Origin of the sequence: Photobacterium salinisoli, from assembly GCF_003614885.1 — a bacterium.
In the GTDB taxonomy this organism is placed as follows: Bacteria; Pseudomonadota; Gammaproteobacteria; order Enterobacterales; family Vibrionaceae; genus Photobacterium; species Photobacterium salinisoli.
On record NZ_QZMS01000011.1, the window covers coordinates 1,144,693 to 1,260,035 of the forward strand.

General features: G+C 47.5%; 106 protein-coding genes and 4 pseudogenes (1 of these 110 running past the window's edge). 48 read left to right on the plus strand and 62 right to left on the minus strand.

Annotated features, from left to right (window positions below; genetic code table 11):
* The 7 genes from D6M16_RS16470 to D6M16_RS16500 all read left to right on the plus strand — a co-directional run.
* Positions 1-142: the final stretch of an SDR family oxidoreductase gene (locus D6M16_RS16470; RefSeq protein WP_120512899.1), read on the plus strand. Its footprint begins 599 nt before the window's first position; 142 of the gene's 741 nt are visible here — the last part of the coding sequence; its start codon lies off the left edge, out of view; its stop codon occupies positions 140-142.
* Positions 143-166: 24 nt separating this feature from the next.
* Complete coding sequence (locus tag D6M16_RS16475) at positions 167-1,372, plus strand: acetyl-CoA C-acetyltransferase (RefSeq protein ID WP_120512900.1); 1,206 nt, start codon at positions 167-169, stop codon at positions 1,370-1,372.
* A 72-nt stretch (positions 1,373-1,444) separates the two neighbouring features.
* Positions 1,445-1,792 carry a phasin family protein gene (locus tag D6M16_RS16480; RefSeq protein WP_046220227.1) on the plus strand — a complete coding sequence of 116 codons (348 nt, stop codon included), beginning with the start codon at positions 1,445-1,447 and terminating at the stop codon, positions 1,790-1,792.
* A 71-nt stretch (positions 1,793-1,863) separates the two neighbouring features.
* Complete coding sequence (gene phaC / locus D6M16_RS16485; protein WP_120513230.1) at positions 1,864-3,648, plus strand: class I poly(R)-hydroxyalkanoic acid synthase; 1,785 nt, start codon at positions 1,864-1,866, stop codon at positions 3,646-3,648.
* A 293-nt stretch (positions 3,649-3,941) separates the two neighbouring features.
* Positions 3,942-5,294: a paraquat-inducible protein A gene (locus D6M16_RS16490; RefSeq protein WP_120512901.1), complete on the plus strand. Its 1,353-nt coding sequence runs from the start codon at positions 3,942-3,944 to the stop codon at positions 5,292-5,294.
* The gene (pqiB, locus tag D6M16_RS16495) at positions 5,291-6,937 is read left to right on the plus strand and encodes an intermembrane transport protein PqiB (RefSeq protein ID WP_120512902.1); all 1,647 of its coding nucleotides are present in this window, start codon (positions 5,291-5,293) and stop codon (positions 6,935-6,937) included. Before D6M16_RS16490 ends, pqiB begins: the two co-directional genes overlap by 4 nt.
* A complete protein-coding gene (locus D6M16_RS16500) occupies positions 6,937-7,563 on the plus strand; it encodes a PqiC family protein (RefSeq protein WP_120512903.1) in 627 nt (208 codons plus the stop codon). Before pqiB ends, D6M16_RS16500 begins: the two co-directional genes overlap by 1 nt.
* On the opposite strand, the gene D6M16_RS16505 is transcribed toward D6M16_RS16500, so the two are convergent.
* Entirely contained in the window at positions 7,560-7,775 is a 216-nt protein-coding gene (locus D6M16_RS16505; protein ID WP_120512904.1) for an acetyltransferase, read from the minus strand. The genes D6M16_RS16500 and D6M16_RS16505 overlap by 4 nt on opposite strands.
* A gap of 89 nt (positions 7,776-7,864) precedes the next feature.
* Here D6M16_RS16505 and D6M16_RS16510 point away from each other — a divergent pair, with 89 nt between their 5' ends.
* Positions 7,865-8,770, plus strand: coding sequence for an ROK family protein (locus tag D6M16_RS16510; protein ID WP_120512905.1), 906 nt, complete (start codon positions 7,865-7,867; stop codon positions 8,768-8,770).
* A 673-nt stretch (positions 8,771-9,443) separates the two neighbouring features.
* Here the strand turns inward: D6M16_RS16510 and D6M16_RS16520 are convergent.
* The 10 genes and pseudogenes from D6M16_RS16520 to ylqF all read right to left on the minus strand — a co-directional run bounded on the left by D6M16_RS16520 (position 9,444) and on the right by ylqF (position 19,691).
* Entirely contained in the window at positions 9,444-10,604 is a 1,161-nt protein-coding gene (locus tag D6M16_RS16520) for an MFS transporter (RefSeq protein WP_120512907.1), read from the minus strand.
* Positions 10,605-12,115: 1,511 nt separating this feature from the next.
* A complete protein-coding gene (locus tag D6M16_RS16530; protein ID WP_120512909.1) occupies positions 12,116-12,661 on the minus strand; it encodes a recombinase family protein in 546 nt (181 codons plus the stop codon).
* 312 nt (positions 12,662-12,973) lie between these two features.
* Positions 12,974-13,363, minus strand: coding sequence for a hypothetical protein (locus tag D6M16_RS16535; protein WP_120512910.1), 390 nt, complete (start codon positions 13,361-13,363; stop codon positions 12,974-12,976).
* On the minus strand, positions 13,363-13,944 hold the full coding sequence (locus D6M16_RS16540; RefSeq protein WP_120512911.1) for a hypothetical protein: 582 nt from the start codon (positions 13,942-13,944) through the stop codon (positions 13,363-13,365). The genes D6M16_RS16535 and D6M16_RS16540 overlap by 1 nt, the downstream gene beginning before the upstream one ends.
* On the minus strand, positions 13,941-14,312 hold the full coding sequence (locus D6M16_RS16545) for a hypothetical protein (protein ID WP_120512912.1): 372 nt from the start codon (positions 14,310-14,312) through the stop codon (positions 13,941-13,943). Before D6M16_RS16545 ends, D6M16_RS16540 begins: the two co-directional genes overlap by 4 nt.
* Positions 14,313-14,612: 300 nt before the next feature.
* Positions 14,613-14,873, minus strand: a complete 261-nt coding sequence (locus tag D6M16_RS16550; protein WP_120512913.1) for a hypothetical protein — start codon at positions 14,871-14,873, stop codon at positions 14,613-14,615.
* Positions 14,874-15,592: 719 nt separating this feature from the next.
* Complete coding sequence (locus D6M16_RS16555; RefSeq protein WP_120512914.1) at positions 15,593-17,032, minus strand: KAP family P-loop NTPase fold protein; 1,440 nt, start codon at positions 17,030-17,032, stop codon at positions 15,593-15,595.
* A 16-nt stretch (positions 17,033-17,048) separates the two neighbouring features.
* On the minus strand, positions 17,049-18,398 hold the full coding sequence (locus D6M16_RS16560; RefSeq protein ID WP_162941079.1) for a tyrosine-type recombinase/integrase: 1,350 nt from the start codon (positions 18,396-18,398) through the stop codon (positions 17,049-17,051).
* Positions 18,399-18,446: 48 nt separating this feature from the next.
* Positions 18,447-18,575, minus strand: a pseudogene (locus tag D6M16_RS22725) (DUF6538 domain-containing protein); the annotation flags it as partial.
* A 168-nt stretch (positions 18,576-18,743) separates the two neighbouring features.
* Positions 18,744-19,691 carry a ribosome biogenesis GTPase YlqF gene (gene ylqF / locus D6M16_RS16565; protein WP_120512916.1) on the minus strand — a complete coding sequence of 316 codons (948 nt, stop codon included), beginning with the start codon at positions 19,689-19,691 and terminating at the stop codon, positions 18,744-18,746.
* 359 nt (positions 19,692-20,050) lie between these two features.
* Here ylqF and D6M16_RS16570 point away from each other — a divergent pair, with 359 nt between their 5' ends.
* The 4 genes from D6M16_RS16570 to secF all read left to right on the plus strand — a co-directional run bounded on the left by D6M16_RS16570 (position 20,051) and on the right by secF (position 23,919).
* Complete coding sequence (locus D6M16_RS16570; protein WP_120512917.1) at positions 20,051-20,491, plus strand: ion channel; 441 nt, start codon at positions 20,051-20,053, stop codon at positions 20,489-20,491.
* Between the two features lie 123 nt (positions 20,492-20,614).
* Entirely contained in the window at positions 20,615-21,082 is a 468-nt protein-coding gene (locus D6M16_RS16575; protein WP_120512918.1) for a hypothetical protein, read from the plus strand.
* Positions 21,083-21,154: 72 nt separating this feature from the next.
* A complete protein-coding gene (gene secD, locus D6M16_RS16580; protein ID WP_120512919.1) occupies positions 21,155-23,002 on the plus strand; it encodes a protein translocase subunit SecD in 1,848 nt (615 codons plus the stop codon).
* Between the two features lie 2 nt (positions 23,003-23,004).
* The gene (secF, locus tag D6M16_RS16585) at positions 23,005-23,919 is read left to right on the plus strand and encodes a protein translocase subunit SecF (RefSeq protein WP_120512920.1); all 915 of its coding nucleotides are present in this window, start codon (positions 23,005-23,007) and stop codon (positions 23,917-23,919) included.
* Positions 23,920-24,040: 121 nt separating this feature from the next.
* On the opposite strand, the gene D6M16_RS16590 is transcribed toward secF, so the two are convergent.
* Genes D6M16_RS16590 through D6M16_RS16605 form a run of 4 tightly spaced genes read right to left on the minus strand, consistent with a single transcriptional unit; the run spans position 24,041 to position 28,689 of the window.
* Entirely contained in the window at positions 24,041-25,423 is a 1,383-nt protein-coding gene (locus tag D6M16_RS16590) for an ABC transporter ATP-binding protein (RefSeq protein ID WP_120512921.1), read from the minus strand.
* Between the two features lie 2 nt (positions 25,424-25,425).
* The gene (locus D6M16_RS16595) at positions 25,426-26,217 is read right to left on the minus strand and encodes an ABC transporter permease (protein WP_120512922.1); all 792 of its coding nucleotides are present in this window, start codon (positions 26,215-26,217) and stop codon (positions 25,426-25,428) included.
* Positions 26,214-27,167: an ABC transporter permease gene (locus D6M16_RS16600; protein WP_120512923.1), complete on the minus strand. Its 954-nt coding sequence runs from the start codon at positions 27,165-27,167 to the stop codon at positions 26,214-26,216. The genes D6M16_RS16595 and D6M16_RS16600 overlap by 4 nt, the downstream gene beginning before the upstream one ends.
* Positions 27,160-28,689: an ABC transporter substrate-binding protein gene (locus tag D6M16_RS16605; RefSeq protein ID WP_120512924.1), complete on the minus strand. Its 1,530-nt coding sequence runs from the start codon at positions 28,687-28,689 to the stop codon at positions 27,160-27,162. The genes D6M16_RS16600 and D6M16_RS16605 overlap by 8 nt, the downstream gene beginning before the upstream one ends.
* Positions 28,690-28,977: 288 nt before the next feature.
* Here D6M16_RS16605 and D6M16_RS16610 point away from each other — a divergent pair, with 288 nt between their 5' ends.
* The gene (locus tag D6M16_RS16610; protein WP_120512925.1) at positions 28,978-29,205 is read left to right on the plus strand and encodes a hypothetical protein; all 228 of its coding nucleotides are present in this window, start codon (positions 28,978-28,980) and stop codon (positions 29,203-29,205) included.
* A gap of 104 nt (positions 29,206-29,309) precedes the next feature.
* Here D6M16_RS16610 and D6M16_RS16615 read toward each other — a convergent pair whose 3' ends face one another.
* A complete protein-coding gene (locus D6M16_RS16615) occupies positions 29,310-29,852 on the minus strand; it encodes a hypothetical protein (RefSeq protein WP_120512926.1) in 543 nt (180 codons plus the stop codon).
* A 170-nt stretch (positions 29,853-30,022) separates the two neighbouring features.
* On the minus strand, positions 30,023-31,000 hold the full coding sequence (locus D6M16_RS16620) for a GlxA family transcriptional regulator (RefSeq protein ID WP_120512927.1): 978 nt from the start codon (positions 30,998-31,000) through the stop codon (positions 30,023-30,025).
* A gap of 210 nt (positions 31,001-31,210) precedes the next feature.
* On the opposite strand from D6M16_RS16620, the gene D6M16_RS16625 reads away from it, so the two are divergent.
* Complete coding sequence (locus tag D6M16_RS16625; protein ID WP_120512928.1) at positions 31,211-33,055, plus strand: beta-ketoacyl synthase; 1,845 nt, start codon at positions 31,211-31,213, stop codon at positions 33,053-33,055.
* Between the two features lie 99 nt (positions 33,056-33,154).
* On the opposite strand, the gene D6M16_RS16630 is transcribed toward D6M16_RS16625, so the two are convergent.
* The 5 genes from D6M16_RS16630 to prsT all read right to left on the minus strand — a co-directional run bounded on the left by D6M16_RS16630 (position 33,155) and on the right by prsT (position 39,782).
* Complete coding sequence (locus D6M16_RS16630; protein WP_120512929.1) at positions 33,155-34,807, minus strand: AMP-binding protein; 1,653 nt, start codon at positions 34,805-34,807, stop codon at positions 33,155-33,157.
* 307 nt (positions 34,808-35,114) lie between these two features.
* A complete protein-coding gene (locus D6M16_RS16635; protein ID WP_120512930.1) occupies positions 35,115-35,597 on the minus strand; it encodes a CreA family protein in 483 nt (160 codons plus the stop codon).
* Between the two features lie 134 nt (positions 35,598-35,731).
* A complete protein-coding gene (locus tag D6M16_RS16640; protein WP_120512931.1) occupies positions 35,732-36,160 on the minus strand; it encodes a VanZ family protein in 429 nt (142 codons plus the stop codon).
* Positions 36,157-36,945 (minus strand): S1 family peptidase, encoded by a 789-nt coding sequence (locus D6M16_RS16645; protein ID WP_205576919.1) that lies wholly within the window; start codon positions 36,943-36,945, stop codon positions 36,157-36,159. Before D6M16_RS16645 ends, D6M16_RS16640 begins: the two co-directional genes overlap by 4 nt.
* Positions 36,946-37,013: 68 nt before the next feature.
* Positions 37,014-39,782: an XrtA/PEP-CTERM system TPR-repeat protein PrsT gene (gene prsT, locus D6M16_RS16650; protein WP_162941081.1), complete on the minus strand. Its 2,769-nt coding sequence runs from the start codon at positions 39,780-39,782 to the stop codon at positions 37,014-37,016.
* Between the two features lie 198 nt (positions 39,783-39,980).
* On the opposite strand from prsT, the gene D6M16_RS16655 reads away from it, so the two are divergent.
* Complete coding sequence (locus tag D6M16_RS16655) at positions 39,981-41,189, plus strand: GNAT family N-acetyltransferase (protein ID WP_120512933.1); 1,209 nt, start codon at positions 39,981-39,983, stop codon at positions 41,187-41,189.
* Here the strand turns inward: D6M16_RS16655 and D6M16_RS16660 are convergent.
* A complete protein-coding gene (locus D6M16_RS16660; protein WP_120512934.1) occupies positions 41,119-42,657 on the minus strand; it encodes a chondroitinase-B domain-containing protein in 1,539 nt (512 codons plus the stop codon). The genes D6M16_RS16655 and D6M16_RS16660 overlap by 71 nt on opposite strands.
* 511 nt (positions 42,658-43,168) lie before the next feature.
* Between D6M16_RS16660 and D6M16_RS16665 the strand changes: the two genes are divergently transcribed.
* The 3 genes from D6M16_RS16665 (at position 43,169) to D6M16_RS16675 (ending at position 47,337) form a co-directional block, all read left to right on the plus strand.
* Positions 43,169-44,128 carry a polysaccharide deacetylase family protein gene (locus tag D6M16_RS16665; RefSeq protein ID WP_120512935.1) on the plus strand — a complete coding sequence of 320 codons (960 nt, stop codon included), beginning with the start codon at positions 43,169-43,171 and terminating at the stop codon, positions 44,126-44,128.
* Between the two features lie 12 nt (positions 44,129-44,140).
* On the plus strand, positions 44,141-45,607 hold the full coding sequence (locus tag D6M16_RS16670; protein WP_120512936.1) for an oligosaccharide flippase family protein: 1,467 nt from the start codon (positions 44,141-44,143) through the stop codon (positions 45,605-45,607).
* Between the two features lie 389 nt (positions 45,608-45,996).
* Positions 45,997-47,337, plus strand: coding sequence for a putative O-glycosylation ligase, exosortase A system-associated (locus D6M16_RS16675; protein WP_120512937.1), 1,341 nt, complete (start codon positions 45,997-45,999; stop codon positions 47,335-47,337).
* Between the two features lie 56 nt (positions 47,338-47,393).
* Here D6M16_RS16675 and D6M16_RS16680 read toward each other — a convergent pair whose 3' ends face one another.
* From D6M16_RS16680 to D6M16_RS16715, 9 genes and pseudogenes are all read right to left on the minus strand, one after another.
* Positions 47,394-48,557 carry a glycosyltransferase family 4 protein gene (locus D6M16_RS16680; RefSeq protein WP_120512938.1) on the minus strand — a complete coding sequence of 388 codons (1,164 nt, stop codon included), beginning with the start codon at positions 48,555-48,557 and terminating at the stop codon, positions 47,394-47,396.
* Positions 48,554-49,744: a glycosyltransferase family 4 protein gene (locus D6M16_RS16685; RefSeq protein WP_120512939.1), complete on the minus strand. Its 1,191-nt coding sequence runs from the start codon at positions 49,742-49,744 to the stop codon at positions 48,554-48,556. Before D6M16_RS16685 ends, D6M16_RS16680 begins: the two co-directional genes overlap by 4 nt.
* Positions 49,744-51,627 carry an XrtA/PEP-CTERM system amidotransferase gene (locus tag D6M16_RS16690; RefSeq protein ID WP_120512940.1) on the minus strand — a complete coding sequence of 628 codons (1,884 nt, stop codon included), beginning with the start codon at positions 51,625-51,627 and terminating at the stop codon, positions 49,744-49,746. Before D6M16_RS16690 ends, D6M16_RS16685 begins: the two co-directional genes overlap by 1 nt.
* A gap of 24 nt (positions 51,628-51,651) precedes the next feature.
* A pseudogene (locus D6M16_RS22730) lies at positions 51,652-52,026 on the minus strand (exosortase-associated EpsI family protein); the annotation flags it as partial.
* A 285-nt stretch (positions 52,027-52,311) separates the two neighbouring features.
* A pseudogene (gene xrtA, locus D6M16_RS22735) lies at positions 52,312-53,139 on the minus strand (exosortase A); the annotation flags it as partial.
* The gene (locus tag D6M16_RS16700; RefSeq protein ID WP_120512942.1) at positions 53,090-54,334 is read right to left on the minus strand and encodes a TIGR03087 family PEP-CTERM/XrtA system glycosyltransferase; all 1,245 of its coding nucleotides are present in this window, start codon (positions 54,332-54,334) and stop codon (positions 53,090-53,092) included. The gene D6M16_RS16700 and the pseudogene xrtA, both read right to left, overlap by 50 nt.
* Before the next feature lie 19 nt (positions 54,335-54,353).
* On the minus strand, positions 54,354-55,397 hold the full coding sequence (locus tag D6M16_RS16705) for a FemAB family XrtA/PEP-CTERM system-associated protein (protein ID WP_120512943.1): 1,044 nt from the start codon (positions 55,395-55,397) through the stop codon (positions 54,354-54,356).
* On the minus strand, positions 55,330-56,265 hold the full coding sequence (locus tag D6M16_RS16710) for an XrtA system polysaccharide deacetylase (protein WP_120512944.1): 936 nt from the start codon (positions 56,263-56,265) through the stop codon (positions 55,330-55,332). Before D6M16_RS16710 ends, D6M16_RS16705 begins: the two co-directional genes overlap by 68 nt.
* 1 nt (position 56,266) lies before the next feature.
* Complete coding sequence (locus tag D6M16_RS16715) at positions 56,267-57,667, minus strand: TIGR03013 family XrtA/PEP-CTERM system glycosyltransferase (RefSeq protein WP_120513232.1); 1,401 nt, start codon at positions 57,665-57,667, stop codon at positions 56,267-56,269.
* A gap of 261 nt (positions 57,668-57,928) precedes the next feature.
* On the opposite strand from D6M16_RS16715, the gene D6M16_RS16720 reads away from it, so the two are divergent.
* The 10 genes from D6M16_RS16720 to D6M16_RS16770 all read left to right on the plus strand — a co-directional run bounded on the left by D6M16_RS16720 (position 57,929) and on the right by D6M16_RS16770 (position 68,072).
* Entirely contained in the window at positions 57,929-58,522 is a 594-nt protein-coding gene (locus D6M16_RS16720) for an XrtA/PEP-CTERM system exopolysaccharide export protein (protein WP_205576921.1), read from the plus strand.
* A gap of 11 nt (positions 58,523-58,533) precedes the next feature.
* The gene (locus tag D6M16_RS16725) at positions 58,534-60,090 is read left to right on the plus strand and encodes an XrtA system polysaccharide chain length determinant (RefSeq protein WP_120512946.1); all 1,557 of its coding nucleotides are present in this window, start codon (positions 58,534-58,536) and stop codon (positions 60,088-60,090) included.
* Positions 60,087-61,088 carry an XrtA-associated tyrosine autokinase gene (locus tag D6M16_RS16730; protein ID WP_205576922.1) on the plus strand — a complete coding sequence of 334 codons (1,002 nt, stop codon included), beginning with the start codon at positions 60,087-60,089 and terminating at the stop codon, positions 61,086-61,088. The genes D6M16_RS16725 and D6M16_RS16730 overlap by 4 nt, the downstream gene beginning before the upstream one ends.
* 55 nt (positions 61,089-61,143) lie before the next feature.
* Complete coding sequence (locus D6M16_RS16735; RefSeq protein ID WP_162941083.1) at positions 61,144-62,517, plus strand: TIGR03016 family PEP-CTERM system-associated outer membrane protein; 1,374 nt, start codon at positions 61,144-61,146, stop codon at positions 62,515-62,517.
* A gap of 2 nt (positions 62,518-62,519) precedes the next feature.
* Positions 62,520-63,686: an XrtA/PEP-CTERM system-associated ATPase gene (locus D6M16_RS16740; RefSeq protein ID WP_120512948.1), complete on the plus strand. Its 1,167-nt coding sequence runs from the start codon at positions 62,520-62,522 to the stop codon at positions 63,684-63,686.
* A 652-nt stretch (positions 63,687-64,338) separates the two neighbouring features.
* A complete protein-coding gene (locus tag D6M16_RS16745) occupies positions 64,339-64,911 on the plus strand; it encodes a tetratricopeptide repeat protein (RefSeq protein WP_120512949.1) in 573 nt (190 codons plus the stop codon).
* A gap of 116 nt (positions 64,912-65,027) precedes the next feature.
* Positions 65,028-65,885, plus strand: a complete 858-nt coding sequence (locus D6M16_RS16750) for a hypothetical protein (RefSeq protein ID WP_162941084.1) — start codon at positions 65,028-65,030, stop codon at positions 65,883-65,885.
* 39 nt (positions 65,886-65,924) lie between these two features.
* Positions 65,925-66,506 (plus strand): hypothetical protein, encoded by a 582-nt coding sequence (locus tag D6M16_RS16755; RefSeq protein WP_120512951.1) that lies wholly within the window; start codon positions 65,925-65,927, stop codon positions 66,504-66,506.
* Between the two features lie 73 nt (positions 66,507-66,579).
* On the plus strand, positions 66,580-67,110 hold the full coding sequence (locus D6M16_RS16760) for a hypothetical protein (RefSeq protein ID WP_120512952.1): 531 nt from the start codon (positions 66,580-66,582) through the stop codon (positions 67,108-67,110).
* A 161-nt stretch (positions 67,111-67,271) separates the two neighbouring features.
* A complete protein-coding gene (locus D6M16_RS16770) occupies positions 67,272-68,072 on the plus strand; it encodes a restriction endonuclease (protein ID WP_120512954.1) in 801 nt (266 codons plus the stop codon).
* Positions 68,073-68,199: 127 nt separating this feature from the next.
* On the opposite strand, the pseudogene D6M16_RS16780 reads toward D6M16_RS16770, so the two are convergent.
* Positions 68,200-69,356, minus strand: a pseudogene (locus D6M16_RS16780) (IS4 family transposase).
* A 175-nt stretch (positions 69,357-69,531) separates the two neighbouring features.
* On the opposite strand from D6M16_RS16780, the gene D6M16_RS22305 reads away from it, so the two are divergent.
* The 7 genes from D6M16_RS22305 to D6M16_RS16810 all read left to right on the plus strand — a co-directional run bounded on the left by D6M16_RS22305 (position 69,532) and on the right by D6M16_RS16810 (position 73,217).
* Entirely contained in the window at positions 69,532-70,071 is a 540-nt protein-coding gene (locus tag D6M16_RS22305) for a hypothetical protein (RefSeq protein ID WP_162941085.1), read from the plus strand.
* A 142-nt stretch (positions 70,072-70,213) separates the two neighbouring features.
* The gene (locus D6M16_RS16785; protein ID WP_120512955.1) at positions 70,214-70,486 is read left to right on the plus strand and encodes a hypothetical protein; all 273 of its coding nucleotides are present in this window, start codon (positions 70,214-70,216) and stop codon (positions 70,484-70,486) included.
* Positions 70,487-70,613: 127 nt separating this feature from the next.
* Positions 70,614-70,787, plus strand: coding sequence for a hypothetical protein (locus tag D6M16_RS22310; RefSeq protein WP_162941086.1), 174 nt, complete (start codon positions 70,614-70,616; stop codon positions 70,785-70,787).
* An 89-nt stretch (positions 70,788-70,876) separates the two neighbouring features.
* Positions 70,877-71,200 (plus strand): hypothetical protein, encoded by a 324-nt coding sequence (locus D6M16_RS16790; protein WP_120512956.1) that lies wholly within the window; start codon positions 70,877-70,879, stop codon positions 71,198-71,200.
* A 44-nt stretch (positions 71,201-71,244) separates the two neighbouring features.
* Positions 71,245-71,715 (plus strand): Dps family protein, encoded by a 471-nt coding sequence (locus D6M16_RS16795; protein WP_120512957.1) that lies wholly within the window; start codon positions 71,245-71,247, stop codon positions 71,713-71,715.
* A 238-nt stretch (positions 71,716-71,953) separates the two neighbouring features.
* Positions 71,954-72,355 (plus strand): hypothetical protein, encoded by a 402-nt coding sequence (locus tag D6M16_RS16800; RefSeq protein WP_120512958.1) that lies wholly within the window; start codon positions 71,954-71,956, stop codon positions 72,353-72,355.
* A 346-nt stretch (positions 72,356-72,701) separates the two neighbouring features.
* Complete coding sequence (locus D6M16_RS16810; RefSeq protein WP_120512960.1) at positions 72,702-73,217, plus strand: lipocalin family protein; 516 nt, start codon at positions 72,702-72,704, stop codon at positions 73,215-73,217.
* Between the two features lie 247 nt (positions 73,218-73,464).
* Here D6M16_RS16810 and D6M16_RS16815 read toward each other — a convergent pair whose 3' ends face one another.
* The gene (locus D6M16_RS16815; RefSeq protein WP_120512961.1) at positions 73,465-73,650 is read right to left on the minus strand and encodes a hypothetical protein; all 186 of its coding nucleotides are present in this window, start codon (positions 73,648-73,650) and stop codon (positions 73,465-73,467) included.
* Positions 73,651-73,745: 95 nt separating this feature from the next.
* Here D6M16_RS16815 and D6M16_RS16820 point away from each other — a divergent pair, with 95 nt between their 5' ends.
* Together D6M16_RS16820 and D6M16_RS16825 are read left to right on the plus strand one after the other, a co-directional pair.
* Positions 73,746-74,534 (plus strand): DUF2071 domain-containing protein, encoded by a 789-nt coding sequence (locus D6M16_RS16820; RefSeq protein ID WP_120512962.1) that lies wholly within the window; start codon positions 73,746-73,748, stop codon positions 74,532-74,534.
* A gap of 322 nt (positions 74,535-74,856) precedes the next feature.
* The gene (locus tag D6M16_RS16825; RefSeq protein WP_120512963.1) at positions 74,857-75,954 is read left to right on the plus strand and encodes a Fic family protein; all 1,098 of its coding nucleotides are present in this window, start codon (positions 74,857-74,859) and stop codon (positions 75,952-75,954) included.
* A 499-nt stretch (positions 75,955-76,453) separates the two neighbouring features.
* Here the strand turns inward: D6M16_RS16825 and prsR are convergent, their stop codons facing one another.
* The 3 genes from prsR to D6M16_RS16840 form a co-directional block, all read right to left on the minus strand.
* A complete protein-coding gene (gene prsR / locus D6M16_RS16830) occupies positions 76,454-77,800 on the minus strand; it encodes a PEP-CTERM-box response regulator transcription factor (RefSeq protein WP_120512964.1) in 1,347 nt (448 codons plus the stop codon).
* 38 nt (positions 77,801-77,838) lie between these two features.
* Complete coding sequence (prsK, locus tag D6M16_RS16835) at positions 77,839-79,872, minus strand: XrtA/PEP-CTERM system histidine kinase PrsK (protein ID WP_120512965.1); 2,034 nt, start codon at positions 79,870-79,872, stop codon at positions 77,839-77,841.
* A 158-nt stretch (positions 79,873-80,030) separates the two neighbouring features.
* Positions 80,031-80,222, minus strand: coding sequence for a hypothetical protein (locus D6M16_RS16840; protein ID WP_120512966.1), 192 nt, complete (start codon positions 80,220-80,222; stop codon positions 80,031-80,033).
* Positions 80,223-80,500: 278 nt separating this feature from the next.
* Here D6M16_RS16840 and D6M16_RS16845 point away from each other — a divergent pair, with 278 nt between their 5' ends.
* On the plus strand, positions 80,501-82,291 hold the full coding sequence (locus tag D6M16_RS16845; protein WP_120512967.1) for a lysophospholipid acyltransferase family protein: 1,791 nt from the start codon (positions 80,501-80,503) through the stop codon (positions 82,289-82,291).
* 9 nt (positions 82,292-82,300) lie between these two features.
* Here D6M16_RS16845 and D6M16_RS16850 read toward each other — a convergent pair whose 3' ends face one another.
* The 11 genes from D6M16_RS16850 to D6M16_RS16900 all read right to left on the minus strand — a co-directional run bounded on the left by D6M16_RS16850 (position 82,301) and on the right by D6M16_RS16900 (position 92,758).
* Positions 82,301-82,750, minus strand: coding sequence for an META domain-containing protein (locus tag D6M16_RS16850; protein ID WP_120512968.1), 450 nt, complete (start codon positions 82,748-82,750; stop codon positions 82,301-82,303).
* Between the two features lie 56 nt (positions 82,751-82,806).
* Positions 82,807-83,097: a cysteine-rich CWC family protein gene (locus tag D6M16_RS16855; RefSeq protein ID WP_420812252.1), complete on the minus strand. Its 291-nt coding sequence runs from the start codon at positions 83,095-83,097 to the stop codon at positions 82,807-82,809.
* A gap of 116 nt (positions 83,098-83,213) precedes the next feature.
* A complete protein-coding gene (gene ovoA, locus D6M16_RS16860) occupies positions 83,214-85,328 on the minus strand; it encodes a 5-histidylcysteine sulfoxide synthase (RefSeq protein WP_120512970.1) in 2,115 nt (704 codons plus the stop codon).
* 168 nt (positions 85,329-85,496) lie between these two features.
* On the minus strand, positions 85,497-85,808 hold the full coding sequence (locus D6M16_RS16865; RefSeq protein ID WP_120513234.1) for a hypothetical protein: 312 nt from the start codon (positions 85,806-85,808) through the stop codon (positions 85,497-85,499).
* Between the two features lie 364 nt (positions 85,809-86,172).
* Positions 86,173-86,715 carry a GNAT family N-acetyltransferase gene (locus tag D6M16_RS16870; RefSeq protein WP_120512971.1) on the minus strand — a complete coding sequence of 181 codons (543 nt, stop codon included), beginning with the start codon at positions 86,713-86,715 and terminating at the stop codon, positions 86,173-86,175.
* A gap of 97 nt (positions 86,716-86,812) precedes the next feature.
* Complete coding sequence (locus D6M16_RS16875) at positions 86,813-87,637, minus strand: sterol desaturase family protein (RefSeq protein ID WP_120512972.1); 825 nt, start codon at positions 87,635-87,637, stop codon at positions 86,813-86,815.
* Positions 87,625-88,068: an SRPBCC family protein gene (locus tag D6M16_RS16880; protein ID WP_120512973.1), complete on the minus strand. Its 444-nt coding sequence runs from the start codon at positions 88,066-88,068 to the stop codon at positions 87,625-87,627. Before D6M16_RS16880 ends, D6M16_RS16875 begins: the two co-directional genes overlap by 13 nt.
* 903 nt (positions 88,069-88,971) lie before the next feature.
* Positions 88,972-89,535, minus strand: a complete 564-nt coding sequence (locus D6M16_RS16885; RefSeq protein WP_120512974.1) for a hypothetical protein — start codon at positions 89,533-89,535, stop codon at positions 88,972-88,974.
* 164 nt (positions 89,536-89,699) lie between these two features.
* On the minus strand, positions 89,700-90,572 hold the full coding sequence (locus D6M16_RS16890; protein ID WP_120512975.1) for an NAD(P)-dependent oxidoreductase: 873 nt from the start codon (positions 90,570-90,572) through the stop codon (positions 89,700-89,702).
* A 135-nt stretch (positions 90,573-90,707) separates the two neighbouring features.
* A complete protein-coding gene (locus D6M16_RS16895) occupies positions 90,708-91,007 on the minus strand; it encodes a DUF406 family protein (protein WP_120512976.1) in 300 nt (99 codons plus the stop codon).
* A gap of 209 nt (positions 91,008-91,216) precedes the next feature.
* Positions 91,217-92,758, minus strand: a complete 1,542-nt coding sequence (locus tag D6M16_RS16900) for a methyl-accepting chemotaxis protein (protein ID WP_120512977.1) — start codon at positions 92,756-92,758, stop codon at positions 91,217-91,219.
* Between the two features lie 401 nt (positions 92,759-93,159).
* Here D6M16_RS16900 and D6M16_RS16905 point away from each other — a divergent pair, with 401 nt between their 5' ends.
* The 3 genes from D6M16_RS16905 to D6M16_RS16915 all read left to right on the plus strand — a co-directional run bounded on the left by D6M16_RS16905 (position 93,160) and on the right by D6M16_RS16915 (position 95,109).
* Entirely contained in the window at positions 93,160-93,378 is a 219-nt protein-coding gene (locus D6M16_RS16905) for a hypothetical protein (protein ID WP_237584112.1), read from the plus strand.
* Between the two features lie 204 nt (positions 93,379-93,582).
* Entirely contained in the window at positions 93,583-94,188 is a 606-nt protein-coding gene (locus D6M16_RS16910; protein ID WP_120512979.1) for a TetR/AcrR family transcriptional regulator, read from the plus strand.
* A 51-nt stretch (positions 94,189-94,239) separates the two neighbouring features.
* Positions 94,240-95,109 carry an alpha/beta fold hydrolase gene (locus D6M16_RS16915; RefSeq protein ID WP_120512980.1) on the plus strand — a complete coding sequence of 290 codons (870 nt, stop codon included), beginning with the start codon at positions 94,240-94,242 and terminating at the stop codon, positions 95,107-95,109.
* Here the strand turns inward: D6M16_RS16915 and D6M16_RS16920 are convergent.
* On the minus strand, positions 95,106-95,861 hold the full coding sequence (locus D6M16_RS16920) for a 1-acylglycerol-3-phosphate O-acyltransferase (protein WP_120512981.1): 756 nt from the start codon (positions 95,859-95,861) through the stop codon (positions 95,106-95,108). The genes D6M16_RS16915 and D6M16_RS16920 overlap by 4 nt on opposite strands.
* 331 nt (positions 95,862-96,192) lie before the next feature.
* Between D6M16_RS16920 and D6M16_RS16925 the strand changes: the two genes are divergently transcribed.
* The gene (locus D6M16_RS16925) at positions 96,193-96,741 is read left to right on the plus strand and encodes an NlpC/P60 family protein (RefSeq protein ID WP_338048224.1); all 549 of its coding nucleotides are present in this window, start codon (positions 96,193-96,195) and stop codon (positions 96,739-96,741) included.
* A 128-nt stretch (positions 96,742-96,869) separates the two neighbouring features.
* Entirely contained in the window at positions 96,870-97,388 is a 519-nt protein-coding gene (locus D6M16_RS16930) for an aminoacyl-tRNA deacylase (RefSeq protein ID WP_120512982.1), read from the plus strand.
* 72 nt (positions 97,389-97,460) lie between these two features.
* On the opposite strand, the gene D6M16_RS16935 is transcribed toward D6M16_RS16930, so the two are convergent.
* From D6M16_RS16935 to D6M16_RS16945, 3 genes are all read right to left on the minus strand, one after another.
* The gene (locus D6M16_RS16935) at positions 97,461-99,449 is read right to left on the minus strand and encodes a flavohemoglobin expression-modulating QEGLA motif protein (RefSeq protein WP_120512983.1); all 1,989 of its coding nucleotides are present in this window, start codon (positions 99,447-99,449) and stop codon (positions 97,461-97,463) included.
* Entirely contained in the window at positions 99,433-100,461 is a 1,029-nt protein-coding gene (gshB, locus tag D6M16_RS16940; protein WP_120512984.1) for a glutathione synthase, read from the minus strand. The genes D6M16_RS16935 and gshB overlap by 17 nt, the downstream gene beginning before the upstream one ends.
* A 111-nt stretch (positions 100,462-100,572) precedes the next feature.
* Positions 100,573-100,941 carry a MaoP family protein gene (locus tag D6M16_RS16945; RefSeq protein ID WP_338048225.1) on the minus strand — a complete coding sequence of 123 codons (369 nt, stop codon included), beginning with the start codon at positions 100,939-100,941 and terminating at the stop codon, positions 100,573-100,575.
* Between the two features lie 161 nt (positions 100,942-101,102).
* On the opposite strand from D6M16_RS16945, the gene hdfR reads away from it, so the two are divergent.
* Positions 101,103-101,963 carry an HTH-type transcriptional regulator HdfR gene (gene hdfR, locus D6M16_RS16950; RefSeq protein WP_120512985.1) on the plus strand — a complete coding sequence of 287 codons (861 nt, stop codon included), beginning with the start codon at positions 101,103-101,105 and terminating at the stop codon, positions 101,961-101,963.
* Between the two features lie 275 nt (positions 101,964-102,238).
* Entirely contained in the window at positions 102,239-102,403 is a 165-nt protein-coding gene (locus D6M16_RS22315; RefSeq protein ID WP_162836569.1) for a hypothetical protein, read from the plus strand.
* A 139-nt stretch (positions 102,404-102,542) separates the two neighbouring features.
* Here the strand turns inward: D6M16_RS22315 and yjjG are convergent, their stop codons facing one another.
* The 3 genes from yjjG to D6M16_RS16965 all read right to left on the minus strand — a co-directional run bounded on the left by yjjG (position 102,543) and on the right by D6M16_RS16965 (position 104,650).
* A complete protein-coding gene (gene yjjG, locus D6M16_RS16955) occupies positions 102,543-103,217 on the minus strand; it encodes a pyrimidine 5'-nucleotidase (protein WP_120512986.1) in 675 nt (224 codons plus the stop codon).
* A 104-nt stretch (positions 103,218-103,321) separates the two neighbouring features.
* Positions 103,322-103,627 carry a hypothetical protein gene (locus D6M16_RS16960; RefSeq protein WP_120512987.1) on the minus strand — a complete coding sequence of 102 codons (306 nt, stop codon included), beginning with the start codon at positions 103,625-103,627 and terminating at the stop codon, positions 103,322-103,324.
* Between the two features lie 117 nt (positions 103,628-103,744).
* On the minus strand, positions 103,745-104,650 hold the full coding sequence (locus D6M16_RS16965) for a chemotaxis protein (protein WP_120512988.1): 906 nt from the start codon (positions 104,648-104,650) through the stop codon (positions 103,745-103,747).
* Between the two features lie 303 nt (positions 104,651-104,953).
* Here D6M16_RS16965 and D6M16_RS22320 point away from each other — a divergent pair, with 303 nt between their 5' ends.
* Both D6M16_RS22320 and trpS read left to right on the plus strand, forming a co-directional pair.
* Positions 104,954-105,130 carry a hypothetical protein gene (locus D6M16_RS22320; protein WP_162941087.1) on the plus strand — a complete coding sequence of 59 codons (177 nt, stop codon included), beginning with the start codon at positions 104,954-104,956 and terminating at the stop codon, positions 105,128-105,130.
* Between the two features lie 353 nt (positions 105,131-105,483).
* Positions 105,484-106,482 (plus strand): tryptophan--tRNA ligase, encoded by a 999-nt coding sequence (trpS, locus tag D6M16_RS16970; RefSeq protein WP_120512989.1) that lies wholly within the window; start codon positions 105,484-105,486, stop codon positions 106,480-106,482.
* Between the two features lie 71 nt (positions 106,483-106,553).
* Here the strand turns inward: trpS and D6M16_RS16975 are convergent, their stop codons facing one another.
* From D6M16_RS16975 to D6M16_RS16985, 3 genes are all read right to left on the minus strand, one after another.
* Positions 106,554-107,123 (minus strand): YceI family protein, encoded by a 570-nt coding sequence (locus tag D6M16_RS16975; protein ID WP_046221425.1) that lies wholly within the window; start codon positions 107,121-107,123, stop codon positions 106,554-106,556.
* Positions 107,120-107,662, minus strand: coding sequence for a cytochrome b (locus D6M16_RS16980; protein ID WP_120512990.1), 543 nt, complete (start codon positions 107,660-107,662; stop codon positions 107,120-107,122). Before D6M16_RS16980 ends, D6M16_RS16975 begins: the two co-directional genes overlap by 4 nt.
* A 177-nt stretch (positions 107,663-107,839) precedes the next feature.
* Positions 107,840-108,544 carry an HAD family hydrolase gene (locus D6M16_RS16985; RefSeq protein WP_240435645.1) on the minus strand — a complete coding sequence of 235 codons (705 nt, stop codon included), beginning with the start codon at positions 108,542-108,544 and terminating at the stop codon, positions 107,840-107,842.
* 287 nt (positions 108,545-108,831) lie between these two features.
* Here D6M16_RS16985 and D6M16_RS16990 point away from each other — a divergent pair, with 287 nt between their 5' ends.
* Positions 108,832-109,626 (plus strand): EAL domain-containing protein, encoded by a 795-nt coding sequence (locus D6M16_RS16990; RefSeq protein ID WP_120512992.1) that lies wholly within the window; start codon positions 108,832-108,834, stop codon positions 109,624-109,626.
* Positions 109,627-109,691: 65 nt separating this feature from the next.
* Here the strand turns inward: D6M16_RS16990 and D6M16_RS16995 are convergent, their stop codons facing one another.
* The 4 genes from D6M16_RS16995 to D6M16_RS17010 form a co-directional block, all read right to left on the minus strand.
* Positions 109,692-111,077 (minus strand): class II fumarate hydratase, encoded by a 1,386-nt coding sequence (locus tag D6M16_RS16995; protein WP_120512993.1) that lies wholly within the window; start codon positions 111,075-111,077, stop codon positions 109,692-109,694.
* Between the two features lie 12 nt (positions 111,078-111,089).
* Complete coding sequence (locus tag D6M16_RS17000; RefSeq protein ID WP_120512994.1) at positions 111,090-111,467, minus strand: hypothetical protein; 378 nt, start codon at positions 111,465-111,467, stop codon at positions 111,090-111,092.
* A 123-nt stretch (positions 111,468-111,590) separates the two neighbouring features.
* Positions 111,591-113,540 (minus strand): glycogen debranching protein, encoded by a 1,950-nt coding sequence (locus tag D6M16_RS17005; protein ID WP_120512995.1) that lies wholly within the window; start codon positions 113,538-113,540, stop codon positions 111,591-111,593.
* 80 nt (positions 113,541-113,620) lie between these two features.
* Positions 113,621-114,823, minus strand: a complete 1,203-nt coding sequence (locus tag D6M16_RS17010) for a maltoporin (protein WP_120513237.1) — start codon at positions 114,821-114,823, stop codon at positions 113,621-113,623.
* Positions 114,824-115,343 lie beyond the last annotated feature (520 nt).

A 115,343-nucleotide genomic window follows, 5' to 3' on the forward strand; every position in this document is an offset into this window, starting at 1 on the left:
TGCTATTAAAGCTGAAATTCCAATGAAGCGTCTGGCGCAACCCAATGAAGTATCAGCATCAGTGAATTTCCTGGCCAGTGATGCTGCAGCCTATATTACCGGTGAGACTCTCTCGGTAAATGGCGGCTTATACATGCACTAATTTAGAAGTAAGGACACTCGACACATGACCAAAGTTTATATTGTTGCAGCCAAACGTACTCCCATCGGCAGCTTTAATGGCGCACTGAAATCAGTCTCGCCAGCGCAACTTGCTGCTGTTGCTATAAAAGGTGCCATCGCTCAGGCAAATGTTGACCCCGCTAAAATCGATGAAGTGATTTTAGGTAACGTAGTGGGTGCAGGCCAGGGTATGGGACCAGGACGCCAGGCGGCAATTTTTGCAGGTATTCCAGATCAGGTACCGGCCTACAGCCTGAACATGGTATGCGGAAGTGGTATGAAGGCGGTAATGGACGCTGCAGCGCATATTAAAGCCGGTGACGCTGAACTGGTGGTGGCCGCTGGCGCAGAAAACATGTCGCAGATTCCGTTTACCGTACCGGCTTCTATCCGTGATGGACAGAAAATGGGGAATATGCAACTGACAGACCTACTGATTAACGACGGCCTGACCGATGTCTTTAATCAGTACCACATGGGTGTGACGGCTGAAAATGTGGTTGAAAAAGTGGGTCTGACCCGTGAACAACAGGACAATTTTGCGCTGGCAAGCCAGCAAAAAGCAGTCGTTGCCATTGAGCAGGGTAAATTTGCTGAAGAAATCGTTTCTGTTGAAGTGAAAGAGCGTCGCGAGACGAAAACGGTTGACACGGATGAGTATCCGAAGGCCGATGCAACATTGGAAGGTTTGCAGAAACTGCGTCCGGCATTCAAACCTGAAGGTTCAGTAACCGCAGGGAATGCATCAGGTATTAATGATGGTGCGAGCGCCATCATTGTGGCTTCTGCTGCTGCCGTAGAAAAATATGGTTTAACACCGCTGGCAGAAATCGAAAGTTATGCCCAAGCGGGTGTTGCCCCTGAGGTCATGGGTCTTGGCCCTGTACCAGCGGTAATGAAAGCCCTGGAGAAAGCCGATTTAAACATTGATTCAGTGGGTCTGTTTGAGTTTAACGAAGCCTTTGCCGGTCAGGCATTGGGCGTGTTGCATGAGTTGGCTGACAACTTGAATACCAAGGTCGAAGATTTGGCCGAACGTAGCAATGTTAATGGTGGTGCGATTGCCTTGGGTCATCCTCTGGGAGCATCGGGTAACCGTATTATTGTCAGTCTGCTGCACGAGATGCGCCGCCGTGGAACAGAGTATGGTCTTGCCACACTGTGCGTCGGTGGCGGTATGGGTACAGCTATCGTACTGAAAAGTGTCTAAATCGACTCGTTAACTAACTGGTGTCAGTGTTTACTGGCGCTGAAAATAGCACTTAAATTAAGGAAACATATTATGTATACGGAAATGTTTAAATCTTTCTCTGAGCAAACTGAAAAATCTCTGGCACCTTACGTGAAATTCAACAAGCTGTTCACTAAGAACGTGGAAGAGCTGACTGAGCTTCAACTGGCCGCAGTACGTGCTTACAGCGATTTGGGTCTGTCTCAGCTTAAAGCAATCAGTGAAATCAAGGATCTGCAATCACTGACTTCTTTTCAAAGCCAACAGCTGGAAAACCTGACTAACCTGTCTAAGCAACTGGTTGATGACAGCAACAAGTTTTCAGCACTGGCTCAAGGCTTCAAAACTGAAGTTGAAGAGCTGGTAGCAGAGAATGTAAAGCAAGTTACTCCAGCTTAAGTTCTTTTCCTGTCTTAATGCCGTCCCGTCTTGCGGGCGGCATTTTTAGTCCAAAAGCAGAGGTCATTGCGATGAACCCGAATTTTTTCACGGACTACTTTGCTAAACTCCAGGAAATGAACCAAGCGTGGTGGAAGGAGTTTGATTCCGGCAAGGCAGCCATTAATACTCCGCTCAATAAAGCGCTGAGTGAGTTGAATCTGGAAGACACAACGGCTTGGCTGGAAAATGCATCTGCGCAGCCCGCCGTGATTGCAAAAATTCAGATGGACTGGTTTGAAAGCCAAATGAAGATTTTGCAAAACGTTACTATGTCTGGTGATAATCAGGATGTTGTTACTCCGGCACATGATGATAAACGATTTATCGATCCTGCCTGGCAAAACGAAGCTTTTTATAACTGCATCAAACAGTCTTACTTGCTGTTCAGCAATAAGATGAAAGAGACCATCGATTCTATTGAAGGTTTAGACGATAAAGCGAAAGAGCGCTTGAGCTTCTTTTCGCGTCAGGCCATTAACGCACTATCGCCTACCAACTTTATTACCACCAACCCTGAACTGGCAAAACTGACGGTTGAAACCAACGGTCAGAACTTGATTAAAGGGATGGAATTACTGCATGAAGACATGCAGTCCAGCGCTGATGTGCTGAAAATTCGCATGACAAATGGCGATGCATTCCAGGTGGGCGATAATATTGCCAACACACCAGGACAAGTGATTTTTAAAAATGACTTGTTTGAACTTATTCAGTACAAACCGCTGACGGAAACCGTGAATGCGACCCCCGTACTGATTGTTCCGCCATTTATCAACAAATATTACATCATGGATCTGCGAGAAAAGAACTCTATGGCTCGCTGGCTGGTGGAGCAGGGACATACTGTCTTTATGATTTCATGGCGTAATCCTGATGCGACAATGCAGGATGTGGATTTCGATACTTATGTATTGGAAGGTGCGCTAAAAGCATTGGACGTTACCGAAAGTGTTAGTGGTGTCAATCAAATTCACACCGTAGGTTATTGTATTGGCGGTACATTGTTGGCTACTGCTCTGGCGTACAGCTCTGCGAAACGCATGCGTAACCGGGTGAAGTCAGCCACTTTCTTTACCACGATCCTCGATTTTTCTCAGCCGGGTGAAATTGGTGCTTATATTAATGACCCGATCATTTCGGCCATTGAGGCCCAGAATGAGCTGAAAGGCTATATGGACGGTCGCTCGCTGAGCGTAACCTTTAGTCTGCTGCGTGAAAACAGCCTGTACTGGAACTATTACGTCAATAATTACCTGAAAGGAAACAGCCCAATCGATTTTGATTTGCTGTTCTGGAATGGTGATAGCACCAACGTGGCGAAAGCGTGTCACAGTACATTGTTACGTCAGTTTTATCTGGAAAATAAGCTGATGGATCCGAAAGGGTACAAGGTAGGTGGTGTGTATATTGATTTGTCGAAGATCAAAGTACCGACTTACTTTATTTCTACTCAGGAAGATCACATCGCGCTGTGGCAGGGTACTTATCGCGGTGCAAAAATACTGAAGGGTGATTCAGTGTTTGTGCTGGGCGAGTCTGGTCATATTGCCGGTATCATTAACCATCCTGACAAAAATAAGTATGGTTTTTATACCAATGATCAAGCCGAGTCGGATCCTGAAGCCTGGTTGGCGGGTGCAACACGGCACGACGGCTCATGGTGGAATCACTGGAATACCTGGTTGAATGGCTTTAATTCTGAAGAGCAGGTATCTGCCCGCGATATTGGCAATGAAAGTTTCCCACCTATAGGTCCAGCGCCTGGTGATTATGTGAAGCAAACACTGCCGATTGAGTTTTCAAACCCAAATTAATCGTTCGATAACAATATCGACAGTACAAAAACCAGTGGCTTGCCACTGGTTTTTTTGTTTGAAGCATAAGCGCTTTACTGGTCTGAATCAGTGGTGTCTTCATGGGTTAAAGTGTCTGTCCCAACAAGATCATTTCAAAGCTAATTGTGTTAGCTAAAGTGTCTGTCCCGATAATACTCCTCCAGCATGATTCATCTCTCTGTATTTGAACGCTTTATCTCTTAAGAAATACCCTCATTTAAAGCGTCCCTATCTATACTGGTTTTATGGCCACCCAAAGAGGTAAGGACAAGATGCAGCACGAGCAGCAAACTGCAGGGATAACTGGATGTGAAGAATGCGGCTTGGTGGTTGCGCTGCCTGTGTTAGAACCGGGACAGCGTGCATGTTGCCCGCGATGTGGGCATTTACTGATGAAAACTATCAAACACCCTCAGCAGCGGACATTGGCTTACGGCATTGCTTGTCTGGTTATGCTGGTACTGAGTGTCAGTTTTCCTTTCATGTCCTTCAGTGTGCAAGGTATTGAGCAAGAAATTACCCTGATGCATTCTGCTCAGATGCTCGCTCAGTTCGAGAACAGTTTATTGGGCTTGTTACTGTTAATGACAGTTGTCATTTTACCTGCCTGTTATATCACCTCGGTGTTATATCTGTATTGGGTAAGTGCTGAACATGGAAAAATTGATAGTGATAGTGTCAGCCACAGAGTCAAAAGTTTGTGCCGGCTGACTCTTCGTATAGAACCCTGGCTGATGGTGGATGTTTTCCTGATAGGCATTCTGGTCAGTCTGATCAAAATTGCTGCGCTGGCAGATGTCGGGCTGGGGATGTCATTCTGGGCATTTTGCCTTTATACAGTGTTGATAGTGAAATGTGTCGCTATGGTCGACAGAACCTGGCTCTGGCTGCAGTTTGCGCCTATGGTGCCATTGCCGGAAGTAAAAGCGGGCGACAGCCACCATTCACGTAACCATATTTCCTGCCATACTTGCGCGCAGCTAAACCCTGTTACTGATCAACACCATCAAAGGTGTATTCGCTGCGGTGGGAAGCTACACCCTTATCAACCTGCTAAAAACCTGCAATATGCCTGGGCGTTATTGCTGGCTTCAGCTGTCTTTTTATTTCCGGCAAATCTGTATCCGATGATGTACACGGTAAGCTTAGGAAAATCGGAAGGTTCAACCATCATTGGTGGGGTTGTCCTGCTCTGGCACCACGGATCCTATCCTATCGCCATGGTAATTTTTCTCGCCAGTGTGGTGATCCCTCTGGTGAAGATCTTTGCACTTGGATGGCTTTTTTTTGCGGCAGCACGAAAGAATGACGATGAAGACAGAAAAGCTATTCGGCGTTTAAGGCTATACAGGTTGGCTGAGTTTATTGGCCGGTGGTCGATGATTGATATTTTTGTTGTAGCACTGCTTGTTGCTTTGGTGCAGTTACAGAATTTGATGGCGATTTATCCGGGGCCGGCAGCGTTGTCTTTTGCTTCGGTTGTCATACTGACCATGTTAGCAGCGATGGTGTTTGATCCGCGTGTTTTCTGGCATAACGCGTTATCAGGAGAAAAAACAGACCCGCCAACAAAGCCTGAACAAGGTGCGAACACGACCATTATTCAGAAGGAATCCCATTCATGAGCGAGCAAACGCCGCCAAAGGCTGAAGTCAGTCAGATTCGACAGTTATCACTGATATGGCTGGTCCCGATTGTTGCTGTATTGATTGGCTTTTGGATGCTGATACAGTTTTTGGCCAGTAAAGGTCCAGAAGTAATACTTAAGCTCAATACTGCAGAAGGCCTTGAAGTGGGTAAAACTGAAATCAAAGCGTTGAATGTCAAAGTAGGTGTTATTACCAATGTAAAGCTCAGTGATGATTACAATTCAATTTTAGCGACAGCCCAGATGGATAAAGACGCTGAAAGAATGTTGAAAACCGACACGCGGTTTTGGGTGGTGAAGCCGCGCATCGGCAAGGAAGGGATCTCCGGGTTAGAAACCTTATTATCCGGCGCGTATATTGAGTTGCAGCCCGGCGTGAAGAATGAAGAACAGCGAACATTCACTGTTCTGGATATCCCCCCGGTTGCACCACTGGATGCGAAAGGATTACGTTTGATCCTGACCCACAATGAGGCAGGAAAGCTCAGCGTTGGTGATCCTGTTCTTTACGAAGGGTTTACTGTCGGTCGGGTGGAGCAGGTCAGCTTTGATACTCAATCCAAAAAAGCCAATTATCAGCTTTTTATTTTTGAACCTTATGACGGCTTGATTCGGAAACGCACCCGGTTCTGGTTAACCTCTGGTGTCGAACTGAATATGTCTGCTGAGGGTTTTAATCTGAAAATCGGTTCGGTGGAATCGCTCATCACAGGGGGAGTGAGTTTTAACATTCCGCAAGGAGCTGAACCTGGCGAATTGATCACTAAACAACTCAGCCGGTTTCGGCTTTACAACAATCAAAATGAAGTACGGGAGCGTTTTTATGATCAGTACCTTGAATATGTGTTGCTGTTCGACGAATCGGTTCGTGGTTTAAGTGAAGGGGCGCCGATTGAATACCGTGGGATCCGCATTGGTACTGTGTCCAAAGTGCCCCTGCGTTTACCCAACCAAGCCCGCGGCTTTTCTAATCAGCAAATTCCGGTTCTTGCCAGATTGGAACTCACGAGAGTGCAGGAGTATGTAGGTACTGAAAACCTGCAGACGTTACAGGAAGAGCTCAGTCATCAGTTTCGGGAAGGCTTACGTGCTTCATTGAAAACAGCTAATTTCTTAACCGGGCAATTAATGGTGGATGTGGAGTTTTACCCGGAAGAGCCGGATCCCAGACTGCTGACCTATCAGGAGTATGATGTTTTCCCCACCAAAGCCGGTGGATTTGCAGAGATTCAGAAACAGGTCGCTTCGCTACTCGATAAGCTAAATAATCTGCCTGTGGAAAACACCCTCAATGGGCTGAATCAGACACTGGTCGCGACTGAGCGTACATTGAAAGCCGCTGAGCAGGCTGCAAAAAGTGTGAATGTGCTGCTTGCACAGCAGGATACCAAAGCCATACCAGCCGAGCTGCGAAACAGCTTGACTCAAATTCAGGCAACGTTAAACAGTTACGGTTCTGACGGGGCGACTTACCGTAATCTCGAACAGGTGCTGATACGGTTTGAGCAGGTGATGAAAGAGTTGCAACCGGTACTGAGACAAGTGAACGACAAACCTAACTCGCTGATTTTTTCGGACAGTAAAGGTAAAGACCCGATACCTGCAGCAGGAGTACAATAATGAATTTTCGTCGCTATTTACTATCTGCCGTCTGGCTGGCCGGGTTGGCATTGACAGGTTGCAGCAGTCAGCCTGAAGAATCTGATATTACGACTTATTTGTTGCCTCAGTCGCCTGAGCAATCGGTGCCTGCATTGGTCACACAACAGCCAATATTAGTGGTATCACCGGTTGAGATGGCGCTGCATTTAACGGGTACAGGGTTAGTTTATCAAACCAGTCACACAGCTGTGGTCCAGGCGCAGCAAAATCTGTGGGCCGAAGATATTACCCGTCAACTTACACGTCGTATTAACGGCGATCTGCGCCTGAAGCAGTCACGTTACTGGCCGACAGAGTTATCGGCAGCGATAAAAACGGTCAATGTGCCCAAACTGCAAGTCAGGGTAAATGCTTTTAATGGTCATTTCAGTGGTTCAGCGTATTTTACTGGTGAGTGGATCTTAACCGGACAAACCGGAGACCTGAAAACTGTGCAGCCATTCAGTTTTCAGGTCCCTTTAAAAGAGCCAGGGTACAGTGCGCAGGTGGACGCCTTGTCGGAAGCGGTGAACCGGCTTACCACTCAGATCGCTCAGCGTTTGTCAGCTGTGACTTTGTATTCCGGGGAGCGCAGCAGCCTTTAACGTTGTTGCAATCGGTAATACCCGTTCATCCAGCACTCAGGCAGTCCTTCACCAGACGGGAAAGCCAGGTGTTGTTTGTCCATCGAGACAGGATCAGCCAGATCTTCACCGGATTGAAACTGTACAGTGACATGGCGTTTAAAGGGGTTGGTGAGTGAGGCCATGTCTACCACATCAACCAGATCCCCGGTTTTCGCTTCTTTCAAAAACATAGTACCAACCTCCAGCAGTCATCAGGTCTTGGAAGGGGTACTCTAATTATGGTCGATTTTATCTCTGGCGTGGAAAAGGACGATTTTTAATGGATCAGTATTATTGGGGCATAGATTTAGGAGGCACAAAAGTGGAGTGTGTAGTGATGGCACGCTCAGATGATCGCTGCGTACTTCGTGAGCGCATTCCCAGCCAGGCTGACAAAGGTTATACGCATCTGCTACAACGAATAAAGTTGCTGGTGGATAGCTGTGCTGAGCAACTGGGTTGCTACCCGAATGCGATTGGCTTTGTTACGCCTGGTGCGTTGGATCCTGCAACTGGCGTAATGAAAAACTGTAATTCCACGGCGTTAAATGGCCAGCCATTGGATGCTGATTTGGCTGAGTTACTGAATGTGAAAGTCAGGCTGGCTAACGATGCAAACTGCCTTGTGCTTGCAGAAACGCAATTAGGTGTGGTTCAGCAAGTGAGCCCTGATGCTGACGTTGTTTTTGGCATTATCATGGGAACTGGGGTGGGCGCCGGAATTGTCGTTAACGGCAAAGTCATTACTGGCTTGCATGGCATAGCCGGTGAGTGGGGACACAATGTTATCGAACCGCAAGGTCGGGCTTGTTATTGCGGAAAATTCGGTTGCCTCGAAACCGTGATATCCGGGCCGGGTTTGGAGCAGGCTTATCATGTCAGGACCGGTGAGTACTTATCTTTGAACGACATCATGCACCTGGCTAAGCAGGGCGATGTGGATGCAAGGTATGTGGAGGAGCGATTAATTCACTACTTTGGACTGGCTGTTGCGCAGGTGATTAATATTTTGGATCCCGATGTGATTATCGTCGGCGGTGGTGTTGGCAATATAGACAAGCTATACGATGAGGGCAGGCAGGCAATAATGCCGCATTTATTTAATTCAGTGTTAAAAACGCCTGTTGTGAAACCGATTTTAGGGGACAGTGCAGGCGTTTTTGGTGCTGCGATGTTAGTGAAATAAGCAAATTGGTTTCTGTCTGACAGTAAGATAAAAGCATGTATTAAGATATCACCTACTCACCTTGTAAGAGATATCTCACAATGGCGTGGGAGATTACGTTTATTTCACTGCTGTTAATTCTCGCGTGAAATAAAATAATCTTTATCATTCAATCTGATAGGTTAAATTACTGAGTTGTTGCTTTAATTGACATGTAAAGTGTGATCTCCGTTCGTTGCGCAGAATTCTGAATCGAGTAATCTGTACCGCGTCGGAAGGAACTGACGGAACGGAACAGGAACAGGCCACGGAGTTTGGCAGTCTCAGGATGAGACAGGTGCATCAGGAAGGTGTATCGACAAGGACTGTGAAGGGAACAATCGGATGGATTCGATACGGTAGGTAGGATGCTTACTGGTCAGGATGACATAAGGACCACTTCAGGAAGAAGTAAGGGACACCTCCAGGAAGGAGAAGAGAGTTGTAACAGGACGTTGCAATGGGTCAGGGTAAGACCAAGTGGAACACCTCCGGGATGGAGATTTAGGGAAACGCTGAAGGATACAGCAATATCAAGGAATGATGCAGGGAGCACATTAGTAGCTGGATTGCTGCAAGTAAGACCTAAGGGCGCAACGAAAGTTGCGCCCGCTCTTTTTCTACCCAGAAATTTCTTTATTCGGAAGAACGCCTGTCACCCCGCCACAATCTGCGGTTTCTGCTTCATACTGACAATCAGCATATAAACCGCCGTGCTAGCTAAAGCAACAAAGAAGAAGTTGTTCAGTCCGTGCTCCTGCTCCAAAAAGGTACCGGCGACCAACGGGCCGGCAACAGAACCGAAACTGTAGCTGAAGAGCATGATCTGTGTTGCCGATACAATCACTGACGAATCAAGCTCATCACACGCCAGTGAGATTGCAATTGGGTACAACGCAAAAGAAGACATACCCAGCAGCGCCAAACCCACCACCATAATACTGTAACCGGGAATAAGGCTCATTAGTCCGGTTGCAAAAATACCTAACAGACAGGCCGCTGCCATCAGCAGGGTTTTACTCATCTTACAGGATAACGCGCTGACAACAGGCTGAATGGCCATACCACCCAGAACGGTCGAAGCCATTAAGCCGCCGATTTGCTCTGCTGTCAGATTTTGCATCTGCAATGAAATGGGTAAAAGACCGTATAAAGAGCTCATGACAAAACCAGAGACGAAACAACCCAGCACCGCGGGTTTGCTCAGAGCAAATACCTGGCGGGCAGACAGGCTGATGTGTTGTTCGCAAGCCGGCTGTGATTGCTTGCAGGCCAGTGCGGGTAAAGTTGCCAGAGCGATCAAAACCAGAATACTGACAAAAGGCAGCAATCCTTCCACACCAATGAAGCCAATGCCAAACTGTCCCAGCGTGCCGCCGCCGTACAGGGCTGTCATGTATAAACCCAGACGCTTGGCTCGTTCTTTTTTGTTATCACCAATCAGTAGCCAGGACTCAACGACCACAAAGATTCCTGCTACAGCAATACCGGCAATAAAGCGTGCAATCAGCCAGGTTAATTGCTCAGGGACTATCGGCATAATGACAATTGTGACTGCCAGCAGTGCCAGAAAGCTGACAAAGGCAATTCTGTGCCCGACACGAGCCACCACCTTTTCGACTAGCAATGCACCAATCAGTAACCCTAAATAGAACGTACTTGCCAGCCAGCTTGCCAGAGATGCTGGCAAAGAAAAAAAACTTAACGTCAGTGGGATCAGGCTCATTAGATAACCTGATGCAATAGCAAAAATCGCCAGGCCGGCAACCGGTACAAAAATACCGCCGGACTGACGCGTAGCAGTGATATGACTCACTACAGTAATCTCCAAATTAAAGGGTGCAGGCCTTGCAGGGGAGCCGTTTGGGTCAACAGCTTTGAGGTGACCTGCGCAAAGACGTTACAGGCAGCGCCTGTGTATATTGCGCAGAATATGGACTGAAAAACGGTGAAGGTAAAATGAGAAAAAGTAATATCCAAAGTCGGTTTTTCTAACACATATTATATAGAAAACTGGCTATTTAGAGCTGTTAGTGTTTAATCTGGTTAAAATGGTGTTAACTATAATATTAGTTGTTATTATTCATATGCTTATAATTATAAAAAGTGGGGATTGGTCAACTATTTAGACGTGTAAATATTTGTTGTCTATCAAATGCTTGTGGTTAACTTTTAACCAGTAATGGGCTGACAGCATAAAATAATTTCTTTTTTGTTTATTTGTCAGCATTAGCCTCGTGAAAAGAGGCCCGGTAGTTCTTTTTGGTGCAAAGATTCACTTATCCAGTGCAAATTTTTATGGTTGTTTTTGGATGACAGGCGGAAGGAATTGCATCGATTTATTTAAAATCAACGACTTATAAAGTTGGCACGATGTGTGCTTTATTATGAGCAGGCTGTGGTGGTGAACACTTGTAATCTTGCAGGTCACTGATTACAAGCGATCTCCAAGCCACTGCAGACTACTGAGTGTAGGTACATTTTGTCGATGATTGACTGTGGTGCTGTTCCGCGTAGCGGGGGAACAGTGCCTTTTTTTTATGCGCAGTTTTCAGTAAGCTATTGATTAATAGTGCGTCAAATTTTACCGCGTACCAGCTAGTGTATCAAGATGTGTCCCAGTTGGAGAGCCTTAATTTTCATAATTCAAGCAAAATCAATGACTTATGCACTCTGGTCTAAATCTAAAAAATAACTTTAAAATCAATGAATTACGATAATTCGATAGACTTGGCTCACATAGCCCTATCTTGCCTTATTTACACAATTTCAACTCCTTAAGAATTTCTTAAAAGCTTGTCAGCCTCACCCCCTTACCCCTGAGCAACTCTTCCACATATCTGTAAAAACAATGAATAAAGCCCCTGTACGGCATCCTAAGAGGATATCTCTGATTGCCCCTGTCACACTATGTGATTTTTTATTGATCTCTTAAAATTGATTACAGGGGATTCTGTGAGGTTTCTGTAATGAAGGTCACAGTGTGTTTAAGGGGCTAGTGTTAAATTTAAAGGTTAATGTTTGAGATTCAGTGAGGGCAAATGAGCGAAGAGCAGCAAGTAGCAGGTGGAAGTAAGATTCTGGCAATATTCGAAATATTCGCACTTTTAATCAAATTGCTCATAGCTGTTACGAGTGCTTTGGTTAGTATTTCTATACTGGGGGCAATTCTGGATTGGTGGGATTGGTCAGAGGCTTTCAACTTTATAGTCACTATGTATGCATCGATCTACAAGTTCTTTAGTCGAGGTGACCCTGCTTAGTAGGGAGCAAAAAAATACCCTGATTGGCTAACCAGTCAGGGCTTCTTATGATTCATGTTGTAGTTCATTCACCAAGTAGACGATACAAAGTTGCTCTACCAATTTTTAGTTGTTTTGCAGCTTGTGCTTTCGATACTCCAGCTTCCAAAAGGTTGATAACATCTTCTTTGGTTGCTCTTGCTCTAGGTCTCCCTAAATGCTTTCCAGCGGCCTTAGCTGCTTCAATTCCTTCTATCTGCCGCTCTCGGATTAGCTCTCTCTCCATTTGAGCTACAGAGGCCAAGATACTTAGAACGCCTTTCTGAGCTGCACTCATAGAGCCATCAAAACGCATTCCTTCTTTGTGGAATTGAACAGAGACACCTTTCTCATTCATCCTCTCCACCAGTTTTACAGCGTCTCCTGCGCCACTCCTACACACCCTATCCAAGCTGTGAATGTGTAGTGTATCGCCTTCGCGAAGGTATTCGAGACATGCATCAAGCTGAGGCCGATCAATAGTTTTTGCGGAAACCTTTTCACTAAAGACTTTATCTAGTGTCACATCTGCTAGCTGTCTATCTGTTGACTGTTCTGCTGTGCTGACCCTTACATAACCTACATTTGCCATAACTCAATCCGTCTCAAAACCCTTAAGATATTTTGAGTCTAACTGTCTTAAAACTAAAAATCAAAGGTTTTGATACAGTTGGTGAGACGGTCTCTAAAGGTATGCTTTTGGGACAGGTTAAGCCAACTGGGGAGTGTTTGAGGTTATGCGGCAAGGATATGCGGAAATCCTGAGATACCTACCAAAGACCGTAAGGGGTAGCTTAATACCCAACACCAACAACAGTAAAACCAAAAGGTTACTTGAAAAATTTGGGGGAAATTTTAGAAAAACAAAATGAAGCTCAGTAAATTTTGGGGGGAGTTGGGAAGATTACCCTCGGTAGCTGTTGTACATGGTCTCTAACGTTTCTTCAGGTAAATCCAAAAACTTCCTAGCATGTAATAACCATAACTTAAATGGATTATTCTGGGCGAACTGACGTAGTGAGTGGCTGGTGATAAACTCCATACCTGAATCACTGTCCAGAAGCGTTCCGGAGGATGTGATAGACGCGCCTTGAAGTGACTTGTAGGTGTCTGTTTCTATAACCTCAGATGATTTCCCTCTAGATTTCAATACTGATATATATGCATCAACATTATTATCAAGATTGCTTTTGCTGGTATCAGTCTGAAAATATTTAGGATTTTTTGGGTGTGGTTCCCCGTTACTCAAAAATGCTTCAATTTTCTTTTCTAGTTGACTTCTGTAATCTTTCACTAGTTTATCTCCTTTAATAGTTCGTCTAGTAGGTCATCTTCCCTTGCTTTCTCAGCCACCAGCTCTGCATGGTTTCTGTCAGAGATTTCTTTTCGGGCTTTAACAGATGTCTGGAGAGATTTGATAGCATCCTCTCTAGCCAGATTAAACTCGTTAACATAATCACGGTAGTCTGCAACCCCTGCTTCCCGGATAGCTGCAATTTCCTCTGACTGCATTTCGTCAGACTTGATAAGAGAGTAGTCTGTGATTGGGTTCACATTGGCTTGCTGTCTGCGAGCCTCAACACGAAAGCCAGCTAGAATGAGTTCTTGTAAAAGAATCACCTTTTGATAAGCGTTTGAGCCTGTGATAAGTATGCGGGGAAATCCTTTCAAGTCTTCAAAAGTAGGGTGATAGTCGGAGGTAGATTCTAAATTGATACGCTTCACTTTCTGGCGATACTCACGTTCGATGAATCTATCTGCATAATCCTTTGCTGATTTATCTGTAAAACGTTTTGAAGGCATTAGTTTTCCATTTTGAATCAGGTGGATTTGCTGGTGTCTAACCGTGAAGGTTGTGTCAATCATGTTCTTCATGAGGTCACCTGAAATCTTTCTTGAAATGCCTTCTCAGAGCTTCTTTGAGCTTCCTTTTCACGCATCATTGCTCTGCGCTCGTTCTCAGCTCTGTCACTCGCTTTCAAGGCTGCTTGTCGCTGTTTATACTCGTTTGCCGCGTTCAACCTATGTTCGAGTAGTCGGAATCCTTCCTCTAAGTTATCTGCATGAATTAACATGAAATTCTCTTCCTGAAATGCTGCCGCAAGTGCTTCGTTTGAGTTGGTATACTTCATGTTCTCTTTGAAAAATCTTGCATACGTGCTTGAGCTTTCTCGGTCACTGATTAACTGATTATGAGAGAGTAACCCTTTGTTTCCAGATAGTTTAAGTCTGACTGTGTTCATAAATGTTGTCTCCTATGTTGAGTTGATGTAGGAGTTCTATTTTTCTCAGCTCTGGAAGAACTCAATGAAGAACCAGAGGCATCCAGATTGAATGCAGGAGATTTCCAATTGCCATGGCTTCGCACTTAGAAATTAAAATGTGATACACATCTAAAAGCCCCTGTAAACGATTCCGGGAGGTTTTTCTGTGAATCTGGTGGAAACTATACCCTTAGGGGTTGAATTGCTTAGAGGGGTGTACAGGGTGATTTAGGGGGGTATCTGTGAGTGGCTCTTTAGTTTAGTGAATGTCACCGAATATTAACCTGCTGTACTCGTAAATCCCTTTGTCTGTTTAAGCTTCCCATTAATGACGTTACTCATGTTGCTACCTCGGATACCAAACTCTTTAGTGAATTTATGCAGGTTATCAGTGATATAGAGCAACCCAGATGGTCCAGTAATACGGTGAATTGCATCTGGATTTTTCTGATTTCCATAAAACAGGAATTTGGTAAGTTTGTCAGAATGGGTCTTGTCATAATCAACAAGGCTTTGAATTAATTGGTCTTTGTTTATCATGTGTTCTCCTTTTTGAGTTAGAAGAATCCTTTGAAAAACCTGTTTAGAATCGTTAAGGAGATTTTTGAAGGCGTAGTAAGCCTAAACAGGTTTGTCAGAAGATTCTTCAGTTTGTTGTTAGGGGGTTGTTGTTTGAATCACTGCGAACAGTGGGAGTGAAAGAACTTGCTTGGGGAAGGTAAGACTTAACCTTTAAGAGGTTATCTTTAAGATATTTGATAAGCATCTATAAGTATTATTCAATAGAACTTACAAAATATGAAAGAAAACGAATAAACCAAATAGAAACAAAATCAAGTGTTTCTTAAAACTCTCTCAAATATCTTTATAATACAATAAAGTTTATCACAAAATCTGGAAAAAGTCAATAGTTTCATAGGTGATTCTTAAAAAAACACAATAAAAATATCCTTATTTCGTGATTTTTATCACTATATTCTGGTTTTTGATGGTTTAGAAGATATTTTTAAGGTCATTTATTAGGCCTCTTTCAGGGGAGTCTGCAACCACTTCTAATTGGTTAGATTGGTGATTCCAATCCATCAAGCTTAAAAGTGGGCTGTATAATCCCTATTAGGGGCCTCAATCACCAATCACAGCGAGATATGAGCCCATAATAGCCCCTGAGGGGCTCTGTAAGTCATTCTGAGGGGTTTTCTTGGTTATTTGATGTCAGTGTTCAGGTTTTGGTTAAAGTTGCTTAGAGTGGCTTGCGGAGGCTATTCTAGGTAGCCGGATAACTCTATTATTTTCTTGTGGTCATCCCAGTTCCAAACTTTATTTGAATTTTCAATCAAGAAAATTGACTCAATAACAATCAATAAACCACTTGAATTTAAATTTAAGGGATGTAACTGGTTAGCGAACTCGGTTACGTAATCGTTTAACTCATAAGTTTTTCCCACTTCAGAAGAATCTATTGCTATCAACTCCAAGCATCTTTGAGTTAGGCCCTCATAGGTTTGACTCCTAATAGCTAAGGGTGTCTGGCCATTAAAGCTAGAAGTAGTCATATTTGCTTTAGATGTAGACCTTGAACTAAACCGAGTGTCATCTTTATCAAACTCAATTAACCCCATCAAAAGTATGGGTACTGAAATGCTTTGATTGATTGTTGGATTCTTTAAAAACATGTTATTTGCGACTCTTAAGCACGCTTCAAATCTGGCAATTAACTGGTCTAGGTCTCTTAATCCTAATCCGGCACTTTGAGCAGCATATGAGATGTGCAACGCAAGGGATGTGCCATCATCAGGAAACTTGGGATATAGATTAAGGTTCTGTTGGTACTCTGAGAAATCTGGTGCTTTTGCAAGGACATATGACTCAATGTCAGGTTCCGGCAAAACTGCTTTTCTGTCAAAGAACCTCTTTAGGTAACGGGTAGAATCAAAATCATTACCGTAGATTGCTCGAATCGAGTGGCAAAGTTGCTCTGTGTCCGTTGCAACCACAAAGACAAAGCTTTTAGTCGTGAAGAAGTGCTTTATAACCTCCAACATTTCTACAGCGTAGCTGGGACGGCATCTGTCGAGTTCATCGACCAGAACTACTACCGGAATGTTGGTATTTAAATTCTGTTTCAGTACCTCAGCCAACTGGCTTAGAGTCCTTCTGACTTCTTTGATTGCTTCAACTTGTTGATGGTGACCTTCCTTGACTTTCTTCATCAGGTGCTTAGGGTCAACCTCATCATCACCGAGCAAGGTTTTAGCTACTTCAACCGTTGTAGTGGAATCATCAAGATACTTCTTACCTAAGTATCCAGCAGCACCTATGATACTTCCTTTAACTAGTTTTCCGAGGACTCGTGAAGCGCTACTGAAATCTTGACCAATGTTTGAGTTTAACTTCTCAAGCTGAAGAAGAAGCTCGCTAGCAACTACGGACAAGGGATTATCACTAAAATCAGATTCCCATGCATCAATGTAGATGGTGGGGTGGTTTCTATTGATTAGCTCTGTGTAGAATCTCTGAAGAAACTCTGTCTTTCCTGTTCCCCAACTACTGTCTAGGTTTAGGACAAAGCCATCTCGCTCGCTGCATACATAATCAGCCAAAAACTCTCCGAATTGTTTTCTGTTCAATAAACAGTTATCGAAGGTTTTGTCTTTCAACCAATCTTTGTGTTTTACCGTATCAGTATTGATAGAAGGCATGTATCAGAAGTCCTTTTCAGTTGAAGTTGATTTTATCAATCACTTCGTTTTTCAGTAGTTCTAACTGGTCCAACGGTTTTGTGTGTACGTACCTGTCAGTTATCCCAAGGTTTCTGCTATGACCAACAACCACCTGCACAAGTTCTTTTGAAAGACCTTGTGTGATAGCCTGCGTGATGAAGCTGTGACGGAAGGAATGGAACACTTTGTCATAGCCATCTTCGTCTTGTTTGGGAATTCCTAGACTTTTCAGGATTTTACTCAGGTGTCGGTAGATAGTGTTTTCTTTAGCTTCAATAGGTGGTAGGTCTAAAACCCCCAACTCAATCAGCCTCGGATGAATAGGGATAACCCGAGTAGCATTATGTGTCTTACCTTTTTCTACGAAGAAATAGTGAATCCCGGTTGCTTCATCTTTTCTGGCACCATCTTTCAAAAAGGATGAAATTTCAGCTAGTCTAGCTCCTGTATATATGGCAAGAAGTATTGACCATTTTTTGTACTGTGATTCTTCGGATATAACGTGGTTTTCTAGCTTCTTAATTTCTTCCGAGCTATAGGCGGCGTATCTACAATCATCAACCTCGATGCTTAATCCTTCGGTTATCGACCTATCATACACATCATTTTTCTTATAGAGGAAAGCATTAAAGAAACTTTGAAGAAGCTTGAGGTAGCCCTCAGCTGTGGATGCTTTAATCTGTTGATTTGGTTGAATATCTTCTACAGGAATCTTCAGTAGTTCTTCTATAGATTTTCTGTGGAACCGACCTTGATTAGCTTTTGGGAGTTGTGCATAACGGGATAAGCTTTCACGCAAAGTACGTTTTGTGATTGTTGCTACGTCGACATCGCCCCAAAGGGCCACCATAAAAGCATAATGTTTCTGGAATTCTCTCCCTTTGCCAGATGTGGTGTCGTATCCCTTATCTTTAACAAAGTCCGTCCAAGCCTGTGACAAAAGATAAGGCTCTACCTGTTCAGGTGTCACAGTTGTTGTTGTGATAGGTGTAGATTTCTCAGGAACTAGTTTCTCAGCATGTTCTAACAGTTCATCGAAGTCCTTTGTGTGGCCTCTGAAAAACCTTTCAGTGCGAGCTTCTACAAGCCTCAAGAACAATGAAGCAAAGTCACGTGCCTCTTTCTTTACTGAGCTTGGTTGAGCTTCTGTGACGCCTGAAAAATCGAATAACTGACCATCTTGTAGGCAAGTTCTGACATCATCTTCATAGAAGCTGTACCTGTCATAATGGTGTTCAGTTTCAGACTTCCGTCTGTACGAACTTGAAGCATCATCCAGAATTTGAAAATCAGTTAATTCTTCATACAGAGCTAAGAGGGTACTTTCACTGGTGTCTTGTTTCATATTTTTTAGTCTTCCAATGATTCTTAATTTCATTCCTACCAATGCACAGGCTTCTGCATAGCTGTCTGTACCTAAACTCCTCTTAACCTCTCTAGGTAAGATATGAGAAAACCTCGCTGGTATTCGAAGCCTAAAGTAGTAGGTGCTGTTCCGTTTACTTAAATAACTCATGTTCATTTTTTGTGTACCAGTTTTAGTTGTGGTTTGTGTACCAACTTGACTGAAAACTGGCGAACACCTTCAAGATTTGAACATAAATCATTGAAAAGTATTAATTAGTACTGCGTTCAAATCGAAATGTTCATATCCCGTAGCGGGGGAACAGCACCTTTTTTTATGCGGCGTTTATCGCTTGTTTCTCAGATAGCGTTTACGTCTTTCTTCTTTGTTCTTGGCTTTATCAGCGGCTTTGCGTTCATTGTCCAGAGCAACATCAATCAGTTCCTGAGTGATCATTTCAGGTCGTTCCATGGTGATTTGTCCCAGAGTGCCATTGCGCAGCTCATTGATCAGTATCTCTGACGCTTTGTGTAAATCCACTTTACCGCCTGAACGCAAGCAGCCGCGTTTGCGGCCAATGGCTTCCATCAGCTCAATTTCAGATTCCGGTAATTCATCTTCCAGCTCGTAACGCTTCTGTAAAAGACTTGGATAAGCGTCTTTCAAATACTCCACCGTAAAGAATGCCACATCAATGTAGTCCATGGCGGTATCTTTGACGGCACCGGTAGCGGCCAGACGGAAACCGCTGTGCGGGTTTTCTACTTTCGGCCACAAAATCCCTGGGGTGTCAGACAGCACAATGCCGTTTTGCAGATTAATGCGTTGCTGCTGACGGGTAACGGCTGGCTGGTTCCCGGTAATGGCCACCGAACGGCCCGCGAGGGTATTGATGATGGTTGATTTACCAACATTGGGAATACCCATGATCATGGTCCGAATGTTTTTGCCCATTTCTTCACGATTAGGAGCCAGTTTCCGGCACAACTCCAGAATCTTGTTAACTTCATTCTGGTTTTCTGTGGTGATCGCCATGGCTTTCACATTGTGTTCTTTTTCCAGATGCGCGATCCACAACTCCGTCATGTCCGGATCGGCAAGATCGCGTTTGTTCAGCACTTTAATTACGGGTTTATCGCCACGCAGAGACGCAATCAACGGGTTTTCACTGCTGAAAGGGATGCGGGCATCAAGCACTTCAATGATGACGTCGACTTTTGGAATGGCTTCTTCAATTTCTTTACGGGCTTTGTGCATGTGGCCCGGAAACCATTGGATACTTGTGCTAGACATTAAAAATATAAACCTTTTACTTGTAATGACAGTGCTTTGAGTTTGAAAGCGTTGTTTCAATATCGGGTAATTGACAGCCAATAACCGATGTTTCTGATGGTGGTTCACCGAGCAGAATGCCACCCTCAAAGTCACAATGAATTGCTGTGATCTTAACACTATAACGGCTGGACGTGGTAGGTGGTTGGCGGAAGTGGCTTATCTGATGCCACTGGTTCAATTGATCTTTGGGCTATGCTGCTGAGTAAGCGCTTTGGCAGCCAGCGAAGTTGATTGTTTGCACCTAGCGAAAGGTGATCAGCGTTGTCTGTACCGTAAACGCAAGTGTAACTGGCCGTTCAAACGGGACGAGGTATACCATGCTGATCAATATTATCCTGGGTCTTAGCGTCATGTTTATCTGCCTGATGTTCCAGAGCGTACTGCTGGTTGCGTCGTTATCTTTTTATGTCAGTCATCATACCTGGGTAGAAAGCCCGCGGCTGGGGTCGCGTTTGCTTTTGCTGATGAGTGTGATGACGCTTTTGCTCATTGGCAATCTCATACAGATTGGTGTGTGGGCCTGGCTGTTTTACGGATTAGATGAGTTCACTGACTTTGCGACGGCTTATTATTTTTCTTGTGTGAACTTCGCCACCTTAGGATATGGCGATATTGTGATGTCCGAACGCTGGCGTTTATTAGGGCCGATTGAATCGTTAAATGGGATTGTCATGGTGGGTGTCTCCACCTCGACGCTGTTATGGGCGCTGCAGGACACACTGCGAATCATGAATCAGAAAAACAAACAAGCTGGATGACAACTTAACAGCTTAACCAGAATGCCGGATCAGCTAGCGAACTAACCCGTTTTGCTAACATTTTACTTGAGCGCCGTCACACTCGGACTTATAGTGCATTGTTGGTTATTGAGTTGGCATTTTATGTCCTGGCATGGTATTCGCGTATTCTGGTTATCGTTTTTTGCGCTGTTCTTCTCTGCGCAGGCGATGGCATGCCTGGATGAACAAGGCACTGGGACGACGATTAAATCCCGGGTCGTGGCAGAATCCCGCCTGCTCAATGCCGTTCTCAGCGAACCTTCTTCCCGCCATAAAAAATCATCGGATTCTGCACCGGCCACCCAATCACAGCATTCGGGTTCTGCTGTAGCCATTCTTCATTCTGTCCGCTGGAACATCTCGCAGCGATACAATGTTCACGACGGTGACCCGGATCGTCTTGATCTGACTTCGTCTTTGTATCCGGTCAGCGATATCCGTCTGATGCTGCGTTTTGTTCAGCCGCCAGAGTACGTGGCTTATCAGGATTTTCGCCCTTCTTATCGTCTTTCCGGCTGGAAAGAGACCAATGCCATGTATGTGGCGCTCAACAGCCACTACTTCATCTGATAATCCCTTTTCACTGAGTGACATTGTCACATTTATTGTCTTTTAACTCGGCATATTGCTGAGGGGATATTCATGAAGAAAAAACATTCTAGAGCATCAGCACGGGTGCTGAATCACTACGCTGCCTGGAAATATCTGGTGCTGGTGGTAACTGTTGCGATACTGGCATTGAGTGCCATTCCAACCTGGTACGGCGAGCAGCCGTCTATTCAGATCCAGTCAGTCAACGCCGATAGTGAGCTGAATCATGTTGTCAGCGTGAGCCAATACCTGAAACAGCAGGGCATTGAAGCACAGGAAATTAAGCAGAAAAACAACCAGATGGTTATCGTTTTTAACAACGAGTCTGATCAGTCTAAGGCACGTGAAGTGCTGGATAAGCGGGTCAGAGAAGGCGATAACATCACCTATTCATACGTCTCCGTCGCACCCGAATGGTTCGGAAAAATGGGTTTCAGCCCGATTCAGCTGGGCCTGGATTTACGTGGTGGCGTGCAGTTTCTGCTGAATGTGGATATTGATACCGCGTTTCAGGAGCAGCGCACCGCCATCGTGGATGATGTGACGGAGATGCTGCGCAGCGAACATCTGCGCGGGGTACGTATCAGGCAGCTAGGTACGGATGGTTTCAGCCTTGAATCCAAAGCTGAGACGAAAGACGACACTGTGTTGAGCCAGGTCAGCCAGTATTTGAAACAGCATTATCCGGGCTGGGAAGTCAAACGGGGTGCAGACAAACTGACCGTAACGCCAACCAAGCAAAACAAGCTTGATTTCCAGTCGGCGACACTGCAGCAGAACCTGAAGATCATGCGTGATCGTATTGAAGAGCTGGGCATTACCGAAGCGCTGGTTCAGCGCCAGGGCGAGCACAGTATTCGTATTGAATTGCCTGGTGTGCAAGACCCGTCACAGGCCAAAAAGGTTATTGGTGCCACCGCCAGTCTGGCATTTTATGAGGTGAAGTCGGGTTCCGAAGCAGGTTCCGGCGAGGTAATCCGGCTGAAAGATAACAATGGCCGTACTGTGATTCTCAATAAACGTCCGGTGCTGAGTGGTGAGCACATTGTCAATGCGCGGGCAGGTATGGATCCGGTGGGGTTTTCAGAAGTGAACATTTCACTTGATCATGCCGGTGGCAAGATCATGAGTGACTTCTCAGGCAAACATATCGGCAAGCCGATGGCGACCGTCTACCGGGAATACAAAACCAATGCCCGGGGCGACACTGAGCGCAGCGAGCGCGTCATCAGTGTTGCTACCATTCAGTCGCAGTTGGGGAACCAGTTCCGTATTACCGGAGCAGGTTCGCCGGATGAAGCTCAGCAACTTGCTTTGTTGTTACGTGCAGGATCGCTGACGGCGCCGGTGACTATCGTCGAAGAACGCACCATAGGCGCATCTCTGGGAGCGGAAAACATTGAGAACGGTTTTGCGGCACTGGCGTTGGGTATGGCACTGACGCTGACCTTCATGGCCTTGTGGTATCGCCGTCTTGGCTGGGTGGCCAATGTAGCGCTGATGGTCAACATGGTGTGTCTGCTGGGCCTGATTGCCTTGCTGCCGGGTGCCGTATTGACTTTGCCGGGGATCGCCGGGCTGGTGCTGACTGTGGGTATGGCGGTGGATACCAACGTCCTGATCTTCGAAAGAATCAAAGACAAACTGGCAGAAGGCCGGAGCTTTGCTCAGGCCATTGACCAGGGCTTTAGCAGTGCATTCAGCACCATACTCGATGCCAACATCACGACTATGATTACCGCCCTGATTTTGTACTCTATCGGAAACGGGCCCATTCAGGGCTTTGCCCTGACTTTGGGGCTGGGACTGCTGACCAGCATGTTTACCGGCGTATTTGCTTCACGGGCATTGATCAATCTGGTTTGGGGACGCGATAAGCGTCGTGATGTGAGGGTATAAAGATGGTTAGTTATTTGAAATCCCGAATTCGGAATATCCGTTACATCACCAGTGTCGTATCTATCGCGCTGATGGTGATTTCGCTGGCAGCTTTCGCTATCAAAGGCTTGAATATGGGGCAGGATTTTACCGGCGGTATGGTGACCGAAACGGTGATCAGCCCTACGGTTACCAGCGACCAGATGCTGGAGGTGCTGAAACCGGCGCTCGGTGAGTCCACCTCAGTGACGACATCCGGCGCTGACGGGCGCTGGGTGATTCGCTACGCGTTGCCTGAACAAGGCACAGAGAAAGAACAGGCAGCCCCCGATGTTGAGCCCTTGTTGCACCAGGTGTCCGACAAGGTAGAAATCATCAGTAACAGCATGGTGGGATCTCAGGTCGGCCAGGATCTGGTCGAGCAGGGCGGATTTGCATTGCTGGTGTGCATCTTGTGTATTTTGGGTTACCTCTGCATCCGTTTTGAGTGGCGTCTTGCCAGTGGGGCGTTATTGGCGCTGATTCACGACCTTGTTCTGGTGCTGGGCTTTTTCGCGCTGACCCAGATGGAATTTAACCTTACGGTATTTGCGGCTGTGCTGGCGATTCTGGGTTACTCGCTCAACGATTCGATCATTATTGCAGACCGGATTCGGGAAGTGCTGGTGGCGAAACAACACATGCCGACGGCAGATATCAATGATCAGGCCGTGATTGCGACGTTTTCGCGTACCATGGTGACTTCAGGCACTACGCTGATCACTGTTGCTGCACTCTGGTTAATGGGCGGGACACCTTTGGAAGGCTTCGCGACAGCAATGTTTATCGGCATCATTTCCGGTACCTGGTCATCGATTTCGATTGGGACTGTCTTACCTGAATGGTTGAAGCTGGAACCGAAACATTACCTGCCGGCTGAAGTCGATCCGGCGCCTTAATTCAGTATACAGAGAGGCCAGCTCACGCTGACCTCTCTCTTACTGTACCTATGGCATCGGGTTTGTTCTTACAACGGCCTGACTTCTGCATCCGTCTCAATCTTTCTGAGCCAGTTGATGTCTACAATGCAATGATCTTATGGCAGGTTTTCTCCAGCGCCACTTTGTCATGACTGATAAGCACTAAAGCGCACCCCATTTCCTGAGTAAGTTCGACAATCAGCTGGAGCGTACTGGCAGCCGTAATGGGGTCGAGACGTGATGTCGGCTCATCGGCGATCAGCAGTTTAGGTTTCATCAGCAATGCCCGCAGAATGGCAAAGCGCTGCAGTTCGCCACCAGATACCTGAGTCGCTTTACGGCTCAGCAGATCGTCAGAAAGGGCCAATCGTTGCATCAGCGGCTTAATCTTGCGGGTATCCAACCGGTGATGACGGCATAAGTCATTGAGCAGAGTCTGCAGCTTTGCGCTTTTAGCAAGTGCGCTGGGGGGATCTTGATACAGTTTCAGTGCCTCACCTGTCCTGAGCTGCTGTTTGTTCACCATGTGCCCCGCAGAGGGGCGCTGCAAACCCAGTATCAGATCAGCAAGTGTTGACTTACCACAGCCGCTGTCACCGCTGATGCCGAGAATCTCTCCTTCTGCCAGCGTAAAACTTAGATCACGAAACAGGGTCTTATCACCAAATTGCATGGTAAGCGATTCGGCTTCTATCAGCGGTTGACTGATATCTGGCAGCGTTGCTTGTGGCCAGAAACGGGGATCAGCGGCGATCAATGCTTTGGCGTAAGCTGATTCCGGCTGTTGCAGGAGGCGTTCCGCCGGACCGCGCTCCTGAATGACGCCTTTTTTCATCACTATGATCTCACCGCCTAATCGCTGGGCGACTTCAATATCGTGAGTTATGGCCAGAACGGCACCTCGTTGTTTGTGGCGGACGAGTTGCTCGATGATCTGATCTTTGCGGCTGGTATCCAGCCCTTTGGTCGGCTCATCGGCGATCAGCAACTCACCGCCAGCCTGGGTCGCACACAGGTACGCCACCCGCTGCGCCATGCCCCCTGAGAGTTGGTGAGGGTACTTCGCCATATCCTGTTTCAGCTCAACGCTGGTGAATGCGCGCTCGGTATGCGAGTGGGCTTGTGCCTGGTCATTATTGACTATCTCATGCACTTCACGGACCTGTTCACCCACGGCCATTAACGGGCTTAACGCATACCAGGGTTCTTGCGGCAGCACCGAGAGTTTTTTTCCCCACAGTTTCTGCCGCTCGGACAGGCTCAGATCCTGCTGAGCCTGTCCGAACAGATTAATCCGCCCTTGCATCGACAGTGTGCCGGGCAGGGTGCCGATGATGGCATTGGCTAACAGGCTTTTTCCTGAGCCGGTTTCGCCGAGAATAGTGACGGCTTCACCTTGTCGTAATGTAAAGGAAAGCGGATTGACCAGCATTTGTTGCTGCGTCTGTACTGAGAGCTGTTCGACATTTAATAGTATGTTCATGACTACTTACCTTGTGCCAGCAGGTGAAAACTCATCACCAGTAAAAAGACCACTCCGATGGGTTGCATCAGCACCCAGGGCGCCTGCTGGTAGTAGCGGAACAATTCCACCATCATCAGGCCCAGTTCAGCTTCGGGTGGCTTGAGCCCGACATAGAGAAAACCGATGGAAGCCAGTGCCAGAATGGCGTTACCGGCGCCAAAACAACCCAGCGTGAACAGATCCGTTTTCAGCTCTGGCCAGAGATGGCGTTTGAACTGATACCAGGCACCAAACCCATAAAGACGGGATGCTTCGATCTCCGCTGAGCGCAGCAGTACAAGCGTACGGCTGCGAACCACCCGGAAATATTCAACCCAGAGCATCAGTGAAATCGCCAGATACAGGATCATAAAGGAGCCTGGCACCATAGCGCCAAACAGCAGCACCAGAATCAAACCCGGCAACGACAGCAAGATGTTCACCAGCCAGGACAGGCTTTTATCCCACCAGCCGCCTTTCCATGCCGCGATAATGCCTGTCAGCAGGCCGAGCGCCGCAGAGGATGCCACACTCACGAGTGCCATCAGCAAGGATGTCGTGATGGCGCTGCCAAGACGGGCATAGTTACTGCGGCCGTAATGGTCGCGGCCCAGCGGTTCCTGCCAGCTTGGCGTGGCAAATGCCTGAGACAGCGACTGCTGCGCCGGATCGCCACGGTAAACCAGGGTTTCGATAGCGGTAAACAGGATCAGTGTGACAAGCACACATAGGCCCAGGCACTGACGGCGAGAAAGTGATGTGAATACTGTCATGCCATCACCTGTTGCTTCGCCAGACGCTGACGCGGATCAAGCAGGTACTGTGAGATGTCGACCAGTGTATTGATGGCAACAAACAGCAGACCCATCAGCAGGGCGGCACCTTGGATCACTGGAATATCGCGACGGAAAATCGCGTGGGATAAAGCATGGCCGATACCGGGCCAGGAGAACAGCGATTCAATCATCACAATACCTTCCACCAGGCTGACAGCCTGAATGCCAACGAAAGCCATTACGGGTAGCGCAATATTCAGCTGACCGTGGCGGGTAAAAGCCTGTTCGTGGCTCAGCCCTTTCAGTCTGGCAAACTGAAAGTAGGGAGCGTTCAGTACCTGATGTGTTGCGTTGCGAATGATACGGCTCGACATGGCAGCCATACTGAGTGCCAGTGCAAGCGCGGGTAGCACCAGGTATTCCGGACTGCCGAAACCCGCCACAGGAAACAGGTTGAAATGTAAGGCAAATACCAGAATGAGCAGCAGGCCAATCAGAAAGACTGGCTGGGCCTTGATGATAATGGCACTGAACAGCGCAACATGGTCGCTCCACTGATTAACGCGGCGGCCACAATACAGACCGACAGGAATAGCAATGAGCAACGATAAAACCATGGCGGCGGCAGCCAGTAGCAATGAGTGCCCTAGCTGGTGGGACAATGCCTGTACGACAGGTTCGCCACTGACCAGAGAGTTACCCAAGTTAAAGTGCAGCAGATCCCACAACCAGTTGAAATACAATTCGATACCAGAGCGATTCAGCCCCAGCTCCGCCTGAACAGCTTGTGCTGCTTCGGCATCGACGTAGTCGTAGCCATAGCGGCCTGCTGCAATACGATAAGCGATGTCACCCGGAATCAGGCGCATCAGCACAAAGGTCAGAGTGCCGACTGACCAGGCGACAAACAGCGCCTGGCAGACACGGGAGAACAGAATCTTAATCATTGAAGCGCATCTCCGACACCCGGTAGTTGATTTCAAACGGATCGAATGAGAAGCCGCTGATCTTGTCGTTTACCGCAACAATCTGACGGTAATAGGTCACTGGAATCAGCGGCATTTCATCGGCCAGTAAGCCTGCTGCCTGCCTGGCCAGCTGGCGGTATTTAACTGAGTCTGGCTCAGCAGCCAGCTGTGCAAGCAGGTGACTGAAGGTCGGCGAAGACCAGTGCATCGGTCCCCAGTCTGAGCCCTTTTCGGTGGCAAAGTCATTCATCAGCAGAGGCAATGGGTCGGCCAGGGTGCCGAAGTTACGCGCGATCAGTGCCATTTCCAGACTGTTGTCATGATGTTTGGCCGGGATGGCGCTGGAGTTATCGATAGAAATCTGAACATCGATACCCAGTTCACGCCATTGTGCCTGAAGTGCTGTTCCGATCAGCGGCAGCTCAGGTCGATCGGCGTACGTCACAAGCTGAATGCGAAAAACCTTGCCATCTCTTTCCAGCAGACCCTGCTCGTTCGCGCGCCAGCCTTGTTCAGCAAGCAGCTGTCCGGCCTGTTCCAGATTACGCTTAACCGTGTCTTGCTGGTTGATATGCCAGGCCCCTAATGCCGGGGAAAAAAGCTGGTAGGCTTCCGAGCCCGGTAAACGAAGCACCGATTGCGCAATTCCTTCACGATCCAGCGCCAGACTTAATGCCTGACGGACCGACTTGTGATTCAGAAACGGGTGGGCGTTGTTGAGCTTTACCAGCACAGTACGCGGCATGGACTCTACATGAAGCTGCAGATTATTGGCAGTTTTCAGACTATCCATACTAATAGGATCCAGCGTATAGACCAGATCCATCTGACCACTTTGCGCCAGTAAAGCCCGGCTTTCAGAACGATGGCCCGCCAGATATTCAATGGTGTCAATCTGTGCTTTCCGGCCCCAGTAGTCGGCAAAACGGCTGGCTTTAGCTTTGTGTGGCGGCTGCAACTCGTCAATCTGATAAGGACCTGTACCCTGTAGTGCTGCTATCTTACCGTTATCGCTGAAAGAGCCGGGGATCACGATAGCGGTCGAGTAGTGTGCCAGCACTGAAGGCAGCGCGCGGAATGGGCGATCCAGCGTGATTATCACCTGGTTATCTCTGGCCTGAATCGATTGCACAGGAACCTGGCGAATAACTCCCGGTTTGCTAAGTGCCTGATTGAGTGACTGAGCTGCTGCTTTGGCCGTCAGCAGGCTGCCGTCGTGGAATTTGACCTCCGGCCGGATAGTGAATACCCAGTTCAGGCCGTTTGTACTTTGCTGCCAGCTGTCCGCCAGCAGCGGATAGAGTTCTGCCTGCTCATTGATACCAACCAGCGATTCCACCACTTGCAGGCGTGAAAACAGAAATCCGTCTTTTGACATATCCTGACTATTGAATTCAAACGGGCCGGAAATGGCCAGAGTCTGGCGGGCTGGCGAAGACGGCTGCCAAAAGACGAGGGCGCCAGCTGCAATCACCAAGGTGAGTAATAATATTTTCTTCATGTCTCTTTAAATTGTTTTGTTATAACATAACAATATTCCAGCATGAGAAAGGTTTTTCTGTCCAGTAGATTTTTTTCTGGAGCACAAAACGTGCATGAGTGTGAAGGCTGCCGGTCGCAATCCGGTGATACCGGCATGTAGGTCTAAATTGACTTCGCGTACTTGTGAAAAGCGAAAAAATGCTAACAACTGAGCGTCTGTTCAAGCTGCATTCAACTTTGTTGTGCGAGGCTGAGTGTCCGGATGCAGGTATTGTCCTGTTTCCTGTACCTGATAATGAGGTGACAGATGAAAAATATCCTTACTGGTGTGATTGCACTGGTTGTCGGTTTCTTTGCGTTGACCTTTGCGGCAGTCATGGGATTGACGATGGCATTGGTTGCATTTATTGCTCAGCCATTCCTCAAGCGCAAACTAGCTAAAGAATTTGCCACTTTCAATGCTGCACAAGCTGAAGATACAACGCCAAAAGGGCGGGTTATTGAAGGTGAATATGAGCCGGTTCAAAGCCGATAAGCTTTGAACGTGCCAGACATCGAACGCCAGCACACAGTGCTGGCGTTTGTAATTTGAGTGGCAGTGACGTTAGCACCCGGGACACCACCCGGTAGTTGCTCAGTTTATTTTGTGACCTGATTGCTCAGGCAATGTAAAAAATCATCCAAATGCCCTTTCTCCAGATAGAATCGATAGTGCTTGTTGTCACTACGCAACTCAAAACGGCCTTCATCTTCTGCAATTAGCCTGACTAAGAGGTCAAAAGCTTGTCTTGGGTTAGTGCTGCCTAATCTGACCAGGTGGGCAATGCTGTAACTGCGGGAAGAGTCTGACAGGTTCAGATTGCCGTAATACTTTTTCCAATCTGCGGTAAAAATTTCAACAGGTTGACCGGTACGGAAATAACTGAAATTTTCAAAGCCAAGTGGATAAGAGATATCAGCTTTCAGTGCGACATACCGACGGTTAAAGCCGCTATCGGCGATGAGCGCAATCTGAAAATCCGGCTCAATATTGTTGTATTGATTTTTAGTCAGATGGTAAAGGTCTAACCGGCAGGAGCGGCTATCCAGTTTTGTGGTGCTGGTCGGCAGCGGTTGAGGTGGGGCACTGGCAGCAGAGTACGTTATGAACAGTATGAAAAACAATTGGATACGACCATACATCACTTGATTTTCCAGTTCATCGAGACAGGCATTACCCAGTTCAACTCGAGATCTTATTGAATTGTTCGTTACTAATAGCATAGCGACTGGGTGACTATCAGTGTGACCGGGATCCAGGCTAAACCATTGATCCGGCAATTAAGTGATGCGGAATCTCATAAGTGAGTAATTCAGGCCTGGTATATCTTCGCTTTGACCATATGACGGTATTGAGACGGGCTCAGGGTAAACTGTTGCTGAAAACGGGTACTGAAATGATGGGCGTCACGGTAACCGACTTGCTCTGCGACATCCTGAACAGATAATCCAAAATCACGTAACAGGATTTGTGCCGCTTCCATGCGCAGAGACTGTAAATACTCATGTGGGGTCTGGCCGACCTGGGTTTTGAACCGGCGTTGAAAAGTCCGCAGTGGCAAGCCGCAATGCTCAGCCACGTCTTTTGCTGTGATCGGTTTGGATAAGTTGCGTTTGAGCCAGTCCTGCGCCAATGCGATGGATTCATCAAACTGGACCTCTCCGCCTATCTGATAGAAGGGTTGCTGGTCAGACTGAGAGATCTCATGGCCGAAATGTGTCTCGACCGTTTTGGCCACACTTTGGCCAAAATGCTCACGAATCAGGTACAGGATCAGCTCTGATTGCGAGTTGATACTCACGGTACAATACAAACCATTTGCCACAGTAATGGATGCCTGGCGGTTCAGTACCACGGCCGGGTAACGCGCGGCAAATTTATCGTAGTAATACCAATGCGTGGTGGCGACTTGCTGATCAAGTAGCCCGGTTTCGGCCAGCCAGCAAACGCCTGTACCGGTCGCGATGATTTTGGCGCCCTGCTGATACTGATGGGTCAGCCATGACACCAGCCCCGGGCACTGTTTCAATGCAGAGATCGGGTTGCCCCAGATGGGCGGCAGAATGACAAAATCGAATTGTCCTGACGCTTTCAGGGTCAGATCCGGTTGTAGCCGCAGCCCGGATTTGACCGCTGGCGGTGAAAGACTCTCAGCAACAACCGAAATAGAAACGGGTTTTGACCTCTGATCCTGCTTGGGTCTCAGACTGGCAGCACTGCTCAGCATCTCTGCAGCAAGAGAAATACCTGTGATTAATGCACGTGGATAAAGGACAAAGGCAATCTTCATAGTCAGTGCTCTGTTTTAAACGTCATTGAGATCTAATCGGGGGCGATTTTTCTGAACCTGAGCTGAAGCTGGCAGCTCAGCAAGACACAATTTAGTCTGCTTGGACTGGTTTGGCGCTTATGTCAGTAATTATGGCGTAAAAGCCAGGTGAAATGCCAGTAGAACTTGGTAATCTGATAGACAAATAAATCATGAAGCAAGAAGCATACAATGAAATTACCTCTGATTGTCGGAATGGGCGGCATTAATGCCGCAGGTCGTAGTTCAGGTTTTCACAGCTATAAACGTATGCTGGCAGACATACTGCCGGCCAGCGATATGCATTCAACCTGGCAAGATCTGGCGCACCGAATGGGCCTGGCTGACGGTGACGTCACTGACACTGTGATTGAGGCGATCAAGGACGGCACTTTAATTCGTCGCATTGAAACCTTCGATCCTGATCGTGTACTGCAGCAATATAAAACAGCGGTTACAGGCGGTAATGAACAGATCTGTTTCACGCTGCGCAAATCCAAGTTGCCTGCGCATGTGCCGGAGAACTGGCACCTGGAAGAAGAGGGTAGCAAAGTCCATATCACAGTAACCGGTGAGCTGGATGCACTGCTGGCCGATTACGTCACTTTCCCTGTCAGCAGTGGCGGCAATATTCCCCGTGGCTTTGAACCGGGTAAGTTGTATAACTCGCGGTTTCATCCGCGCGGATTGCAACTGACTATTTACGGCGCTTCAGATGCGCTCAATTCCCTGGGTGTTGACTGGTCGGAAATACTGACCCATATCCGTCCTGACGAAGTTGCTGTATATGCCGGTAGTGCGCTGGCGCAAATTGATGATCAGTCCATAGCCGGTATGGTTGCCGCACCACTTACGGGCGGTCGGGTCAGCTCGAAAATGATGGCTTTATCGCTGGCTGAAATGCCGGCCGATTTCATCAACGGCTATGTGATTAACAGTGTGGGCACGACAGGCACCAATATGGGAGCCTGTGCAACCTTCCTGTACAATTTGCGTCAAGGCATGCAAGACATCCAAAGTGGTGCGGCCAAGGTGGCCATTGTCGGTAATGCTGAAGCGCCTGTGGTCTCTGAAATCATGGAAGGTTTTCGCGTGATGGGGGCGTTAGCCGAAGACGCACAAATCTGCGCACTGGATGGCAGCGAGACAGTTGATAACCGCCGGGCCTGTCGTCCGTTTTCTGACAATGCCGGATTTACCATGGCCGAATCAGCTCAGTTTGTCGTACTGATGGAAGAAGAGCTTGCTTTGAAACTGGGGGCGAACATTTATGGCTCTGCGGCTGATGTGTTTATTAATGCAGATGGCAATAAAAAATCTATCTCTGCACCGGGTGTGGGTAATTATGTGACTGTTGCTAAGGCTGCGGCACTGGCACAGGCCATTCTTGGCCCGGACGGTGTGAAGAAAACCTTTGTGCAGGCACATGGTACAGGCACACCGCAAAACCGCGTCACAGAAAGCCACATACTCAACGAGGTGGCGAAGACCTTCGGCATTGAAAACTGGCCGGTGACGGCAATTAAATCTTATGTCGGTCATTCTATGAGTGCGGCGGCCGGCGATCAGCTGATAGCTTCTCTGGGTGTCTGGCAGTACGGCTGGATTCCGGGGATCAAAACGATTGATCATATTGCCGATGATGTGCATCAGTCCAATCTGAATATTCTGATGGATCATTATTTTGCCGGCACAGCAGGCGATGATATGCAGGGTGTGATCATTAACGCCAAAGGCTTTGGTGGCAACAATGCTTCAGCGTTGGTGCTGTCACCACAGAAAACACTGTCGATGTTGCAAAAGAAATACGGTCAGCTTGCTATCGCTGAATACCTCGCTCGTAATGTTAAGGTGCGTACTACCACGGCTGCGCGTGATCAGCAGGCTTGTCAGGGACAGGAAGAAATTCGTTATTACTTTGGTGAATCTGTGATGGATGAAACCTCGGTGACAATGACCCAGAACAGTCTGACACTGTCGGCCTTTGGTGAAGCCATTGCATTGCCAACAGCGAATCCGTACGCCGATTACGAATAATCAATTCGCTCTCTCCAACAAAAAAACGGGCAGCTTAAAGCTGCCCTTTTTATTGCATGTGTAAACGGCCACTTGTTGTCACGCTGACGGTTGCCGTGTTTACTCTTCCCACTGGATCAATTGATCTTTTGGCCAGTTACAACCGGTATCGTGATATTGTTTTTCCAGCAAATGACGCTTGATCTTGAGGGTAGGGGTCAAGATACCGTTCTCAATACTCCAGGGTTCTTTGATCATCAAAACACCTTTGATCTTGGCGTGTGACTCCAGCTCCTTATTGATAGTTTCGATCGCCCTGCTTACTGTTTTCGCATATCTGTCCCGGTCAAAATTAGGATAAGCATGCGCGACCGCCAGCAGAATAGGAGCGGGCATACCTGAACCCACTACACACATCATTTCAATGCCACAGAGTTCAAAGAGGCGCTTTTCAATCGGCACCGGTGAAACGAATTTCCCTTTCGCTGTTTTGAAGTTGTCTTTTTTACGGCCCTGAATCGTCAGGAAGCCTTCTTCATCCAGACTGCCAAGGTCACCGGTATGCAGCCAGCCTTCATCATTGAAGCTTTCTTTGGTGGCAATGTCGTTTTTGTAGTAACCAGAAAACAGGCCTTTACTACGCACAAGAATTTCATCATCTTCTGCGATCTTGATATCCACCCCCGGTCCCGCACTGCCTACTGTGCCGATTTTGTCACTGCGAAACGGAAGATTGAGGGTGCCATAGGCATAGTTTTCCGTCATACCCCAGGCTTCGGTGATATTAAGCCCGATGCTCTCATACCAGCGCAACAGTGCCGGTGAAACCGGTGCTGAACCGCAGCCTAATACGCGTGCTTCATTCAGGCCCAAGCCGTCTGCCAGTTTGCGTTTGATCAGGCCGGACACAAAAGGGATTTTCAGCAAAATGTTCAGTTTTGCCTGTGGCAGTTTTTCCAGAATTCGCTGTTGGAACACGGTCCAGAGGCGGGGTACTGAGATAAATAATGTCGGGCGGTGCATTTTGACGTCTTCAATGAATGTGTCCAGTGATTCAGGGAAGGCAACCTGCACACCCGCCATCATTGAAGTGCCCAGGATATAAACACGTTCTGTGATGTGAGCCAGAGGAAGGTAGGAGAACAGGCGCTCATTTTCGATGATGCCGATATGATCGATGAGGCTCTGCGCAGAAAAAGCAAAGCCACCGTAAGAAAGAATGGCACCTTTGGGTAACCCGGATGTGCCGGATGTATACACCAGCGACATCACATCGTTGTCCTGATGGGTTGGGCGCTCTTCACTCGGTGCGTGCGACTCAATGAGCGCATTGAATGAATGCTGACATTCTGGCGTATTCGGGTACGGGAAGCTGACCGTGATGATATCTTCCAGATTTTGACAGACGGTATTAATGGCGCGGTTATCATCCAGTTTGCCGATGAAAACCAACTTGGCTTCACTGTGAGTCAGGCAGTACTCTATGGTGTCTGCACCCGCGGTAGGAAAGATCGGTACGCTGATGTAGCTGCCAAGCATCATGGCGAGATCGCAGATGTACCATTCTGCGCAGTTTTTCGAGATCAAGCCTACCTTGTCTCCAGGCATGAGGCCTTGTGCACGTAATGCGCTGACAAGGCGCAATGCCTTATCTATGACCTCGGCATAGGTAAAGTCGGTAAACTGCCGGTTGATGATCTGGCGGAGAAAAATGTCATCCGGGCGCTCTTCTGCCCATTTCAACATGCGTTCATGAGGTAATGCTTGCGTCATGAGCGAATCCCTTAATGTGTTTGGCTGTAAAGGCAAAGTCATTGTAATGTTCCATTCCGTGGTTGTTATTATCTTGTTAAATAATTAAATGCGGCTTTAGGTGGAGCGTCAAGATATCACTGTATTGTATTTGCGGTAAAAATCTAACTTAGTGATCAAAAATAACGGTTTAAGTCATTGAGGAAGCAGAAAGAGAGGCTGGTTAGCTGTACACCTGCAGCAGCTCTGTGAATTGTCAGAGCTGCGACGCAGTATGCATGTGTTTTTGTTACTGAATGTAAACAGTAACCTGAATGAAGGACATCCGTTACTGTGCTTGTGGTGTGACAGGCGCCTGATACGCTTTGGTACCCCACAAAGGTACTGTGGACAGGCTGTGTTTATAGCTGCCCGATGTTTCTTTTGTGGAATAAGACAAATACATCAGGGTTTGGCTGTCGTGGTCAAAGACCCGGCGAATTTTCATTGTTTTGAAAAAGACACTTTTTGACTTCTTGAAGACCACATCACCTGATTTTGATTTATCAATCGCGGCGATCATTTCAGGGGTAATTTCACCGGTTTGCCGGCAGGAAATAGAAGAATCACTGGGATCGGAAAAATCCAGATCCGCTTCAATACTGGCAATGTGGCAAGTGACACCAGGGATCAGCGGATCACTGAGCACATTCAGTTTGATGTCTTTGGTGGTAAATACGCCCAAACTGACGTCACCGACTTCGTTGTCTGAACAGCCTGCCAGTAAGGATGCTCCTGCGATCATGGCAGAAAAGAGCAGAGCGCGCTTCATTCAAAGTCTCCATTATTCTGTAAAAATAGTGAGTGGAAAGGTGCCCGGACAATAATGATGCTCACCAGAGTCGCTAGCTGGATATCATTCCCACATCAGGCACTTACTGATTGTTTATATCTTCCGGGTTGACGCTAGCTTTTAATGGCAGCATGCCGTTCCAGGTACCAAGATAGCAACCCGCCCAGTATGACTCCAGAAAGATTTGCCACGGCATCGGAAAAAGAGCTCTCGCGCCCAAGATGAAGAATGCCCTGAAAAACTTCGAGTAAACTACCAAACAGCATCAGCCCGATAAGCATACTAATGTAGAAACGGTATTGCCGGCTGACACAAAGTGCCAGCATGGCGAAAAGTATATAGGTCAATATATGCAGCAGTTTATCCAGCCCGGATATGCCGTAACTGTCTAAGTCGGCCAGTGATCCTTTCTCTGCGGCCGGCATTAAAGTCAGCCCTGCAATAAAAGCGGCATATAAGCTGAGTAGCAGCCATACCCATATCAGTAATTGCCGCTCTTTCAACAACACATACAGTGAGATAGGTTCAGCATGCTTTCTCATGGTTTATAGCGTGAGCTTAGCAGCTGATTCAGGTGCCGGACGGGAATGGCATAAGTGATGGCGCTTGGCTGGCTCAGTGCATTTTCTTTGCTGGTTTGCACCAAGACCTTATTGATGACGGCGATAACTTCACCTGTGTCCTGATGGTATACCGGACTGCCACTGTTTCCGGGGTAGGCTGTGGCATCAAACTGATAGACGACAAAAGGATTTTTCAGGTGTTTGAGGCGAGCGACTGAGAGCTCTTTTGCTGAGCGGGCCGGCACTGCAACCGGGGTGATGCTGGATACCATGCCTCTGTGTGTCACCGGGTACAGCCCAAGCACTGCACCTATCGGAAAGCCAGTGAAGCTGTAGATCTCTCCTTCACGCACCGGACGCTGGGAAAGAGGCAAGCTTGGTAAGGGAGTGCCAGTGATTTTCAGTAATGCCAGATCGTGCTCACTGTCTCGTGCAACGACGGTTGCGGTGCGGACATCCGGTGAAGTGCCTGTGCCGACGAAGACAACAAAGCCGGTGTTTCTGTCCACTTCGATAGCAGTGGGGACAACATGATTATTGGTGGCAATCAATGTGCCATCGCCAACGACAAAGCCAGTTCCGATAAGATTAGCCCGTGGTGTCGCCAGCTTGTTATAAGTGCCCACCCCGACAACGGAAGGTTTAATCTTCGCAATTACGTCTGGCAATGCGGCTTGTGCCTTTGCCGTTGTAAGTAACATGCAGCCAAGACAGAACAGAGTTCGCATGATGAGCTGAGCGGCTCGACGGGTACAGAAAAGCATGATTTTTGTCCTTACAGGCTGGCAGAAAATAGGGTGAACATATCGCCCCGCAGAGCGGGGCGTTGAGCTTACAGCCGGATTTGTTCTTCCAGTTTGTTCTTTAGCATCTGAAGCTTAGGATCGGAGGTAGTAATGCCAATGAGGATTTCTCGCGCATTTTCCTTCATATTGTTTGCCAGCAGGCTTTCTGCATAGTGAAGGGCGATTTCAGGGTTAGTCTGTGCCTGTTTGTAGGCTTTTTCCAGCATTGGCAGCGCATTGGCTGCCTGTCCTGATTTCAGCAGACAATAACCGTAGGTATCCTGAATCTGCGGGTGCTCTTTCGCTAATCCTAAGGCTTTCGAAGCACTGTCGCAGGCTTGCGGATACTTTTCCTGAGACAAATACAGCCAGGCTAGATTATTCAAAGCCACGACATTATCAGGTTGTTGTTCAAGAATACGCCGGTATTGTGCAATAGCCTGTTCAGGCTGTTGTTCAAATTGCAGTTGGGCCAGTGTCAGACGCAAGGGAGCGGCTTTATCACCGTACTCTTTGATGACAGCCTGCAGGAAGGCAATGGCTTCGTCATCTTGCTGGTTCAATGCATAAGCACTGGCCACATCGTTGGCGCTGGCGATCCCAGGTGAGGCATCATAGCGCTTGCGTTGCCATTCGAGAGCACGGGTAAAGTCTTTGCGCTGCAGGTAATTCAGGGCTTGTAATCGCATGAAATAAGCTTGCGATTTTACATTGTCCGGCAAGGCATCCAGCGTGGCCTGGCTGGCGGTGGCATTGTCCAGTTTCAGTTGCAACCCAGCTTTCATCAGCGAAAATACCGCCGTATTCTTAAATAACTGCTCGGCCTTTTCGGCCAGTAGCAGGCTGTCTCTCATTTTGTTGTTTAACTCTTTAATCTGGATATTACGCATATACGCTTGCTGGCTGAGTACATCTAGCTCAAGCCATTGGGTGTAAGCCGGCTCGGCCTGACGGTAATCTCGCTGACTGAAATAGATATCGCCCAGCAGTCGCCAGCTTTGGGCGGTTTGCTGCTGTGGCGTCAACTGAGTAATGAGACTGAGTGCCTGATCGGTTTTTTCTTGCAGCATATAGCCGCGGGCCAAATCTAATTTCAGTCCGGTATCATCCGGGTGTGCTTCGACCTCGGAAGCGATCAGAGACACTGCCTCATCCAGCTGCCCACTGAGCTGGCCATATTTATATAATGTCCGGGTGGTCAGATTTCTTCCCGGGTAATGGGAATAGGCGGTGCGGGCATACCCGAACGCGGTGGCCAAATCATTTCTGCTGGCGGCAATCTGGCCAAGCCCCAAAGTGGCTTGCAGGTTCTTAGGATCTTTTTCCAGCACCTTTTGATAGATTGATTGCGCCTGATCGGGCTTTTTCTCAATTTGCAGCACCAGGGCATTCAGCATCTGGGCGGTCTGATCGTCCGGATTGCGTTCAAGCCAGGTGGTGACTATCTGTTTCACCTGATTCATCTGGCCTTGTTTCAAGTAATAATAGGCAAGGCCTAAATTCGCTTCCGTCAGGGTCGGGTCGGAATTGAGAATGTGCTGGAGAGTGTCGATCCCCATTGTATTATTACTGGCTAATTGAAGCAGTCCTAAACGAAGCTGTTTGCTGGTGGTTGGGTTATGATTGGCTTTCTCTGCCAGAGACATAGCGGCATCATTACGGCCGATTCTGGCAAGCTCCAGACTCATATCGGAAATAAAGTCGCTGCTCGCTTTGTCTGTGGCATCGAACTGATTCATGGTTTGCATGGCGCCTTCAATGTCGCCCAGCTTAAGCTGGCTGGACGCATACAGGCGTTGTATCAGATGGTTTTGCGAGACAAAAGGTGCGACTTTTTCAAATCGTTCATTGGCCTGTTCAAAATTTCCCTGATTATAGGCAACGACACCGGAAATTAAGTAAGTAGGCAGGTTTCTGGAACCGTTTCGGATGGCTAAATCGGCGTGGACTTTTGCTTCAGCCTGTTTCTCTTCGGCGTAAAGAATGGTGGCCTTCAGTTCATTGCTCAGTACGTGACCGCTTAATACCGTCAGCAGATTATCAACATACTTTTCTGCTTCCTGGTACTGTTCCGTTTTCACAAGGGCCTGGGCCAGAAACAGGGTGTTTTGTAAGGCTTTCGGGGCGGTGTCTACGGCTTTTCGATAGCTCTCTGCTGCCGCTTTGTGATGAGCCATACTGGTTTCTATATGCCCTTTAAGCAGCCAGGCATCGCTGCTGTCAGGATACACACGAACTATATTACTGACCTGGATCAGCGCAGTGTCGTTGAGCGCTTTGGTGGCATCTAAGCTGGCTCGGGCAAGGCGCGTATAAAGTGTGATCTGTCCGGTTTCTTCGACCCGCTGAAAGGCTTCTTCAGCACCCTCTGAATCGTTATCGAGCAATAAAGCCAGTGATTTGATGGCGTAAATGTCTGCCAGTGCTTCAGCTTGCTGGCTCAGCGGATGTCTGGCCAGATCAATGATATCGGCTGTTTTTTTCTGACCCAGATAAGCCTGGGCAAGCAGTGGTTCAATAGCGTCTTTCTCTTCGGTACTTCTGAGGGCTTTATACAACTCTTTTTCGGCACTGGCATAATCGCCCTGGCTCAGGTAAATCTTACCCAGCATAAGTCTCGCCTGATTGGCATCAGGGTGTTGCTGTATGGCATTTTTCAGCTCAATAACAGCGGCATTGATTTGATTGCTGCTGAGATAGTTATCGGCTTTGGCCATGTACTCATCGACAGACTGTTCACCGCAGGCCGTGAGTGTGACAGCGACAACACCAGCGAGTGCTAGCACATGAAAGGTGGAGCGAGACAAAAAAGCCATAATCATCCCTGTCAGAATTTTCAGATGGACTTTTTTAGGATAGTCACATTTTTGACACTGCGACTAATCGCTTTTACATAAAACGTTTGTTGTACTCATCGCGGCAATAAAATCTGCCATTAAAGCACCTGAAAAGTGTGTGACCAGTTGCTCTGCTATGCTTGATGCGAACGGATAAGTCACGACGCAGGGAAAAAAATGGAAAGCAAAAACAGTTCGATACAGTGCGAGTGGATGGTTAACCCCGATCAAAAGTGGTTAGAAAGACACTGGCGTGCGCTTGAGGAACAGGCTGAACCAAACCTGTTTTTGTCCTGGCTGTGGATAGGCACCTGGCTGGATTGTTTTGTGGACAATTGTTGTGTTGTTCTTGCCCGGCAGGATGACAACATTGTCGGCCTGGGCATTATCGTGATTAAAGAGAGAAAGATAGCCGGGCTGTCTTATGGGCGACAGTTCTGCCTTCACCGGACAGGTATTTCTTCGCAGGATCAAATCTGGATTGAATATAACGACTTTCTGATGGACAAGGCGCTCGCCAATACCGTTCGTCCGTTGATGACAGCCTGCGTGATGTCGCAGATGAATGGGACAGATATCTTTGAGGTTGGCGCCAGCCTGGACGTGAACTTTGTCAGTTACGGGCCACAGTCTGTGGCGGCGGATTGTGGCAGCGAAAAGGCGGACAATAAGGCCCTTTTATCCGGGCTGGCACTTGCAGAAAAAGAGGTGGTCTGGGAGTCGGCCGGTTTTGCGCTGGATTTTGGCCCGCTGAAGGATAAGCAGCAGACGCTCGATAGCTTTTTGTCGCGAAATGCCAGATATCAGATAAAGCGCAGCCTGAATAAGTACGGTGCCCTGGGCGAAGTGAAAATCACCACCGCTTCTTCTGTCACTCAGGGACTGGAGTTCTTCAATCATGCGGCTGAGTACCACCTGAGCCGTTGGGGCAGTAAATCAGAACAAAGTGGTTTTGCTAATCCCGGTTTTCTGCATTTTCACCATGAACTGATTCGCCGGGGACTGCCTAAGGGGCAGATTGCTATTCACCACCTGCAGGCCGGAGATGAAGATCTGGGGGTGATTTATAATTTTCACTATGCCAACTGGGTGCTGTTCTATTTAAGTGCGCTGAATTATGGCGCCGGGGATAATCATCTGAAACCCGGTTTGGTGGCGCATTATCTGCTAATCCAGGATGCCTGGAATAAAGGGGCGCTGGGTTACGATTTTATGGGTGGTATTGCCCGCTATAAAAAAACGTTCGCCAACCGTGAGTGCCGGTTGGCGATCAGTCAGTTCCGTTATCCGCATTTTACCTACTCAGTGAAGAAGGCTATTCGTGCTTTGAAGCGTCGTGCCCTGAAGCGTAGGGTGTTGTCCGAAAGCAGTTCTGACTGTCCTTAAAGGCGCCGGCAAAGGTGTCCTGTGCACTGATTGGGTTACCACAAAAGTCGGAGACACTGTTTCCTTTCGCCATGCCGGGGTACTCAGTGGCACTGCGGGTTAATTTCGCTTTGATCAGATCGTCTTTGGGCGAGAAATTACCTATTGCTGGCGAGGTAAACCAATCGTCCAGTTTTTGTTTGTCGGTCAGATAGTCAGGGGAAAGAATGAGGTTATGGGAGGCTGACGCTTTACCCTGGTCGCGTTCCCGTATTTTGCCGCTCACAATGTTGTTAATCAGCTCGGCGCTGGATTGCGGAAACCGGACGTCGATGCCGGAGGTGTGATAGAGAATATTGTTGTTGACCAGGGAATTAGCTGATCTATTGATGTAAAGCCCCACGTCATTACAGTGCAAAACGATATTGTTACGTACGGTATGGTTAGCCCCTTCGAGTGCAATTTGTCCCCGCCGGTTTTCCTGCTCCATACCGCCGCCACCTAATGACAGGCCAATCTGATAACCATCATATTTACGGCTGGTGCTGTTACAGATCACCAGGTTGTTTTCTATGATGCCTTGCTCGTTGCCCCCTTTCATGAAAGCGCCATAGCTGACCTGGTTGCCACCGGATTTGATGAAATCACGAATGATGTTGCGATCGATACGCCAGTCATTGCCATGGTCAAGGTTGATGGGCGTGACAGATCTCGACGTGTCTCTTGGCTGTGTATTGTAAAAGTGATTGCGACGAATGGTGCCGTTATCCGGAAATTTGTCCTCCATCCGGTTGACCTTGATGGCAGCGTTGAAATCGATGAAGACATTGTTCTGGACCAGGCTGTGATCGGCATCGCCAACAATGTGCAGCGCATGATCGCAATCGGAAGGGGTTGGACAAACACCTTTAAAGGTTAGCCCTGATACCGTCCAGTGGGGCTGGTTAATCACAATGCCTTCCAGTCCGTCCAGCTGCAGCAGAACGGTGCCCGGCTCTTCTGCCCGCAATACCACGGGTCGTGATGCAGAGGGAGTCACCTGGCTGATATTCAGGCGTTTGCTGCTGAAAAAGTAGGTTCCTTTTTTCACTACTATGTCCTGGCCGGGTAACACATCCTCCAGTGCTTTTTCAAAACTTTGTTCATCGGATACCCAGAGGGTGCCGAGCGAAGCGGGTTTGATCGCTTCTGGCTGGGGGCCAGCTGAGGACCAGTCAGGCCCGACGGATGGCCAGTATCTTGTATCAAATTCGCGCCAGAAATAGGAAGGGCTGGCGAGGTTGCTGGCGACACTGGCAACGGCCTGATTGACAGGTGTCAGGCTTGGAAATTGTTGTTCTATGTGGCTGACGGACTGGCGTAAAGCGGCGGGCAGGGTCTGGTTTTGTTCGCTCCAGTGTTTAACCAGATACACACCGGCAACAAGTATAACTAAATGAACGAGAACACCGATTGTTGCAAGATAGGTTTTTATTCCTTTCGAAATCATCAGTCAGCTCCCGGTTAAAATCTGCTTTAAAAGTGTGATTAACGTCAAACAATATCCAAGATCGAGTATAGGAAAGAATGCTGAAAACGGGTGAAGCAAGTACCACAAATCCGCCATAGTCAGTCGGTAGCACCAGACTGATTGCGGGGGCTTTTGGGGCCTGAGGATTGAGTTCAGCGAAGCAGATAACCTGTAAATATAAGCAGATAGCCAGATTGTCTGAGGTGAACCTCAGATAGCCGTTTGTAAACGATTCAGGTGGCAGATAAGACAATTTTATGATCTGGCATGGTGGCTCTGTGCTTCATGTGCCATTTTTAACAGAGGTATCCCAAGTTACTCAGGTTGCAAGCGACTCAGGCGGATTGCAACGAACCTCAGGAGCTAGTCTGGGGAAACACCGTTAGCAGAACCTGCAACTGTCAGCGTACTGCCGGTTTTCGGGCAAAGCGCTCGGCGAGTTCACAAGGGTGTCGTTGCTGGCTGGCATTGCTACGAATCAGGAGAAAATATGGACGTTAAACTGCTGGTAGTGATCCATGCTGAGGAAGAGTTTGACTGGGATCAGGGATTTAATGCTAGCAATACTGCCGTTACACACCACCATGCCCTGATCCCTTTTATGGGGGAACTGATCGAGACTGGCGCTAAGATCACCCTGGCTATGGACTATCCGTTCATTGAAAGTGCCGGAGGCAGGGCAGTGATAGCCCATTGTCAAAAAAACGAGGCTGAATGTGTTGAATTTGCTGCGCATTTACATCCCTGGGTGAATCCGCCCAGAAGCGCGGAGGAGCAGTCTGCGACGGATTTTGAATCTTACCCCTGTAATCTGGCACCGGAACTTGAGTATGAAAAAATAAGCAGGCTGACAGAAAGAATTCACGCCGTATCAGGAGCCTCTCCGGTGACGTATCTTGCGGGGCGCTACGGCTATGGCCCTTTTACCAGTGATCATTTACGTGCATTGGGCTATCAGGTTGATCTCAGTATCAGTGCTTACTGTGACTTCAGTCATCAGCAAGGGCCTGATTTTAGTGAATATACCAATGCCCTTTTTGTTGAAAATGCGATTCGGCATATTCCGCATACCAGCTCCTGGCTATCGGTTTCAAAGCGGGTTGAAAAGAAAGCGAATCGGTGTCCGGCATGGTGCCGGACAGTGAAAAGCAAGCATGTCAGTCGTTTTTTGGCGAAGGTACTTCGTCTGAGCCGGCACCGTCTGTCGCCGGAAGGCAATGATCTCTCTCAGCTTCAGGCCATCACGCAAGCTCAGATGGCAATAGGGCAGGACGTATTTGTACTGTCATTTCATTCCCCCAGTCTGGTTGCTGGCATGACGCCTTATGTGCCCACAATCAAAGACTGCGAGCGATTGAAAAACACTACGCGGTGCTATATTGAGTGGTTCCAGCGGGAGCTGAACGGCGAAATTGTTCTGGCGAAAGACATGGCAGTCACTCAGGGATAAGGGCAGCGACCTATGGCAGATCAGTATTCCCAGGCGATATTTTCCGGTGCCAAGTGGTCGATGATCACGATTTGGTACAACCGCTGTATCGGGCTGGTCAGCACGTTAGTGCTTGTGCGTTTACTGTCGCCGGAAGATTATGGCATCGCCGGTTTCACTATGTTTTTTGTGTATTTTTTCATTGCGCTATCGACTGTGGGCACAAAGCGATATGTGCTGATGGAAGATATGACAGATGAAAATAAACTGCACAGTATCTGGTCTTTAAATTTATTGTTTCGTTTAGTGTCCGCATTTTTCTTATTTCTGTCGGCTGATTGGGTTGCTGTTTACACCAGTGAACCAGAGATGGTGGTGGTCATTCGTGTCGTCAGTATTATTCCCGTTATTCTGGCTTTTCATAATGTGGGCATGGATCTGTTCGAAAAAAACTTCAACTTTAAAATGGAAACCATGATGCTGATGGTGGCTAAAACGCTCGGCAGCGTGTGTACCATAGGCGTTGCGCTAGTGATAGGAAATTACTGGGCTTTAATTGCCGGTGTTATATTGATGGCCGTCATTGAAGTGATAACCAGCTATATTCTTTGCCCTTTTCGGCCCAGGTGGTGTACACAATACTGGAAAGATCAGTGGATTATCTCTAAGTGGTTATACCTTGTATCTGTGTCTGGGTATTTGCGTTCCAGAGTAGATATGTTGCTCTTGGGTAATATTCTTAATAGCCGGAACGTTGGTTTTTATAATATGGGACAGGAGTTTTCCTGGCTGCCGTTTACTGACTTTCTGGCGCCTATGAATCACGGGGCATTTTCCGTGTTTTCAAAACTGAAAGATCAGGACAGCTTACTGAAAGAAAGACTGTATTCACAAATGGCATTGTTAATGTTTCTTGCCATGCCGGTATCTTTTGGCGTATGCGCCATTGCGGAAGATTTTGTTTATGTCGTTCTCGGTGAAAAATGGATTGATGTTATTCCTGTTATGCAGAATCTGTCATTTTTAATGATTGTCATGACAATGTACATGTTAATACAAACGGTATTCATCTTAAAATCCAGGATGCCATTGTTATTTAAGTGTGATTGTCTGGCGATCTTGTTAGTGATCGGCAGTTTTTATGGGACCGGCTACGATGACCCTGACAGACTGTCTTTTGTTCGCTTACTGGTTGGCGGTTTATTTCTGGTATGCGTGACAATAGTGTTCTTGTATGTGATCAGGTTGCAGGCCAGGCGTATATTACCCGCTATTCTTGTACCCTTTTTCGTTTCAGTGTTGATGTATTTCTGCGTGATGGCTGTGGTATCAGAAATAGACAGTCACTTATGGGGTTTACTTCTGGGCATAGTAACAGGTGCCATGGTATATACGGTTTGTATGGTGGTATTACTGCCGGTTTCAATCCGAGTGATTCCTGAATATCGGAGTATACAAGCCAAAATAGGCAAAATAATCAGAACCCCTATGTTTGATTAACGCCATTAACAGTAGAAAATTTTATAGCTATTTCACAAAAGCGATTGAAGACTACTGGATTGATTGCATAACTGTACTGCAAAATGTGATAAGAGTCGTTTGCTGGTGACAAATTATTCATAGTCAAAATTTTGTTGGTTCGTTAATCAGGACCTATAGTGAAAGAAGGGGTTAAAAAGGTCACAGTGTCTTTTAAATATGCCAGCTGGAAGCCCAGATAATCTGAGCCTTTCACACGCTCAGATAAGGAGTTGAACAGTGGAATCAATCCTTTTCGCGATGGGGCTGTTTGTCTTGGTATATCTTTGTTTACGCTCAATAAGGCAGGACAAAGAATGCCTGGGAAAACAGCAAAATAATACAAAGCATCGACGTTAGGGAGCTGGAGAATGAGAGATGTCGTCTTAATCAGCGTTTTCCTGATCCTGGCTTGTTTTGCGCTGAGACGTTCTTATATCGCAGTATCCCTCTGGCTGTGGTCGGGTTTATTTGTACCTGCCTATTGGGTTTACGGGTTTGCCAAACCTATCAGTTACAACACTGTGTTTGCCCTGCTGACGCTGATTACTTATCTTTTTTCCAGGAAGAAACCAACTGTTTTATTTGACGGGGCCATCTTCATTGCTCTCGTGTTCTGGCTTCATACTGGTTTAACTACCTACAACACCATTATTTTTCCTGAACTGGTTTGGCCGGAATGGGAGAAATTTTCCAAGATATTTCTGTTGTTCATCATGATTACATTAATCATCCGGCAAAAGCATGAGTTCGAAATGCTGTTGTGGGGGATATTGATGTCAGTTGGCTTTTTTGGTGCTGTGGAAGGACTGAAGTTTCTGGCCAGTTTAGGTGGACATAGAATCCAGGGGCCAACCGGTCATTTGATCTCAGACAATAACCATCTTGCCGCCGCTCTGTGTATGGTGATCCCTTTATGTATCTATCAGTTGAAGTCCGTTCAGGAAAGGTGGATTCGTTTTGGCTTGATTTCCATGTTAGTACTGTGTGTTTTATCCGTGCTGGGCACTTATTCCAGAGGAGGCGTGCTTGCCCTGGCAGTGATCGGCTGTTACTTCTGGTTCAGAAGCAATAAGAAAGTCCTGACATTATTTGGTGTGGCGATTATCGTTTCAGTATCCGTCTTACTGTTACCGGAAAATTGGTACGACAGGATGGAAACCATAGAAACGGCTACCGAGGATTCTTCTTTCACTAACCGGCTGACATCGTGGAAAATCCACACATTGATGGCGCTGGAACGGCCGGTATTGGGGGCTGGATTCAAAGCCACCTATTTCCAGCCGGTGTGGGACAGACTCGCGCTGGATATTTATAAAATAGATATCATTGAAACCCCGCCTCCCGGTGAAGAAAGCTGGGCTGCGCACAGTATTTATTTTCAGGTTTTGGGCGACCACGGCTTTGTCGGGTTCTCCCTGTTCATGCTGGTTATCCTGCTGCTGTTTTTGAAAATGCGCTGGGTCATAGTGACACTGAGGCGACCGCCATGGAATGACACTCACCACTGGCAGATTGATCTGGCGCGCATGATGCAGGTGTCGTTACTGGGCTATTGCACGGCAGGGGCCGCGCTCTCGCTGGCGTACCTTGAGCTTTTCTGGGTATTAGCCGCGGCTATGGCGGCGTTAAGTATGCAAGTGAAAGTCATGGTCAGCCAGCACGCGCGAAGAAAACCCATGTCAGAATTACAGGGTATGTCTTCTACTTAATGTGCTGAAGATATGTTCAAAAAGTCGTGTTACCCATGATGTATTCCCTCTACGACTCAGGATCTGGCAATTAACGACTCAAAAATACTGACGATTTTTCGTGCATTGTCCGACCAGGTCAGTTGCTGCCTGGTAATGCTGGCCGCGGCATGTTCACTTAACTCCTGACGGAGTGCTTCATCGGACAACAAACGTTTTACTTGATTCAGCATGTCGGGCAAGTGTCCTGCTTTGAACAGCAGGGCATTTTCGCCGTCAGTCAGCAGTTCTTTAATGTTGTCGCTATCTGGCGCGACGATGGCTTTGCCGCACGCCAGGTATTCGATCAGCTTGAGCGGTGAGCACCAGGGGGTGACCGCTGGTTGCAGGGCAATGTCTATCTGGGTTAACCATTCCGCGATATGCTGGCGATCAATCAATCCTGTGATGTGAATCTGATGCTCGGCTTTGAGATCGCGTGCCTGCTTTTTGAGTGTATCCAGAACCGGGCCGTCACCGATGATAAGGAATTTGACTTCCGGATCGTCAGGGTTTCGCTGCCGGTTGAAATCAGCAATCAGTGATAAAACGTGATCTAATTGATGCCACTCACGGCAGAACCCGACAAAACCTACCACCAGGCTACCTGCGAGTTCAGGTTTTTTTTCCTTGCCGGTAACAGGATGAAATACGCGGCTGTCGATTCCGTTAGGAATCACACTGATGGCGGACTCAGGTACGCCAGCCCGCCGGACATAGCTGGCCAGTACATGACTGACAGGCAGAGTATGGTCGGCATTTCGCCATGTGAACAGTTCAGACCAGCGGGCCAGCCAGGTGAACGACAATCCGCCATAGGCATTGCGCTCATCAAATAATGGGGAGTTGATTTCTAATAGCAGTGGCACATTGAACAATTGTTTCGCCAGTATCCCGGAGGGAAGAAACAGGTTGTAGCGCTCATAAATGGCATCCGGTTTTTCCCGGTACAGAGTGATGCATAACTTGCCGAAATCATAAACGCTATAGCCAAACTCCAGGAGCTCACATAAGAAACGGGGCAGCATGTGGCGCACTTTACTGACCCAGCCGCCGTCAGCGCCAAAGTCGGCCTGATCAGACACAGCCGGCGCCACCACCACTACTTCATGGCCTTGTTCGCGAAGGGCGCTGATGATCGCCTCAATATGGACATACTGGCCGTCTTTGGAGGCGACCCTGTGGTGATATAGAATCTTCATGATGCGTCCTTGATCAAACGGTTAAACAACTGATATTGACCTTCAGAGGTGGCAGACCAGTCAAATTGCTCGGCGTAATGACGCGTTTCAGCGCGGGCAAAAGGCTTATTCAGCAACTGGCGGATACCATCGGCGATGGCCGTGACATTACGCTCAACCAATGTCCCTGCCTGCGGTTTACGGACGACTTCAGGTGTGCCCCAGATATTGGTCGCCACAACAGGCGTGCCGCAAGCCATGGCTTCAAGCAGTACATTCGCCCAGCCTTCTCTGTCAGAAGCCAGTGCCAGTATGTCAGCCGCGCCATAATAGGCGGATAATTCTTCCTGACTGAGTTTGCCCAGAAAGCGTACCCTGTGGGCAATGCCGTGCTGGTTGGCCAGGGCGGACAGTGCTTTTGCTTTGGGGCCAGTGCCGGCAATTAACAGCAGGGCATCCGGAATGTGACGCAGGGCTTCGATGACTAAGTGGTGCCCCTTACGCTCTATAAGCAGACCGACGGATAAGATGACAGGGACATTAACCGGCAGGTTCAGTGCCTGTCTGAGCGCGGGTTGCTGGCTTTCATCGCTGAAACTGAACAGCTCTAAATCCACTCCGTTTCTTAGCGTGCTGACTTTATCCGGTGCTGCCCCTAATTCGATCATGCTTTGTCGCAGTGCTTCACACACCGCAAGGTTATGGTTGCTGACCGATAGCACCTGCTGAATACGCTTACGGGCTTTTGGGTAAGAGGGGATCAGATTGATGTCTGTCCCTCTTGCAGTCATGGTAAAAGGTTTGTTTAAGGTGCTGGCGACCGAAGCTATGGCCACCCCGTCGGGGTAAAAATAGTGGCCATCAATCAGATCAAATTCGAATCCTTGCCGCATTAAGCGTTCTATTTGTTTGTGCAGGGTATAGGCCAGCGTCGATGGCGTCAAAGACATCCCCAGTTTAGGAATAACCAGGTACCTCGGATGATAAATGCGTATGCCATAGCGACTCTCGGTGAAGGGGACAGACGCATATTCGCTGTATTGCCCAAACACAGGATGGCTGAATGGGAACCAGGGAACAGGTGCTATCACAGTTATCTCAGTCTGCGGATAATGTTTTTTTAACTGGCGCAGCCGGGTTTCAACGAAAATGCCGTGCCTGGGATTATTCGCGTTAGGGTAGAGCGTTGAAATGGTCAGAATTTTCACTATGCCTGCCTCTCCATAAATTGGGCGAACATCAGTAAACTCCAGAGCACGACACCATGATCGCGCTGGCCGCTTTCGTGCTCAGCCACAATGGTCCGCAGCTGATGCGGATTAAAATAGCCACAGTCCAGCATGGCGGAAGACAAGATCTGCGCATGAAGCATCGGCCGGAGCTGGGTACGAAACCAGTGTGCCAGTGGCATGCTGAATCCCATTTTGGGGCGATATAAAATCTCTCTGGGCAGATAAGGTTCCAGGGCTTTTTTAAAGCAGAATTTTCCTTCTTGTTTACGAATCAGGTCCTGACTCGGAATTTGAAATGCCCATTCCAGCAGTTGGTGATCAAGCAGGGGGGCACGCACTTCAAGGGAATTAGCCATACTGGCGCGATCCACCTTGGTCAGAATATCGCCGGGCAGCCAGGTTTTCAGATCAAGGTATTGGATCACTTTCAGCGGATCGTCGGTAGGCGCATTGAGGGCATGGCGGCGAAGAATCTCACTCCCTGTATAGCCATTGAGCTGATGACGATACGCCGGACTGAGCAGCCGCTGCCTGTCAGCGAACCTGAATTTTGAGATCGTATTGGCATACGCATCGACACTGTTCATAGCCAGCGACTGGAAGGTTGTTTTGGCTCTGAAGCGCTGAGGCGCCCAGTCGGCTTTGGGGTATATCTGGCCCAACATGCCAAAAACCGGCTCACGAATTGAAGACGGTATCATCCCCCTGACTTTCTGCTCGGCCAGATGAAACCGGTAGCGACGGTAGCCGGCAAAGATTTCGTCTCCTCCGTCACCGGACAGAGCCACTTTGACCTGTTGTCGGGCCAGTTGGCATACCAGATAGGTCGGCAGTGCTGAGTCGTCTGCAAAAGGTTCATCGTACAGCCGCCCCAGTACTTCCACTAAGCTGACATCATCTGCGTTGATCTGGCGATCATGATGCCGGGTTTGATACTGCTCAGCAATGCTGCGGGCATACTGGCTTTCATCGAACTGAGCCTGATCAAACCCTATGGCGCAGGTGTTCACCGGATTGGATTGCAGGCCCGACATCAGGGCCACAATTGCACTGGAATCGACGCCTCCTGACAGGAAGGCCCCGAGGGGCACATCCGACACCATGCGGATTCTGACAGCCTCGAGCAGTTTATCGACCAGTGCCTCCTGCGTATCGTGCCAGCTGAGTGTGGTCGCAGGCGCACTGAGATCCCAGTAGGCGCTGGCCGTAATAGCGGCACCCGGTGTGAGCTGAAGATAATGCCCGGCAGGGAGCTTGAATATGTGTTTATAAGCGGTGAACGGGTCAGGAACATACCCGAACATCAGGTATTCTTCGGCCATTTCGTCGCGCAGGGTGCGGGACACATCAGGGTGTGCAATCAATACTTTCAGCTCAGAGGCAAAAACCATTTGCCCTTTGGATGTCAGGCTGTAAAAAAGCGGCTTTTTACCTAGCCGATCCCGGGCAAGGAAGAGGGTCGAGGTGTTTTTATCCCAGATGGCGAAGGCAAACATGCCTCGAAAATGGCTGACGCAGTCTTTACCCCATTGCTCCCAGGCATGAACAATCACCTCGGTATCACTGACGGTACGGAATTGATGACCCAGACTTTTCAGCTGTTTGACCAGAGCTTTGAAATTGTAAATTTCGCCATTAAAGACAACTGCGACTGTGCTGTCTTCATTAAACAGCGGCTGATGTCCGCCGGACAGGTCAATAATAGACAGGCGGCGATGGGCCAGCCCGACAAGGTCATCGACGAAATAACCTTCATCATCCGGGCCTCGATGATGCTGTATCCTGTTAATGTGCTGCAACAGCCGAGTGTCAATAATGCCTGAATGTTGCACGTTGAAAATACCCGCAATACCGCACATAACCTTCTCCCTGGTGTGATTTCATCACCGCTGGTGGCTGTTTATTAAGATCACGCTGTGCTTGTTTGTGCCGACATCAATGATGTCTTGTATCTGGTTATCATTCAGCTCAGTGCTCGCTATTGCAAAGACATCAGAGATACCTTGCTGTCCGGCCAGACGGTAAGACGCTTTCATCAACTTGATCGCCAGCGGATTGCTGCTGCAAAACGCGTTTACACAGTACCAATAGATAACCCGCATGCTGTTTCCCTTCGCATTGGACACCGTCATTGATTTAGCATGAATACCGGCCGGTAACGTCACGGACTGGCTATTGTCGACAGACCAGATGTCTTTATTGAACAGCTGATTGCTACTGCTGATTAATTCGCCGTCCTGTTGCCAGATGTTATAGCGGGCGGTATAGAATTCGGCTTTACCGTCAGCGGTGCTCTGGCGCTGGCTGTGTTCCGCGTACGGGAAGGAGATGCCCCAGTCGGTCAGCATGGCGGGTTGGGCAGGGTCGGTGCGTTTCTGCCGATCGGACAGCAGAAGCCGGCCCTGATCAAGCTGCTTTGTCCACAGGGCGGCAGACATGAAAATCAGGGAAATTATGCCAACTACTCTCCATATCTGGTGAGATGATACTGCGGACTGTTGGTTTGGCAGTTTGCTGAAAGTGGGGGGCGGATCTGAAAACAGACTGGCGGTATAAAAGATCACCAGTATGACGGCACTGAAAAAGATCCAGCCGTACACCAGATGATCTGCCCCGGCAGCATATTCCATGTTGCTGTAATGGCCTATCATCACAATGCCATAGGCCCTGATGCCATTAGCAATGATCGGGAAGATAAATGAAAAGGCCACAAAGAGCGTACGCTTGTAGACTTTGGTGAAATGTAAATAGGCGAATAGCGTGCCTAATGCCACGCTGGATATCAGAAAACGGATCCCTGAGCAGGCTTCTGCCACGTAAAACCGACCATTGGGAATGGTCAGGTATAAGCCCTCCCGGTAGACAGGTATCTGGCTGATATTGAGCAGCCAGACGGAAAGATCGGCGGTGATGATCTGTAGCTTGGGAATCAGGCTTTCGCCAAAGGGGACAGCAAAGAGTAAATAAAGCAAAGGGAACCAAAAATGGCGAATGATGGCACTTCCCAATACCGCCCACAACAATAGCTGAAGGCTGACTATGGCGGCAATATGCTCAAATAATCCGATACTTGCCGCCCTGCCCAACAGCCACAGGAAGCATGATACGACAAGCAATACTGCCGCAGGCCAACTGACAGATGGCCGCAATGTCGTCATGGCCTTGCGCTCTCGCCATACCAGCCAGAGACAGATCGGCACCACCAGGAAGCAATGCTCATAGGTTTTAGAATTGGCCCAGACACTCACCATATTACTCAGTGAGGGCCAGAACAGCCATAACCAGCCAATGACGGGAATGGTCAGGCGCAATCCGAGCCGGTCAGACATGTTGAGCCTCAAGATAGCTGAGTACAGGGGATAGCTTGGCATCCCAGCTGAAATTGTCCTCAATCCACTGTCTTGACTGTGTGGCAGCGCGAACAGGGCGGGCTAGTTGTTCGCATACCCAGTTGGTGACATCCTGCGGTTCGTCTGCCACATACAGTGTCTGTCCCATTACATTGTCCTGAACAACTGTATTCCCAGGGTAGTGTTCAAGCCCTTCCATACCCTGGGGGGTGGTAAGAACAGGTTTTTCCATCGCCATCGCTTCCAGTATTTTGTTCTGAATACCTCGTGCGATTTGCATTGGCGCGATGGCGGCTTTGGCATGGAACAGATACGGGCGCACATCTTCAACCCGTCCGGTGACGACTATGCCGGGCAGCCGGCTAAGCGCCCTGACGCTGGCCGAAGGCGATGATCCGACGATATAAAACTTACTGTGAGGATGTTCCTGAAGCACCTTTGGCCAGACTTTACGGGCAAACCAGGTCACGGCATCCACATTGGCCCAATAGTCCATAGCCCCGGTAAAAACCACATAATTATCGTGCTGAATCGGATGTTCGGTCACAGGGCTGAATTCGGCATTCGGAGAGAAATAGCCGCTGTCGATACCGTTTTCCAGCGTATGAATTTTAGTTTGTAATGCGGGTTCAACCATGGCCGCAAACGACTGCCGTTCTGTTTCAGTGACAAAGCAGCTGACATCAAAATCGGCACAAACTGCTTTTTCAAACTTGGCGAGTGTCCGGTATTCACGTTGATACAGATAACTGGCCACTCCCTGCTTTTTCTGGGCATACTGGCGCCATTTTTCTGAATCCACGTCCACGAAATGCATGACTTTGTGCAGCGAGGGACGCGCATTGAGCAAATACTGCGCCATGCTGCTGGAGAACACCAGAGCACGCTCGATGGGGTGCTGGTTCAGGGTACGCTGCACCCAGTCAGTCATCGCCGGATGAGAGTAGTAGGGCAGTGTAATGGGTTGTCCTTTATAAAGCGCCTGCAAGCCTTTGAGGCGGGCCAGGGTCGGATGAAGGGTGATGAAACACACATCGCGACACAGTGCCTCTACCTTTTGACGATACTGCTGATCATGCTTATCGTCGATAAAACAACCCAGATAAACATCAAAGTGCTGACTGAGAAATTTCAGTAAATGATAACTGGCAATCTTATCGCCTTTGTTGGGCGGATACGGGATTCGATGACAAAGGTATAGCACTGCTGGTTTCATTGTCCTGCTCCATTGTCGCTTAGCCAAGGTACTTCGAGATAGGCGGTCCGATAAGCTTGCTGATGCCAACAGGCATGCTTTGCCAGGCCTTTATGAAATAACGATATTTCGGGTTATTAGGGGACAAATTGGGGGGCTGTTTTGCTTTTACCAGCGCGATACGGTAGTGCAGCGGCTGCTCTTCCATGCCCCAGTGCTTTTTATAGTGGTAGGCGCCTGAGTCAACTTTACTTCTGCCAAAGTCAAACACTTCTGCCCCTTTAGAACGGGCAAGCAGCATTAGCTGGTAATACATAAAGTCATTACTTTTTAATTCCCTTGCGGCTTGCGTTCCGCCACCGTAGTAGGGCAGTACCTGGTTTTTATAGTAAAAACTCAGCACCCCAGAGACAGGAATCCCGGAAGCATCACGGATAACCAGCGTATTACAACGCTGACCGAAGGTATGCTGCAGCTTTTTAAACAGCGCAGGATGAAACACAGGCGTACCGAGGTTTCTGACACTCTCCGCGTAGAGATCAAAACACAGCCCGGGGTTATCCTGGTCGTCCCAGCTCAGTTTGTTGCTTATCGCATGGCGGATAACCGCTCTTTGTTTACGTTTGATACCAGAAAGAATGGCCTCCGGGTTGTCGGCCAGCGTGTTCCTGAAAGTGGCATGGTGGCAATGACGAAACCAGGTGGTATCACAAGGTTTTTCCTCGCGATCCCGCAACTCAATATAATCAACCTCAAGTGAGCAGCCCAGTTCAAAGGCCGCCGTTTCTAATTGGTATCTGACGTTTTCATCATCGGACAACACGCCGCCATAAACACAGAAAGGGGTTGAAATCAGCGCGTGGCCAAACAAGGCACTTTTCTGCTCGAATAACGGCAACACACCAACCAGCTTATCGTCTTGCAGTGCCAGCAAATAGTGAGGTTGATGACCGAATACCTCTTTGATGACATCCAGCCAGCCAGTTAAATGGAAAAAACTGCCGTCCTGATGCGCATCAACGTAGTGATCCCAGGCTATGCAGTCGTTCCGGTTCAGTTTTCGGATCGTCAATTCCTGTTTCATCGTTATGTCCATTCAGTTGATAGGCCTGGCTGACAGTGCTCCACTGGAAATCCTGCAGCAGATGGTGAAGCCGTGCTGTCATGTGTTCAAGGTTGAGATAATGCCGGAAGCGCGATTTGAGTGATGCCTGCGTTATTCTGGGCTGTTGTGCATCTATTTCCCAAGGGTGAAAATAAAAACAGAACGGTTGTTGGTATTGCTCAGTAAAACGCCGGATAAGATGTTTGCTGATAGCATAAGGATACAACCGGAAATAACCGCCACCACCGATTGGCAGATTGGTACCGAATACCTGATAGGTTGGAATGGGTATTTCAACCAAACCTTCATTTCGCTGATGAAGAAAGCGTGGCCAGTCCGGGTTACCATAATGATCGTGTCTGACCGGATATGTGCTGCTGCTGAAAGTAAAACCAAGACGATGAAGAATATTAAATGCCCACAGATTAGTGTGGTCAATTGAAAAGCTGGGCGCCCGGTAACCATTGACATATTTACCAGAGAGGTCTTCTATCAAAAACTTACTGCGGCTGACATCCTGAAAAAAGGCTTTCTCAGTTTGCTGGTTTGCTTTTACATGATGATAGCCATGGCATGCCAGTTCATGACCTTGATCTGAAATGGCTTTTATCAGGGAAGGGCATGCATCAGCCACCCAGCCGAGAATAAAAAAGGTCGCTTTAACATCATGTTCAGCGAAAATATCCATTATTTTTCTGGTGTTGTAATCTACACGCAGCGGGTAAGATTTCCCCCATTGTTCTTGCTTAATAATGGATGAAAAGGCAGAAACATGAAAATAATCTTCGACATCAACAGTCATTGCATTGACGATTGGACGGCGAACCGGAGAATTAACTTCTTTCATGTTATCGCCCCTTACCAAACAGTACTATTTCAGAGGTTCTGATCAGTATCAATATATCGAGTATTACGCTTTTATGTTTAATGTAATAAAGATCAAACTTGAGTTTCTCAATGGTATCTTCGATGTTATCGCCATAGGGGTATTTTAACTGGGCCCAACCCGTCAGACCGGGTTTTACATACAAGCGGTGATTATAATAAGGAATTTGTTGTTCAAACTGGCTGGAAAAACTCGGACGCTCAGGACGAGGGCCAACAAAATTCATGTCGCCTTTCAGAATGTTGATCAGCTGAGGAAGCTCATCCAGCCGGTATTTTCTGATGACACTGCCGACACGCGTGATGCGGGGATCCTGGCGGCTGGCCATTTGCTCACCTTGCGACTCAGCGTCAGTTTTCATGCTGCGAAACTTATAGATAGAGAAACGTTTGCCTTTCAGCCCGACTCGCTCCTGAGAGTAAAGTACCGGTGCACGTAAACCGTCTTCCCATTTTATCATCACAATGATGGCGATCAGTATGGGCCAGGTGATCAGCAACAACAGCATGGCAATGGCGCAATTAAACAGCCAGTACAAACAGCGTCCCACTTTGTTGCCGGTAGCATGCGGGTTGAAGATCACCCAGGACGGATGAATATGGCTGACTGCGACCTGTCCGGTTTCCCGTTCAATGAAGTCAATGATATCGATGACTTGTACCCCTTCCATCTTGCAATGGAAAAGACTGTCGGTGGGCAGGTTACCCCGACGTTCATCAGCAGCAATAATGATTTCTTTGATATGGTTGGACTTCACAAAGGCTTCCAACGAGCCCGAAATGTCGAGAACAGGGGTGACATTTGCGTTTTCCCGGTTATCGCCCGGCATAGGCACATAACCTGTCAGTTCGACATGGACCCGGTCGGATTGCCGTCTCATGCAGCGATTGATAAGGCTGGCCCGTTCACCTGCACCCAAAATGAGCACTTTGAGCCTGCCAATCATCTGATAGCGTGAACGGATAGCGATAAAGCGCACGATCATCAAACCAACCAGCGCACTGCCATACATCCACTCACGGCTAAAACCGGCAGGAAAAGGCAGGGGAGTGATCAGGTACAGGCTGGTGGACAGCATGTACGCCAAACTAATGGCAACCAATATTCTGACAGTGATGCCGCGATATGACTCTCTGAGTTTTTCATTGTAAAGTCCTACAGCTAGCAGAGCCAGTTGAATTGGAAGTGTATAATAAATGAGATTAAGAACATTTATTAAGATGCCTGGATACTGTAAATAGGCCGGATTGAAATAAAAAAGAAATAGTTGAGTCCCTGCAAAAGTGCCCGAAAGCATTAATATATCTGCAAAAATAAGCACGGCGTTGCTTAAATTTAGATCGTGAAATCTTGAGTAAGTCATAATCACCCTTGTCCCAGGTGTAAATAAATAAAATGCCCCTTCCTGTATTGAGTATCGGCAAGCATAAAAAATCTGCAAAATAAAAAAATCATATATAGTTAATTTAGTTCAATGACGTTTTTGCCTGCTGTAATTGCAACTTAGTTGGACGCTTCTGAACCTTGGAAAAGGTATGTGAGATACGGACTTATACGCAGGATGGATGCTGATATGACAAGAAGTGGTCACCTATTGAAGTTAACCTGTTTGACGGCTGCCACTATGATGCTAGTGACTGGCTGTACCTCAAATTCGTTGCCCTCTTTACCTAAGGCTACCCCTCAGCCTTCTTTGACAAAAAACATCAATCAATACAAATACCTGATAGGCCCAGGAGATACCCTCAACATTTTTGTCTGGGGTAACCCTGAAATATCCGGTGCCTATATTGTTCGTCCGGATGGCATGTTAACAACATCTCTGGTGGACGATATTCCGGCATCGGGGCGTACGCCGACTGAACTGGCTGGCAGTATTGAGGCTCGTTTGGCGGAATATGTCCGGGATCCCATTGTCAGCGTGATCGTACAGGGGTTTGTGGGGCCTTACAGTGAACAGGTGCGAGTGATTGGGGAAGCGCAACAACCCATGGCTATTAACTATCGGGAAAACATGACGTTACTCGATGTGATGGTGGCTGTTGGCGGCTTAACGGATTTCGCAGACGGCAATGATGCCCGTTTGATCCGCGTGGTTAATGGTCAGCAAAGGGCCTATGGGCTGAACCTGGGTAACTTGCTGCGTGATGGCGAGATTGGGGACAACGTCGACATACTGCCTGGTGACATCATTATTATTCCGGAAGCCTGGTTCTAATTGGAGGTTACATGCAGGAACAATTTCAGAACCTGATTGAGTATCTGCACAGTGTGTGGCTACGCCGCAAGTGGATCATCATAGCCACCTGGGTGATCTGCCCCCTTGGATGGGCTGTGGTCACAATCTGGCCAAACCAATACACAGTTGAAGCCAGAGTTTACGCGGACACACGCTCGATATTGCAACCTTTGCTGAAAGGCCTGGCGATACCGAATGATTCGAACCAGGAATTGAGTCTGATGGTGAAAACCCTGCTGAGCAGGCAGAATCTGGAAACCATTGCCCGCTATACCGATGCAGATTTGAAAGCCACCACCAATGAGGAATATGAAGACATTCTTGCTGAATTGAAAGAAAACATTGAGATCAAATCCGCGGGCAGAGAAAACCTGTTCAGTATCAGCTACAGCGGTACCGATCCGGTTTATGTCAAAAATGTCGTGCAGTCGGCCTTGGATGTGTTTGTTGAAAATACCTTAGGCAAAAACCGGCAGGATACGGATAAAGCCAGTGAGTTCATTGCGCGCCAGCTAACTGATTATGAAAAGCGGCTGGCGGATGCCGAGCTTAAGCTGGCTGAATTCAAACGGGAACATGCCGGTTACTTACCCAGTTCCGAAATGGGTTTCAGAGGCCAGTTAGATGCAGTGAATGCCGATATCGAAGACACTCAGCTTGAGTTGCAGGAACGGCAGACGCAACTGGAAACGGCCAAGCGTAAGCTGAACGAGGAAATGGCACTGGCCGCCAAAAATCAGGGCGCCCAGCGCACCGAATATGATGACAGACTGGATGCGCTTCAGGTCAGGCTGGACAGTCTGTTATTCCGTTTTACGGACAAACACCCGGATGTGAAAGAAACCAAACGGCAGATTGCGGAACTGGAACGTCAAAAGCGTGCATGGCTGGCGCTGTCGACCGATGATGGCAACAGTGATTTCAGAAGCACTGAGTTTTTTCAGAATCTGAAATTGCTGATCAGTCAGTTAGAGAACGAAGTCGCCTCGTTGCAGGTTCGCGAAAAGGCGCAAACAGATAAAGCGCTGTTCCTGCAGGATAAACTGGTTCGTATGCCAGATGTAGAAGCGCAACTCACAGGGTTAACCCGGAGTTACGACATTACCAAAAATAAATATGAAGAGCTGTTGTCCCGACGCGAGTCCGCGCTGATATCCCAGAAAGTGGGGGCGGCGTCGGATGATATTACCTTCAGGGTTGTTGATCCGCCACGAGCGCCGCTGAAGCCATCCGGGCCAATACGCCCATTGTTCTTAGTTCTGGTACTGATTGCAGGCTTGGGAGTGGGGGTTGGACTTGCTTTCCTGACCAGCCAGCTCTATCCGGTTGCCACGTCTGCCAACCAGTTGTACCAGCTGACAGGAATACCCGTATTGGGCGGTATTTCACCGACAGAGCAGTCCGGCCTTGCTGCGGCTGCACGTAAAGAAAAATGGCGTTTTGTCTGGGTGAGTGCAGCACTTGTCGTGTGTTTCCTGGGTTTCATGGCGTTGAATGTCGTGACTTCAATTCATACGCTAATCATGCAGGAGATGGGTTGGATATGAGTATTATTCAAAAAGCGATGGAGAAAAAGTCGGCCAGTCAGAACAAAAAAACGGGGAAGCCGGCATCAGATACTGATCGGCCTCAGAGCTCAGAACTGCTGTCTGGTCAGTCATTAATTCAGGACTTGGTTCATGAAACCGACTCAGCCAACACTCAGAGCCTGAGCCAGAACGTTGAGCAGGAAGCCATATTCAAACCCATTCATCAGCCTGTGATGTCAGACGGATTTCCGCAAGCCTGGCGTCGGCCGGAAACCATAGAGATAGATAGCGAGCGGCTTCGAGAGTTAGGCATGGTTTCGCATACCGATAAGCAGGTAAATGCCGGTATCACCAATGAGTTCAGGGCCATAAAACAAAAATTGTTTCATACCGCTTTCGGCAGCGGTGCTCAGTTTCAGCAAAGAGCCAATTTGTTAATGGTGACCAGTGCATCTCCGGGCGAAGGCAAAACTTTTACGGCAGTTAATCTGGCGCTCAGCATGGCATCCGAGAAAGACAAAACAGTCTTACTGGTTGATGCCAATGTGCTGAAACCAGGGGTCAGTGACATGCTGGGCATACAGGCACAGGCGGGACTGATTGATTTCTTGCAAGGGAGCATCACTAACCTGTCGGAAATCATTTATCCAACGTCTATACCGAATTTGCGCCTGATTCCGGCTGGTAAGCCCCATCATCTGAGTAATGAGTTACTGGCCAGTAACAAGATGGAAAAACTGATGAATGAACTGGCACACCGGTATCCGGATCGTATGGTGATATTTGATTGCCCGCCATTGCTTGGCATTGTTGAAACCATGACCCTGTCCAAGTTGCTGGGTCAGGCATTGGTTGTGGTAGAGCAGGACAGATCGAGGTTGGACGATGTAGAAGTCGCGGTGTCTCAACTGAATAAGGATATGGCAATCGGGTTTGTAATGAACAAAACCGTGCGCAATGTATTTGGTCAATACAGACATGGACATGAGTATGGCGCTACAGAGGATCAATCCTAGTTTATATTTGCTGGGAAGCCTTTCACTGTTAGGTCTTCCCAGCCAGGCGGCGGATGTGAAGTTAACGCCATACGCAGGAACAGCAGTCACTTTTACAGACAACGTAGACAGAACAGCTACTGATCCACAAAGCAGCTTTATTACTGAGCTGGAAGCAGGCATCGAAGGGACTATTGAAGGTAACCGGGGATTAATCAGCCTGGATTACACTCTGGGGTATCTGTATTACACCGAGGGTGAACAAAGTGATGAGTTGTATCAGGATTTAGATTTTATCGCATACAAAGGTCTGGGTCGCAGTGGGTTTCAGGTGGATGCCAGTGCGTCTATCGATAACATCGCCAGCGACATCGCAACAGATGCGAATGCCGATGTGATCAGCGGGAATACGATACAGAGCAATGAAGCCGAAATAGGTCTGAGCTATCAAACCAACCCGCTGAGCACCATGGACTTACGCTCCAGAGTCTATACCAATGTTATCAATAACGAAGACGACATAGGTAACTACACGGGCTGGGGCGGTAATATTGTTTACGCTAATGGGCGTTCGGTACGGGATGCATTCTGGCGGTTAGGGGCATTTTATGACTATCGAAAAGGCCGCGATGATGGCATTTCCACCGAATTTACCCGACTCAATGAAGTCATCGGACTACAGACTATCAGCGGATTTTCGCCATTCTTGCGGCTCAATTATGAGAATTATGACGGTGTAACGGATTCCTCTGAGAATGAAATTTTCAACTGGGGTGGCGGTGTTCGCTACTTTATCGACCGCTATTCCTACGGGGAAGTGAGTTACAACTTCTCAGAAGATGATGTGAACAGTGATTTTTGGGCCGGTGCGATCAACCTTAACCCAACTGATAAAACGCGCCTTTATTTCGAATACGACAAGCGAATTAAAGGGGACAGCTACGCCGCTGAAATCCGAAATCGTACACGGCGCTGGACCAATACCCTGACGTACACTGAATCACCGGACAGTTATGAAAGGGACAGATTTGTTGATGGCGGGCGTATTGACGAAATCTATCTGAGAAAAGAAGCACGCTGGCTGTCTGAACTGACGCTCCGTCGCACACAATACAGTTTTTCTCTCTATCAGATAGACAGGGAAACGCTGGAGTCGTTGTCTGATCTGACAGACGACAACTCCCGGGGTATCGAGCTGGATGTGGATCACCAGCTGTCCCGCGTGTTGTCCGGCCATATTGGCTATGCCTATGAACGTTATGACTTTACGTATCTTTCAACCGGTGATGAAACTGATGATTACCATACGTTCAGTCTGGACACGACCTACTTTTTCCGGCCTGAGTTGTTTACTCAGACCGGGGTAGAATATTACACGCGTTCATCGTCGGACTCGGTAAATGATTACGATGAAACCCGGCTTTTCATCGATGTAAGGGTGGAGTTTTAGCTATGTATGAAGCGCATTTTGGATTTACGGATAAACCGTTTAAGTTAAGTCCCGACCCACGCTTTTTCTTCGCAAGTCCTCATCATGAGAAAGCGCTGTCCTATCTGCAATACGGGCTGTCTTTAGAAGAAGGCTTCATTGTGGTTTCAGGGCCGATAGGCACAGGGAAAACCATTCTGGTTCATCGGTTAATGTCCAGTCTGGATGAATCTGTCACTGCGGTCCAAATTGCTACCACCCGGCTTTCGCCAGATGAACTGGTGAAATTGGTTGCCGCTAAATTTAACGTTCCCACGGAAGGGATGAGTAAAGCCGATATACTGAAGCGGTTTGAACAGCACCTGTACGGGCTGAGGCAGCAAGGCAGGCGCGCAGTGTTGCTGGTTGACGAGGCGCAGAACCTGCCCCCTGAAACAGTAGAGGAGCTGAGAATGCTGTCGAATTTTCAGTTCAATGATAAGCCGCTATTACAGAGCTTTCTGTTAGGCCAGGAGGAGCTGAAAGGCATTATCCGCCTGCCTGAAATGGAACAGCTGCGGCAACGTATCATCGCCTCCTGCCATTTACAGCCGCTGACCGCCGATCAGGTTAAAAGCTATATGCTGCATCGCTTGGAATGTGTCAACTGGCGGGGAAATCCAAGCCTGAGCGACGGCGTATTCGAAGCCATCGCCCGATACACCAAAGGCGTGCCGCGAAAAATTAATATACTTGCAGACAGGATTTTTCTTTATGCCTGCATGGAAGGCCTGACAGCCATCAATACCGTCAATGTTGAACATGTTATCGCGGAGATGAGCGAAGAGCTCCCCGGAGAAACACCCAGAAGCAAAACATCAGCCAATATGAACGGCGATACGCCGGCAATGCAGCCAGACCCGTCACGCGGGTATTCCGCGCCGTATAAAAATCATTTTGATACGGACAGACAGCCTGAAACCACCCACGCTTTTCAGGCGCTCAATGACATTGAAAAAGTGCTGGATAATGTGATTGAACGTAAAATTGCCACCATCCGCAAGCTGGACCAGTTATTAATCAACAAGCGGAAAATGCTGTTACAGTCGGGCGAAGAAGGCATTGATGATGAGCTGATCCTGAATGAAGATTATCCGCCAGGGTTGAGGGAGAAGTATTGGGTGAGGAAGTTGATGGAGTCTTCTGACTAGGGGGATTTCATTCAGCGGGTGTAATTTTTGTGGCTGAGGATTCTGGTGCAGCTGAGGTATGTCGCGCATTGGGTTTCGTGACTCATTTGACATGGGTTGATGCGCGCCAGGTACTCTTTTAAGGCAAAAAGAGTACCCAGAAATGCCTTGTTGTTCTTTGGTGTGGTCCGGGTCGGTTGTAGGCGCTCCCGGCGCCGACAACCTAAAAATTCGTCCTGAATTTTTCCCTGATTTTGTACCTTCAATACACATTACCAAGCCGTCATTCCCGCGACAGGCGGTAATCCATAAAGCGAGTACGTTTTTGGTGGCTGGGTGGGTATGTCGCGCATTGGGTTCTGTGACTTCTTTGTGTTCGGTAAGTGACCGATGTCGCTTTTCTCCCAAGCGTATGTGTCGCTGATTTTTGGGGTAAGTCATGAAATGAAAAAAAAAGCAAATAATATCAATTGGGTAGCATCAGGCGATTGAGTAAGATACACGACATGGTGTCGTATATCTTACTGACGGGTTTATATGATACGTGTGTTTAATTGAATGAAATCAAGTGATTAGTTAGGTTTTTCCTGAATTAGTTACACGACAGAGTTATGTGACACCATGTCGTTGAATAAAATGTTAGATGTAAGAGTTAACCTCGGAAAATTTCAATATGCCATCAGAAGAAAAATACATGGAATTATTCACTAAGGGTTGCAAGCTATCCGAAGGGCTAATTCAATTAGATGGTCAGGTGCCAAAGAAACCAGGGTTCTTTGATAAGCGAAAGCTTAGGAAGGCCAAATCCTTGCTTAAATTGGCTGCCCCTGAGAGCCCAGATAATGCTGCACCTTATCTTATGCTTGCGAAAGTCTCGCATAGCCTGGGGGAAAAGGACGAATCATTAAATTACCTCTTGAGGGCTTGGGAGCTTCAACCTGCTAATCTTATACTCGTCATCGAGTTGAGCGGAGCTTATGGTGTTTTAGGGAAGCATAAAGAGGCTATCTCCGTTCTGGAAGAAGGTATTAAATACCATCCTAATGAGCCGCGAATATTGTTTAACCTCGGTATTTCCTACTTGCTTGAAAATGTGCCTAATCTTGCCGTAAAGGTATTTCAAGAGGCCGTGAGGGTAGAGCCAGATTTTTCACAGAATCATGCTCTCCTAAAATATTCTCAGGAAATATTATCTGGTCAAAAGGTGGCTCCAAGGAATCAGGCCGAAATTGCGCAAAACATCTAACAAGTCAAAGCACGCGGACATGGCAAAGCTGTCACCTTTTTTGTTCCAAAAAAGCCGCCATCTTCACCATGCCGGTGTTTGAGGCGTTAGATTTCACGGAGTAAGGGTTACCAATTGTGAGTGATGGAATAACAGGTAAAGCTACGTATAAATGCACTAATTGTGGCGCAAAGCATTACCTTCATAATGATGACTTCTACTTCGAAGCAGAATCTGGCTCCGAAAGAGGTATGGGCGGAGAAGTCCAGTATTCATATGAACTAGACGAAAAATGCCACAATTGTGATGCTGACATTCACTTGAAATTCGAAGTGTGGGAGTATCCAGTTGGCATCATTAATATGACTAATGAAGAATCATCCGGTGCTGAAATAATCGAAAGTGATTTTGATATTTACCATGAACCACCTCGAGAAGAGCATGAAGAAGCGGCGAAGCTCGTAAAATCCCTAGTCCTTTTCAAGTTTGATGCTTTTGCAGAAGCGTTTGTTGAGTTCTGGGTAAAAAGCTACAAAAGATCTCCTCAACCAACAGCAATTATATCGTTCATTTCTGTACTGTTAGCCTCTGCTAGTTTAGGTTTAGCAATTTATTCTTCAGAGAAAGCGAGAACAGAAAAACTAAATAAGCCTGAGAGTTACACTCAGCAGTTTGATCTGTTAAAGAATACAGAGAAGAATCTGAATGACTTATCTGAATTTATCTCTAGTAAAAAAGGCGAGATTGAAGCAACCAAAAGCCTGATCCAAGAGTTAGAAGTAAAAAGATCAGAATTAGAGCCAATTGTTAACGCAAATCAAGAGGTGGTCGATGCTATTTTCTCACAGCAGAGAAGAGACTTTGAAAAAACGATCTGGACTGAAAGAGGAATAAGTTTTGGTCTCGGGATACTTGCTTCACTTATTGCATCAATAATTTGGCACTTTGTAGGTAGGTTCAAAAAATCTAACAAGCAAAGGCAGGCGGACGCGTAAGCGCGCCGCTGCTTTGGGCGTTAACTGCCAGGAGGCAAAGTGGGAATTCAAAGGCAAGAAACACTCATTCACTGGAATTTCTTCTTATCAATTGAGGAGGATCTAGATAGGCTCGGTCGTTTTGTAGATTTCTCAGCTAATGACGAAGCGTTTTCAATTGAGATAGCTAGGCTATTTCTTGCAGCTAGCGCTGAAGTTGATGTGGTTTTGAAGCAACTATGTAAAGCTATAAATCCCGGTAGTACGGCGTCGTCGATCAATGCCTATCAATCCGAAATTGTTTATGCACTACCAAACTTTAAGGAGTTTGAGGTTACTGCCCCCAGATATGGACTTACGCTCAAGCCTTGGACTGATTGGGGAGATAATCATCCTCCTTTCTGGTGGCAAGACCACAATAAGGTGAAGCACCATCGTCATGAGCATTTCGAGAAAGGAAACTTAAAGAACTGCTTAAATTCTATAGCGGCTCTTTATGTTTCAGTTTTGTATCTTTATCAGCAGCAGGCTTCAGAGGGTGAACTTTTGCAGCTTCCAAAATTATTCAACGTAGGTGACCGATATTTTGGCTGCCCTCAAATGGGTCGTTATGGCCACTCCTTCAAGTACAACCTGCTATAGCAGTTAACAAACGCGTCAATTAGGACGCTCGCAAGCTCGCGTCAATTACGCGGGCGTTATATGGTAGGAGTCTATGAACGATAAAACGTATCAATATGAAAGAATCGAAATTCCAAATAGCAGCGTACTCGATTCGGCTGATCAGTTTTACGATGGTGCTGAGTTTTTGAGGCAGTTACCGCCTATGTCCGGCGTTTTACTTCCTATGATTACCAATGCTGCACTCGCCATTGAACTATATATTAAATCACTGTGTGTCCGTTCAATTATCAAAGATTACAAGAACTTTGGAAATGGCGTGTATGGTGGGAGAGTTACTGAAGAACCCTTAACAAAAGGTCATGACTTAAGCTCATTACTACTTATTGTTGGCAATGAGGTAATAGATAACATTGATTCTTTACATGCTGATGGAGCAATACAATATTCATTCTCCGAGCTGGTACAACTCGTCAAGCCTTACGATAAGTTGTTTGTGGAAGCGCGTTACTCTTATGAAAATGATGCTCTTTCAAATTTGGATATTACAGGTTTGTTTCATTGTTTAACGACACTTCGTTTTACTATTCAAAAAATAACTAGAATTGAGCGAATTTTGGCATAACCATATAACAAATTGTTTAAGAGTGATTCGGCACGCGTGGCATTTTTACTATGCGTTAGGTTTAGTGGTTAAGGTGCTATGCGGAGGCTAGGGCATTGCGTGCCTCACACCTCAACAAGGCGTTAGCCATTTCGATAAAATATAATTATTGAAGGTGATTAATGCGTCAAGAAGATTGGTTTATCTTTCAAGAGGAAATATGCGAACACTTCAACGCTATTGGAGCAGAAGCTGAAACAAATGTCAGCTTAACTGGTGTCAGGACAAGCCATGATGTTGATGTGTTTGTAAAAACTAAATTTTTGGGTATCGACCTAAAATGGATTGTTGAAGCAAAGCACTGGAAACGTAAGGTAAACAAAGGTCACGTATTAGCTCTTCGCAGCATTGTAGAAGATCTAGGGGTAGACAAAGCATTTATTGTTTCTAGCAGTGGATTTCAATCTGGAGCAATTGAGGCTGCGAAGAATACCAACGTTAAGCTCTTAACACTTGACGAACTCAAAGAAGAAACTAAAGGTTTTATCGAATCTGAAATACTTAAAACCTATGAGGCTCGCTTGGACTTACTGGAAAATAGATATTGGTCTCACTCGAAAGGAATTCGAATTAAATATGGGCTTCGACATCACCTAATGGACTTTAAGCTCAAATTTACAGGACAAATGCTATTGGGTGTTGCGAGAAAAGCAATAATGGCTGCAACTGATCGGAATTATCCAATTATTCTAGACACGCTGCATGAAGAGCATCAAGGAGAAATGCAGGCTGACAATTTTCAGCAACTGCAAAACTGGTTCAATCTCAATTTTAATCACTTTGAAAGTAAGTTGCTTGCAGCTGAATGGGAAATGCACCAAAACGGAGAGTACAATCCAGACTGTATTCTATATACGAGTGATGATGTTACTCCTTCTAAGGTTATGGCAAAAGGTATGTACATGGCTGAAGGAAACGGCTAACAAACTGTTTAAGAGTGATTCGCAACGCGTGGCATTTTTACTATGCGCTGCGTTTAGTGTTTAAGGTGGTATGCGGTAGCATCGGTATTGCGTTGCTCACACCTTAAAAGGGCTCTGGCGGATCCCCTCATAATTTCCCCAACCCACAAGTGTGCGTAAGGCGTTGATATTCGAACATCGCCCAGTGATATTGGGACTCTTTAATCTTGTATCGTCGATGGCTCCTAACCTCTTTTCCTAGCCTTGGGATTGATAAAACACGTCGATGCTTGATGGTGTTGGCTTGGAAGTCATAGTGCCATGTTGCTTGTATGGCGATTAACCCATTCCACCTCATGATGATTTCAGCCAGTAATACCATGAGCAGTAAGATGTCGATGCGCTTGTTACAGCGAGTGCGATTATGACAAAGTGCTTGGCCGTAAGCAGGGCTTTTTAAATCTCGGAACGACTCTTCGATTTGCATTCGCTTAGCGTATAAACGGGTGATTTTGACGCCATTTAGTACATGGTTGGGGATGTTTGTAACTAGAAGCCAAGGCTCTTTCACCCCTTTGTGGAACACCTTTCCTGCAGAGTGTTTCTGACAAGTTCGGCTGTGTCGATGTGCTTTCCTGCCTTTCGGTTGGCTTTTATATAGATAGGCAAAACACTTAAGCGGGGAGCGCCTTGCAAGTTGGCTTTCTCCCAAAAACAGAGGTTTGTCGGTTACTTGCGAATAGTAGCTTTTGTTCCATCGCCAAGGCGCATCACCACATTTAATTGAGACTTCGCCACGCACGCGCCCCAGCAAACCCAACCTTTATTGGCGACTTGCCTGAATCATGTATTTCTAAAGCCCGCGTCAGAGACGATGATAGGTGTACAGCCTTCGGGCAGCAGGGCTTGCAGCTTGTTGAGGAAAAGCTGATGACTCTTGGGGGAGGGTTACACTTTCACGGCAACTGAAGCGCGCAATGTCATATGGCGAAGTTGTTCGCGAACATCAGACCAATCAACGAGGACGACAGGAAAAGGGTTGGCACGGGTAATAAACGAAGCATGCCATTTATAGATGGCATCCTTTTCTCGGTGAAGATTTTGATTCCCGAGCAATCGGTCGATGCGTTTGATGGCATGATTGACCGTGGTACTAGTATCAAGGGCGCCTCCGATTTTGGTGAGGGTGAGATCGGAGCCATCGAGCACCGTTTTGGTGGCAAGCATCAGAGATCTAAGTCGTTTTTTGTGAATGCCAGGACATTGATTCTCGAGAGTTTGCTGTAGAATTTGAACGTCGCGTATCGTTAGGGTTCCCTATTAAATCCATTGAATCCGGTGTCTTTTTGGCGAAATTCATTAGATCAGAATGAGCGATTTGCGTCTACTCATTGTTTTATAAAGAAACTATGAGGGGATTCGTTAGAGCAGGGCGTTAGCTGACAAATTAACTCAGAGGGGACGTGGATTGGAGAAGATCGTGATATCAATCTTAAGTATTTTTGGATTGTTAGTGTTGGTAATAGTACTTGGTGCAAGCTCCTCATATGTACCATTAGAAACGCTTGAATCAACAGTTTTTCCGTATTCATCACTTGCAATATTAGCCGCCATTATTTTTGCTTTTAGTTTTTACAAAGGAACAAAAGCGAAACCTGCAGGTTTTACTTATTTGGCACATCATTACAAAGTAGGTAAATATAAAGAGTTCTTCTTTGCCTTGGTATCTATACCACTTTTTAGCTTTTTAATGGGATACTTCGTGTACATGGTTGTTGCTACAATTCCTGCTTATCCAACAAAGTGGTTAGGCGAAAACATTTATGTAAAGTCATCTACATGCATCAAAACAGGAAGAGATAAAACACGTGGTAGTTGGTCTTTATTTCATTTAGAGAATGGAGAGGAATGGAAAGTTGTAGGGTTTGGTCAGGTTTGTCCTAGTTTTAAGCTGTCTTGTGACATTAGCTATAAGAAAGGTATTGCGGGATTTTATGTTCACGATATTAGATGCAGCTAACAAACAATTCAATCTGACAGCCAATGCGCGGCATTTTCAGTTCCAACAAGTTTAGGTGTAATCGGTGTGTTGCTTTGGGTTCAGGTGTGCGTTGGTCTGTAACTTAATTGGGCGTTAACTGTACGAAAGTATCGAGAGAGTAATGTCGAATAAAACCGTTCTAGAAAGGCTTTTAGTCGAAATAGACGAATACGATAAAAATCGTAGGGATCGCGATGCTTTTGCGCAAAGGGTATATGAGTCAATCGAAGCGCTAGAAGGAATACCTTATTCAGTGCAACAGCAATGTAGTGATTGGCATTACAAAATAGAAACCGAGGGTTACTTTGAGGCAGAGGGCTCTGAGTCCGAAACCCAAGAAGTAATCCTTAAACTTAAAGAGTGGGTCAATGAGCTTATTCAGGCGCACAGTTAACATAACCAAGCAGCATCGCCAGCAAAGCTGGCTGGACCTCGCTACGTTCGGCCGCTGTTGGCGGTGTTGGGCCTAATTTCGGTAATGCTATGAACCAAAAGCTATTTCTAACTTAGGGTAAAAATACATGGATGTATTTTTAGGTTGTCGGCGCTGGGAGCGCCTACAACCGACCCGGACAATACCAGAGAAACAAAGGCATTTCTGGTTACTGTATGTGCCAGCAAAGAGTAACTGGCGCGCATCCAACGATGCTGAGAAAAACACCGAACTCAAGCGCGACATACTTACTCAGCCTTAGAAATCGTACTCGCGGTTTGGATTCCCGCCTGTCGCGGAAATGACGGATTGACAGTGTATATTGGTGACACAACCCCAGGGTAAAAATACATGGATGTATTTTTAGGTTGTCGGCGCCGGGAGCGCCTACAACTGGCCCGGACAACACCAGAGAAACAAAGGCATTTCTGGTTACTGTTTGTGCCAGCAAAGAGTAACTGGCGCGCGTCACACCACGGCGATAGATACACAGAACTCAAGCGCGACATACTTACCCAGCCATTAAAAATCGCACTCGTTGAATGGATTCCCGCTTTCGGCGCCGGGAGCGCCTACAACCGACTCGCAAGAGATGATGTCCTTCAAAGTGGCCCTGTAGATCACCCCCTCACCTTGGTGATCCTCGCCGTTGGTACTAAAGTTATGTTTGGCTAAATCAATGCCATAGATGAATTTTGACACCAAGAGAGGAAAACAGGATGACTAGCATTGATATTGGAATAAATACAGAAGATAGACAGAAAATCGCGGAAGGTTTAAAACACCTTTTGGCTGACTCATATACCTTGTATTTGCAGACACATAATTTTCACTGGAATGTGACCGGACCCCAGTTCCGTGAATTACATCTGATGTTCGAAGAACATTACACCGAATTGGCAGTAGCTGTAGATGATATAGCAGAGCGCATTCGCACCTTGGATGTGGCTGCTCCGGGCACTTACAAAGAGTTTTCGAGACTAAGCTCAATCAAGGAAGTGGAAGGCGTTCCGAGTTCAGAAGAAATGGTGGACTTGTTAACGAAAGGGCATGAGCAGGTTGTGAAAACCTCACGAGAGGTCTTAAAGTTGGCGCAGTCTGCAGACGATGAATCAACGACAGCGTTAGTTTCAGACCGCATGCGGATACATGAAAAAACATCATGGATGTTACGGGCCTTAAGGAAGTGAGTGCATCCAGCTCCTGCTTGGGGACTGGATGATCAACCGCGATAGCGTCAGGTTACATCGCATTGCAGACATCATGGCAATGAAAAGTATTGCGCGTGTTTGACGAAATCAAAGCGATTTACAGGATTCACAGACAGTGACATGGTGGCCTCCGGTTAGTATTAAATCAGACTGACTAGTTTTGGCGAAGTCTGAAGGGGGAGCCCATGTCATTCGTTAGGTACTATGGGTGCAGGCAATGCCGGCGGTAGTGGCTTTAAAGGCACTGGTTATTTGGGTTGGCATCCTGGCTCTGGCTGTTGCCAATGGCGTGCTGCGTGAATCGGTACTTGTACCCAGATTTGGAATGCCGGTCGCGCTCGTACTTAGCGGTTTGCTGCTCTCAGTTTTAATCATTGGCGTGGCGTATTTTACCCTTCCATGGCTGCATATCAGTCGGCCTCTCGTGCTCTTTACTGTCGGAGCGGGTTGGCTTGTTCTTACACTCGTTTTTGAGTTTTCGTTCGGGCTTTGGCAAGGCAAGTTGTTGTCTGAGTTGCTTGAGGCCTACACATTCAAAGGTGGCAACATCTGGCCTGTCGTTCTTGCAACAACGTTCTTTGCCCCATACATCGCTGCCAAGCTGAGAGGATGGGTGTAATTCGCCTGCAACCGGCCCGGACCACACCAGCAAACTCAAAGGTTTTTCTGGTGACTGTTTGTGCCAGCAAAGAGTCACTGGCGCGCCTCAAACTGTGCCGGTGAAAATACCGAACTCAAGCGTGGCATCCGATCCGCAAGAACTGACGTTATTTTTAAGTGGCTCTGTGAACAACACCTCGCCTTGTTGAAACTCACCTTGGATACTGAAGCACTGTCTGGCTAAATGAATACCATAAACAGAATGTGATATGGTGGTCTGCGGTAATTGCGGGATCAGATTTTCCCATTGTGATAAAGCCTGATATGGCGTAGTCCATGTCATCTGTTAGGTATTTGGAGGCATTTTGAGAATAACCTTGTTAATTTTATGTGCAGCTTTGCTTAGTGGCTGTATGGGTATGCCCGAATCAGTAAAACCAGTGTCGGGGTTTGAACTGAACAATTATCTGGGTAAATGGTATGAGGTGGCCCGCCTTGACCATTCATTCGAAAGAGGCCTGAGTCAGGTAACGGCTGAGTACAGTATGCGCGAAGATGGCGGTGTTTCGGTGATCAATCGGGGTTTTTCAGAAGCTGATAACGAATGGAAAGAGGCGGAAGGTAAAGCTTACTTTGTGAACAGCCCAACAGACGGTTATCTTAAAGTCTCATTTTTTGGTCCATTTTATGGTTCTTACGTTGTGTTTGAATTGGATCGTAAAAATTACAGTTACGCTTTTGTGTCTGGCCCTAATACCGACTATCTATGGTTACTTTCGCGAACGCCAACTGTCGAACCGGCAGTCATGGAAAAATTCATTCAAATGTCGTCAGAACGGGGATTTGATACAAATCAACTGATTTACGTTAAGCAGCAATAAATAATACAAGCACTTTAATATGGATTTGCAAAGCTAGGTGCTTTGACTGTGCCACCGCTGGTAGCGTTTTGCATTCAGAAAAAATGAGGATTATCGCAACGAGTCTGGAACGTAAATGTATCTACAGCCCAGCCTAAAAATACAAGGATGTATTTTTAGGCTGTCGGCGTCGGGAACGCCTACAATCGGCCCGGACAACACCAGAGAAACAAAGGCATTTCTGGTGACGGGTTGTGCCAGCAAAGAGTCACTGGTGCGCATCAGACAATGGCAAGTGAATCACCGGACTCAAGCGCGACATACATCCGCCTGAAATGATATTTTTATAGTGGTTCCAAGGTTTATAACAGATATCCATCTTGCCTTGATGATCCTCACCGTAGATACTGAGGCAATGCTTGGCTACATCAATGCCATAGTGAAATGGTGGCATGGTAAACTCCGGTAATTTAACTCTGGTGCTGGCATCAAGTGTGGAAAAGCCTGATGTAGGGAGCCATATTATTCTTTAAATTTCAAGGAAGTATCGTGCAAGAAAAGCGAAAGCTAAAAGATTACTTAATCGATAGACCAAAGCCAAAGGGCATAGATATACATTGTGGCTTAAAGCACTTTTCGATTATTACTTATGCTGTTCCGGCTGAGCGGTTTCAAGGGATTTTACCTGAAAGGTTCCAATTGGACACTGTCGATATTAACGGTAAAAAAATGGGGTTAATATCAGTAGTTCCATTTATTGATGTTGATTTTACTTCGGCCGTTTTCCTGTTCCCTAAATTTACGATGGGACAAACAAACTATCGAATATATATCATCGATACCAAAACAGGTGAACGCTGCGTTTGGTTCCTGGGTACAGTTTTAGATTCTTGGACACTAACTGTGCCAAAATATTTATGGAATCTTCCCTGGCATGCAGGAAAAATTAGCTTCGATTGCACCTTAAATGAAGCAAGTGGTTTGTACGATAAATACCATATGGAAACACAGTCGAGTTGGGCTGAGGCATCCGTTGATTTAGCTCAATCAGAATCCGGTTTATTTGACTTTCCTGGATTCCCAGATACTGAGTCTGCACTAGTTTATCTTACGCACCCTCTGGCAGGGTTTTATTATCGAAGAGACAAAAAACTAGGTACATATCGCGTGTGGCATAAAGATCTGGACGTTAAACCAGCTAAATTGCGGTCAGCAAAATTTAAGCTTCTGTCTGATCTCGGTATCGTTCCCGAATCGGAGCAGCAGGATCCGTACAGCGTTTTAATAGAGCCCATAAATGAATTTACCATTTACTTGCCCCCAACAGTTGTAGGGTAAAAATACAGGGATGTACTTTTAGGTTATCGGCGCCGGGACGCCTGCAACCGACCCGTACAACACCAGAGAAACAAAGGCATTTCTGGTGACTGGTTGTGCCAGCAAAGAGTAACTGGCGCGCATCCAACGGTGCTGAGAAAAACACAGAACTCAAGCGCGACAGACCACAAAACTCAGACACACCATCAAACCCAGACATAACCACCAAGCACAATCACGAGATTAATCACCCCATTCGAATCACACTGTGATTCGATTAACTCTCTTTAATGAATCATAATTTGATTCGAATAAGGTGTTTTATTGCATCACGGAGTGACATATGTGGATATGGCAACAACCCGGCTGGCCGAATTTTACGTGGGATAAAAGCGTTATCGAACCGCGTCTCAGAGAGGTTCGCCTGAACCAGGGGATTTTATTGGGCAAGATGATGAGTCAGTCGCAAGACAGCACTCAAACCCTGCTCGATACGCTGCTAGCCAATATCCTTCACTCCAGCGCGATAGAAGGGGATAAACTCAATGCGTTCTCTGTTCGCTCATCGTTAGCCAATAGGCTGGGGATTAGTGAGGAAAAGCCATTTCCGACCACAGAGCAGACTGACGGATTTGCTGAAATCATGCTCGATGCCGTCGAGAATTCAGACGCTCCGCTAACCCTGGCGCGCATCTTACATTGGCACGACAGACTGTTTCCCGAAGGCTATACGATGTTCAACCCCGTTATTGGCGGTCGGTTAAGGGGAGAAGCGCCGATGCAGGTTGTCTCCGGCAGGATTGATCGCCCTGTGGTTCACTTTGAAGCACCCGGTAGGGAAGTACTGGAAGGGGAACTTACTCAGTTTATTGAGTGGTTCAATGTATCCAAAGCCGATCCTTCCCTTGATCCCTTATTAAGAGCGGCAATTACACATTTATGGTTTGTTGCCCTGCACCCGTTAGATGACGGGAATGGCCGCATAACCCGATTACTTACAGATTTAGCACTGGCTCAGGCGGAACAGCAGTCGGTGCGTTTTTATGCGATGTCTGTGGCAATACTTGCTCATCGAAGCAGTTACTACGCAATATTAGAGCAAACCCAGAAAGGTGAACTGGACATTACTCTCTGGTTACAGTGGTTTTTCAATATCCTGGATGAAACCTTCTCACAGGTGCTCAAAGAAATCGATCAAACCATTTATAAGACGAATTTCTGGCGGAAAGTCGATCAGACCAGTCTCACATCAGAGCAGGTTAAGGTGCTTAACCGCATGCTGGATGGTGATTTTGAGCAGGGAATCAGCGCTGGCCAGTACCATAAAGTGGCGAAAGTGAGTAAACCAACAGCCACCCGGCACTTAGCCGCATTAGTTGAACTCAAGTGTCTGGTAAAGTCGGCGTCAGGCGGACGAAGCACTCGCTACCACCTGCCATAAGCAGCATCGGTGGACCATACATAGTGTCAGCTCACTGTATGGATTCCGCCTGTCGCGGAAATAACGGTATGAGAATGTATATTGGTGATACAACCCCAGGGTAAAAATACAAGGATGTATTTTTAGGTTGTCGGCGCCGGGACGCCTGCAACCGACCCGGACCACACCAGAGAAACAAAGGCATTTCTGGTGACTGTTTGTGCCAGCAAAGAGTCACTGGCGCGCATCAGACAATGATGAGAGAAGCACCGAACTCAAGCGCGACATACTGACTCAGCCTTTAGAATCGCACTCGTTATGTGGATTCTCGCCTGGCGCGCATCAGACAATGATGAGAGAAGCACCGAACTCAAGCGCGACATACTGACGCAGCCTCTAGAATCGCACTCGTTATGTGGATTCTCGCCTGGCACGCATCAGACAGTGCTAGGTGAGCCTCCGAACTCAAGCACGACATACCACGATACCCAGATATACCCAGACATACCATCAAACCCAGTCACTCATTCTTCACCGTGTACTTATCCATCAGCGAGTACAGTGTCGGCCGCGTAATCCCCAGTATGTTGGCGGTATGAGACATATTCCCGTTACTGAGTGACAGGGCTTTCGCTATGGCCTGTTTTTCAGCCGCTTCTCTGACCTGACGTAAATTGAGTGCCAAGGGTTCAAGGTCGTCTTCTATCGGTTGAAGCGCCAGATCGAGCGAGCTGATGAATTTGTTATCCGACATGATCACCGCGGATTTCACCTTGTTTTGCAGTTCACGGATATTCCCGGGCCAGCTGTGCTGGAGCATTGCACGTATAGCATCGTCGGTGAAGCCGCTGATTTTTCGCGGTGACTGCTGGTTGGCCTGCTGTAAAAAGTAACGGGCCAGAATGAGAATGTCCTGCTCACGGTCGCGCAGTGGCGGGTTCTGAATGGTAATTTCACTGATACGGTAGAACAAATCTTCCCGAAACGTTTTATCTGTCATCATTTGTTCGAGATTCTGGTGGGTCGCGCAGATGATTTTCACATCTACCGGAATTTCCTGGCGGCCACCGACACGTTCAATCACTTTCTCTTGCAGGAAGCGGAGTATTTTGGCTTGCAGCGGATAGGGCATGTCACCGATTTCATCGAGGAACAGCGTGCCGCCATCGGCGCATTCGATTTTGCCGGCCGTGGTTTTGTGCGCACCGGTAAACGCCCCTTTTTCAAATCCAAACAGTTCACTTTCAAGCAGGTGTTCCGGAATAGACGCGCAGTTGATAGCGATAAAAGGCTTATCTGCACGTGGCCCTTTCGCGTGAATGGCGCGGGCGATCACTTCTTTGCCGGTGCCGCTTTCACCAAGGATCAGGGTGGTGATCTCCGTGGGGGCGATGCGCTCTATCATTCGGCAAACTTGTTGTATTTGCGGGCTGTTTCCAATGAATCCATTGGCTTCAAGTGAAGACTGGCGCAGATTGATGTTCTCCGATTCCAGTTTGGCCACCACAAATGCCCGGTCGATAATCACGGCCAGAATGTCATCATCAATCGGTTTGTGATAGAAATCGTGCGCGCCCAGCTCAATGGCTTTCAGTGCATTGGCTTTGTCATCATTGCCGGTGATCACGATGACTTTGGTGTCGGGGGCCAACGCCAGAATTTCCTGTAGTATCGCCAGCCCTTCTGAAGCATTGGCTTCATCAGGCGGAAGCCCGAGATCCAAGGTAATGACTTTGGGCTCATACCGTCGTAATGCCGTGATGGCCGATTTTCGGTCATCAGCCATGACAACTTCGTATTGTGGAAAGCACCATTTAAGCTGTTTTTGAATACCCGGATCATCTTCAATGACAAGTAATGTATCCATATTTCGTTCCTTTCTGGCGAATGCTTTGTCCCGGTGGATCAGGCTGTGACAGGCAGATGAATCGTGAGGGTCGTCCCTTTGTCTGGCTCGGACGCCACATCTATATAGCCGCCTAATTGTTCAATCAGATTTTTTGCGTCATAAGCACCAATCCCCATGCCTGCGTTGCCTTTGGTGGTATCAAAGGGCTTGAATAATCTGTGCTCGATAAAATCGCTGCTCATTCCGCTGCCATTATCAGCGATAGTGATCAGGTAATAGTGATCTGTACGTGTTGTCGACACATGCACATAACCGTTTTCACTGGTGGATTCCTGTGCATTCTGAACCAGATGAGAGAGTATGTTGCTGAAGCGTTCTTTGTCGGTTTTCACGGTAAACGGCAAGCTGGTCTGTGTGAGTAATTGCGGTGCTGGCGTTCGGACGGCGCGGGTGTCGCAGACCTGTCGGATCAGCGCTTCAATGTCTGTGTCTTCTTCTGACTGACTTTCCACCCGCTTGTTATTGAGCTGGTTCAGGACTTTCGTCAGCCGGCGAGCCGCCGAATCGACCGTCTCAAAGGCATCGCTGATAAAATCTGGGTTATTTCTGTGTTTTGTCGCATTTTTGCTGAGAAGCTGAAGTTGCGCTAACACGTTTTTCAGATCATGGACCAGAAAGGCAGACATGCGGTTAAAGGTATCGAATTGCTGACTTTCCGCGAGTTTCTGATTGGTTTCAAAAACATTGAGATACACAGAGAGCTGACGGCTGATCGCCTTCATCAAATCACGGTCTTCCCAGTTGACTTTTTCTGTCGAGGTGGGCCTGGAAAGCAGGCACACACCCAGGGTTCCGCTGCTGCTCGACAATGGCACGACATAAGACAATGCCTTCACATTGGCAAGTTCGGTTGCCTCTAACTGGAAGGGGGCGGGTTCCGTACCTTGCCGGGCTGCCTCTATATCCACAATCCACTGATGCTCAATCGCTGGCAGCGCGGCGCAGCGGAGTAAAAGCTGAATATCCGGGTGCTGGTTGTCAATATTGTGGCAGGCCCGTACTTTCATGTTCGGGCCCTGTCTGGTAGCTAGTACACCGCGGTGACAGCCAAAAGGGTGAAGCATGGCGCGCAGTGCTGTGTCGTATTGTGTACCTTCAGGGTGTTCGAGCGCCGTGGCAAAACGCATCCACTCCTCACGGTATTCGTATTTATTGGCAAAGAAATGTTTGGTGATAAAGACCATGATGTTTTTGCGAAACGTATCCGACAGAAAAAGGCTGGCCAGCACCAGTGCACTTAAGGCAAAAAACAGAATCTGAACCGTATCGCTCCAGCTTTCTCCCATAGACTTGATATAGAAACCGGCGAACGCCATGACCAGCAGATAACCGGCCGCCACCAGTAACAGCGTACTGTGATAAATAATATCCCGCGAGACGTAGACCCGGCTTTGCCAGTGTTTAATCCGCCGGGCTGTCAGCAGGATGAAAGGCAGGGATATCAGGGCTATCCAGCCTCTGCCGAGCCAGAAACCGGAAGCCAGAGTATTAGTGAGAAAGGCATCCGCATAAAGCGCAAAGTGGTAAGCAAAATAGACTCCCAGTCCCAGACAAATAGGCTTGACGGCCCAGCGTTCGTCTTTGTGGGTTCGGCGAAAGCACAATTCCACAAACCACAGGCCGATGATTGCCTGGCATAAGTGCAGGAAAAGGAAAGTGCGCTGGCTGAGTATTGGCCAGATGAAGCGTGCCAGTTCGAGCATGACGGTGGCCGCGATGAACAGACAAAGCCTGCGGGGAGCCTTTTCCCGGAGGATGTCTTTCACTTGCCCGGCGTTGGTTAAGCTGCTGGACACCAGCAGACACCAGCCGAGTGTCAGTAAACTTTCGGACAGCAGCACAGGCAAAATAGAGAGCTGGTAGCGGTATTGAGTAAAGGATGTTATGGCCCAGGCCGCGCCAAGAAGGCAGGTGAGCTGTAACAGCCTTTTTGGCATGCTTTTTTCTCTGGTTGTCAGCAACAGCAAAAAAATGAACAGAAATCCGGTTGCGGCTGACAGGTAGCCAATGTTTCCAAGCAAAGTATCCAAATATGCATTCCTTTATTCAACGAGGAACCCCAGCGCATGAAGCCGCTGAGTTATGGCTGAGTAATGCCTAAGTCACTGGTAGTGCAGCCTTCGCTCAGTAGGACATTTTTGCGATTCCTATTGAGAGAATAGTTCAGAATTGTGCAAAGAGGAGGGGGTCAGTGTTCGTTAACGTTACTGTTATTGGGTTGCGGTGAATAGCAAAGGGTATGCAGGGAAACCTGTGGGGTATGATGCAGCCAGTTAATCCAGTCTGCCATACTGACTGAACAGTGCACAGGCATGAGGGTTAACAGCAGAATGAACAATGGCACCAGGTTAAGTACCAGTATCAGCATGAGTTTTTTCACAACAGCTCATCCTCTTTCCCAGCCACCTCCATCCTTTGGGGGTTATATGATCTTTTGAGTTATACAGAGAAAGATAGCGTTATTACTTTCTCTGCTTTGGCTTAATGTTAAGAACGCCACTCTTTCAGTTTTTTGCCCTGCTGATTTTGCGCATGTGAAGCTGGTGCCTATTCATCAAACTGACGTATTTCTCTCATCATTCTGCCGCAGAACTGACACGTTTGAGTCACACATTCTTTTCATACTCGTATCGAACACCAACTTCGGATGGAGACAGTATGGAAACCGTAAGTCCTTTTCGTTTGCCACGGAAAACCCCGTTTGGGTTCGGTGAGAAACTGACTGAGTGGGCGACAGGGTTACACAGACTGAGTCGCTTTTATGCTGACAGGCCTGTGGGACAAGATACCGAGTCGTTTCTTCGTTATTCCCTTGATGTACTGGGGATAGATTTTCATGTTGTAAAAGGGAGTGGCCAGGATATTCCCGCTCAGGATGCGGTTGTTGTAGTGGCTAATCATCCCCTTGGCTGCGCTGAGGGCATTATTCTGGCCCGGATACTGAGAGGGATCCGGCCGGACGTGAAAATTCTGGCTAATCATTACCTCAAGACGGTTCCCGAACTGGATTCACTGTTTATTGGTGTGGATGTCTTTGAAGGGGAAGGCGCGGTTCGGGCCAATGTCAAAGCCTTGCGTGAAGCCAACCGCCATTTAAGCGATGGCGGATTGCTGCTGGTCTTTCCTGCCGGTGAAGTGTCGGCTTACGACAGACAATCTAAGCAGCTTCGCGACAAAGAGTGGAGTAAATCGGTCAGCCGTTTAATCCATAAACACAAAGCCACCACGGTGCCTGTTTTTATCGGCGGGCGCAACAGCCGACATTTTTATATGGCGGGTAAAATTCATCCTATGCTGCGTACCCTGATGTTGGGAAGAGAAATGCTGAATAAGCAGGCATCACCTATTCCGATTGCAATCGGTGACAGCATTCGATTCAGCGAAGTGAAAAATATCAGCAACGACCAGCACCTGGTTAATTACCTGAAATTCAATACCTATTTGCTGGGCAGCCAGGCGGGTTTGATCCCTTCAAGTGCATCGGCTTCACTCGCAGATGTGCCTAAAATGGTCTCTTCAAATGAACCCATTGCTGCGCCTGTCCCTTTATCGTTACTGAGAAAGGATATCGCCAATCTCGGTGATGACGAGTGGATGCTGAGCAGCGGTGAGTTTGATGTTTACTGTGCTCGTGCCAATCAGATCCCTGCCATATTGAAAGAATTGGGGCGAATCCGCGAAATCAATTTCAGAGCGGTGGGAGAAGGGACAGGAAAAGCGAGCGATCTGGATAGCTTCGATGAGAGCTATCTCCATCTGTTTGTCTGGGACCGCCAGGCTGAAAAAATAGTCGGCGCATACCGGTTGGGACTGACGGATGAACTGATAGCAAAGCACGGTCTGGAAGGCCTCTATTCCCGCACCTTGTTCCGCTACGACGAGCGCTTCATCAGCCAGTATGGCGCTTCCATTGAGCTGGGGCGCTCAGTGGTGGCAGAAGAATATCAGCGCAGTTTGAGTGCGTTATTGCTACTGTGGAAAGGCATATCGGCTTTTGTGTGCCGGCATCCTGAATATACTCACCTGTTCGGTCCGGTCAGTATCAGCGATGAGTACAGCCATGAGGCCAGACAGTTGCTTGCCGCCTGTATGTCTGTGCATCATACCGATGAAAACAGTGCGCGCCTGGTGGCACCGACACATCCCTTATCCTGCAATAAGCGGGTGTTCTGGCAGCCTGATATGTTATCGGCACTGGCTGACGTTCAGCTGCTTTCCAGAGTTATTGCACGGATGGATGCAGGAAAAAGTGTGCCGGTATTATTACGGCAGTATCTGGGGTTAAACGGAAAGCTGGTGTGCTTTAATGTTGACCCTGAGTTCAACGATGCGCTGGATGGATTGATCGTCGTGGATTTAACTCAGGTGCCGGAAAAGACTTTAGGCAAGTACATGACGCCGGAGAAAGCCTCAGCGTATCTGGCCTGGCACGGCAAGACGGAGTGCTGAACCTGCCAGTCAGGGGGTTGTTGAATCGAGTGGCACGGACAGATCTTTGGGAACGAAAGTCAGTACGTGCTGCTCAGTGGTCAGCGATAAGGTATTACTTTCAAGTGCCGTGGTATTCCACTGCTGCAATGCACTGACGAGGACCGCCTCAACGGTGGCAACCTCATTCTGGATACAAGCCATCTTAGTGGATACGAGTGATGTGATACGGAACTGGTTACCGTTTTTAAGCTCTGCCAGGCCCATGAACTGATTGCAGCCACTGAATCCTGTCGCTTTAAACTGGCTGTCCAGGCTCAGGCTGATAGGGGTACGCGTTTCTATCTGAGTGATCTCTCTGCCATCAATTTTGGATAATACCCAGTCCTGTTGTAAATCGTTGGCAGTAAATCCAGCTTTTGGCGGAGGGTTGCAGCCCAAAAGGCTAAATAAGACCATAAACAGCAGCCACTTTTTCATGCGAGCTTCACTCTCAGGTGTACGGCAATGTCACTCTAATAGTAGCAGTTAACCGTTTACAGCAGTGGCAGACTCGCGAGACAGGCACGACAAACACACTTACCTTCTGGTAGGCTGCTCGTATCACGTTTGGCCAGCTCAAAGCACCAGCACTGGCTGTTGCCATCCTTAATCGCGCAATAAGCCGGTTGCCCACAACTTTCACAGTTATGTGTGGTTTCAACCCCCTGGATCTGGGCGATGGCTCGGGTGTGCGCGTCATCATTCATTAATCGCCATTCTCCGATTTCTTTCATGGTTCGCAGGCAACCAATGCAGATCCCTTCCTGATTTTTACACTTCGCCACGCACGGTGTTTTCACTTGCCAGTACTCACTTCAAAAAGCGGCTAGTTTACCCCAGACCAAATGAAATGTATTGGTCTGGGGATGGCAGGTGAACAGCAAGACACTTCTGCTTGTGGTTAACGTTTCCGCCAGATAGTCATTTCAGACACAGTATGCTGGAATTTCCGTTTCGTCTCGCGGATCACAAACGGAATTTCTTTCACGGCAATCAGTTCGAAATGCGGTATCAGTGTTTCAGTGAGCCCGTCTAAGGTGGTGAAATTCTCGCCATTAACCTTGACTCCCCCCAGCCACATGTCTTTTGGCGTATAGTCTTCCAACCAGGTGTAGGGCGATGTAATCACCAGATACCCGCCCGGTACAATCCGTTTGGCAATGCTGCTAAGAAATGCCTTGGGATCTGCCAGTCTGTCAATGAGATTAGAGGCGTAGACCAGATCATAGTCGGTAAACTGCGGCTTGAGATTACAGGCATCGCCCTGGCTGAAGTGAATACTGCCTTTCAGGTTCTGGTAGCCTAATTCGTCAAGGGTGATACTTTTGAACTCAACCAGATCGCCTTCAGTAGGAATGGTATAGCGTTTCTCCCCCTGCTCAAGCAGGGCATAGGCTTGCTGAATAAAGCGGGCAGAAAAGTCTATACCATCTACGTGATCAAAACGTTTTGCCAGTTCAAAGCTGGCTCTGCCGACGGAGCAGCCAATATCCAGCGCCCGTTGCGTACTGTGCAATGAAATTTCCTGCAGGCACTGCTTGACCCCGTTGACACAGAAATTAGGTACTGAGAAGTACTCATTACCATAGTGAAATTCCAGGTATTGTGCGATTAACTCATTGGTTTCATAAATATTCAGATTTTCCATACTGGCTGGATCCTGCTCAGAGGCGACATAGCGGAATCCCGCATGCTGATAGAAATGGCGACGAAAAGCGTAGCGAGATTCAGGGATAGTCTCATTACCGGTTGAAATCCATGAACCGCCTTTCATCAGATTGTGCTGACCATCAAAGGTAGGGGTAGAAAAATCATCGTATAACGGATGGACTTTAAACCCCTGGAAGCCGTCGATGGCAGACTCTGTCCATTGCCAGACATTGCCCACTATGTCGCAAAGACCATTATGTTCAAAGCGGTCAACCGGGCATGACGAAGCATAATAAGCCAGTTCGGTATTACCGGGCGCTTCTCGCCAGGAGGGAGAGGCCGTATCAAGGCATTGTCTCATAATGTACCATTCGGCTTCTGTGGGCAGGCGAATGGATTGCTGTTTTTTGTCGGCTTTCCAGTTACAAAATGCTTTGGCTTCAAGTTGATTCACTTCAACCGGCCAGTTCAGCGGCAGTGGAATTTCCTGCGTGAGGTTACGCTGTAACAAGCTGCCGTCTCGCTCAAGCCAGAACCTGGGCATGGTGGCTTTCGTGTAGGCCAGCCAGGCCAGGCCTTCTTCCGTCCAATATCTTGTTTGTTGATACCCGCCATCCTTCACGAATTCAAGGTACTCCTGGTTCGACACCAGGTATTTGCTGGTTTTGAAATCATGCACTTTATATTGCTGGATACCGTATTCATTGTCCCAGCCATAGGTATCGGCATCGTCAGATTTACCCAGCGTGATCGAACGGCCGGCCATAGCGATAAGTTGATTAGAAGGTGCTGGCCCTGCTTCCTGACAGGCTTCCCAGTCAGAAGACGGCGTCAGATCAGCAACAGGAAGTTGGCGCATAATCACAGAAGAGGTTTCAAGGTGGATGCGTTCATGCTCAATACCCATCAGAATTATCCATGCTGGATCTTTGTCGGTAATGGGCAGGGTTAGCGGCATGTCATCAATGACCTGGTTGACTAAGTCTTTCACCTGATGGCGGTAGGCTTTAACGTCATCAACGCTTGGCCAGTCGTAGTGGGCGTCATTGAGATCGTCCCAGGACATTTCATCAACACCAATAGCAAACATCGACTCGAAGTGTGGGGCAATCCTGTTTTCTATGTATTTTCCGAGCTTTAACTTATTGATATAAAAGACCGCTGTGTGGCCGTAATAAAAAATCAGCGGATGCCGGAGAGGTTCGGCTTTCTTGAAGTAGGCTGAGTGGTTGTTAATCAGGGAAAAAAGGGACTCGTAAAGCGCCCAGGTTTCATTAAATGCGGTTTTTAATTCTTGTCGTTTGACGTGTTCTGAAGATCCTGTCAGTAATACGCTTCTTGTTGCAGCTGTCGAAAAATCAACCATGACTGTTTACTCTCCTGTAACAGTGATTTCTTATTTGTTTTGTTTGATTTTATATTCAAAGTGTCTTTCTTATGTTGCAGTGAGTTAACATCAAGTTCAAGTTTCTGTTTTTTGTATGGCCAAAACCAGAAGGCTCCCGTTCGGGAGCCTTCTTCTTAGCGACTGTACTTAGTTTTTACGTGAACCAGTAAATGCATAACGAGATGATTTCTGGCCGTTTTCAGTAGTGGCCTCGAATTTCACTGAGCGAGAAGAGTTCAGCTGCAGTGGGATGAATACACGACCACGATCATCGGTGGTGTACGTTTTACGTTGTTGAGGTACATTGGCAACAGATACAGATGCGTTAGCAGCAGGTTGACCATTTTCGGTCACAGTGACCCAAGCACCGTTATTCGCATCCGTCACACGAATATCAGCGAGAGCTGATGTCGACATTAGCAGTACAGCGGTTGCAGTGAGTACTTTAAAGCTAGTCATAATATTCACCTCATCTATCAGTGGCAAAGCCATCGATTAGGTTGTGCCTAAGTATCTTAGGGGTATAGATTGTTACAGGGCTCTCATTTTTAGACCTACCTGTTTCCAAAAAATTTCACTCCTGTGATAAGTAAACCCCATTTAGGTTACAACTTCCTGTTTTCTGATTGGATAGTATGCCTGCCCCACCTGTTACCCTTTCGAATATAGTGATTCATAACTTAATCGTTACTTAACCGTCACCATTATTATAGTAACCAATGTATTTTACGGGTGATAATTTCGTTGCAGGCTATTAATGAGGTGAATAATTCTGTGGTAATTTTTTGTTTTATGGTAGGAACTTGTCATTGGCGGTAAGTGCTCAAATAACAACGAGGCTGGGATGAGTGGCTTCGTAATAAGAGAGATCTTCGGTGATTCTGTTGACTCGCGTGGCATCAGGCTTAACGCAGACAAAGGAAAGCCCGGCGCGTTCGAGGACTTTTCCCGGTTTGGGATCGAGGCGCCTGTGCTGGGCGAATATTCTGCTGAGTTTCAGGTCAAAAAAACCAAATTCGACTAATCGGCGAGCAGCTTCTGCACAATAGCCCTGACCCCAGAATGGAACACCTAACCAGAATCCTAACTGTGCAGTGTGCTGTTTGATATTGTGCAATCCTATGCAGCCAATTAATTGCTCTGTGTCCTTTAGCGTTATGGCAAAGATGGCAAGTGTGCCATTGTCCCAACCGGCTAGTGAGCGGCCGATCCATTGTCCGGCCATACCAGAATCATACGGGTAGGGCACATTCGTGGTACCCAGGGCAATTTCAGGTTCACCTGCCAGCTTTTGAATCAGCGTTGCATCGGCGAGCTGTAATGGACGCAGCAGCAAACGTTCTGTTGTCAAAGTTGGTTGTCTCACCTCAGCCCCTCCAGCATGATGTTCAAAAGAGTGACTATATTAATCCTGTTTCATTGCCATTTACTTTATCTGGATCAAACAAATGCCAGTTAGCCGTTCATCGGGTGTGACCAGGAGGACCAAACAGGCAGTATAAGCGTGATTTTAATGACAGGTTGGGGGCCAGTGCACGACTGAAAATGTGCTGCCAGTGATGGAAGGTCGCTTGGATCGGCCGCCAGCCGGTGACGTCTTCTCGAACGCCATAGCGTATGATGGTACTGTCGTTTTCAGGTACGAAAGTGCCAAAGAGCTTATCCCAGATAATAAGCACTCCAGCAAAGTTCTTATCTATATATTCAGGGTTGCGGGCATGATGCACACGATGGTGAGACGGGGTATTGAAGATGCGTTCCAGCCAGCCTAATCGTTTGATGACTCTGGTATGGACAAAAAACTGGAATCCCAGATTAACAGAGACGACCAGAAGGACTGTTGCAGGAGGGTAGCCAATTAATATTAATGGCAGCCAAAAGAGCCACATACCCGACACAGGATAAGTCAGGCTTTGTCTGAAAGCTGTGGTGAAGTTCATGTGCTGAGATGAATGATGGACTATGTGTGACGCCCACAACCAGTTGATATGGTGAGATGCCCGGTGAAACCAGTAGTAGCAGAAATCCTGCAGCACAAAGGCCAGTGCGACAGTAGCCGGAGACATCTGGATATCGAACAGGCGATACTGATAAAGCCAGAGGAAAAAAGGCATAAGCAATAAGGTTGCGATGAGATCGGCACCTTGGTGAAGACCTGCCAGGGTGAGATTACACGCCAGTTCTTTCCAGTTGTAGTCCTGGCTGCTTTCCCGGCGTAAACGTCTGTACTCCCATAGCATTGAGATAAAAAACAGCGGGCTGATGGCCAGTAGTATCAGCACTTCCATGTGCTTTCACCATGCTGGGCAAGATTAGCCAGTGCTTTTCGGATGCTTTTCTCCAGTATGAGTTTGATCAGCCAGCCGGTGCCTTTAATTTTGGGGGAAAAGCTGATGCGGTATTGAATGTTACTTGTATCAGCATTCAGGCTGTGTACCTGAATCCATCCTCCATGCTCAATAACAGGGCCACCGTTGATTATACGATAGTGCAGGTGTTCATTTTCTTTATAGTCGATGATCTTTTCATCAAAGGTAAAAGGGCCAGCGGAGACCCTGCGTATGGCGCCAATTCCGTTAGGTTTTGGTTTACCGCTTCTGATCAGATGGTAAGAACCATCAAAAAAGCGTCCCAGGTTCTGATGATCTGTTAATAACTCAAACAAGACTTTTCTCGGTGCCTGGGCAGATTGTTCTATTGTGATTGTGTGCGCTGGCATGATACGCCCCTGTTAATCTGGTAACATTATGTTAACAGTGAATGAGTATCTGTCAAATGGGAAAATATTGATAGAAAGCTTATTTTTCAATGTGTTCTGAGCGATTCCAGTCTGAATCGAAAGTCACACTGCTCAAGTATGGTGCAAAATCACACGAATTGATGTTGTGAATTTGTAGTGAATTGTTAAAGGCTTGATTCACAACACTTTGTAACCCGGATGTGTAACGTATGAGAAAAATGTGAGCATAAACTCACAAAAAAGGTCAAAAATGGTATTGAAAAATGTGTCAGACACTCTTATATTGATTTTTGTTGATGTGGACTAGATGGTGATAACTCTGAAAAAGCGTTGGAAAACCGATCCTCGAGTGAGGTAACTGAATTTAAGGTTAACGTTCCCCAAACGTCGAAAAGTTCAGTGTCGGATCAGAACATTCAGTAACAATCCATCTCGCTTCATGTTTATTATTCTCCAGAATCTGAGCATAAAGGACACAACAGTTTTGTTGATTATGCCGATCAGCATTCGTCATTGGAGATAGTAACGTTAACGATACTTAAATGTCATTCATCTGTAATGAGTCTTTGAGTAAAGTTAAACGAATTAGGTAGCAAATATTTTTAGTAATACTTGGCTTGTTATCTATGTTTTATCGAGAGGTGAATTATGACAAATAAAAGCCGTAGACAATGGTTCTATTATCAATCGCAGTCTTCTAAGTCGAAACTGAAAAGCAAATGAACGCACCTTGTGCGAAAACGACGAAAAAGATAAAAATCAGATTGGTAATATAAGAAAGTAAGTGAAGTTAGCCAGAGACACTCATCATGTGTTTCTGGCTTAAATGTTTTTGTCAGGTGAAAAATTATTTCAGCGCAGAGATGATAGTAATCAGCAATGCTATTGATAGATATTCCCGCCAACGCGTAGTGTTTTCGGAATGGATTTCAACGTAATGCCCCCTAAATAAATATCACCTTTCACCGTGATATTGGGAGGAAGTTCAGTAATCTTGGTATGAGCCAGATAGAGATTGCCTCCAACAGACAGATAAGGAGGCAAGCGTGTAATTGGCATGCCAATCAAGCTTAAATCTCCTGGTATCTTAAGATACGGACTTAGCCTGGTAATTTGGGTGTGAGCAAGATTGAGGTACCCCGCAACCTGCAGGTTTTTTGGCAATGAAACAATTTTGCTATAGGCCAGATTGAGGTTCCCATCAACACGAACAACGCCAGGTAAATAATTAATATCACTATTTTCGAGATTCAAGTTGCCTTTAACATGAAGAGGATTGGGCAGGGTAATGCTCCGTGAATGCCGCAGCGATACGTTACCGTAACTGTCGGTATAATTGAGCAACTTTATTTCTGAAATGAACTGGTTAGCGGCAGCGCCCTGACTGAATATCAGGAAAAAGCTCAGAGCCGCAAACAGGAAAAATGGCTGGAGTTGCTTCAACATACTTATCACGACACACGCACTTAATCATTCTATTCCTGACGAATTGTAATCAGTACCAGAAGAAAAGACAGCATTAGCTGATGAAATGGGAGTAGTGTCACCAACTATCAGAATAAAAATATGCGATGACATTCCAATCAACGCATATTTGAATCCGGGTAATGTTATTTATCAAATTGCTTGATTAATACCGACGTGTCTGCGCGGTTAAAGCCTCTGTCCTGAAGTTTGGCGTATTCAGCATCGACCTGGCGTGCCAGAGGAAGCGGAACAGAAAGTTTATCGGCGGCATCGAAACAGATAGAAAGATCTTTTCGCATCCAGTCGATGGCAAAACCGAAATCAAATTTATCTTCCGCCATGGTGACAGCGCGGTTTTCCATTTGCCATGAACCGGCCGCGCCGTGCTTCAGCACATTGGTCATTTTCTCAATATCTAATCCCGCTGCTTTGGCAAGCGTAATAGCTTCAGATAAGCCCTGAAGAATACCGGTAATGCAGATTTGGTTCGCCATTTTAGTGATTTGACCGAATCCGACATTACCCATCAGCGTAGAGGCTTTCGCATAAGTGTTGAAAATAGGCTGGGCTGATTGAAACGCTTCTTCGTTGCCACCGACCATTATGGTCAGACAGCCATTTACAGCGCCTGCTTCACCACCAGAGACTGGCGCATCGATGAACGTGGCAGATGCACTGTTTGCCGCTTCTGCCATTTCACGGGCAACATCGGCAGAGGCTGTTGTGTGATCAATCAGTAATGTGCCAGGACGTATGGTCGACAGAATTCCCTGTTCTCCACAGTAGACTTCACGGATATCGTTATCATTACCGACGCAGGTCAGCACCACATCAGCCTCGTGTGCGGCCTCTGCCGGAGTCAGCGCAAGCTTACCCGGGTAAGTGTTAAGCCATCTCTCTGCTGTGGCTGTCGTGCGGTTGTACACCACGACATTAAATCCCGCAGTGGCCAGGTGCCCGGCCATAGGGAAACCCATAGTGCCTAATCCGATGAAAGCGATAGTTTTTTTGGTCATTACTGCGCATCCTATTGCGTTGTTATCTTGGCATAGTTATCTGGCGGGAATGATATCACAGAGGTTCACTGGGGATGGCTGCTAATAGCCATATCGAGCTGGAATTTTTACTCGATATGGCTTTTGATTGAAGAATTATCGTGGAGCCAGTGAGCGGGACTTAAGATCGAAAATCAGTTTTTCAGCACTGCATTCAAACTGCAGGCTGGCTGTCATAGCGGTTTCGTCGTCACTGTAAAGTGTCTGATATTGCACATTGTTATTAACGCTTTTTGCTAATGCCAGAAAAGGCGCAAATTCTGCCTCTATCACCTCTTTTCCCTGACCATTAAATGAGAGCGTTGAAACATCATCACCTTCGCGGATGAGAAAGCCAATTTCAGCCGCGACACCACAAGCTTCACAAGGCTCTTCAGTATGTTGTAAATCAGCCATAGTGTTTCCTTTATTAAAAAAAGATACTGTGAATGAGTGTATCTCCGGATAGCCGAATGCGCCATCGGAGTCAGTGGTCATAGCTTGTTACAGATCAAGGTAAGCTCAGGAAATGCTTAAAATACCAGGAGCGATGAAAGAGGTGAGCAATGTCGGCGGAGGGGGTAGTGTATCTGACTGGCCTGACAGCCAGACCAGTCAGAAAATGGTTATCTTTCCTCGAAGCGCTCGGCCAGTGCTTCAAAGTCGTCGACTTTGGCTCTGAGTCCGGTGCTTGATTCTTCGACCAGCAGTAACTCTTTAAAGTTCTGCTCTGATGCCGCAGCGATCGAGTGGATGTGTTGGCGGGTATGGTCGGTCAGCTGAACCTGACCTTCTGCCGCCTGCGCCATTTTACGGATCAGCAGATTCATTTCAGCCATGTTGGCTTCCATGGTCTTCAGGCTTTCAGAACCTTCAGCGGCTGTTGAAACACACTGATTGGTCTGATCGCGGTTGCATTCAATAACAGAGCGCCATTCGTTAATTGTATTTAACATGTGCTCAATGCTGTTTTGAATCTGTTCTGTTGCCGTCTGGGTTCGTGATGACAAAGCCCGTACTTCATCGGCAACCACAGCAAAACCACGGCCATGCTCGCCGGCGCGAGCCGCTTCAATTGCCGCATTCAAGGCCAGCAGGTTAGTCTGATCGGCAATGCCGCGAATTTCATCCATCACAGAGCTGACTTTTGCCGCCTCGTTACTTAATTGCAGTGTCGTAGCCGTGGCCTGCTCTGCTTGTGCAGACAGCGTTTGCAGATTTTTCTGAGTGTTATCTAACTGCTCTCGGGTCTGGTCGCTGTAACTTTGGGTGCTAAGCAACAATTGCTCCGATTGATCTGCATGTTGGTTGACCGTTTGTGCGGAGTCAGTCATATCATCCAGAGCATTGGCGACATTGCGTATATTGTCATTCTGATGCCGGATCGCCTGATTGACACGCGTGGCTGTTTCACTCAGTTCCTCAGCAAGCTCCTGAAGAGGATGGGCTGCATCTTTCATTCGGCCTAAAACAGTACGAATTCTTGCAGAGGCCATTTTGAGATGATAATCCGCGACAGAATAAGCACTGTTGCCGGAAAAAATCAGCCGGCTGATACTGTCATAACTTTGCTTGAGATTATTAAGTTGCTGCGGTGTCTGAAATAACTCCTGACGGAAGAAAAGTACCAGCACGAGAAGCGGAAGCAGCGGCAGCAGGGCCGTAAACGACAGGCCAGTTTGCATCAGGCTGTAAATAACCGGCAGCAGGATAGCGGCAGCCAGTAAGCCGTAACGCAAAGAAGCCGGCAGCGAAAGCGACAAATTGGTTTTGCCCTCACTCTGGCGTAACGTTTTGTAAGCCTGACTGGCGGTTTTGATCATGTCGGGGGTGGGTTTTACCCGTACCGATTGGTAACCCACTATTTTACTCTGTTCGTAGATAGGCGTGACGTAAGCGTCGACCCAGTAGTAACCGCCATTCTTGGTCTTGTTTTTGACGATACCCCGCCAGGCGTTACCTTTTTTCAAGTGCATCCACATATCGCCAAATGCCGCTTTGGGCATATCGGCGTGTCGGATAACGTTATGCGGTTTACCCAGTAACTCGTCCTCGGTATAACCGGCAACCTGACAGAAGCAGGGGTTGCAATAGATGATATTGCCTTTGAGATCAGTGGCTGAAACGAGTTGTTCGCCTGCTGGGAAGGTGACTTCACCGTCCTTCATGGTGTGAATGGATATAGCGGACACGTATAACCCTTGTTTTATTAAGATTTTTTATCTGCGAATAAGAGCATAGATGCATTGGGTTTATCAATACTTGGATGGTGAAATACGCTATAACCGCACAAAAAATAATGGATAATAATATTAACAATAAGCAGCAGAATGCAGTGTTTAAATCATAGTGCCGCCTTGTACAGGCAGAACAGGCGTTAATGACACCCTTAGTGATAGGGGCTGCCTCTGATCCATCTGGGGAGTACCTTTACTCAGAATTAACTATATTTATAGTGATAAGAATCTTGGCTGGTGGTGCAAGCATACCCACTTGTTCAATAGATCTGTTCTCTTTAAGACGTAGAGAGGGTTTGACTATGGTTCTGTCTGAATGCCGGGAAATGTTGATGAAGCACACTTTGGTGGAGGCACGGCTAGTCCACGACTTTCTCAGTGCGGGTTGGAGTGTGAATTTTAAAGATGAAGCCGGTAATGATTATCCGCTGACTGATGTTTACGGTATACCCTGCAGTTATGATTCGCTGAAGCAGGCGCAGGATGCTGTCCATGAAGCTGGCGACTGTCCTATTAAAGTTGACAGTCTTTTTCATTTTGCAGAGCGGTAAATGCTCAGTAGTGATACATCATTCGGTGATTTATTCCGTTGTCTTGCCGTGCCTGACCTTGTCATTAAGCGACGGTTAATCAGCGCCTGAAACAGCTGCAGGGCAGTTACAGGCTATGAACAATAGTCTGGTTGGACCTGACTTTTCTTGCATGAAAAAGAACGATCGTGCTTTAATCGCGCTAATGTAATGAAAGGAAGTGCAATGAGCAAAGGGCGGTTAACCCGGGAACACATACTGAGAACGGCATTTGATCTGGCTAGTCGTGATGGTTTAGACAGCCTGACTGTCGGCCAGCTGGCTAAGGCATCAGGGATGTCAAAAAGCGGGCTGTTTGCACATTTCAACTCAAAAGAGAATTTACAGGTCTCTGTATTGCAGTTTGCCGGTGAATACTTTGCTCAGCATGTTATCCAGCCGGCCCGCCTTGCTGGCTGGGAATCAGTCGAAGAAAAAATCAGGTTATTGCTTCAGAACTGGTTAGCCTGGAATCATTCATTTCAGGGCAGCTGTATGTTCATCGACGCCTGGAAAGAAGGCCGCTGCAGCGATGATCCCGTCCAGCAGGAGCTGAACATTATTACTCGTCGCTGGATGGATTATTTGTGTCGTCAGGTTGAGCAGGGGAAGGCATGTGGGGAGTTCCGTACGGATTTAGACACCTGGCAATCTGTATTCCGGCTTTATGGTGCTTACCTCAGCAGTCAGCTCTTTCATTCCTTAGGTCTGGAAGCCAATGGTAACCCGCGATTCTGGACGGATGTGGATCTTATTCTTGCCAGCTGGCGGTCAGACAGCGGACAAGGCTAATCTTTTAAATTTCAAAAAAGCACGTACGTACTTTTTTATGCAGGTTAAATCATGAGCAGCAAAATTTATTTCAACACTAAGGGCGGCGTGAATGTCAGACGCCGCGCAATTAACGTGGCAACCCGTGCCTATCACCGTATTGCTCCTTCTCATGCCCGCAAAACCGCGCGGAACTTGTTGTTAACTCCAGAAAGGTTCGCTGTCAAAACGCAAGCACCTGAGGGGTTGCAACAAAAAGCGATAGAGACATCCGAAGGTAAAATTATGACGTATTCCCTCGGGAGCGGCCCCACATGGCTGCTGGGGCATGGATGGTCCGGATCGGCCAGTCAGTTTTATCCCCTGATGGAACGTATTGCAGCCTCAGGCTTTACCGCACTGGCATTTGACAACCCTGCTCATGGTGCGAGTGAAGGGCAGCACGGACATTTACCCGGGTTTGTCAAAGGGCTGGAAGCTGTATTAGAGCAAGTCGTTGATGGGCTTGCCGGCGTTGTTGCGCACAGCATGGGTTGCACTATGATGCTTGAGAGCAAGCACGCAAAGCTGGCTGGTGTGCCTATGCTGCTGGTCGCTCCCATTCTGAACTACAAAGATAATTTGTACCGTGTGGTTGAGGGCTCGGGCTTTTCACTGCGTTTGTTTCAGGATGTGATTCGTGAAGTTGAGCGTCAGTATCAGTATCCCATTGATAGTGTGGATAGCCACCAACGTCTTGCAGGCCATCAGGGGCACATAGTGATAGTTCACGATAGTGACGATCGTTTTGCATTATTTGAACAGTCGAGAAAAGCGAATGCCCTGCCACGGGTCAGTCTGATTGAGACCAGTGGTCTGGGGCATAACCGTATTCTGAAAAGTGAGCCATTGCTGAGGGCATTTGATGCTTTGAGCAATCAACAGACGCCAGAAACCCATTAACTTGTTTTCGCCACAACTGCCGCTGACTGGGTGTTGAGTGTTGCCACTTCAGCATCCAGTTTCGCTATATGATTTAGCATCATTTCATGACACCGCTCAGCTAATTCCCGGGCATCTTGCATAGTCATTTCTGACGTATCAATCGGATCGAGGTACTCAGCAATCACAGTACCGTTGTCCCGCTGATTCAGATCAATTTTGTTATGGGTACTGCTTACAACCATAGGAACGATTGGCACACCAGCTTCAATGGCCATTCTGAATGCACCGGTTTTAAAAGGCAGCAGACCACGACCTTTGCTTCTGGTGCCTTCAGGATACATCCATACCGACAGGTTGCGAGCGTGAATGGTATCGGCGACTTGTTTTATGGTGTCGCGGGCTTTGGCCTTATTTTCTCTGTCTATCAGAATATTACCTGTGATCCAGTACAGAGGGCCGAAGAAGGGAATCCACAGCAGGCTTTTTTTTCCGATTGAGACGGTTCTCGGCCGCACCATGCCGGGCGAGGTAACAAAGTCAAAAACATTCTGGTGATTAGAGATATAGACGGCACGGTCAACGCCTTTGATCCGCTCTTGCCCTCTTTCGATAATGTGCACATTGACTATTTTTCTCAGTATCTTGAACCAGCAGCTGAAAAAATAGACATGCTTTGGATCTCTGGGGCTGAAAAGACAGTACACCAGAGCAAACAAACAAGTGAAAACAATAAAAAGGGCAGCCAGTAACAGGCGAATGAAAGCGAGCACAACAACTCCTTAAAAAACACTAACTACTTTCTTAGATTAATTCAGCAGAGAAATTTAGCAAAAGTGGCAGAGCTTTTGATATGCAACAAGTCACAAATTTAAAAAGTTAACCAGTTGAAAAGTAATATATAAAAAGTGAACTTGCAGGTTCTGGGAATCAGGCTGTTTTTACATCTTGTTATCCTTGCAATGAAATGAGTGATGAACACACGCATTAGGCGTCACTCAGGGGGTGCTTTAAGATTAACCGGGCAGCACGCCAGACAGTGCATCAGGCTGTGGCTTCATGCATAATCACTTCTTTGTGGTACTTTTTTACGCAGAGGTTGATATGGCAGAAACAAAAAGAGGGGTGGGTTACCGCCATCGACGCCTGATTTTGATGATCACAACGATGGCTGTTTTTAGCCTACTTACTGGCTGCAGTACCACAACGCAAGTGCCAGCGGAAACCCGGGAAATTCATGCCGCGGTTAATCCACTTCCTCAACCACCCCGATCAATTGCCATTAAGCCGCCGACTCCCACGTTTCTTGATGTGTACCAAAGCTGGAAAGGCACGCCTTACCGTTTAGGGGGAAGCTCCAGACGGGGAATTGACTGCTCCGCATTTGTTCAGCTGACCTATTCTGAAGTTTATCGTCAGATGTTGCCCCGCACTACCGCAGAGCAGTCGCAATTGGGTAAGGCTGTCCCCCGCAATAAGGCTAAAAAAGGGGATCTGGTATTTTTCAGAACAGGGCGGAGCATGCGCCATGTCGGCATCTATCTGGGGAATAATGAATTTCTCCATGCATCCACGTCACAGGGAGTGGTTGTGTCCAGCCTGAACACTCCGTATTGGCAACGGGCATTTTGGCAGATTCGTCGTATCCAGTAAGTTTGTTCGCCTGCCTTTACAATCACCCATGAAATTTATGGGTGTGAAGTTCGCAAAATTGCCGCACCCCTTTCATACTTTGGCTGTAGGGCGTTAAGCCCGAGCACTGGATTTCCAGGAGGTGATTTATGGCGATGGCTATGACAGTTGGGCAATTCCTCAACAGCCATAATGTGGATTTCAGTCTGACGCACCACAGGCATACCGATACATCATTCAGTTCGGCGGTCTCTGCACATGTTCCTACTTCCCAAGTGGCGAAAGCCGTTTTGCTTAAGGATCAGCAGGGTGATTACCTGATGGCCGTAGTGCCTTCTAACCGCAGGGTAATGATTGATAAAATTAATCGCATAATGGGTAAGCAGTTCTTTTTGGTGGGTGAGCATGAGTTAACCCAGATCTTTCAGGACTGCGAACCAGGCGCGGTTCCTTCATTGGGACAAGCTTATAAAATCAACATGCTGGTGGATGATTTACTGCTTGAACAGGATGAACTGTATATCGAATCGGGTGATCATGAAAATCTGATCCACCTTGATAACAAGCAGTTCCATAAAGTGATGCGAGATGTGCCACACAGAAACATATCAGGTTATCGGATGTTGTTTACCCAGGAGCATGACGGTCGTCATTGGGAGTGGGAATAAATGCCGGAATGAAAAGCCTGTAAATAAAGATGCGCTTACCAATGACGGAAGCGCATCTTTTTTATAAGCCTGTTAATTGATGCAGTTAAGCATGAAGTTAATGATGGGATCGGTGTCCGTCTTCATGTTGAGTGCTTTTGGCAGGTACTGAGGTGGCTGCAAAATGTCTCGTTCTATCAGTTCATCAAGCAATGGCTTAAACTCAAAGCCTGTTTTACCAATGAAAAGCGAGGTCAGGTCTGTTTCTTTGTGTAACCTGAGCGCGTCTTTCAAACCGCGAAGGTACAAATAGTCTTTGGTAAAACCACCGCCACGGTATGCACGGGTTGTGATGGTAAACGCAGTGTCATTGGACAGGCCGTAATCAAACTTCAGCGTATTGAAGGTTTCATTAAAGCTGCGTTTATTAACCATCATATCAACCGCAACGACACGTAACGCCAGGGTTTTTAACCGGTGTAACGGGAAATTGCCCGACAGGTGCTCGCACAGAATCGCCAGACCTTCCTGCGTGTGCGTATTGCCTGGCAAGCCAAGCTGCAACACTTTGAGCGGCTGGGCTTCTGCATTCACGCTGGTCACCATGTGTACGCCCATTTCGTGATGAATAAGCGCAAACAGATCAGAAGGCGTGAACCGGCTGTTCAGGTTGATCTTTACGGTACGGCCACTCACCATGGCTCGAGCAATCAGCTTGGTCGTGCCCTGAACTTTACAGCTGAAGCCGTAATCGTCGGCCGCTTCATTGAACGCAATAACCGCTTCTTCTGCACTGATGGTCGCGTTTTCGGGCTCAGCATATTCTCTGGCATGCAAAATGAAGTTGGCATTAGCGATATCGCTCTCATCTGGCCGGCCATAATAGCGGAGTGAATTGTACAGAAACTCTTCGTGGCCCAGACTGGTCAACAGATCAATACGAACAGCCAGCTGATCGATGACTTTACGGTACATCGACTGAATACCCGCATCCCGAATGTCCTCTACCGGCAGACGATACAATTGTTCGCGAAATTTATAGGGATCCAGATCTAACTGACGGTAGGTAAATTGCGGATGATAGACGTCGCGGTTATGTAAAAACCGGCGTTTTTCTTGCTTCAGGTTGATCGGATTAATGTAACTGAGCGTATTCAGGCCACGGGCAAATTTGTACAGCTGGCGGTCCAGCAGAACAACTTCCTTTGGCAGTTTTGAGTCCAGCACATGGGCGTTCTGGCGTCGACGGGCAGGTTGCTGTGTACGGTTTTGCATGACAAAAGCAGCATGGCCGGTCAGGGTATCTTTTAATTCTGTTTTCAACTGCTCAATGACTAACGGATAACTTTCACCACCTGTTTCATTCATATACACCTTCTTGATCTCAATGGGTAAGATGAGGGTGCGGGAGAAATTATCTCGAACAAAAGTCGCCTGATATCCCATACCCTGAAAAACAAGATTTTCGCCAGCGGTAACCGCCTGGTTCGGTAGTTGGATCTGTCCTAGCCTGCTTAGCAGGTCATTGACCTCGGCTCGCCAGGCTTTGCGATCAACCTGCGCCGTCCCCAAATTAAATGTCGGACAAGGCTGTGTTATGCGCTCATGATTATATGAGTGCATGTCATATATTACACAGTAGCCGAACTTGCGCTCAAGAGACGTGATCAGTGCACGAAAAATGCGGTAATAACAAGCATGCTTTGCCAGAGAAACCTGCTTTTCTGAATCTGTCAGTTTCGCATGCCAGACATCTTTTCCCCAGGCCTGCTGATAGATACAGGTTTCCGGACTGCGGTTAAGGTCGTACTCGTATCGAGAGTCTTCACCTTGCAGCACAATAGGCAGGGAAGTGATGAAATCACCAGTGTAAGGATCTTCTTCGTAGTATCTTTCGCTCTCTGAAAGGTGGCATTTTGCCACCAGTTCAGGACGTAACCGACTGCCGTTGTGAATGGCTGTTGCGACAATCGGCTGGTACTCGGTTATGCGAATGGTGACACTGCCGTCAGCTAACTGTCCTTCAAAAGGAATGTGCTGTTGGATCAATGTCAGCACATCTTGCTCAGTTAGTTGACGCATCTTCGATAACCTGGCGGAATTTATTTTTACGAGCAATACTGATGTCTTTGGCTTTAACAACGCTCTCGACGAAATCAATCACTTCACGCTGAAGCTTGGTGCGGTTCAGACGATTGATACGGGTAATACCACCAGGGCTAAGTACATTGACTTCAACCAATTTGCCATTGATGACATCCAGGCCTACAAAGTAAAGGCCGTCACGCACCAGTTTCGGGCCGATATGGCGGCACAGACGCAATTCCTGTTTCGTCAGGGCGTGCTTGACTTCCTGACCACCGGCGTGAATGTTTGAGCGAACGTCATCTTTGGCCGGCACACGCTTCATCGCACCAATAGGCTCGCCGTTCAGCATCATGATTCGCACATCGCCTTTTTCTGCGCCTTCGATGTAGTCCTGTAAAATCACATAGTTGTGGTCGTCACCGATATAAAAGTCAAGCAATGAGCGCACGCTGGATTTGGCGCTTTTCTCAACCAGAATAACGCCTTTACCGCCATAACCGTTCAGTGGTTTCATGATCATGCGATCATTAGGGTTCTCTTCCAGAACGCGCTCAAGATATTCACGGTTTTTCGACACGTGTGTAACGGGAATGAACTCGCGGTTAGGATCCGGCAAAGAAGCGGTATAGAGCTTGTTGTTGGCAACACGCAGGCCGTCGATGTCATTGAAAATGAAAGTATCGTCACGTACTGAGTCCAGGAAGTTGAGCGCCATGGTATCCAGCGGCGGGTTTGCTCGCATGATGATGGCGTCAAATCCAGCCAGCGGCAGCTCTGCTTTGCGAAACTCCGCTTTGCGGTAAAAGCTCGGCACATTGTTAGACACTGTCGACTTTTTAAGTACCCGACAAAAAGCGATAGCCATGCTGTCACGCATAGTCAGGTTACTAGGGGTAGTCAGAGCGACAGTATGGCCGCGACTGGCAACTTCATGGATCAAACGCAGAGTAGAGTCTGTTTCAGGCTCTACTCTGCTCCATGGGTACATTACGAAGCAAATTTTCATTTCAATTAACCAATTTATTGCCCGGTTTATCAGGCAAAAAAGAAAAGAGCCATGCGCGGTTTGCGTATGGCTCGGTAAAGCATCTTGCTATGGCGATAAATGACGGATTAATTAAAAATCCATGTCGTCATCGCTACCGCCATCATCGCTATCATCGTCAAAGCTGCTTGCTGATGATTTGCGAGGTGAGTTACACAAGGTGTAGCTACGTGTTTTGGTAGAAGTTTGTTTCAGGTACTTAACCCAGCACTTAGCAAAGTCTGAAGAGATTTCCTGTTGTCCTGTTATTTCAGCAAAAAACTGCTCTTCTTCCGGTGTTTCAGGCTTGAGTAAACCATCGTGGATGCCACGCATGGTTCTGCCATAACTTTCCAAAATGCTGGCTTCACCCACAGTGAAGACACCGGAGCGGTTAAAACCGCGTGGGAAATTTTTATCGTCGTAAAATTTACCTACATTTCTCATCTGATCACCTGCCATGTGAGATTTTCGCAGATATTCTTTCAGGTTTGTCGAGTTGTAAATCAAAGCTTTTTCGTCGTAACGATAAAACTTTTTGATGATAATGGGGGGAGGGGCAGTGTACTATCGCTAAGGGGATATATGCCCAGAGTCCCACTCTTCAATATGTAGGTTTACTTGTGGACACCGAACTACTCAGAACATTTCTAGAAGTGACGAAAACACGTCATTTTGGCCGTGCTGCCGATAACTTATACTTGACTCAGTCTGCGGTCAGTTTCCGGATACGCCAGCTGGAATCCCAGTTAGGTAATGCTTTATTCTCACGCCAACGCGGTAACGTTCACCTGACTGCGGCCGGTGAACGTCTTCAGCCGTATGCAGAAGCAATCTTGCAGACATGGAGCAGGGCGCGTCAGGATGTGGCATTGTCCGACTCACGCAATAATCAGATCACACTGGGCGCTTCTGCTTTAGTATGGGAGTTTGATGGCCTGTCAGACTGGATCAGCCGTATTTATGGTGCGATTCCAGAATTGGCGCTGCGGCTGGAAACTGTTCCCCGTCAGGCTCAGGCCAAGCAAATACTGAATAAAAGCGTTGATGTGGTCATTACCAGTGAGCCACCCAAAATTGACGATCTGATGGTAAATAAAGTCAGGGATTATCAGTTGCAACTGGTTTGTCATCAGTCTGACTGCAGTATGTCTGACATCAAAGACTTTCCTTTAATTTATCTGGACTGGGGGACGCGGTTTGCTGTTGATCACAGTCGGATCAATGAACTGCAGAAGACACCTATCTTACATACGCATTCCAGTAAGATGGCATTAGAGCACTTATTGAACAATGGCGGAGTAGGCTATTTGCCTTCACCAGTTATTGCGCACAGTGTTGAGTCCGGTGAGCTGCACCTTGTTAACAACGCCCCGGTTATGGAGCAGTCTTTGTACCTAGTCTGGCGCGATGACAATGAAAAAGTTGAGCTGCTGAACAGCTTGCTGGATGTCGCGTTCAGTGAAGTCAGTGAGCGTGTATAGGCTTATTTCTATGAGCAGAATTTTTTGTTGTCTTGATTAAAATATCTTGTTGTACAGAGATTCGGGCTTTGCATTAGTCTCGCTGCTGAAGGGGTCGGTTCAGTACACTTAATCGCTGTTTTGGCTATGTACGGCGAGAGGACTGACCACCTGACTGTAACACTAAGCATTTGTGTATTTCTGAATCGTTACCCTATGCTTAGTGGTGATGGTTTGCCGCTAATGGCAGCCTATATACTCAATGTTTTTATCTGGTTGTGTGTCAGGAAACAAGCATGGCAAAGTTAGATGAGAAGTTCCGCAAAGGGTCTAAGTCCAAATTCAAGAGTGACTTTAACGATGACTTTTTAGATTACAATCAGCAGGCGCGGAAGAAAAAACGCCGATCAACGCGTCAGCGTCAGGACAGCGGTGAGTACATCGATTTCGACTACGAATAATTACTGCTTTTTTGACTACATAGCCCCCCAGTTTGGGTAGCCAGACATGAAAAGCGCACTTATCGGTGCGCTTTGTTATATCAGACAGGCAACAATCCTTTCGCTATTGATTCCCCGCCGTTATTTATAGTCACTACATTTAGTTGAATAAAAGAGTAGTCAGCTCATCCAAATGGCGCACTGTGTAGCTGGGCCTGATTCCCTCAGGGGCTTGCGCATCGTGGTGGTTTAGCCAGCAAGTATCCATTCCGGCTTTTATGCCGCCCAGAATATCTGAATGCGGATTGTCTCCTACCATCAGTACTGTATTCGGCGCAGGATTGCCAATCGCATTGATGGCATAGTCAAAAATGACAGGGGACGGTTTGGCGGCGCCCACTTTTTCCGAAATAATCAAAGTTGAAAAATAATGCTCCACGCCGGTTCTTTGCAGGCGAATGTCCTGCAGCTCAGTAAAACCGTTGGTGATGATGCCCATTTTCACGTGAGGGTTGAGGCGTTCAAGCAGAGTGGCGGCACCCGGTAAAAGAGAGCAGGTGTCTGCCATGGCTTCAAGAAATGCGCTGTTCAGGGTTGCGGTTGTTACGCCAAGCTGCTGCGCCCAGAACTCAAAACGCTGATGCTTCAGTTGCTGTGCGTCTATATCACCGTTTTGGTAGTCAACCCAAAGAGGTTGATTGACACGCTGATACTCGGAGAAATGCTCTTGCGTGAAATCGACCTCAAAGCGTGAAAACATCAGCTTAAGGCCACGATAAGCATCAAAGTGAAAAAGAGTTTCGTCGGCATCAAACAGAATCCACTGGTATTTCATACATTAAGCCTTTGAAGTTGCAGAGGCACACATACTACTCTTTTAGCGCTTCGCCAACAAAAGGAAATGGGAAAACCAGTGGAAACACATTGTTGACTGTAAGTTTACGCTGCCAGCTGATCCTTCATCATACCTGCTGGCTCGTTGTAGAGTTTGATGACCAGCGTCAGGGTTTCCTTATTGATGTCTTCTTTGATGGTATCAATGGCATAGTATTGCCCGTTCTTATTTTTAAGTGATTTATTGATAAGCTGGGCTATGCTGTCGTCGATATCACCTTTGATTTCAATTGTTTCAATAAGCTGGAAATGCCCGTGGTTTGCTTCGTCAGGAGAGAGCAGTTCTGGATTGGCAAAAGCAGTAGTGGAAGTGGTTAGCATAATGGCACTGAATACAATGCGCTTGAACATGGTGTTAATCCGTTACTGATAGCTGAAGAAAACTGGTTGCGGCAACTGTGCCATAGCTGCCGCACTGAATGTCAGTTTTTTGTTAGTTCGGACTAAACGGTGTAATTTTTTTGAACTTCAGCTAACATTACTTTCCTGGTGGTGGTGCGCACCGCGAAGCATGGCATGGATTAACTCATTGGCTTCAAATTTGGTCAGCGCTTCATGAGCACCCACCTGATGTGCCTGGGAGACACTTATCTCACTGGACAGTGAGGTATGGAGAATGATGTAAGTCCCTGTGAGCTTTGAATTATTTTGCACCTCAAAGGCTAATTCATAACCATCTAAGCCTGGCATCTCAATATCGCTGACAAGAATCTCAAACGGTTGGCCTGCATCGGCAGCCTGATTCAGCATTCTCAGTGCATCTGTCCCTGTGGTGGCTATATGATAGGGGATGCTGACGCTGTCCATTGCCTGACAGAGTTGACGCCGTGCAACGGCCGAATCATCGACCAGAAGGATTTTAAGTGGTCTAAGCGTTTCTCGCTGAACATCCGTTAATACCGGGTGCAGGCTTTCAGGTGAGTCAGGAAAGACTTTAGAAAGTAACAATTCAATATCAAGCAGTTGAACGAGCTGATTCTCTATATTGGTGACGCCGGTAACAAAGATGTTTCTGCCAAGGGATGGCGGCGGTGCATCGATATTATGCCAGTTACATTCAGTGATTTTATCTATGCCACGTACCAGAAACCCGACCAGCTTACGTCGGCAATCAGTAATAATGATGTAGCATTTCTTTAGTTCTTCCTGTGTCAACGCCGGGTAGCCGATAGCTTTAGCCATGTCGATGACAGGAAGCGTATCGCCGCGCAGGCTGGCTGCGCCTAATACCGTTGGATGGGACTGCGGAATGGCTGTCAATGGCGTAAAGGGCACGATTTCTTTTACTTTTAATGTGCCAATGGCAAATAGTTGTCGGGAATTCAGCCTGAACAGCAGCATCCCCTGAGATTGATTCGTTGCGGTTTTGAGCATTGCAGCTTCCCTTAATCCACTTGTCGGATTGCCTCATGTCTGCACAGAGGAAGACAAGAAATGTATTCCGATTATAGTAGCTTGAGCGCCAGGCAAAAGGAATTCATCATATTGATTTTATTCTTAGTACTGGAAATTAGAGGCCGATCCAGCTTTTACCGGCTGGCTCTGAAACTGAGTATGTGCGGCTTGAAAGCCACCTAATGCTTCTATTGAAGCTATAGTTAAAGTCACAGAGAGGCTTCAGGGAAAGGGACACATCAGGGACGGGTTATCAAGTAGGCTACAGAGATAGGTACGGTTATGGAATTACGTAATAGATCTGGTGATATCGCCCATCTGGCGGATAACCTGACATTGAAAGAAATTGTCGATATGGGCTTCTCTATCGACCTGTGTGATGAAAATTACGATCCTAATGAGCACTGGACAATTAAGCGTTCTCGTCAGACAAAAGAAAGCGAGTATCCTGCCAGCTAACGGGTTGTCAGCCAGAGCTGCCTCGCTCTGGCTCTTTATTTTATGTCTTCGCGAACTCAGAATTATCCGCAGTCTTATCAGCAGGATTACGGCTGGCTGTTTGATTCCAAACTATTGTGCAGAGAAACTGACTGAATATGATTGCAAGTCGTCTGATAGCCAGTTAATCTTTGGGAGATGAAAATAATTATCTTCACTCTTATTCTATCTATTCGTTGGTGGCGCTCTTAACAGAGCGGCGCTGAATACTTACGTTCATTTGCCGCCTTACTGGCTGCTAATGAACGCACTACGTTTCTTTTTCACATGTTTCCTTAGTAGCCACTGGCATGTATTCATACTGAGGAAATTAAATGAAAAAACAAATACTGACTGGCGACAGACCAACCGGCCCCTTACATTTAGGGCATTTTGCCGGCTCCCTTCAACAACGCGTCACGCTTCAGCATTCCCATCAACAGACCATACTGGTCGCTGACTTGCAGGCGTTAACCGATAACGGTCACAATCCGGCAAAGGTAGCAGATAATATTTTGAATGTAGTGGCTGATTATCTGGCTGTGGGTATTGACCCAGATAAAACCACCATCTGCCTTCAGTCTTCGTTACCGGCTCTGCCTGAGCTCGCCATGTATTATGCCAACCTGGTCTCCATTGCACGGTTGGAGCGTAATCCAACGGTAAAGAATGAAATCCATGCCAGAGGATTTGGCAGGGCTATCCCCGCCGGGTTTCTGACTTATCCCATCAGCCAGGCTGCTGATATTACAGCATTCCGGGCCGGTCTTGTTCCGGTGGGTGATGATCAATTACCCATGATTGAACAGACCAATGAGATCGTCCGTCGTTTCAATTATATCGCAGGGCAGTGTGTTCTGGAGGAGTGCAGCCCTTTGATCAGTAACGTACCCAGATTGCCAGGACTGGACGGTAAAGCGAAGATGTCAAAGTCTCAGGGGACGGCCATCACACTTGGTGCAAGTGAAAAGGAAATACGTGCAGCGGTGAAAGCAATGTACACCGACCCGAATCATTTAAGGGTTGAGGATCCCGGACAAATCGAAGGCAATGTGGTGTTTACCTACCTGGACGCATTTCATCCGGATATTGCTTACGTAAAAGCACTGAAACAAGCCTACCGTGAGGGCGGATTGGGTGACGGTAAAACCAAGCAGATACTGGAAGATTGCTTACAAACCCTGCTGGCGCCTATCAGGCAGGAAAGGGAACGGTTACTGTCAGACAAAACCATGCTGATGGATGTGCTGAAAAAAGGGACGGAAAAAGCCAATCTAGCCAGCCACGACGTGTTGCATGACGTGAAGCGAGCGCTAGGGATAGCGTTGTTCTAAAGAAAACAGAACGCACAAATGAAAAAATCCGGCATGGAAGCCGGATTTTAAAAGTGAGAGGGAAGTCTGGATTACAGACGAACGCCTTCCACGTGCAGTTCCATGTCTGCGTAGCTGGAAGTGCCCATCACCTGGATACCAAAATCAGCCAGCTCAACACGGGTTGTGCCCATGAAACCTGCGCGGTAACCGCCCCATGGATCTTTACCTGCGCCGACAAATTCAGCATCAATCGTGATAGGTTTAGTCTGGCCGTGCAGCGTCAGGTCACCATCAATAGCCAGTTTACCGTTACCTTTGTCGGTAACCTTAGTGCTGGTAAAGGTGGCTTTTGGATACTTGCTGACTTCCAGGAAATCTTCGCTGCGAACGTGCTTATCACGATCGGCATGATTGGAATCGAAGCTGCTGGTGTCGATGTTCACAGTGACTTTAGAAGCGGCAATGTTTTCAGGGTCATAGCTGAAAGTACCGTCAAAGGTATTGAAACGCGCTTTGATCCAGCTGTAGCCAAGGTGACTGATTTTCAGGTTGACTGAGGCGTGTGCGCCTTTGTTATCAATGGCATAATCGGCTGCATTCGCGATCCCAGGTAAAACAAGGGCCGCAGCCAGGCTCAACGCGGTAAGATGCTTCTTCATTTTTCCTTAACTCCTAACATTTTCTTTAAGGTATTATCTTTGTTAATAAAATGGTGTTTTAATGCAGCTACCGCATGCAGGGCAGCTAATCCGATTAAGGCGTAGGCGAGGTATTCATGAATTTCACCTGCCACATCGGATTGATCCGGAAAGAGTTCACCCATCGAAGGAACGGTTAGCCAGTCGAAGACATCTATACCCCGTCCATCAGATGTTGAAATGAGATACCCGCTGACAAATAAACCAAATAACAGCACATAGATGATCAGGTGCGCCAGCTTGGCAAGAGCTTTTTCCCAAGCCTCTCCTTCAATAGCCGGTTGTTGCTTCACTGTTTTCCATAGCAGTCGGAACAGGGTGACAGCGGCAAGTGTTAAACCTACTGACTTATGCCAGTGAGGTGCAACTGTGTACCAGGATGAATAGTAATTGAGATCTACCATCCACAGGCCAACAGCAAATAGCCCAATGATCACAACAGCACTTGCCCAGTGGAGGGTTACTGAAACCCAATCATAATGATTGACTGCTTTTTTCATATACTAGGGAACCTGATTAATAACTACGTACCTATTCTAGTGGTAAATATTTCAAAAATCAGTGCATTAACCTGAACAACCTTGTCAAAGAAATTGAACAAGGTCGAAAAAGAGTAAGAAGATATTTCAGCCCTCTGTCCTTAAGGGCTGAATAGCAAAGATGTGCTTGCAGGACAGTTATCGTTGAATGTCGTTTTCGTGATGCCAGTTCATTATGGTCCATTCCTGCATTTGCGCATGTAATGCAAGAGCCGGATCAGGATTCACAGCAAAAGGATGATCAACTGCCTGGAGCAAAGGCAGATCGTTAATCGAGTCGGTATAGCAATACAGCGCATTAAACGCGTCAGAATGCGCTTCCAGCCAGGCTTCTAACCGAACGACTTTGCCTTCTCTGTAACTTAAAGTGCCCACTGTATTCCCTGTCAGGGTGTTGTTATGGATTTCGAGGTTGATAGCCAGTGCGTCATCGACCAGCAGCAGTTCAGCAATCGGTTTGACCAGATGTTCGCCGGTTGCAGAAATAATAATGACGGTATCACCGCGGCGTTTATGCCATTCAATACGCTCGATTGCAGCCGGAAACAGTGCAGGGCGAATGCACGTCTCAATGAATTCTTCGATTAATGGTGTCAGTTCATTGGCACTCATACCTGCAATTGGCGCTAATGTCGCAGTCATGTATGACTGCATATCCATGCTGCCTTTCGCGTAATCTTTCATCAGGTTTTGTTCTTGCTCAATGAGAAGCGGCGATGCCAGTCCTTTATTGACAAGAAACCTGACCCACAGTGAAGCAGAATCAGCGGCAATAAGCGTTTCATCTAAGTCGAAAATGGCAAGATTGGGCAATTTAGTTATTGGTTGTGTGTTGGATAGCAACGTGTTGTTCCTTTTCATTGGATCTAAGGGCACAGGTTAGGTGTAAATAATGACACTAATGTTTCACTCAGGTGTCGTTTTGAAGTCAGAAGTATAAGCAGGATACATAGATTTAACTTTTTTGTGACATTTTCCTGAGGGATATCGCATAAAATTATTATGTATCAATTTTAAGACATTTTCCGGTCGCTACTATCTATATATTCGGCATTTTTGTTCAGCTGCACAGGCCGGAGCATACAAGCAGCGAAGCGTATACCCTCCGTTTTCATATGAAGAGATGATGTGTGAGTAAAATTATTGCCACATTGGATGAGATTAACAGGCACTTAACCACAGAGGCTGATGGCAGTTACAGTGCCGTCTATGATGCTTATCATTTGAAGACGGCTTTCCAGCCCATTCACCAGGTGAATGGTGATCTTTTCGGGTTTGAAGCCTTGGTAAGGGTGTTTAATGAATGCGGAGACGAGCTGAACACTGAACCTTTTTTCGCCCCTGAATACTATGATGAAACCGATCAGGTCAACATGGACAGGCTGGCCAGAGTGATTCATGTGAAAAACTTTGCTCAATTTTTCGCGTCTTATGCTTTGTTTATCAATATGGTGCCCGATGCTTTGCTGATTCACAGCAAAAACGTGCCTGCCACACTGCTTCATCAGCGCCTGAAAGCGTTAGGATTGAAAGCTGAGCAGGTGTTTTTTGAGTTACTGGAACACGATTGCTCCAGTAATATTGAGCTGTTAGACATATTGCAGCAAATGCGTGCGCAAGGTATGAAGGTCGCGATGGATGATTATGGTGTAAAAGCCTCATCTGAAGGCCGAGCTCGCTATTTACAGCCCGATCTCATCAAAGTGGATCGTTCATTGTTGGCAGATTTTCTCTCCGGTGAAGAGTCGCCATTGCGCGAAGTGGTAGGGCTTGGCCGCGAACTTGGCGCAAAACTGCTGATAGAAGGAGTAGAAAACGCAGCGGGATTGAAAGTGGCCAGAATGCTTAACGCCGATTATATCCAGGGCTTTTATCTGGGACGACCTCAACTGCTTTCTGAGATTTTACTTTCAAGGGTCAGCTGAGGCTAACCCTTGATGATTATGATGTTGAACGCGGTTCAACAACCATAAGGCACTAATGCTCAATGTTAATGAGCAACACCGCCAGTGGTGAGCTTTTGCGGGTCAAGCAAACGTTCAAGCTCCTGCCGCGACAGGTCGGTTTCTTCTTCCGCGACATCCAGAATATCTCTTTTCTCTTTATAGGCTTTCTTGGCAATCTCGGCCGCTTTCAAATAACCGATGACAGGGTTGAGCGCCGTGACCAGGATCGGATTTTTCGCCAGCGCTTCCTGCAGTTTATCTTCCCTTACATTGAAACTGGCAATCGCTTTATCGGCCAGCAGGTTGAAGGCATTCGACAGAAGCTCGATGCTCTGCAGCAGATTATAGGCAATGACAGGTAACATCACATTGAGCTGAAAATTACCGGACTGGCCGGCTACTGTGATGGTGCTGTCGTTGCCAATCACCTGAGCGGATACCATTGCCGCGGCTTCAGGTATCACAGGGTTCACTTTGCCCGGCATGATGGATGAACCTGGCTGCAATGCTTCGAGTTCTATTTCCCCCAGGCCAGCCAGAGGGCCTGAATTCATCCAGCGCAGATCATTGGCAATTTTCATCATCGCCACTGCGGCGGTTTTCAACTGGCCAGACAGGCTCACGATAGCGTCCTGGCTGCTCAGGTTGTAGAAAAAGTTATCGCTGCTGGTAAACGGGATTTCTGCCGACACTGAAAGGTTATTGGCAAACATGGCCGCAAATTTCGGATCTGCGTTTATTCCGGTGCCGACTGCTGTCCCCCCCTGAGCCAATGCAGATACATTCTCCAGGCTATGCACTATGCCCAGGCGGGCTTTTTCGACCTGTGTTTTCCAGCCAAGCAGTTCTTGCGCCAGCGTGACCGGCATGGCATCCATCAGGTGTGTCCGGCCGGTTTTGACGATATGGCCGACAACAGAGGCTTTCTCATTTAGGGTATGACAGATGTGCGCCATCGCAGGCAGCAGTTGCTCGTGGCATGCCAGTGCGGCGCTGACCTGAATCGTCGTTGGGATCACGTCGTTACTGCTCTGTCCCATGTTGACGTGATCATTCGGACTGACCGCCTGACCCGCCCGCTTTGACGCGAGCGTGGCGATGACTTCGTTGGCGTTCATATTAGAACTGGTTCCGGAACCGGTCTGGAAAACATCGATCGGAAACTGGTCAAGGTGCTGCCCGTCAATAATTTCCTGACAACTGTCGATAATGGCATGGGCGATGCCTGAATCCAGAAGCTCAAGGTCGAGATTGCTTCTTGCGGCGGCTTGTTTGACGAATGCCAGTGCTTTGATGAACTGGACAGGCATTGTCAGCCCGCTGATGGGAAAGTTGTTTACGGCTCGCTGGGTTTGCGCCTGATAAAGTGCATCTTTCGGGACGTTTACTTCGCCCATACTGTCTTTTTCAATACGGTAGGATGTCGTCATTTCCGTGGTTCCTTATAATCCGGAGGAATGATGTAACTGTAGAAGGCTTTGTTTCAGGGACAGGAATTTACTGACGTGATTATCGCCATAATATTTTTTCAGAGCGAGTAAGGGACAATGCAGATAATCGAGGCAAATACGGCGAAAAACACGGGATTGGTGTTTATCTTTAACGCTGTTACACAAATGAAAGAAGACGCGCCTTAAAAACAATTCCTGAAGCAGCGGATTGCGCAATGCATTGTGTTGCCCATAGAACGCTGCCAGATTCATTCCGGCCTGCGTCATGTCAACGATGACATCCTGTTCGAACCCTGGGATAAGAGGGTGATTCAGAAAACGCTCTTCTGCCAGAAAGAACTGTCGATACAGCGTACTGGATCTGCTCATCAATCACTCCATGCCTGATAAATTTTAATGATAATTATTATCACTGTTGTGGCAGGGTTACAAGTCTGCGTCTGAAGTTTATACAAGACCCTAAGTGTAGGAGATTAGACGAATGCCTGTGTTTTAAGTGGCAGGGATGAGGATCATCATAGATACGGGACGGACCAGGCAGTCTGACTGGTGAATATTCCGAACAGTCAGCTGCTCCTCAGCGGTATCAACCAGACAAGTCCAGCTGTGCAGTGACGAGGGCAAGCGGAAGCGTAACGGATAATCATCAGGGTTGAGCAGATAAAGCAGGGCGTTGTTATCGTCGGCCTCAATCAGACAGGAAAATGGCTGGCGTCCTGCCCAATTCTGGTCAGCCATTGGTGTTCCTGCGGGAGTCAGCCAGCTTATAGAGGCTGGTGCAGACGCCTTGCCTGCCATTGCCTTCATGATAGCGGGCATGACAGCCTGACGATGCTGAATCAGTGATTGCAGCCAGATCCTGAACTTGTACTCTTCTCCTGAAAGTGACCAGTTTACCCAGCTGGTGTCATTGTCCTGACAATAAGCATTGTTATTTCCCTGTTGGCTGTGGGAGTGCAAGTCAGCGCCTAACAGATGAGGAATACCCAGACTGAACAATAAGCTGGTCATTAGGTTGCGCTTTTGCTTTTCCCGTCTTTTTTGAATAGCGGCTGTTGTAGCTAATCCTTCTGTCCCCTGATTATTGGAGCGGTTATCTGGATGACCGTCACGATTATTTTCGCCATTGGCGTGATTATGCCTGTGATTGAATGACACCAGATCCTGCAGCGTAAAACCATCGTGATAACAAATGTAATTGATACTGTATTTTTGCGGCCAGTTCTGGGCAGGAAACAGTGCTTGCGAACCTAACAGGTGAGGGGCAATAGCAGCATCAGGGGCATCATGCAGCCAGAAACTGCGCCAATTGTCCCGGAACTGGTCGTTGCATTCATGCCAGCCGGCAGGAAAAGCGCCTGACTGATAGCCATCAGGCCCTATGTCCCAGGGCTCGGCAATCAGTTTTACGCTGCTGAGCAACGGATCATTGCGTATCGCGGCAAAGAAAGCAGAGTCTGACGAAAAGTGGTCATGGTTCCGGCCCAGCGTTGCCGCAAGATCAAACCGAAACCCATCCACCTGATAATGCAGTACCCAGCTACGCAACGACTGCAATATGGCCTGCAATATCGGCGGGTGACTGACATCCAGGGTATTGCCACAGCCGGTATAGTTTTTGAACAGCCCCTGTTCGTCCTTTAAATAGCTTTGGCTGTCGAGTGCTTTAAAGTGAAATACCGGACCGTTATTTCCTTCTTCGGCCGTATGGTTGTACACCACATCAAGAATAACTTCTATGCCGTGAGCATGCAGGGTGCGAATCATGGTTTTACACTCTCGCACCGGATCGGCTGAGGCGAAACGTTCGTCTGGTGCAGACCATGCGATAGGGTTGTAGCCCCAGAAATTGGTCAGGGATTTGGCAGCGAGGTGCGTTTCATCCGCTTTTGCGGCAATCGGCATGAGTTGCAGACTGGTGATGCCTGATTGTTTGAAATGGGTCAACATCGCAGGGTGGCACAGCCCTGAATACGTGCCGCGCAGATTGTCGGGCAGATCGGGGTTGGCCTTGGTATAGCCTTTCACATGCACTTCACACAGCACTGTTTTCTCCGGATCTATGGCCGGGCGCTCGCATCCTTGCCAGTCGAAATCATGGCAAGTGGTGTAGGCTATCCATTCTGGTGCAGTGACCAGGTCTGAGTCCGGATGAGGTGCCGGCTGGTGCTGTACCCGGTGGGCATGGGGATCAAGCAGCCACTGTGCTGAAGAACCAGTTGCTGTTGTCACAAGAAAGGCATAGCCGGTGTTTTTAACTATGCCCCGAATGAACACATGCCAGTGATTACTCTCTTGGCGCTGAAGACTATGGCGGGCGGTGCAAATGCCTTCCTTGTCGAATAACACCACCTCCAGAGTAAGAATATCCGGACCATGTAAAAGGAAATGGCAGCCTTCGCTTGTGAGTGTAGATCCAAAGCCGATGTCGGTTTGCTGCATGAAAGACAAGTTCGTAATTCCCTGAAAAACAACAGCCAGTCTGGGACTGGCTGTTTTTAACACATGTAATTAGTGTTTGATTACCACCAGGCTTCAACCTGAGCACCAATGTTGTACTCAGTATCGTTTCCGGTGCCAAAGGCATTGTCGTTATCGTAATCAGACAGGTAGCTGGCGTAGAAACGCAGTTCCGGACGTGCCCAGAAGCTTGGCCCTGCGGTTAACGCCTGAGCGATAGTCAGCTTGCTGCCAGACTTGTCAACGCCAGAATTGTCTTCGTCATAGTAACCGGCTTCGAAGATAGTCTTGACGTTATCGTTCCACTTGTATTCAGGGCGGATAACAGCACTGATGATAGTGTGATCATCTTTGTTGTCGTAGCTGGTGTTTGCGTAAATCAGCTGGTGGCCAATTTCCCAGGTGGAAGAGGGTGCAATCACGCCCCAGTTGATCAGGCGGTAACCCTGTGCACCATCGTCTGAGGTGGCGTTGAAATAGTGACCCGCACCCAGGCCAGCCATTTGCTCACCGTACCCTTCGGTACCGAACTGCAGCACCGTTTTGTTGAAGCCGTCCAGGAATCCATTCTGAGTCAGCTCAGCTGTCAGCATCACGCCGTCATTGAAATCATTGGCTGCATCTTGATCGTCTGTTGCGTTGACCAGGCCGTAGTTCACACCCAGTTCCAGGCTGGCATTGCTCCACAGGCCCAGACCAGCATAACGCACATCAAAGTTGTTGACGTTTACGTCGCCGGAATCATCACGAATCACAGCAAAAGACATTTTGCCCGGACCTGCACTCAGGTTTTCCAGGCCGGCACCCGCGCCTGATGTGTCCCAGTAGTAGAAGTCAGAGATATGGATGTCGTGGCGCTGGTAGTAACGCTTACCTGCCCAGAAAGCAGCATCCTGATCGCCTGCAATGAAACCTTTCGCGACCACATTGAACTGGCGTAACGCGATGTTATCAGATTTATCGTCATTGACACCCAACGCTTCAAAGTCACTTGAACCGTCAGTAGCAACAGCCAGCATCGAGTCAACATAGAATGATTTGCCATTCTCGTTGTACACTTCCTTGCCCAAACCCAGTTCGCCATAGACGTCATCTTCGTTACCCAGACGGCCGACTTTGTTTTTCTCGTAAGCGACCGTTGCACCGTTTTCGCCGCTCACACCGACGCCAGCACGCATATAACCGTGAAAGTCCACTTCTGCATGCGTTGCGGCAGACATCAGTGCTGCGGAGACTGCAGCGGCTGTCAGGCAGATTTTGTTCAGTTTCATTGCTTAAACTCCTTGATGGATGCGTTTTTATTATCTTGTTTGCCTTCGGCTCCGCCGAAAGCAGTAATCAGAGTGTTCAGGTACAGATAATGCTCACCCTGATCAGCGCGTCCTTTCGTCAACGTTGCACTGTATGAAATTAATCCTAGTGCTTTTTTTGATAAGGATGCGTCCGTAGTGGATGTTTTTATTCTGCGCCTGCAATAAAGACGTAACATCCTCCCTGAAACGATTGATTTATGGAGTAGCTGGGGGGCTGAGTGTGTGGATCACACTTTGTAGGGGGAGAATCAAAAAAATAGGATCAAACGTCATTTTTTGAATAGCTGATCACAAAATTTCACCAATGCGATGTTATCCAGGTTAAAAACGGATAGTGAGATCACGCTTTGTCCGGGAGGAGAGCAATCGTCCGTCTATCTGGAACGTTGATCGGATACAGTCTGTAACTGATTTGTTTGTTATCAATTGATGATTTAGACGATGCCCACACTTTAATTGTTCAGTTGCCGGT

What these genes read in the sequence shown, in the direction of transcription:
- D6M16_RS16475 (WP_120512900.1), top strand. Translation starts at nt 167, where the DNA reads ATGACCAAAGTTTATATTGTTGCAGCCAAACGTACTCCCATCGGCAGC.
- D6M16_RS16480 (WP_046220227.1), top strand. Translation starts at nt 1,445, where the DNA reads ATGTATACGGAAATGTTTAAATCTTTCTCTGAGCAAACTGAAAAATCT.
- phaC (WP_120513230.1), top strand. Translation starts at nt 1,864, where the DNA reads ATGAACCCGAATTTTTTCACGGACTACTTTGCTAAACTCCAGGAAATG.
- D6M16_RS16490 (WP_120512901.1), top strand. Translation starts at nt 3,942, where the DNA reads ATGCAGCACGAGCAGCAAACTGCAGGGATAACTGGATGTGAAGAATGC.
- pqiB (WP_120512902.1), top strand. Translation starts at nt 5,291, where the DNA reads ATGAGCGAGCAAACGCCGCCAAAGGCTGAAGTCAGTCAGATTCGACAG.
- D6M16_RS16500 (WP_120512903.1), top strand. Translation starts at nt 6,937, where the DNA reads ATGAATTTTCGTCGCTATTTACTATCTGCCGTCTGGCTGGCCGGGTTG.
- D6M16_RS16505 (WP_120512904.1), bottom strand. Translation starts at nt 7,775, where the DNA reads ATGTTTTTGAAAGAAGCGAAAACCGGGGATCTGGTTGATGTGGTAGAC.
- D6M16_RS16510 (WP_120512905.1), top strand. Translation starts at nt 7,865, where the DNA reads ATGGATCAGTATTATTGGGGCATAGATTTAGGAGGCACAAAAGTGGAG.
- D6M16_RS16530 (WP_120512909.1), bottom strand. Translation starts at nt 12,661, where the DNA reads ATGGCAAATGTAGGTTATGTAAGGGTCAGCACAGCAGAACAGTCAACA.
- D6M16_RS16540 (WP_120512911.1), bottom strand. Translation starts at nt 13,944, where the DNA reads ATGAAGAACATGATTGACACAACCTTCACGGTTAGACACCAGCAAATC.
- D6M16_RS16545 (WP_120512912.1), bottom strand. Translation starts at nt 14,312, where the DNA reads ATGAACACAGTCAGACTTAAACTATCTGGAAACAAAGGGTTACTCTCT.
- D6M16_RS16550 (WP_120512913.1), bottom strand. Translation starts at nt 14,873, where the DNA reads ATGATAAACAAAGACCAATTAATTCAAAGCCTTGTTGATTATGACAAG.
- D6M16_RS16555 (WP_120512914.1), bottom strand. Translation starts at nt 17,032, where the DNA reads ATGCCTTCTATCAATACTGATACGGTAAAACACAAAGATTGGTTGAAA.
- D6M16_RS16560 (WP_162941079.1), bottom strand. Translation starts at nt 18,398, where the DNA reads ATGAAACAAGACACCAGTGAAAGTACCCTCTTAGCTCTGTATGAAGAA.
- ylqF (WP_120512916.1), bottom strand. Translation starts at nt 19,691, where the DNA reads ATGTCTAGCACAAGTATCCAATGGTTTCCGGGCCACATGCACAAAGCC.
- D6M16_RS16570 (WP_120512917.1), top strand. Translation starts at nt 20,051, where the DNA reads ATGCTGATCAATATTATCCTGGGTCTTAGCGTCATGTTTATCTGCCTG.
- D6M16_RS16575 (WP_120512918.1), top strand. Translation starts at nt 20,615, where the DNA reads ATGTCCTGGCATGGTATTCGCGTATTCTGGTTATCGTTTTTTGCGCTG.
- secD (WP_120512919.1), top strand. Translation starts at nt 21,155, where the DNA reads ATGAAGAAAAAACATTCTAGAGCATCAGCACGGGTGCTGAATCACTAC.
- secF (WP_120512920.1), top strand. Translation starts at nt 23,005, where the DNA reads ATGGTTAGTTATTTGAAATCCCGAATTCGGAATATCCGTTACATCACC.
- D6M16_RS16590 (WP_120512921.1), bottom strand. Translation starts at nt 25,423, where the DNA reads ATGAACATACTATTAAATGTCGAACAGCTCTCAGTACAGACGCAGCAA.
- D6M16_RS16595 (WP_120512922.1), bottom strand. Translation starts at nt 26,217, where the DNA reads ATGACAGTATTCACATCACTTTCTCGCCGTCAGTGCCTGGGCCTATGT.
- D6M16_RS16600 (WP_120512923.1), bottom strand. Translation starts at nt 27,167, where the DNA reads ATGATTAAGATTCTGTTCTCCCGTGTCTGCCAGGCGCTGTTTGTCGCC.
- D6M16_RS16605 (WP_120512924.1), bottom strand. Translation starts at nt 28,689, where the DNA reads ATGAAGAAAATATTATTACTCACCTTGGTGATTGCAGCTGGCGCCCTC.
- D6M16_RS16610 (WP_120512925.1), top strand. Translation starts at nt 28,978, where the DNA reads ATGAAAAATATCCTTACTGGTGTGATTGCACTGGTTGTCGGTTTCTTT.
- D6M16_RS16615 (WP_120512926.1), bottom strand. Translation starts at nt 29,852, where the DNA reads ATGTATGGTCGTATCCAATTGTTTTTCATACTGTTCATAACGTACTCT.
- D6M16_RS16620 (WP_120512927.1), bottom strand. Translation starts at nt 31,000, where the DNA reads ATGAAGATTGCCTTTGTCCTTTATCCACGTGCATTAATCACAGGTATT.
- D6M16_RS16625 (WP_120512928.1), top strand. Translation starts at nt 31,211, where the DNA reads ATGAAATTACCTCTGATTGTCGGAATGGGCGGCATTAATGCCGCAGGT.
- D6M16_RS16630 (WP_120512929.1), bottom strand. Translation starts at nt 34,807, where the DNA reads ATGACGCAAGCATTACCTCATGAACGCATGTTGAAATGGGCAGAAGAG.
- D6M16_RS16635 (WP_120512930.1), bottom strand. Translation starts at nt 35,597, where the DNA reads ATGAAGCGCGCTCTGCTCTTTTCTGCCATGATCGCAGGAGCATCCTTA.
- D6M16_RS16640 (WP_120512931.1), bottom strand. Translation starts at nt 36,160, where the DNA reads ATGAGAAAGCATGCTGAACCTATCTCACTGTATGTGTTGTTGAAAGAG.
- D6M16_RS16645 (WP_205576919.1), bottom strand. Translation starts at nt 36,945, where the DNA reads ATGCTTTTCTGTACCCGTCGAGCCGCTCAGCTCATCATGCGAACTCTG.
- prsT (WP_162941081.1), bottom strand. Translation starts at nt 39,782, where the DNA reads ATGGCTTTTTTGTCTCGCTCCACCTTTCATGTGCTAGCACTCGCTGGT.
- D6M16_RS16655 (WP_120512933.1), top strand. Translation starts at nt 39,981, where the DNA reads ATGGAAAGCAAAAACAGTTCGATACAGTGCGAGTGGATGGTTAACCCC.
- D6M16_RS16660 (WP_120512934.1), bottom strand. Translation starts at nt 42,657, where the DNA reads ATGATTTCGAAAGGAATAAAAACCTATCTTGCAACAATCGGTGTTCTC.
- D6M16_RS16665 (WP_120512935.1), top strand. Translation starts at nt 43,169, where the DNA reads ATGGACGTTAAACTGCTGGTAGTGATCCATGCTGAGGAAGAGTTTGAC.
- D6M16_RS16670 (WP_120512936.1), top strand. Translation starts at nt 44,141, where the DNA reads ATGGCAGATCAGTATTCCCAGGCGATATTTTCCGGTGCCAAGTGGTCG.
- D6M16_RS16675 (WP_120512937.1), top strand. Translation starts at nt 45,997, where the DNA reads ATGAGAGATGTCGTCTTAATCAGCGTTTTCCTGATCCTGGCTTGTTTT.
- D6M16_RS16680 (WP_120512938.1), bottom strand. Translation starts at nt 48,557, where the DNA reads ATGAAGATTCTATATCACCACAGGGTCGCCTCCAAAGACGGCCAGTAT.
- D6M16_RS16690 (WP_120512940.1), bottom strand. Translation starts at nt 51,627, where the DNA reads ATGTGCGGTATTGCGGGTATTTTCAACGTGCAACATTCAGGCATTATT.
- D6M16_RS16700 (WP_120512942.1), bottom strand. Translation starts at nt 54,334, where the DNA reads ATGAAACCAGCAGTGCTATACCTTTGTCATCGAATCCCGTATCCGCCC.
- D6M16_RS16705 (WP_120512943.1), bottom strand. Translation starts at nt 55,397, where the DNA reads ATGAAACAGGAATTGACGATCCGAAAACTGAACCGGAACGACTGCATA.
- D6M16_RS16710 (WP_120512944.1), bottom strand. Translation starts at nt 56,265, where the DNA reads ATGAAAGAAGTTAATTCTCCGGTTCGCCGTCCAATCGTCAATGCAATG.
- D6M16_RS16715 (WP_120513232.1), bottom strand. Translation starts at nt 57,667, where the DNA reads ATGACTTACTCAAGATTTCACGATCTAAATTTAAGCAACGCCGTGCTT.
- D6M16_RS16720 (WP_205576921.1), top strand. Translation starts at nt 57,929, where the DNA reads ATGATGCTAGTGACTGGCTGTACCTCAAATTCGTTGCCCTCTTTACCT.
- D6M16_RS16725 (WP_120512946.1), top strand. Translation starts at nt 58,534, where the DNA reads ATGCAGGAACAATTTCAGAACCTGATTGAGTATCTGCACAGTGTGTGG.
- D6M16_RS16730 (WP_205576922.1), top strand. Translation starts at nt 60,087, where the DNA reads ATGAGTATTATTCAAAAAGCGATGGAGAAAAAGTCGGCCAGTCAGAAC.
- D6M16_RS16740 (WP_120512948.1), top strand. Translation starts at nt 62,520, where the DNA reads ATGTATGAAGCGCATTTTGGATTTACGGATAAACCGTTTAAGTTAAGT.
- D6M16_RS16745 (WP_120512949.1), top strand. Translation starts at nt 64,339, where the DNA reads ATGCCATCAGAAGAAAAATACATGGAATTATTCACTAAGGGTTGCAAG.
- D6M16_RS16760 (WP_120512952.1), top strand. Translation starts at nt 66,580, where the DNA reads ATGAACGATAAAACGTATCAATATGAAAGAATCGAAATTCCAAATAGC.
- D6M16_RS16770 (WP_120512954.1), top strand. Translation starts at nt 67,272, where the DNA reads ATGCGTCAAGAAGATTGGTTTATCTTTCAAGAGGAAATATGCGAACAC.
- D6M16_RS16785 (WP_120512955.1), top strand. Translation starts at nt 70,214, where the DNA reads ATGTCGAATAAAACCGTTCTAGAAAGGCTTTTAGTCGAAATAGACGAA.
- D6M16_RS22310 (WP_162941086.1), top strand. Translation starts at nt 70,614, where the DNA reads ATGGATGTATTTTTAGGTTGTCGGCGCTGGGAGCGCCTACAACCGACC.
- D6M16_RS16790 (WP_120512956.1), top strand. Translation starts at nt 70,877, where the DNA reads ATGGATGTATTTTTAGGTTGTCGGCGCCGGGAGCGCCTACAACTGGCC.
- D6M16_RS16795 (WP_120512957.1), top strand. Translation starts at nt 71,245, where the DNA reads ATGACTAGCATTGATATTGGAATAAATACAGAAGATAGACAGAAAATC.
- D6M16_RS16800 (WP_120512958.1), top strand. Translation starts at nt 71,954, where the DNA reads ATGCCGGCGGTAGTGGCTTTAAAGGCACTGGTTATTTGGGTTGGCATC.
- D6M16_RS16815 (WP_120512961.1), bottom strand. Translation starts at nt 73,650, where the DNA reads ATGCCACCATTTCACTATGGCATTGATGTAGCCAAGCATTGCCTCAGT.
- D6M16_RS16825 (WP_120512963.1), top strand. Translation starts at nt 74,857, where the DNA reads ATGTGGATATGGCAACAACCCGGCTGGCCGAATTTTACGTGGGATAAA.
- prsR (WP_120512964.1), bottom strand. Translation starts at nt 77,800, where the DNA reads ATGGATACATTACTTGTCATTGAAGATGATCCGGGTATTCAAAAACAG.
- D6M16_RS16845 (WP_120512967.1), top strand. Translation starts at nt 80,501, where the DNA reads ATGGAAACCGTAAGTCCTTTTCGTTTGCCACGGAAAACCCCGTTTGGG.
- D6M16_RS16850 (WP_120512968.1), bottom strand. Translation starts at nt 82,750, where the DNA reads ATGAAAAAGTGGCTGCTGTTTATGGTCTTATTTAGCCTTTTGGGCTGC.
- ovoA (WP_120512970.1), bottom strand. Translation starts at nt 85,328, where the DNA reads ATGGTTGATTTTTCGACAGCTGCAACAAGAAGCGTATTACTGACAGGA.
- D6M16_RS16865 (WP_120513234.1), bottom strand. Translation starts at nt 85,808, where the DNA reads ATGACTAGCTTTAAAGTACTCACTGCAACCGCTGTACTGCTAATGTCG.
- D6M16_RS16875 (WP_120512972.1), bottom strand. Translation starts at nt 87,637, where the DNA reads ATGGAAGTGCTGATACTACTGGCCATCAGCCCGCTGTTTTTTATCTCA.
- D6M16_RS16880 (WP_120512973.1), bottom strand. Translation starts at nt 88,068, where the DNA reads ATGCCAGCGCACACAATCACAATAGAACAATCTGCCCAGGCACCGAGA.
- D6M16_RS16885 (WP_120512974.1), bottom strand. Translation starts at nt 89,535, where the DNA reads ATGTTGAAGCAACTCCAGCCATTTTTCCTGTTTGCGGCTCTGAGCTTT.
- D6M16_RS16890 (WP_120512975.1), bottom strand. Translation starts at nt 90,572, where the DNA reads ATGACCAAAAAAACTATCGCTTTCATCGGATTAGGCACTATGGGTTTC.
- D6M16_RS16895 (WP_120512976.1), bottom strand. Translation starts at nt 91,007, where the DNA reads ATGGCTGATTTACAACATACTGAAGAGCCTTGTGAAGCTTGTGGTGTC.
- D6M16_RS16900 (WP_120512977.1), bottom strand. Translation starts at nt 92,758, where the DNA reads ATGAAGGACGGTGAAGTCACCTTCCCAGCAGGCGAACAACTCGTTTCA.
- D6M16_RS16905 (WP_237584112.1), top strand. Translation starts at nt 93,160, where the DNA reads ATGAAGCACACTTTGGTGGAGGCACGGCTAGTCCACGACTTTCTCAGT.
- D6M16_RS16910 (WP_120512979.1), top strand. Translation starts at nt 93,583, where the DNA reads ATGAGCAAAGGGCGGTTAACCCGGGAACACATACTGAGAACGGCATTT.
- D6M16_RS16915 (WP_120512980.1), top strand. Translation starts at nt 94,240, where the DNA reads ATGAGCAGCAAAATTTATTTCAACACTAAGGGCGGCGTGAATGTCAGA.
- D6M16_RS16925 (WP_338048224.1), top strand. Translation starts at nt 96,193, where the DNA reads ATGGCAGAAACAAAAAGAGGGGTGGGTTACCGCCATCGACGCCTGATT.
- D6M16_RS16930 (WP_120512982.1), top strand. Translation starts at nt 96,870, where the DNA reads ATGGCGATGGCTATGACAGTTGGGCAATTCCTCAACAGCCATAATGTG.
- D6M16_RS16935 (WP_120512983.1), bottom strand. Translation starts at nt 99,449, where the DNA reads ATGCGTCAACTAACTGAGCAAGATGTGCTGACATTGATCCAACAGCAC.
- gshB (WP_120512984.1), bottom strand. Translation starts at nt 100,461, where the DNA reads ATGAAAATTTGCTTCGTAATGTACCCATGGAGCAGAGTAGAGCCTGAA.
- D6M16_RS16945 (WP_338048225.1), bottom strand. Translation starts at nt 100,941, where the DNA reads ATGGCAGGTGATCAGATGAGAAATGTAGGTAAATTTTACGACGATAAA.
- D6M16_RS22315 (WP_162836569.1), top strand. Translation starts at nt 102,239, where the DNA reads ATGGCAAAGTTAGATGAGAAGTTCCGCAAAGGGTCTAAGTCCAAATTC.
- yjjG (WP_120512986.1), bottom strand. Translation starts at nt 103,217, where the DNA reads ATGAAATACCAGTGGATTCTGTTTGATGCCGACGAAACTCTTTTTCAC.
- D6M16_RS16960 (WP_120512987.1), bottom strand. Translation starts at nt 103,627, where the DNA reads ATGTTCAAGCGCATTGTATTCAGTGCCATTATGCTAACCACTTCCACT.
- D6M16_RS16965 (WP_120512988.1), bottom strand. Translation starts at nt 104,650, where the DNA reads ATGCTCAAAACCGCAACGAATCAATCTCAGGGGATGCTGCTGTTCAGG.
- D6M16_RS22320 (WP_162941087.1), top strand. Translation starts at nt 104,954, where the DNA reads ATGGAATTACGTAATAGATCTGGTGATATCGCCCATCTGGCGGATAAC.
- trpS (WP_120512989.1), top strand. Translation starts at nt 105,484, where the DNA reads ATGAAAAAACAAATACTGACTGGCGACAGACCAACCGGCCCCTTACAT.
- D6M16_RS16975 (WP_046221425.1), bottom strand. Translation starts at nt 107,123, where the DNA reads ATGAAGAAGCATCTTACCGCGTTGAGCCTGGCTGCGGCCCTTGTTTTA.
- D6M16_RS16980 (WP_120512990.1), bottom strand. Translation starts at nt 107,662, where the DNA reads ATGAAAAAAGCAGTCAATCATTATGATTGGGTTTCAGTAACCCTCCAC.
- D6M16_RS16995 (WP_120512993.1), bottom strand. Translation starts at nt 111,077, where the DNA reads ATGACGACATCCTACCGTATTGAAAAAGACAGTATGGGCGAAGTAAAC.
- D6M16_RS17000 (WP_120512994.1), bottom strand. Translation starts at nt 111,467, where the DNA reads ATGAGCAGATCCAGTACGCTGTATCGACAGTTCTTTCTGGCAGAAGAG.
- D6M16_RS17005 (WP_120512995.1), bottom strand. Translation starts at nt 113,540, where the DNA reads ATGCAGCAAACCGACATCGGCTTTGGATCTACACTCACAAGCGAAGGC.